This window comes from Alkalimonas mucilaginosa (genome assembly GCF_036327005.1).
In the GTDB taxonomy this organism is placed as follows: Bacteria; Pseudomonadota; Gammaproteobacteria; order Enterobacterales; family Alteromonadaceae; genus Alkalimonas; species Alkalimonas mucilaginosa.
The window spans coordinates 1-85199 of sequence record NZ_JAUGZK010000017.1 but is presented as its reverse complement, the minus strand read 5'-3'; the positions used below and the strand labels follow the sequence as shown (position 1 = coordinate 85199).

The 85199-nt window shown below is 50.3% G+C and carries 80 protein-coding genes and 1 riboswitch; of the genes, 53 read left to right on the top strand and 27 right to left on the bottom strand.

Annotation, left to right across the window (positions count from 1 at the left end; translation table 11 throughout):
• The 7 genes from QWF21_RS16620 to QWF21_RS16590 all read left to right on the top strand — a co-directional run.
• Positions 1 to 679, top strand: a 679-nt coding sequence (locus tag QWF21_RS16620; protein ID WP_330089173.1) for a hypothetical protein, incomplete at its 5' end; no start/stop codon positions are given.
• Positions 680 to 864: 185 nt separating this feature from the next.
• The gene (locus QWF21_RS16615; protein WP_330089172.1) at positions 865 to 3780 is read left to right on the top strand and encodes a UvrD-helicase domain-containing protein; all 2916 of its coding nucleotides are present in this window, start codon (positions 865 to 867) and stop codon (positions 3778 to 3780) included.
• Between the two features lie 122 nt (positions 3781 to 3902).
• Positions 3903 to 5246: a type II toxin-antitoxin system HipA family toxin gene (locus QWF21_RS16610; protein ID WP_330089171.1), complete on the top strand. Its 1344-nt coding sequence runs from the start codon at positions 3903 to 3905 to the stop codon at positions 5244 to 5246.
• Positions 5227 to 5508, top strand: a complete 282-nt coding sequence (locus QWF21_RS16605) for a helix-turn-helix transcriptional regulator (RefSeq protein ID WP_330089170.1) — start codon at positions 5227 to 5229, stop codon at positions 5506 to 5508. The genes QWF21_RS16610 and QWF21_RS16605 overlap by 20 nt, the downstream gene beginning before the upstream one ends.
• A 22-nt stretch (positions 5509 to 5530) precedes the next feature.
• On the top strand, positions 5531 to 6088 hold the full coding sequence (locus QWF21_RS16600) for a 3'-5' exonuclease (protein ID WP_330089169.1): 558 nt from the start codon (positions 5531 to 5533) through the stop codon (positions 6086 to 6088).
• A gap of 121 nt (positions 6089 to 6209) precedes the next feature.
• Complete coding sequence (locus tag QWF21_RS16595; protein WP_330089168.1) at positions 6210 to 6470, top strand: helix-turn-helix domain-containing protein; 261 nt, start codon at positions 6210 to 6212, stop codon at positions 6468 to 6470.
• A gap of 193 nt (positions 6471 to 6663) precedes the next feature.
• Positions 6664 to 6996, top strand: a complete 333-nt coding sequence (locus QWF21_RS16590; RefSeq protein WP_330089167.1) for a hypothetical protein — start codon at positions 6664 to 6666, stop codon at positions 6994 to 6996.
• Positions 6997 to 7184: 188 nt separating this feature from the next.
• Here QWF21_RS16590 and QWF21_RS16585 read toward each other — a convergent pair whose 3' ends face one another.
• Both QWF21_RS16585 and QWF21_RS16580 read right to left on the bottom strand, forming a co-directional pair.
• Positions 7185 to 7499 (bottom strand): helix-turn-helix domain-containing protein, encoded by a 315-nt coding sequence (locus QWF21_RS16585; RefSeq protein WP_330089166.1) that lies wholly within the window; start codon positions 7497 to 7499, stop codon positions 7185 to 7187.
• Positions 7486 to 7818 (bottom strand): type II toxin-antitoxin system RelE/ParE family toxin, encoded by a 333-nt coding sequence (locus tag QWF21_RS16580; RefSeq protein WP_330089165.1) that lies wholly within the window; start codon positions 7816 to 7818, stop codon positions 7486 to 7488. The genes QWF21_RS16585 and QWF21_RS16580 overlap by 14 nt, the downstream gene beginning before the upstream one ends.
• Positions 7819 to 8083: 265 nt before the next feature.
• On the opposite strand from QWF21_RS16580, the gene recC reads away from it, so the two are divergent.
• Genes recC through recD form a run of 3 tightly spaced genes read left to right on the top strand, consistent with a single transcriptional unit; the run spans position 8084 to position 17681 of the window.
• Complete coding sequence (gene recC, locus QWF21_RS16575; RefSeq protein WP_330089164.1) at positions 8084 to 11536, top strand: exodeoxyribonuclease V subunit gamma; 3453 nt, start codon at positions 8084 to 8086, stop codon at positions 11534 to 11536.
• On the top strand, positions 11533 to 15492 hold the full coding sequence (gene recB / locus QWF21_RS16570) for an exodeoxyribonuclease V subunit beta (protein WP_330089163.1): 3960 nt from the start codon (positions 11533 to 11535) through the stop codon (positions 15490 to 15492). Before recC ends, recB begins: the two co-directional genes overlap by 4 nt.
• Positions 15489 to 17681, top strand: coding sequence for an exodeoxyribonuclease V subunit alpha (recD, locus tag QWF21_RS16565; RefSeq protein ID WP_330089162.1), 2193 nt, complete (start codon positions 15489 to 15491; stop codon positions 17679 to 17681). The genes recB and recD overlap by 4 nt, the downstream gene beginning before the upstream one ends.
• Positions 17682 to 17746: 65 nt before the next feature.
• Here the strand turns inward: recD and QWF21_RS16560 are convergent, their stop codons facing one another.
• From QWF21_RS16560 to QWF21_RS16535, 6 genes are all read right to left on the bottom strand, one after another.
• The gene (locus tag QWF21_RS16560) at positions 17747 to 18139 is read right to left on the bottom strand and encodes a type 2 periplasmic-binding domain-containing protein (protein WP_330089161.1); all 393 of its coding nucleotides are present in this window, start codon (positions 18137 to 18139) and stop codon (positions 17747 to 17749) included.
• Positions 18140 to 18151: 12 nt separating this feature from the next.
• A complete protein-coding gene (locus QWF21_RS16555) occupies positions 18152 to 19288 on the bottom strand; it encodes a porin (RefSeq protein WP_330089160.1) in 1137 nt (378 codons plus the stop codon).
• Between the two features lie 98 nt (positions 19289 to 19386).
• A riboswitch (cyclic di-GMP riboswitch) is annotated at positions 19387 to 19475 on the bottom strand.
• Between the two features lie 92 nt (positions 19476 to 19567).
• Positions 19568 to 21871, bottom strand: coding sequence for an Orn/Lys/Arg family decarboxylase (locus QWF21_RS16550; protein ID WP_330089159.1), 2304 nt, complete (start codon positions 21869 to 21871; stop codon positions 19568 to 19570).
• A gap of 1 nt (position 21872) precedes the next feature.
• The gene (gene adiC / locus QWF21_RS16545; protein ID WP_330089158.1) at positions 21873 to 23207 is read right to left on the bottom strand and encodes an arginine/agmatine antiporter; all 1335 of its coding nucleotides are present in this window, start codon (positions 23205 to 23207) and stop codon (positions 21873 to 21875) included.
• 48 nt (positions 23208 to 23255) lie between these two features.
• Positions 23256 to 24254: a hypothetical protein gene (locus QWF21_RS16540; RefSeq protein WP_330089157.1), complete on the bottom strand. Its 999-nt coding sequence runs from the start codon at positions 24252 to 24254 to the stop codon at positions 23256 to 23258.
• A gap of 95 nt (positions 24255 to 24349) precedes the next feature.
• Entirely contained in the window at positions 24350 to 25486 is a 1137-nt protein-coding gene (locus QWF21_RS16535; RefSeq protein WP_330089156.1) for a flagellar assembly protein T N-terminal domain-containing protein, read from the bottom strand.
• 156 nt (positions 25487 to 25642) lie between these two features.
• On the opposite strand from QWF21_RS16535, the gene QWF21_RS16530 reads away from it, so the two are divergent.
• Entirely contained in the window at positions 25643 to 26098 is a 456-nt protein-coding gene (locus QWF21_RS16530; RefSeq protein WP_407935311.1) for an LPP20 family lipoprotein, read from the top strand.
• A 21-nt stretch (positions 26099 to 26119) separates the two neighbouring features.
• Here QWF21_RS16530 and QWF21_RS16525 read toward each other — a convergent pair whose 3' ends face one another.
• The 3 genes from QWF21_RS16525 to flgA all read right to left on the bottom strand — a co-directional run bounded on the left by QWF21_RS16525 (position 26120) and on the right by flgA (position 27700).
• Entirely contained in the window at positions 26120 to 26548 is a 429-nt protein-coding gene (locus tag QWF21_RS16525; protein WP_330089155.1) for a flagellar protein FlgN, read from the bottom strand.
• Positions 26548 to 26892, bottom strand: coding sequence for a flagellar biosynthesis anti-sigma factor FlgM (gene flgM, locus QWF21_RS16520; protein WP_330089154.1), 345 nt, complete (start codon positions 26890 to 26892; stop codon positions 26548 to 26550). The genes QWF21_RS16525 and flgM overlap by 1 nt, the downstream gene beginning before the upstream one ends.
• 88 nt (positions 26893 to 26980) lie before the next feature.
• Positions 26981 to 27700, bottom strand: coding sequence for a flagellar basal body P-ring formation chaperone FlgA (gene flgA / locus QWF21_RS16515; protein WP_330089153.1), 720 nt, complete (start codon positions 27698 to 27700; stop codon positions 26981 to 26983).
• Between the two features lie 136 nt (positions 27701 to 27836).
• Between flgA and QWF21_RS16510 the strand changes: the two genes are divergently transcribed.
• The 29 genes from QWF21_RS16510 to pseI all read left to right on the top strand — a co-directional run bounded on the left by QWF21_RS16510 (position 27837) and on the right by pseI (position 56862).
• A complete protein-coding gene (locus QWF21_RS16510) occupies positions 27837 to 28766 on the top strand; it encodes a chemotaxis protein CheV (protein WP_330089152.1) in 930 nt (309 codons plus the stop codon).
• A gap of 21 nt (positions 28767 to 28787) precedes the next feature.
• A complete protein-coding gene (locus tag QWF21_RS16505) occupies positions 28788 to 29621 on the top strand; it encodes a CheR family methyltransferase (RefSeq protein WP_330089151.1) in 834 nt (277 codons plus the stop codon).
• A gap of 94 nt (positions 29622 to 29715) precedes the next feature.
• The gene (flgB, locus tag QWF21_RS16500; RefSeq protein ID WP_330089150.1) at positions 29716 to 30111 is read left to right on the top strand and encodes a flagellar basal body rod protein FlgB; all 396 of its coding nucleotides are present in this window, start codon (positions 29716 to 29718) and stop codon (positions 30109 to 30111) included.
• Between the two features lie 2 nt (positions 30112 to 30113).
• Positions 30114 to 30536 carry a flagellar basal body rod protein FlgC gene (flgC, locus tag QWF21_RS16495; protein ID WP_330089149.1) on the top strand — a complete coding sequence of 141 codons (423 nt, stop codon included), beginning with the start codon at positions 30114 to 30116 and terminating at the stop codon, positions 30534 to 30536.
• 13 nt (positions 30537 to 30549) lie between these two features.
• Positions 30550 to 31233 carry a flagellar hook assembly protein FlgD gene (locus QWF21_RS16490; RefSeq protein ID WP_330089148.1) on the top strand — a complete coding sequence of 228 codons (684 nt, stop codon included), beginning with the start codon at positions 30550 to 30552 and terminating at the stop codon, positions 31231 to 31233.
• A 35-nt stretch (positions 31234 to 31268) separates the two neighbouring features.
• Positions 31269 to 32603, top strand: a complete 1335-nt coding sequence (gene flgE / locus QWF21_RS16485; RefSeq protein ID WP_330089147.1) for a flagellar hook protein FlgE — start codon at positions 31269 to 31271, stop codon at positions 32601 to 32603.
• A gap of 132 nt (positions 32604 to 32735) precedes the next feature.
• A complete protein-coding gene (locus QWF21_RS16480) occupies positions 32736 to 33482 on the top strand; it encodes a flagellar basal body rod protein FlgF (RefSeq protein WP_330089146.1) in 747 nt (248 codons plus the stop codon).
• A gap of 15 nt (positions 33483 to 33497) precedes the next feature.
• Complete coding sequence (flgG, locus tag QWF21_RS16475; RefSeq protein WP_330089145.1) at positions 33498 to 34286, top strand: flagellar basal-body rod protein FlgG; 789 nt, start codon at positions 33498 to 33500, stop codon at positions 34284 to 34286.
• A 15-nt stretch (positions 34287 to 34301) separates the two neighbouring features.
• Positions 34302 to 34964 (top strand): flagellar basal body L-ring protein FlgH, encoded by a 663-nt coding sequence (flgH, locus tag QWF21_RS16470; RefSeq protein WP_330089144.1) that lies wholly within the window; start codon positions 34302 to 34304, stop codon positions 34962 to 34964.
• A 9-nt stretch (positions 34965 to 34973) separates the two neighbouring features.
• Positions 34974 to 36068, top strand: a complete 1095-nt coding sequence (locus QWF21_RS16465; protein ID WP_407935310.1) for a flagellar basal body P-ring protein FlgI — start codon at positions 34974 to 34976, stop codon at positions 36066 to 36068.
• A gap of 10 nt (positions 36069 to 36078) precedes the next feature.
• Positions 36079 to 37029, top strand: coding sequence for a flagellar assembly peptidoglycan hydrolase FlgJ (gene flgJ, locus QWF21_RS16460; protein ID WP_330089143.1), 951 nt, complete (start codon positions 36079 to 36081; stop codon positions 37027 to 37029).
• A gap of 59 nt (positions 37030 to 37088) precedes the next feature.
• Positions 37089 to 39110: a flagellar hook-associated protein FlgK gene (gene flgK / locus QWF21_RS16455; protein WP_330089142.1), complete on the top strand. Its 2022-nt coding sequence runs from the start codon at positions 37089 to 37091 to the stop codon at positions 39108 to 39110.
• A 5-nt stretch (positions 39111 to 39115) separates the two neighbouring features.
• Positions 39116 to 40348: a flagellar hook-associated protein FlgL gene (flgL, locus tag QWF21_RS16450; RefSeq protein ID WP_330089141.1), complete on the top strand. Its 1233-nt coding sequence runs from the start codon at positions 39116 to 39118 to the stop codon at positions 40346 to 40348.
• Between the two features lie 168 nt (positions 40349 to 40516).
• Positions 40517 to 41341, top strand: coding sequence for a flagellin N-terminal helical domain-containing protein (locus tag QWF21_RS16445; RefSeq protein WP_330089140.1), 825 nt, complete (start codon positions 40517 to 40519; stop codon positions 41339 to 41341).
• A 192-nt stretch (positions 41342 to 41533) separates the two neighbouring features.
• Complete coding sequence (locus QWF21_RS16440) at positions 41534 to 42358, top strand: flagellin N-terminal helical domain-containing protein (protein WP_330089139.1); 825 nt, start codon at positions 41534 to 41536, stop codon at positions 42356 to 42358.
• 115 nt (positions 42359 to 42473) lie between these two features.
• Positions 42474 to 43298, top strand: coding sequence for a flagellin N-terminal helical domain-containing protein (locus tag QWF21_RS16435; protein ID WP_330089138.1), 825 nt, complete (start codon positions 42474 to 42476; stop codon positions 43296 to 43298).
• Positions 43299 to 43686: 388 nt separating this feature from the next.
• A complete protein-coding gene (locus tag QWF21_RS16430; RefSeq protein ID WP_330089137.1) occupies positions 43687 to 44511 on the top strand; it encodes a flagellin N-terminal helical domain-containing protein in 825 nt (274 codons plus the stop codon).
• 67 nt (positions 44512 to 44578) lie between these two features.
• Positions 44579 to 44977, top strand: coding sequence for a flagellar protein FlaG (locus QWF21_RS16425; RefSeq protein ID WP_330089136.1), 399 nt, complete (start codon positions 44579 to 44581; stop codon positions 44975 to 44977).
• Between the two features lie 9 nt (positions 44978 to 44986).
• A complete protein-coding gene (gene fliD, locus QWF21_RS16420) occupies positions 44987 to 46456 on the top strand; it encodes a flagellar filament capping protein FliD (protein WP_330089135.1) in 1470 nt (489 codons plus the stop codon).
• A gap of 11 nt (positions 46457 to 46467) precedes the next feature.
• Positions 46468 to 46899: a flagellar export chaperone FliS gene (gene fliS / locus QWF21_RS16415; RefSeq protein ID WP_330089134.1), complete on the top strand. Its 432-nt coding sequence runs from the start codon at positions 46468 to 46470 to the stop codon at positions 46897 to 46899.
• A 3-nt stretch (positions 46900 to 46902) separates the two neighbouring features.
• Positions 46903 to 47205, top strand: a complete 303-nt coding sequence (locus tag QWF21_RS16410; RefSeq protein ID WP_330089133.1) for a hypothetical protein — start codon at positions 46903 to 46905, stop codon at positions 47203 to 47205.
• Positions 47206 to 47253: 48 nt separating this feature from the next.
• Positions 47254 to 50022, top strand: coding sequence for a 6-hydroxymethylpterin diphosphokinase MptE-like protein (locus QWF21_RS16405; protein WP_330089132.1), 2769 nt, complete (start codon positions 47254 to 47256; stop codon positions 50020 to 50022).
• Between the two features lie 22 nt (positions 50023 to 50044).
• The gene (locus tag QWF21_RS16400; RefSeq protein ID WP_330089131.1) at positions 50045 to 51430 is read left to right on the top strand and encodes a methyltransferase domain-containing protein; all 1386 of its coding nucleotides are present in this window, start codon (positions 50045 to 50047) and stop codon (positions 51428 to 51430) included.
• A complete protein-coding gene (pseF, locus tag QWF21_RS16395) occupies positions 51427 to 52125 on the top strand; it encodes a pseudaminic acid cytidylyltransferase (protein ID WP_330089130.1) in 699 nt (232 codons plus the stop codon). Before QWF21_RS16400 ends, pseF begins: the two co-directional genes overlap by 4 nt.
• A complete protein-coding gene (locus tag QWF21_RS16390; protein ID WP_330089129.1) occupies positions 52125 to 53120 on the top strand; it encodes a hypothetical protein in 996 nt (331 codons plus the stop codon). The genes pseF and QWF21_RS16390 overlap by 1 nt, the downstream gene beginning before the upstream one ends.
• On the top strand, positions 53107 to 53775 hold the full coding sequence (locus QWF21_RS16385; RefSeq protein WP_330089128.1) for a class I SAM-dependent DNA methyltransferase: 669 nt from the start codon (positions 53107 to 53109) through the stop codon (positions 53773 to 53775). The genes QWF21_RS16390 and QWF21_RS16385 overlap by 14 nt, the downstream gene beginning before the upstream one ends.
• Positions 53768 to 54463 (top strand): WbqC family protein, encoded by a 696-nt coding sequence (locus QWF21_RS16380; RefSeq protein WP_330089127.1) that lies wholly within the window; start codon positions 53768 to 53770, stop codon positions 54461 to 54463. Before QWF21_RS16385 ends, QWF21_RS16380 begins: the two co-directional genes overlap by 8 nt.
• 16 nt (positions 54464 to 54479) lie before the next feature.
• On the top strand, positions 54480 to 55835 hold the full coding sequence (locus QWF21_RS16375) for an NAD(P)-binding protein (protein WP_330089126.1): 1356 nt from the start codon (positions 54480 to 54482) through the stop codon (positions 55833 to 55835).
• On the top strand, positions 55813 to 56862 hold the full coding sequence (pseI, locus tag QWF21_RS16370) for a pseudaminic acid synthase (protein ID WP_330089175.1): 1050 nt from the start codon (positions 55813 to 55815) through the stop codon (positions 56860 to 56862). The genes QWF21_RS16375 and pseI overlap by 23 nt, the downstream gene beginning before the upstream one ends.
• Before the next feature lie 24 nt (positions 56863 to 56886).
• Here pseI and QWF21_RS16365 read toward each other — a convergent pair whose 3' ends face one another.
• From QWF21_RS16365 to pseB, 4 genes are all read right to left on the bottom strand, one after another.
• A complete protein-coding gene (locus tag QWF21_RS16365) occupies positions 56887 to 57381 on the bottom strand; it encodes an STAS domain-containing protein (RefSeq protein WP_330089125.1) in 495 nt (164 codons plus the stop codon).
• On the bottom strand, positions 57378 to 58658 hold the full coding sequence (locus tag QWF21_RS16360) for a PP2C family protein-serine/threonine phosphatase (protein ID WP_330089124.1): 1281 nt from the start codon (positions 58656 to 58658) through the stop codon (positions 57378 to 57380). Before QWF21_RS16360 ends, QWF21_RS16365 begins: the two co-directional genes overlap by 4 nt.
• 190 nt (positions 58659 to 58848) lie before the next feature.
• A complete protein-coding gene (pseC, locus tag QWF21_RS16355) occupies positions 58849 to 59994 on the bottom strand; it encodes a UDP-4-amino-4,6-dideoxy-N-acetyl-beta-L-altrosamine transaminase (protein WP_330089123.1) in 1146 nt (381 codons plus the stop codon).
• Positions 59991 to 60992 (bottom strand): UDP-N-acetylglucosamine 4,6-dehydratase (inverting), encoded by a 1002-nt coding sequence (gene pseB / locus QWF21_RS16350; RefSeq protein ID WP_330089122.1) that lies wholly within the window; start codon positions 60990 to 60992, stop codon positions 59991 to 59993. The genes pseC and pseB overlap by 4 nt, the downstream gene beginning before the upstream one ends.
• A gap of 175 nt (positions 60993 to 61167) precedes the next feature.
• Between pseB and QWF21_RS16345 the strand changes: the two genes are divergently transcribed.
• From QWF21_RS16345 to QWF21_RS16330, 4 genes are all read left to right on the top strand, one after another.
• Positions 61168 to 61959, top strand: a complete 792-nt coding sequence (locus QWF21_RS16345; RefSeq protein WP_330089121.1) for a flagellin — start codon at positions 61168 to 61170, stop codon at positions 61957 to 61959.
• Between the two features lie 133 nt (positions 61960 to 62092).
• Positions 62093 to 63538 carry a sigma-54 dependent transcriptional regulator gene (locus QWF21_RS16340; protein WP_330089120.1) on the top strand — a complete coding sequence of 482 codons (1446 nt, stop codon included), beginning with the start codon at positions 62093 to 62095 and terminating at the stop codon, positions 63536 to 63538.
• Positions 63539 to 63674: 136 nt separating this feature from the next.
• Positions 63675 to 64775: a sensor histidine kinase gene (locus QWF21_RS16335; protein WP_330089119.1), complete on the top strand. Its 1101-nt coding sequence runs from the start codon at positions 63675 to 63677 to the stop codon at positions 64773 to 64775.
• On the top strand, positions 64762 to 66099 hold the full coding sequence (locus QWF21_RS16330; RefSeq protein WP_330089118.1) for a sigma-54-dependent transcriptional regulator: 1338 nt from the start codon (positions 64762 to 64764) through the stop codon (positions 66097 to 66099). The genes QWF21_RS16335 and QWF21_RS16330 overlap by 14 nt, the downstream gene beginning before the upstream one ends.
• A 21-nt stretch (positions 66100 to 66120) precedes the next feature.
• Here QWF21_RS16330 and QWF21_RS16325 read toward each other — a convergent pair whose 3' ends face one another.
• Positions 66121 to 67359 carry a dicarboxylate/amino acid:cation symporter gene (locus tag QWF21_RS16325; protein ID WP_407935312.1) on the bottom strand — a complete coding sequence of 413 codons (1239 nt, stop codon included), beginning with the start codon at positions 67357 to 67359 and terminating at the stop codon, positions 66121 to 66123.
• 324 nt (positions 67360 to 67683) lie between these two features.
• On the opposite strand from QWF21_RS16325, the gene QWF21_RS16320 reads away from it, so the two are divergent.
• From QWF21_RS16320 to QWF21_RS18190, 6 genes are all read left to right on the top strand, one after another.
• Positions 67684 to 68934, top strand: a complete 1251-nt coding sequence (locus tag QWF21_RS16320; protein WP_330089116.1) for an HlyD family secretion protein — start codon at positions 67684 to 67686, stop codon at positions 68932 to 68934.
• A 50-nt stretch (positions 68935 to 68984) separates the two neighbouring features.
• Entirely contained in the window at positions 68985 to 69116 is a 132-nt protein-coding gene (locus QWF21_RS16315; protein WP_330089115.1) for a hypothetical protein, read from the top strand.
• A 65-nt stretch (positions 69117 to 69181) separates the two neighbouring features.
• Positions 69182 to 69709, top strand: a complete 528-nt coding sequence (locus QWF21_RS16310; RefSeq protein WP_330089114.1) for a hypothetical protein — start codon at positions 69182 to 69184, stop codon at positions 69707 to 69709.
• 76 nt (positions 69710 to 69785) lie between these two features.
• A complete protein-coding gene (locus QWF21_RS16305; protein WP_330089113.1) occupies positions 69786 to 71873 on the top strand; it encodes a peptidase domain-containing ABC transporter in 2088 nt (695 codons plus the stop codon).
• A 183-nt stretch (positions 71874 to 72056) separates the two neighbouring features.
• Positions 72057 to 72242 carry a hypothetical protein gene (locus QWF21_RS16300; RefSeq protein WP_330089112.1) on the top strand — a complete coding sequence of 62 codons (186 nt, stop codon included), beginning with the start codon at positions 72057 to 72059 and terminating at the stop codon, positions 72240 to 72242.
• Entirely contained in the window at positions 72236 to 72514 is a 279-nt protein-coding gene (locus tag QWF21_RS18190; RefSeq protein ID WP_407935309.1) for a type II toxin-antitoxin system RelE/ParE family toxin, read from the top strand. The genes QWF21_RS16300 and QWF21_RS18190 overlap by 7 nt, the downstream gene beginning before the upstream one ends.
• A 98-nt stretch (positions 72515 to 72612) precedes the next feature.
• Here QWF21_RS18190 and queC read toward each other — a convergent pair whose 3' ends face one another.
• Positions 72613 to 73278: a 7-cyano-7-deazaguanine synthase QueC gene (queC, locus tag QWF21_RS16290; protein WP_330089174.1), complete on the bottom strand. Its 666-nt coding sequence runs from the start codon at positions 73276 to 73278 to the stop codon at positions 72613 to 72615.
• A gap of 87 nt (positions 73279 to 73365) precedes the next feature.
• Here queC and queE point away from each other — a divergent pair, with 87 nt between their 5' ends.
• On the top strand, positions 73366 to 74031 hold the full coding sequence (gene queE / locus QWF21_RS16285) for a 7-carboxy-7-deazaguanine synthase QueE (RefSeq protein ID WP_330089110.1): 666 nt from the start codon (positions 73366 to 73368) through the stop codon (positions 74029 to 74031).
• Positions 74032 to 74436: a DUF6841 family protein gene (locus QWF21_RS16280; protein ID WP_330089109.1), complete on the top strand. Its 405-nt coding sequence runs from the start codon at positions 74032 to 74034 to the stop codon at positions 74434 to 74436. It abuts the gene before it with no gap.
• Here the strand turns inward: QWF21_RS16280 and QWF21_RS16275 are convergent.
• Both QWF21_RS16275 and gloA read right to left on the bottom strand, forming a co-directional pair.
• A complete protein-coding gene (locus QWF21_RS16275) occupies positions 74417 to 75001 on the bottom strand; it encodes an LON peptidase substrate-binding domain-containing protein (RefSeq protein WP_330089108.1) in 585 nt (194 codons plus the stop codon). The two genes, QWF21_RS16280 and QWF21_RS16275, sit on opposite strands and share 20 nt — an antisense overlap.
• 61 nt (positions 75002 to 75062) lie before the next feature.
• The gene (gene gloA, locus QWF21_RS16270) at positions 75063 to 75455 is read right to left on the bottom strand and encodes a lactoylglutathione lyase (protein WP_330089107.1); all 393 of its coding nucleotides are present in this window, start codon (positions 75453 to 75455) and stop codon (positions 75063 to 75065) included.
• Between the two features lie 168 nt (positions 75456 to 75623).
• On the opposite strand from gloA, the gene QWF21_RS16265 reads away from it, so the two are divergent.
• Entirely contained in the window at positions 75624 to 76565 is a 942-nt protein-coding gene (locus tag QWF21_RS16265; RefSeq protein ID WP_330089106.1) for a YihY/virulence factor BrkB family protein, read from the top strand.
• On the opposite strand, the gene nth is transcribed toward QWF21_RS16265, so the two are convergent.
• From nth to QWF21_RS16225, 8 genes are all read right to left on the bottom strand, one after another.
• Positions 76562 to 77194: an endonuclease III gene (gene nth, locus QWF21_RS16260; protein WP_330089105.1), complete on the bottom strand. Its 633-nt coding sequence runs from the start codon at positions 77192 to 77194 to the stop codon at positions 76562 to 76564. The two genes, QWF21_RS16265 and nth, sit on opposite strands and share 4 nt — an antisense overlap.
• A 10-nt stretch (positions 77195 to 77204) precedes the next feature.
• Entirely contained in the window at positions 77205 to 77900 is a 696-nt protein-coding gene (locus QWF21_RS16255; protein WP_330089104.1) for an electron transport complex subunit E, read from the bottom strand.
• Positions 77901 to 78527 (bottom strand): electron transport complex subunit RsxG, encoded by a 627-nt coding sequence (rsxG, locus tag QWF21_RS16250; protein WP_330089103.1) that lies wholly within the window; start codon positions 78525 to 78527, stop codon positions 77901 to 77903. It abuts the gene before it with no gap.
• Complete coding sequence (gene rsxD, locus QWF21_RS16245) at positions 78524 to 79591, bottom strand: electron transport complex subunit RsxD (protein WP_330089102.1); 1068 nt, start codon at positions 79589 to 79591, stop codon at positions 78524 to 78526. The genes rsxG and rsxD overlap by 4 nt, the downstream gene beginning before the upstream one ends.
• On the bottom strand, positions 79588 to 81831 hold the full coding sequence (gene rsxC / locus QWF21_RS16240) for an electron transport complex subunit RsxC (protein WP_330089101.1): 2244 nt from the start codon (positions 81829 to 81831) through the stop codon (positions 79588 to 79590). Before rsxC ends, rsxD begins: the two co-directional genes overlap by 4 nt.
• The gene (rsxB, locus tag QWF21_RS16235; RefSeq protein WP_330089100.1) at positions 81831 to 82385 is read right to left on the bottom strand and encodes an electron transport complex subunit RsxB; all 555 of its coding nucleotides are present in this window, start codon (positions 82383 to 82385) and stop codon (positions 81831 to 81833) included. The genes rsxC and rsxB overlap by 1 nt, the downstream gene beginning before the upstream one ends.
• Positions 82382 to 82966: an electron transport complex subunit RsxA gene (rsxA, locus tag QWF21_RS16230; RefSeq protein WP_330089099.1), complete on the bottom strand. Its 585-nt coding sequence runs from the start codon at positions 82964 to 82966 to the stop codon at positions 82382 to 82384. The genes rsxB and rsxA overlap by 4 nt, the downstream gene beginning before the upstream one ends.
• Positions 82967 to 83081: 115 nt before the next feature.
• Positions 83082 to 84965, bottom strand: coding sequence for an EAL domain-containing protein (locus QWF21_RS16225; RefSeq protein WP_330089098.1), 1884 nt, complete (start codon positions 84963 to 84965; stop codon positions 83082 to 83084).
• Positions 84966 to 85199: the final 234 nt, after the last annotated feature.

Sequence of the window (85199 nt, the reverse complement as noted above, 5' to 3'; positions counted from 1 at the left end):
CGAATTAGAGTTATTATATTCAGATCAGGCTGTAATGAACCATGCTGCAATCGGAAATCAGAGTTCACTTCTTTCTATAGCCCGTTCTGCAACCGACGAGTACGAAAGTGCTTATAATGATATCAAGGTAAACTTCGTAAATTTCATTAAAGATAAAACAGTAATCACCCTGGGGCAGCCTGATATCTTTCAGAGCGCTAATGGCACATACAGTGTTAGGGTACCTGTTACGTGGTCAATGCCGGAGCGTGAGGTGTTAACGAGGTTGAATCGTTATTTCAATGGTTTCGATAGAAAGCCTTTAGCTTTGTCATCAGATCGTATTCGATCTGAAAATAATCGAGTTGTAATTCGTAAGCAAGTTGCGGAGTCTTCAACTGCAATAAAACCTTACTCTGGCCGGTTATTTGGCGAGCTACAAAAAATTGAAATAGCAATTGAAGTCTCTTTAGGTGATAAGAAGAACCAAATAATTATCGCAGGTAATGCAAGATGTCATGTCGGATGCAACTACTCTGAGAGAGGTTCTGATTCTTGGATTATTCAGACGGGTGGCAGGCCTGGAGTCAGGAATCTTAATTGGAGACAAGAAAGCCCAATCATTATCGAAGGGCTTACTGAAAATGACCTACAGAATGCCGGGGTACCTGTTGCAGTGGCTAAATACGTAGTTAGGTAAATATTTTAGTAAAGTTAGATGACTTAAATTAACGTCTGGATGAAGCGCAAGCAATGCCTCAAGCAAACTGCTAAATTTAATTCACTAAGTTTACTACGCGAATTAATCAGGCCCTTAGGAGTTAAGAACGCTTTGACAGCAAAGTAAAACCAGTGTGTTTAGAGCAGTTTTAATAAGGAAAAACTTTGAGAGAGAGCAGTCCTCAAGCTTTGCAAAACAGTCTGATTATTCAGCCCCACTGGTTGCTGCGCTTGTTCGGCCGAAAACCGGTAACGCTAACTGTTTCTTTATCGGTCATGCAGCTTAGTTTTGCCAATGGTAGCAGTGTCAGTGTGTTGCCAGATTCCTTAGCCAATCCCAATGGCCTTCAGCCAGGTGTATTTTTTAGCACGCTTTCCCTTGGTACCAATAGTGGTGTGGTTCGGTTAAGTGGTTTGCCAAAATCCGCTGCGGTGAAGCATTATCAGTGGTTGCAACGGCACTGGTTGCGTCAACTGCAGCCGGTTATCACCAGCACGGCCGCTGCCATCGAGCAGCTGTTGGCTCAAGGCTATCCGAGAGCATCCCGCTTAACCCAGGCGGTGGCTTTGGCGAAAAAAGCGGTGGCGCGCTTTGAGCGCTTACCCGATCCCGCTGCTTTTACCGAACTCGATCTCAACCCCTTTCAAACCCTGCTGTTTCAAGCCGGCTGGGGCGAGAAAGATTTTGAGCTGCTGCGCGAACGCTACATAAAAAAGGAATTAGCTGCCTACCAAGGCTTTTTTGATACGGTAGAAAGTAAACCCCTGACCGACAAGCAGCGGCAAGCCTGTGTCATTGATGAAGACAACAATCTGGTGCTGGCTGGTGCCGGTACCGGCAAAACCAGTACCATGGTTGGACGGGCAGGGTACTTAGTACAAAGCGGCCAGGCGCGGGCGGATGAGATCCTGATGTTGGCCTTTGCCAATAAAGCAGCATTGGAGATGGAGCAGCGGTTGGAAGAGCGCCTGGGCGATTGCGGTATTAAAGCAAGTACCTTTCACAAGTTAGGCAAAGACATTATTGCCAGCGTTGAAGGAAAGCAGCCCTCGCTTACACCACTGGCGGATGATGCCAAGCTACTGGCAAAGCAGGTGCATGACTGGTTTGAGCAGCACTTACAGCAGCCGGCTTATCAGCAATTGGTGTTGGATTATTTTCAGCACTACCTGTACCCCCTTGCCAACCCCTTTGATTTTCAAACCGAAGGCGAGTACTTCGATTTTATTCTGGCCAATGACATTCGAACGCTGAAAAGCGAAAAGGTGAAAAGCCTAGGTGAGTGCCTGATTGCCAACCACTTGCTCAGGCAGGGCATTGATTACCAGTACGAAGCCAATTACGAGCACCCGACTGCAACCGTGTTTCATCGCCAGTACCAACCGGATTTCTATTTGCCTGAGTACGGGATTTACATCGAGTTTTACGGCATCGACCGACAGGGCAATACCGCGCCCTACATCGATAGGGAGCAGTACCATGCCGATATGGCCTGGAAACAGGAATTGCACAAGGTGCACGGCACCAGACTGATCACGCTCTATCACTACCAGCACCGCGAGGGCACACTTTACCAAGAGCTAGACAAGCAGTTGGCTGCCTTTGGTGTTGTTGCCGAGCCATTGCCGGCAGAGGCGGTACTGGAAACGCTACGCGAATTTGGTGCCATCAGCGCCTTTGCCGCGCTTTTGGCCGAACTGTTAAAGCGCTACCGCGCCAATTGTTATGAGCCGGGCCAGTTGGATGCTGTGATTGCAAAAGCAGCTGATCCTGATCAGGTGCAGGCAGCCATGAGCTTGCTGCTGCCTGTAGTCGACGACTACCAGCGCTTGCTGCTCGCAGAAAACCAGATCGATTTTGATGACATGATTGGCAAAGCCATTGCCTATGTAAAAACCGGCCGCTTTCAAAGCCGCTGGCGTTTTATTCTGGTGGACGAATTTCAGGACATATCGGATGCCAGGGCAAGGTTAGTCACCTATTTACGCGACAGTGTGCCGGATGCATCCTTATTTTGTGTCGGCGATGACTGGCAGGCCATATACCGTTTTACCGGCAGCGATTTGCAATTTACCACCGACTTTGCCGCGCGCTTTGGGCCAACCCGGGTGACATCGCTGGACCAAACCTTTCGCTTTAACAACAGCATCAGCGATGTGGCTTCGCGGTTTGTGCAGGAGAACCCGCAACAGGTTCGTAAGCCGCTCAAGACATTGCGGCGGGTGGATAAACCTGCAGTGTCTTTACTAAGAGCCGACAATAACGAAAACAGCGTGGAAGTCAGCCGGCTTGTGCAGGTTTTAACGAAAATCAGCCACCTGGCTGCGCCGGGAAGCAGTGTCTATCTGCTGGGGCGCTTTGGCTTTAACCTGCCGGATAAAAGCGAACTTCAGCGATTGGCCCGGCAATTCAGTACCCTGAAACTGGAAAGTTACAGCATCCATGCCTCGAAAGGCAAAGAGGCGGACTATGTGGTGCTGCTGGGTTTGGAAAATGGCAAGCATGGGTTTCCTTCGCGCAAACAAACGCACCCGCTGCTGGAGGCCTTACTGCCTGAAAGCGAAGCCTATGCTTTTGCCGAAGAGCGCCGTTTGTTTTACGTGGCGCTTACCCGGGCCAGGCACCGGGTGTATTTAATCACCGATATGGCCGTGGCCTCGGATTTTGTGGTGGAGCTGTTAACCAACAAGTACCCCCTGACATTGGATGAGTTTGATACCTCCCTCAGCCAGCAACTCTTTCACTTAATTAAGTGCATCAAATGCAAAACCGGCAGCATGGTGCCCAAAACCGGACCATTCGGTGCATTTTTTGGCTGCAACAAATACCCACTCTGCAACCACAAAGAGCGCGGCTGCAGCCAATGTGGCTCACCAATGACCAGAAAAGACCGCTTTAAGGTTTGCATTAACGACAGCTGCAACCATTGGGTACCGGTCTGCCCCAAGTGCGGGGCCGAGATGGTGCTACGTAAAGGCCCTTACAGCAACTTTTGGGGCTGCCGGAACTACCGCAAGGAAGGCGCTAGCTGTGGTAATCGGGAGCAGGTGATTGCGTTTGAATCAGCGTTGAGTCGCTAAAGACTTATTAGCTTCGGTAGTTTGACTCCGTTTTATTGCTTGCTGATGACATTTTACGGTAGATTGATTCTGTTTTTTTGGCTATTATTGCTGTTATTCGGTAACAAAGTTCCGGTGGCAGGGTGAAGAAGCTTACGTTGCAGTTGTTCAATCAGGGACGGTGGTGGGATGCAGCCGAGCTCAACTTTCTGGGCGATGATCTCAGCAGTCCTGTTCGGCTGAGCTATCTGAGCGCGTATATTCGTGATGCGGCCAAGTACGACACCGTTGACAGTTGGGCTTGTTCAGTCAACGCACCGGTTAGCATCTTGCCCGTCGATTACCCTGGCTGGCCTTCGTTGCTGGACGACTTGTTGCCGGTTGGCAAGTCACGTGACTGGTGGCTAAATTATCTTGATGTAAGCCGACAGAGCCTTTTTTCGCAAAACTTCGCTTTACTAACCCATGCCTGCATGGCTCCCATTGGTAATCTTCGCATTAAAGAGTCCGTTGCTTTAGCAAGTGGAGTCAACCAAAAAGCCTTTCCTCTCGATGCCGTTGTGGCGCTGCAACATGATTTTTTGGAGTATGCCAATGAGCATGGCGTTGCGGTTGGCGGCGCGACCGGGGCTGTTGGGGTTGCACCAAAGCTGCTGTTAATGGTGAGCGGGCAGTTGGTATACATCGATGCAGATTTTGCTGGCAAACCCCTAAACGCCATTCCATATTTGACCAAATTTGCCCGCAATCAGCGCACTGCCCGTGATAATCATATTTTACAGGCCGAAGGAGCATTTTACCGCATTCTGGCCGAGGTTTTACAAGGGACTGAGATTGCCAGCCTGGATGCAAGCCGGATGATGGTGCTGGAGCATGAAGGCCAAACCAGCTTGTGGCTTCCACGCTTTGATGTTGTGGTTGAGGAGGGCAAAGCGGTTCGGCTGGGTATGGAAAGCATTTACTCGATGCTGAATGCCGGCCCTGGCAGTTATCAAAATCATTTTGCAGTAATGGACGCCATTTGGTCCAAAATAAGCGACTGTACCAGTATGTCGTCGGTTGATTTTGCCAAACAGTATCTGGCCAGGGATTTTCTGAATGTGATGTTTGGTAATTCCGACAACCATGGTCGCAATATCTCATTTTTGAAATCTCAGGGCGATATCCGGTTTGCTCCCATTTATGATTTTGCGCCGATGAAAGCGGATCCCGAAAACATCACGCGGCTTTTTAAGTGGGGCGAGCATTTTGAAATGGCTGGTGTTGTTCGATTTGACAAAGTGGTCCAGCAGTTAGCGCATTATGGCTCTCCGTCAGAGCTGCTGGATTTTTTAAACATGCTCAGTAAGCCCTTACTGCGTTTACCTGAGTTACTGCAGCAGCATGGGTGCCCTGCTGAAATTATCAACTTTCCGGCCCTTGGTTTTTCTCGTGTGCATGAAAAGCTAACTGAATTGGGGGTGCAGCATGACAAGCTCGTCAGCTGAGCAACGGCTGGAGTTAATCCATGACATTGAAACGGCGATTGAGGCTGGGTCCCTTTCGCTGGGTGAGGCTATTCGGCGCATTCGTACCGAGTTGTATGGCATGACTCAAACGCAATACGCAGCGTACACCAAGGTGTCGGATAAAACGCTTAGAGACATTGAAAGAGGTCAGACGGATCCACGTTTGTCGGTACTAGCGAAGCTATTAGCTCCAGGTGGTTTTAAACTAAGCGCCCGCTTTGTGCCACGCAGAGTTGTTTAACCGCTCGAAAAAAGTGATGGTTATGACCAAACACCTGCTGATTGTCGACCTGGAAGCCACTTGCTGGGATGGTGATGTGCCTGGCCTTAATCGTCGTCAAACTTTTGAAGATATGGAAGTCATTGAGTTTGGCTGCGTAGTGGCAGAGCCCGATGGCACGGTGGTGGATGCTCAGTCGTTTCTGGTGCGCCCAGTGTTACGGCCACAGCTTAGTGCCTTTTGCACCGAGTTAACTGGAATTACGCAGCAGCAAGTAGCTGTCGCGCCGGTTTATGCTGAGGTGGTTTTAGCCGTAGATGCATGGCTAGCCAAATATCAGCCGGTATGCTGGGCCTCTTGGGGCGAGTACGACCGCCGTCAACTGGAAGCGGAACAACAACGGCATGGCTGCGCGCCAAAATTCTTGGCTTTGCCGCACAAAAACCTCAAACAATTGTGGCGTGAGGGCAGGGCAGCTAAACGCCGCTCTGGCTTGCAAGCTGCATTGGCTTTTCATGGGCTTGTCTTTGAAGGCCGTTATCATCGGGGTATCGACGATGCACGCAATATGGCACGGTTGCTGCCGTGGATCCCTTTGTAGGCCTTGGGCTTCAATAAAAGTACGGGAAGCGGCATAAGTAAAAAATAGATGTTTGCTATATAGCAAACATAGCTGTTTTTTACTACAATGTTCGCTAATAAGCGAATACTATGGGGCTGGTATGGCAAGCAGAATTGAAATTGGCAAAGCACTTCGCGCCAAAAGAACTGAGCTTGGTTATACACAACTGGCTTTATCTGAACTTACCGGCATTCACAAATCAACCATATCCGAAATTGAAAATGGCCGCTTTAGCGGTTCTTTTGATATCTTTGAGCGTTTGCTTGATGCGTTGGGTTTGACCTTTGAAGTCGTGCATAAAACCCATCGTCTTCCGGATTGGGACGATTTGGATACCTTGTTCAATGAGGATAAAGCATGACCGGCTCAGCAAGTACAGCGCTGCAATTGCCCGCCAGTACTTTACTGGTTTAAGAACCTCGATTAAGCACTCTGTTGCAACGGTTCATGCTACCACAGCAGCCAGAAAACCATATCGTCACGATCGCAAGAAAAAATATGAGTAACGGGTTGATATCGGTAGCACAGCAAATACCAGCTGAGCGGGGGAGAGCATGAGTGATACCTGGATTGTCGATCTGCGCCACTATCTCAATGAGTATGGCGCCATTGCCATAAGCTCAGGCCCTGGCTTGCGATTGGCCGAGTACTTTACTGCGATAACGCAAGAAACGACGGGAGATCCCTATGGGGAACATCTGTACCCCAAGGTTCCTTGTCGCAGGCGACCCAACCGTAAGTCGTGTGTTGGTGAAATTGCCAGCTATATTGATCCAGACGATCAACAGATTGTTTGGATTTGCCCTGTCTGTGGTGACAATGGCACGATATCAGGCTGGCAGGGCACGCTGTGGGACCTTACCCGAGCTGACACTACTGCACACTGAGTTGGCGTGAACACACAAAAGCCAAACCATCACTTTTTTCGAGTCCGCAGTTTTTCTGGCGAATGAACAGCTTATGAGTTAGGGGCTGAAGCATGGCATCGAATAAAGCGTTGCGCGATATTGAAAAAGCCAAACGGCTCCACGCCTGTTGGTGCTGACGAGGCCATTAACGCCGACTTTTCGAAGCGTTATAGCTTGGAAATATAAGCCAGTGTTTCTGGATGACGCTGGACTAACTTTAAAAGTGTGACTGCCTGACCATTGGGTGCACTGCGTCCTTGTTCCCAGTTTTCTAATGTGCGCGAAGACGTGTGAAGTAACCGCGCAAAAACACCACGGGACATATTAAACTGCTCTCGAATACTCACAATTTCATTTGGTGTAATATTCAACTCACCCACATCACTGACTTGATGTGTTTTTAGCGTCAACTTTCCTTCAGAATGCTGCTTAGCTTCCACAAGAGCCAAGCTTAACTCTGCAAATAAATCACGATTGCTCATTGCGCCACGCCTCCATAAAAGCCATCAGTTGTTTTCTTTGACTTGCGTTCAAATCTGACATTTCATTTTTGCCATAAATCGTCAGCAAGTAGAAGCGCCTTTTCTCATCAAGAAAGTAATAGATAACACGGGAGCTACCACTTTTTCCCTTACCTTTACTTGCAACTCGAGTTTTCCGCAAACCGCCAGTACCTTGAATCACATCACCCATTTTCGGGTTAAGCATTAACTCAGCCTGGAAGAGCCTATACTCTTCATCATTGAGATAAGCTTCGCGGTATTTTTCAAAAATAGATGATTCGACAAATACGCTTTTCATCTACAAATTGTACGCGATAAGCGTATAGATGGCAAGGGGCACGAATTTTGGCTTGCAAGCTGCATTGGCTTTTCATGGGCTTGTATTTGAAGGGCGCCATCACCGCGGTATCGACGATGCCTGCAACATGGCCCGGCTGTTGCCGTGGATTTCACTGTAAGTTAAACAGTCAGTCCTGCCTATCAAGCACAGAAGGATTCATTGAATGCAACAAGCTATGGCATACTGTGAAAAAGTAAGTGACACAGATTAGAACAGGGTTCCGATGACAGCTCAGGATTGGCCTACAGGTTTTATGGTGCTACAGGGCAACCGGCTGGAGCAATTGCGTGATGTGATGCTGCAGTGGTGTCAGCGCTATCCGTTAGCACCGCTGGAAACCGAAACTTTTCTGGTACAAAGCAATGGGATTGCCCAGTGGCTGAAACTGGCGCTGGCCGCACCCAAAGCGCAGGGAGGTCTTGGCATTGCAGCCGGGATTTGTACCGAGTTGCCGGGCCGGTTTTTATGGCAGGCTTACCGCGCTGTGCTGCCGGCCTTACCGGCCGAGTCGCCTTACAACAAAGATGCACTTGGCTGGCGCTTGTACCGCCTGCTTCAGCAGTTGCCGGAGCTGTCGGAACTTGCACCCTTGCATGGTTTTTTGGCCAAAGATCCCACCGATGCCAGGCGTTGCTATCAGCTGGCGTTTCAGCTGGCCGATTTATTTGACCAGTATCAGGTATACCGGGCCGATTGGCTGCAGCAGTGGCAGCAAGGCAACGACAGCATCGATGGCCATCCGCTGCCGGCTCACCAGCTGTGGCAGCCCTGGCTGTGGCGTCAGTTGCAGCAGGAGATCCAAAGCCAGCAGCCCACAGCTTTAAGCCGTGCCGATGTGCATCAGCAATTTTTGACCGCCTGTCAGCAGTTACAGGCCAGACCGGCCGGCTTGCCGCGGCGGGTGGTAGTGTTTGGCATTTCCTCACTGCCGCGCCAAACGCTGGATGCTCTGCACGCCTTGTCGCCTTTTTGTCAGGTGCTGCTCTTTGTCAGCAATCCCTGCCAGCAGTATTGGGGCGATTTGATTGATGGCCGCGATTTATTGCGCCAGGAATACCGCCGGGCCAGGCGGCCCGGTGAGCACCCACTGGCTCAGTTATCGGCAGAGCAGCTGCACCTGGCAGGGAACCCCTTACTGGCGGCGCTTGGTAAGCAAGGGCGGGATTACCTGCATTTGTTGGATGAGCTGGATGACAGCGGCAGTTATCAGCAGTATTTTGCCGGTCGTATTGATTTGTTTGAGTCGCCAGGCGAAGAGAGCTTATTGCAGCAGCTGCAGCAGGATATTCTTGAGCTGCGCTCGGCCGAAGAGCGCGCCGGCATGAAAACGCAGGTGCCAGTCAGTGATCGCAGCCTGCAGTTTATGCGCTGTCATAGCCCGTTGCGGGAGCTGGAAGTCCTGCACGACCAACTGCTGCATGAACTTAGTTCAGCCAGGCAGCAGGGCCAGTCGCTTACGCCACGCGATATTCTGGTGATGGTGCCGGATATCAACCAATATGCCCCTTACATTGCGGCTACTTTTGGACGGTTCCGGCCGGAAGATCCACGGTATTTGCCGTACTTTGTTGCCGACCAGGGGCTGCGTCACCGCAATAGCCTGTTGCTGGCTTTTGAAACCCTGCTTCGTTTGCCGGATAACCGTTTTACCGTCAGTGCCATGCTGGACTTGCTGGATACCTCCGCACTGCAACAGCGCTTTGGGCTGGATGAAGCCGGCGTTGCCCGCTTAAAGCCCTGGATTGAAGGGGCGAACATTCGCTGGGGATTAAGCGGCCAGCAACGGGCAGCCTTTGGCTTGCCCGAACAACTGGAGCAAAACAGCTGGTGGTTTGGCTTAAAGCGGATGCTGCTGGGCTATGTGGTGGGCGAGGGCGAAGCCTGGCAGGACATCGAGCCTTACGATGAAGTGGCAGGGCTGGATGCCGCTCTGGTCGGGCCTTTGGCCGAGCTGGTGCATGCGCTGGAACACAGTTGGCAGCAGTTGCAGCAGCCCCATAAAGCGGCAGACTGGCAACCGTTGCTCTTGATGTTGCTGGAGCAATTTTTTGTGCCGCAAAGCCCGGCCGATCAGCAGGCCGATGCCCGTATTCGCCACCAATTAAGTCGCTTTTTGCAACACCTGGCCGACAGCGGACTGGCTGAGCAGCCGCTGGCATTGGAGGTGGTGCGCGATGCGCTGTTAAGCGAGCTGGATCAGCCCAGTCTGCAGCAGCGCTTTTTGGCCGGAGCGGTGAACTTTGGCACCCTGATGCCGATGCGGGCCATTCCTTTTGAACAGATCTGGCTGCTGGGCATGAACGATGGCGATTATCCGCGTCCGGTTCGGCGCAACGATTTTGATTTGATGCAAGCCGGTTATCGCCCGGGGGATCGTTCGCGCCGGGACGATGATCATTACCTGTTTTTAGAAGCTCTGCAGGCGGCCCGCCACAAATTGGTGCTGAGCTGGGTGGGTTTTAGTATCCGTGATAACAGCGAAAAACCGCCTTCCGTGTTGGTTGGGCAATTGCGGGATTATCTGGAAACAGCCTATCCAGAGCAAAAGCTGTTGCAACAGCTGACGGTCGATCATCCCCTGCAACCCTTTAGCCGCCGTTACTTTGAGCCGACGCGGGACCCGCGCTTGTTCAGCTATGCCGAAGACTGGCGCGCCGCTTTGGAGCCAGGCATGGCTCAGGCAGAGGATACAGCGCCGCCTGGTTTTCCACTGGAAGCCACGCACATTCGTCTGAGCGATTTGGCCAGTTTTTTACGGCATCCGGCCCGCGTGCTGTATCAAAAGCGGCTGGGAATTTACACTGGCTTTGAAGCGGACAGCGAGCGTGACGATGAACTATTTGCCGCCGGTGGCCTGGATGGCTGGGTGCTGGATCAGGCCTTGATCGCCCGGCTGGAGCAGGGGCTAAGTGCTGGCAGTACGTCCCAAGGCCAACCACTGACTACCGAGCAGCTGCTGCAGCAGGAAACAACCCGCTTGCAGCGGGCCGGCGCTTTACCGATGGGTGGCTTTGGTGACTTATTGATGCAGCAAAAAAATCAACAGCTGGCGCCGTTGCTGCAGCAGTGGCAACAGCTGCAACTGCAATCGGCACCTTATGGCGACACCCTGTACTGGCAGCAGATGCTGGATGAAACGCTGCCGGTGGTGTTTGAAGACAGCCTGAGCGATATTCGTCAGCATCAGGATGGCCGTTTGCTGCGCTTAATGGTGCAGCCCAGCCGGTTGTTTGATGCGAAGCAGCAACTTAAAAGCTACCATCTGTGTCGTTTTTGGCCGGCACATCTGCTGGCACAGCAGGCCGGTGCAGTTGAAACCCTGTTGATTGGGCCGGATGCGATTTTTCGCTTGCCGCCGCTTGATCAAGCGCAGGCTTTGCAACTGTTTAATCAGTTGTTGGATGCTTACCTGCAAGCGCTGCAACGTCCTTTGCCGCTGGCCTGTAAAACCATGCTGGCCTTTTTCGGCGGCGATGAAAAAGCCGCCATCCAGAGTTACGAAGGCAGCGACTTTCAGGGCGATTACGCCATCACTGCTGAGGTGCGCGATTATCCGCTGTTGCAACGTTACTGGCCTGATTTTGAGCAACTTAGCACCGATGCCGATTTTGCAGCCCTTGGCGAGGCACTGTATGCACCACTGTTGCAGCAGCTGGCGTTAGGAGGAAGCCAATGATGAAGGCACAGGATTTGGATTTACTGCGTTTTCCGCTTTATGGCAGTCGCCTGATTGAAGCCAGTGCCGGCACCGGCAAGACCTTTTCGCTGGCCTTGCTCTATGTGCGGCTGGTGCTGGGCCATGGGGATGTGCCTAGCTCTGAGCATAGCTATGAGCCTAGTTCTGAACATAGTTCTGAGCAAAACTCAGAAACATCAGCCTACAGCCGGCCGCTCACGCCACGAGATATCCTGGTGCTGACCTTTACCGAAGCGGCGACAGAGGAACTCCGTAGCCGGGTGCGGCAACGCCTGGTGGAAGCGGCCCGCCTGTTTCGTCAGTCCCCGTCTGCGCTGCGTCAACAGCCCCCGGCGGCGGATCCGCTGTGGCAGTTGGTACTGAGTTACCCGGATCAGGAATGGCCAGCTTGTGCTTTGCGCTTAAAGCGGGCGGCGGAAGCCATGGATGAAGCCATGATTGCCACCATTCATGGTTGGTGCCATAAAATGCTGGCGGAGCATGCCTTTGATAGCCGCGGCTTGTTTCAACGCGAGCTGTTAACCGATCAGACGGAATTGCTGGATACCCTGGTTAAAGACTACTGGCGCCAGCACTTTTACCCCTTGTCGGCCGATGGTGCTGCCGTGGTGCAGCAGTGTTATCTGAACCCGGATCGGTTGCGTAAAGCCTTGTTCTCCCTGTTAAGCCAGGCCGAGCCGGTGCTGCTATTTGCCGGTGCTCCTCTTAAGCTTGAGCAGGACGCTGAGTTGCAGGCATTGCTAACTGAAGCCATCGCTGCCAGGCAACAGCAGCAAGCGCAGCAGGCCGCCTTTGCCGCTTTGGAGCAGTCAGTACAAAAGTTATGGGCTGAACACTGGCCGGATCTTGAGCAGCAGTTGCTGGCATTGCAAAGTCGCTTTAATGCCACCCGGCATTATTCCAATACCACTGATAAGTTTCAGCGCATGTTAAGCGAGCTGGCGCAGTGGAGCCTGGGGCAGCGCGCCTTCGATAAGAAAATGGCCAATTTTGCCACCGGGCGTTTTGTCTGGAAAAAAGATCAGGCACCGGAATCCGAGCCGGATCACCCGGCCTTTGTCGCTATGGCTGCTTTGGCCGACTTGCTGGAGCAGCAGGCAGAGGAGGACGATGCGAGTCAGATCTGCCTGAAAGAGGGCATTTTAAGCCATGCCCTTTACTGGTGCCGGCGCGAGCTGAAGCGGCGGCTGAACCGCCAGGCACAGCTGGGATTTAACGACTTACTGACCGAGCTGCATCAGGCACTGGATCCCACCCAGGCCGGTGAGCACGCCAGCCAATTGGCGGCCGCTATTCGGGCAGCGTATCCGGTGGCACTGATTGACGAGTTTCAGGATACCGATCCGGTGCAATACGGTATTTTCAACCGCATTTACCGCATTGCCGACAACGATACCCGTACGGCCGTGGTGCTGATTGGTGATCCCAAGCAAGCCATTTACAGCTTTCGCGGTGCCGATATTCATACCTACTTGCAGGCACGGCAGGATACCGCCGGCCGCCATTACAGTTTAAGCCGCAACTTTCGCTCTACCCAGGCGGTGGTCGATGCCTGCAATCAGCTGTTTATGCAGGCTGAAGCCCATCCGCGCGCTGCCTTTCGCTTTAAAAGCGAGCATGGTGCCGATAATCCGCTGCCTTTTACGGCGGTCAGTGCCAGTGGTCGCAACGAGCAACTGCTGCTGGATGGCAAGCCGTTGCCGGCGCTGCACATTCAGCATCTGGCCGGCGATGAGCCCTGGCGTATCGGTGCTTACCGTGAGTACAGTGCGACTCAGTGTGCCAGCCGGATTGCCTTTTTGCTCAATGCCGCCAGTGCCGGACGCTGCCGCTTTGAGGGTGAACAAAGCCGGCCGCTGGCAGCAGAAGACATTGCGGTGCTGGTGCGCAGCCAGCAAGAGGCGCAGTTGATCAAGGCTGAACTTAGCAAGCTGCAGGTACCGGCGGTGTATCTGTCTGATCGCGGTTCGGTGTTTGCCACGGCCGAAGCGGCGGATGTGCTGCTCTGGCTGCGGGCCTGTGCCAGCCCGATGGATTTAAGTCTGGTGAAAGCTGCGCTGGCCACCCCAAGCCTTGGACTGTCGTTGCAACAACTGATGGCCTGGCAGCAGGATGAACTGGCGCTGGAAGCCCAGGTCCAGTGTTTTTTGCGCTTGCAGGCCTGCTGGCGCAGCCAGGGCGTCCTGGCGATGCTGCGTCAATTGCTGGATCATTATCAGCTGCCGGCCCGTTTACTGCGTCAGCAACAGGGCGAGCGGCAACTGACCAACCTGCTGCATCTGGCCGACTGGCTGCAGCAACAGGCAGTGCAGCTGGAGGGCGAGCAGGCACTGATCCGCCACCTGGCCGAGCATTTGGCTGAGCCGGGGGAAGAGCAGGTGATCCGGTTGGAAAGCGATGCGGCCCTGGTCAAAATCATCACCATTCATAAATCCAAAGGCCTGGAGTACCCGCTGGTGTTTTTGCCCTTTGTGGTCGGTTGGCGGCCCATCGATGGCAAGGTACGGCAGGTCCCTTACCGGGATGCGGGCTATAGCGGCACCGAAGTGGCCGGCAAAGAGGCCTTTCCTGCTGCCTGGCAACAAGCCGATGATGAGCGGCTAAGCGAGGATATGCGGCTGTTGTATGTTGCTCTGACCCGGGCACGGCATGGCCTCTGGCTTGGCACCGCGGCTGTTTGTCTGCAGGGCAAAAAAATGCAAAACCATCAGGGCGCTTTTGGCTATTTGTTCAACGGGGATACGCCTTACCAGCAACCAGCCGAGTTGCAGCAGCAGTTGCAGGATCTCCCTAGGGAGGGCGTCCTGCTGCAGCTGGAGCCAGAGGTTGACACTGAGCCTTATCAGCCTACAGAGGCGCTGCCACTGCTGGAGCCGGCCGCTTGCCCACAGCTACCACCTTATCAGCGCTGGTGGATAGCCAGTTACTCGGCCATTCGTTTTCATGCCCATGAGCACCATACGCAGGAAAGCCGCGCGGCAGCAACCGATGTAAGCGAGCCTGACGATGCCAAAGCGGCGCTGCAAGCCGAGCTGTATGCAGCAGACAGCGCCGGAATAACCGGGAATACAGCGAGCTCCCTGCGCCCAACTGTCTCGACCGTCTCATCACAGCTGATGCATCAGCTGCCCAAAGGAGCGGCCTTTGGCACCTTTATTCACGCTTTACTGGAATGGGCAGCTGCGCATCGTTATCTGGATAGCGATGGCCGCAGCTGGTCTGGTTTTGCTGCTGCGGTGCAGGATGCTGCGGGGCGGCTGGTGGAGCTGCAAAGCCGTTGCCAGGCTCTGGGGCTGGCAGAGGCTGCTGAGGCTCTGAGTGACTGGCTGGGGAGTTTTTTGCAGCAGTCAGTGCCAGTGGAGGCGGGCGAGCTGCCGCTGCAACTGATGGCATTAACCCCAGCGCAGATAGCGGTGGAGCTGGAATTTTTATTGCCCAGTGAACAGGTCAGCAGTTGTCAGCTGGATCGGCTGATCCAGCACTTTGTGCTGCCAGGGGAGGCGCGGCCACAGGCCGAGCCGGAGCAACTAAACGGTATGGTGAAAGGCTTTATCGATATGGTGGTTGAGCATCAGGGGCGCTACTTTGTGCTGGACTGGAAAACCAACAGCCTGGGGGATGAGGATAGCAGTTACCACCTACAGGCGATGCAGCAGGCGATCCTAAACCATCGCTACGATATGCAGTTGGTGCTGTACGTCCTGGCGCTGCATCGTTTATTGCAAAGCCGGTTAGCGGATTACGATTACGATCGCCATATCGGCGGCGCCTGGTACTGGTTTGTGCGTGGTGCTGCCGAGCCCAACCAGCACGGACTATGGCAGTACCGGCCAGAGCGGGCATTGATAGAGCAGCTGGATGCACTGTTTCAGGGGGAAGCCATGACTGATGCCCTGTGGCAGCAGAGCGATGCGGTGACGGAGGGCTTTGCATGACAACACAGAGCATGACAGCACCGAACATGACAGCACAGAGCGAAACTTCAAATGGGGCTAGGTTATTGCAGCAAGCGCAAGCCTGGAGTCAGGCCGGGCTTATCCGTAAGCTTGACTGGATGCTGGCCCAGTTTTTTTACCGGCAATTGCCAGAGCTGACCGAATTGGAGCTGCTGGCCATTTTGCTGTGCAGTGAGGCCAATGGTCGCGGCCATGTTTGTCTGGATATCGCTGCTACCCTGGCGCAAGGCACTAATCAGGCGCAGGGCTCTATTCAGACCCAGCCCGGGCGCAGTGAACTCTGGCAGCAGGCCGATGCCGGCTTAAAACAGTACCTGAGCGCTTACCGCATGCAGGATTGGCTACAGGTGTTGCAAGGCTCCAGCCTGGTAAGCTGCCAGTTGCACGATCAGCAAGCATCTTCCAATGCTCCCTTGGTACTGGCGGGTAGTGCTCCTTTTGTACTGGCAGGCACTGCTCATCAGCCGCTGTTGTACATGCGCCGTTACTGGCAGTACGAGCAGTTGATTGGCCGTGAAATAACCCGCCGTATGCAAGCCGTGCCGGAGCTGGCCGTAGCTTCTGTCGGGGCCTTGTTGCAGGGGCTTTTCCCACAGCATAAGCGTGCAATGCCTTTTGACTGGCAGATGGCCGCCTGTGCTTTAGCGCTGCGCAGTCGTTTTGCCATTATTACCGGTGGGCCCGGCACCGGCAAAACCACTACGGTGATCAAGCTGCTGGCACTGCTGCAGGGGATTCAGCTGACCGGGCAGCAAAAACCACTGCAGATCCTGCTGGCCGCCCCCACCGGTAAAGCCGCTGCCCGCCTGAATGAGTCCATTGCCCAGAGTTTGCAGCAGCTGGATGTGAGCGCTTTGCCGCTGCCAGAGCCTGAGCAGCTAAAAGCCTGGTTGCCGACTCAGGTACAAACCGTGCATCGCCTGCTTGGCGCCCGGCCAGACAGCCGGCACTTTAAGCATCAGCGGCAGAACCCGTTGGCCGCCGATGTGGTGGTGGTGGATGAAGCATCGATGGTGGATGTAGAACTGATGGCGGCGCTGGTGCAGGCCTTGCCAGCCAATTGCCGCTTGTATTTGTTGGGCGACAAGGATCAGCTGGCGTCGGTGGAAGCGGGTTCGGTGCTGGGGGACTTGTGTCGTTTTGCCGAAGCCGGCAACTACCGGCCAGACATAGCGGCCTATTTGCAAGACTTGTGCGCAGCCAGGGTGCCAGAGCAGTTTGTGGCAACAGAGGATGCCCCGGCGCTGGCACAGGTTACTGCGATGCTGCGCCACAGTTATCGCTTTAAAGAAGGGGGGGCTATTCATCAGTTGGCCAGCCTGGTCAATCGTGGCGGTACTGCTACTGAGGTTGAAGCTGCTGCGGCCATGGATCCTTCTGAAAATGCCCGTTCTGCAATAGCGGTTATCAAAGCGATAGCCGCTAAGCAGGACAGCCCGGTACAGTTGCTGCAGCAAAGTATGTCCACATCGGTCGGAGCAGTAGCCCGGACCACGGCATCCACTTTTGCAGCAACGTCTTTTGGTGATGCCCTGAAGGCGTTGCTGCTGACCGGCTACCGGCCGTATTTAACCGCCGTGGCTGAGTTTGATCCTGCAGCCGAGCCAGTGCAGCGTAACCAGGCTGCACTGCAGATTTTGGCATTGCAACGCGACTTCCAACTGCTTGGCGCTGTGCGCGAAGGGGATTGGGGCGTGCAAGGACTGAATACCCGCATCGAGCAGCTACTGGCCCGGCATGATCTGATCAAGCCGCAGGGCCAGGCCTGGTATCCGGGTCGGCCGGTGCTGATGACCCGCAACGATTATCACCTGCAGCTGATGAATGGCGATATTGGTGTCTGTTTAGCCATGCAGGAGCAAGATAGCATGGTACTGCGGGTAGCGTTTTCGGATGGGGAAGGCGGCATTCGCTGGGTGTTGCCCAGCCGGTTGCACAGCGTCGAAACGGTGTTTGCCATGACGGTGCATAAATCACAGGGTTCAGAGTTTGGCCATACTGCCTTGCTGTTGCCGGCGAGCAGTAGTCCGGTGCTGACCCGTGAGCTGCTTTATACCGGTATCACCCGGGCCAAAACAAGGTTTACCCTGATTTACGATAATGATGCTGTGCTGGCCAGTACCATAGCGCAGCGTGTGCAGCGGGCCAGTGGCTTTGCTTTGGTGTGATAGGGGCTTTAACCCAATAAAAATGCCGGCTTGAAGCCGGCATTTTTAATCAGTAAAGCAGCGCCTTAGTTGGCGATGGTAGCAATCACTCGTACCTGATCCGTCACGTCACTGGCAGGGATATAACCCAGGCTATTTGGATTGGCTGCAACAAACTCAATTTTAGCAGCGACTGAGTCGACCTCTACCGGTGGGCGGCCTTTGCCGGTAAAGACCAGGCGAGACCAGTAAGCTTTCATTTGTGCCGGGCTGCGACCCAGAGCTTCCTGCTCGAACTGATCACGCAGGGCATGGTTCTCTGGCAGGTTAACTGGCATCAGGCTACCAGCGCGTCCCATATAAATGCGAGACACTTCTTCCAGGCTGACATCGGCCGCTGCCGGGTGGGCGATAATAGCAATCTCGGCTGAACACAGCGTGGAAACCAGAGCGAATGCAGCAATCAGAGTTTTTTTCATAGCGATGGCTCCTTAAAATACCAAATCAATGCCGACGGTCAGCAACTGATCACGGCGATCGGCCACTTTATTTTTCTGCGAGCTAAACTGCATCTTCAGTGCGGCAGATGGATGGAAATCGTAACGGCTGCCGATATTCCAGGTATCGCGCTGGATGGTGAAGTATTCCACGGTCTCAGCAACGAAAGGGCGGAGCGGGTTGCCTTCGGCCATCGCCTGGTAAATTTCAGACCGTCCTTCGTTATCACGACGCTCAAAGCTAACAAAAGGTGTGTAGCTGTTGATGCGATAGCCAGCTGACAGGTAAAAACCATTCTGCGTTGGGATCACGGTATCTTTGGTACGGGCACGGACGATTTCACCACTCAAGACCAGACTGCCATTGTCGTAGCCAAGTGCTAGACCCATAAAAGCACTGCGGGCATCATCAATGCGGATTTGGCTGGCGGTGTCAGCAAAACCAGACTGCTCCAGCAGGTTCAGCAAACCGGACAGTTCGCCATCCTGATCCACCATGGTTAATTTACCGGTTAAATAAGCAAGTCTGGCGCTGAAATTGCCTTGTGTCAGTTCCCAGGTAGCCCCTGCCACCCGGTCGATATTGGCATCGAATGGCACCGGAGTCATGTTGGTGGTGCCGCTGTAGCTGCCCAGGATGAATTGTAAGGTGGAGTCAACCGTACCCAATTGACCAAAACGTACCAATGAAACGCCTTCCAGATTATTAAAATCCAAGTTGTAGACCGAGTTAGGAACCCGGGCCCAATCATAGGCATAACCAACATCCATGAAATCGGAGTAGCGGTAAAAGGGGGTCCGCAGACGGCCAGCATTGATCCGCGTCTGCTGATTCAGCTCATAAGTTAAATAAGCCCACTCAAATTCTGCTTTGAAGTCGTTGGCACCACGGCCCATCAATTGAGCGGTTACTGACAAACGGTCGGCTAAGTCGGCCTGCACCTGCAGTGCAAAAAGTGACTCATTTTTAAAGTCGACTTCTTTATCATAACCATACAAGTTATCTGAACTTGATAATGTGCTGCCTGCTTTGATGGAGGCAAAACCATTGAAACGAACATCTGCCTGTGCGGCTGAAGCGGTTGCTGCCAGTAGCACAGCCAGGCTGAGTTGTTTGATCTTTGATACCATGTTGAATGTCTACCCCGGTAGTTGATTGTACCACTGTGCTTTGGCAATCCAGCTGTTAACACAGTGCAATTTCCATCGAGGCAAGCCAATGCTTGAAGAGGTGCAGTCTGGCTGCCATAGGAATTCAGTTCCGTTAGGCCCATGACTTTGCGTGTTCAGCTTTTCAGCTGACTTGCCAGGATGAGGCGCGGATTGTACAGATAATGGTCAGACCTGTAAAGTAATACCGAATAAAGTACCAAGCCCCGGTTTATCACCAGGGCTGCAGGTGAATGACGCTCAGGGCAGGCACCAAAAGTGGTATTGGCCATCTTTGTGCACAGCACCCTCTACTTCTTTTTCAAAACCTGGGAAGGTGTTGCCCCAGTTTTGAAGTGACTGAATGTATTGCAGCCAGGGGCCATCTATCGGGCCGAGGTTTTCGCCTGGCATTACGATGGGGATGCCTGGTGGGTATGGCATGATACCGACTGCGGTGATCCGGTTGGCGGCTTGCTCCAGTGTTAATAGCTCGGCTTCATCTTGTTGTAAGCGCTGAAAAGCGGCCCGAGGTGTCATGGCAATTGCTGGCAATTGATCAAAGGCTGCTGCCTGCAACGCATCCATCTGGCTGGCGCGCATATAGGCGAACATTTCGTTGCATAGATCTTTAAGCCCCATGCCCTGATAACGCTCTGGCGCCTGAGCAAGCAGCTTTGGTAAGGCGTGCGCCAGATCGGTGTTGGCATCGTAGTGGCGTTTAAATGACAGCAGTACATTTAGCAATGTCCCCCATTTCCCTTTGGTAATGCCAATACTGAACAGGCACAGCACCATAAAGTCAGTGGTTCTGGATGGAATAATATTGTTTTGATACAGATAGGCACTCACCACTGCCGCCGGAATGCCATGTTCGCTTAGAGTGCCGTTGTCTGCCATACCTGGCACCAAAATACCTGCTTTGATGGGGTCGAGCAAACACCAGCCTTTGCTCAAACCAGAGAAACCATGCCAACTGGCACCTGGTTCCAATACCCAACAGGCAGGGTCGCTGCACAATTGATCTGGATCTGCATCGGCAAAATCAACCAGGCTGCCACTTTTATGGTCTTTGATCTGTGGTGCATTCCAACTACTAAAAAACCAATCCCCTTTTTGTTTAAACTCACGCTCTGCACGAGCCAGAGCCTGACGGAAGTCTACGGCTTCCCTAATCGCATCTTGGGTAAGGCTGTAGCCACTATCACCTTGCATCATCGCAGCTCCCACCTCATTGGAGGCAAAGAGGCTGTAGAGCGGTGAAGTGGATGCCTGCAACACAAAAGACTCATTAAAGCGGCTATGTTCTATCGGTCTTTTGCCATTGCGAATATGGATGTAAGAAGATTGAGACAATGCAGCCAGCAACTTGTGTGTTGAATGGGTTGCGAACACGGTTGGTGCATCTGGCGCATGCTCGCTGGGAGATCCACGCATGGCATAGCGTCCCTGATACATGGGATTGAAGCGTGCATAACCGTACCATGCCTCATCGAAATGAATACGATCGACACTGGCCGCAAGTAGTTCCTCGACTTGTTCTGCATGGGCGCACATGCCATCATAAGTACAGTTCGTCACGACGGCAAAAGTTGCTTTATTACCCTGTGCCTGAGCGGCTAAAGGGTGCTCTTCCAGTTGTTGCTGGATCCGGCTGGCATCGTATTGGTCTGGTAGCAACGGGCCTATGATGCCGTATCGATTGCGGCTAGGTGTTAAATATACTGGGATGCCACCGGTTAACACCAATCCTTGTTCTATTGACTTGTGGCAATTGCGATCGCATAAGGCAAATTGGTTTTCTCCAACACACGCCATGAAAATGGCGCGGTTTGAGCCGGAGGTTCCAGTGAGTACAGCATAGGATGCGTGGGCGCCAAATATCCTGGCGACAAAATCTTCGGAATCTTTCACCGGGCCACTATGGTCAAGAATTGAGCCCAGATTGCCGCGTTCGATACCACCATCAGTGCGAAACAGATTCTCACCGAAAAAATCAAAAAATATCCGGCCGATAGCTGTTTTAGTAAAAGCAATTCCTCCTTGATGACCAGGCGCTGCCCATGAATGCTCATCCTGTTGACTGTAACGTAACAAGGCATCAGTAAATGGGGGTAATAGCTTTTCCAGATAACGCCGAACAGCAGCCAAAACTCTACCTACGATAAATGGGGCGGTATCTTCAAGCAACCAGATGAACTCATCAGCCAGTTCCATTGCTTCGAGTGTCAGGCTGTGTTTTGCGGCTTTATCAGCCATAAGAAAAATGGGCATTGTCGCATTGCGGCTACGGATGATGCGCAATAACTCCATTGCTTGCTGATGGCTTTTGCTATCGTTGTTACCCAAAGTCCAGTCCAGCAAACAAGCGTGCAAACCTGCATCAGATACAATTGCTGCCTGTGCATCATCATAGGAAATGGCTTGCACAACTTCGGCATGACATTGCTGAAATTCATGAATCAATTCAGCCAGCACTCTACCTCTGGTGCTGTTGTACTCTGACAGAGTGTCATCAATTAATAAAATACGCTGTGTAAGTGGTTTGTTTGTTCTACTTAGCATACTAATCTCCTGATTTGTCCATTGCATCCAGTGGATACACGGGTTGATGCTTGCGGTTGTAATTGATGGTGTACATAGCAAGCGTGGCCATGATGATGATAAAAGCCCAAACGACTTGTGTGGGGTCAGTCCCAATCACAGCCCAGAGCGAGTAGGTAAAGGCAATGATCACGATACCTTTAAAGAACAACGTTTTTTCACCAAAATGCCCTTTGCCAATTAGCAACAGGGCGCAGCAGGTATAGAGATAGGGCACCAGGGTGAATAGTACGGTGACTGAGGACACGACATTAAACTGTTCGGTTGCTGTAGGTGAGATGGTCATGAGCTGTAAAGCTGTCATCAGCAAGCCAACTATGAGTAAGCCCGCAACGGGGGTACCGTGCTGATTTACTTTTGAGAAAATAGGGGGAAATAAGGTATCGTCAGCTGCGGCTTTAGCGCTTTGACCCGCCACAAGGATCCAGCCGCCTAAAGAGCCAAGACAGCCGATAGCGGCACATAGTGCTACAACAGCGCCACCAAAGTCGCCAATGGCGATTCGCACAGCCTCGCCAAAAGGAGATGCGCTTTCCCGCAGCACCTCATTGGGAACTATGCCCATAATAGCGGTACAGGACAGCACATAGCAGATAGCTGCGATCAAGACACCACCAATGGTTGCGATAGGAACATTCCTGGCAGGGTTTTTCACCACGCCGGCGGCCACTGAAGCCGTTTCCACACCGATAAAGGCCCAAAGGGTAACACTAAGCACGCTTTGGATGGCACCAACACTGCCGTATTCCGTTACATTCCAGGCTGCCATGTAGGTATCGCTGCTGAACCAGAACCAACCAAAGACAGCAACCCCAAAAATTGGCACCAGCGCAAAACTGGTTGTGACAGATTGAACTTTGGTAGTAAGGCCAGGCCCAATAATATTTAAGCCAACGAAGAACCACAGAATAGCCAACCCAACTAAGCCTGCAACCATTGGTTGGCTTAGTACCGGGAAAAAGTAACTAAGATAGCCAACCCCAACGACTACTATGGCGACATTTCCGACCCAGGCAGCCAACCAATAGAGCATGTTGGTTTGATACCCTAGTACTGGGCCAAAGGCACGTCGGGCATAGGCATAGGAGCCACCCGGGCTACTATCTAAAGATGAAATCTTTGCATAAACAATGGACAGCGCTATGGCTCCTGTGATGGTAACCAGCCAGCCAAAGATAGCGATTCCACCGGTAGCTGCGAGACTGGCAGGTAGTAAAAAAACCCCCGATCCCATCATGTTTCCTGCCACCATCAGCGTTGCCGCAATGACACCAACCTGTCGATTTTGTTCCGCCATTGTTACCTCTTTGTGTTGATGAAACCATCATGCTGTTAAAGTATTCAGTTATGAGCTGCTAATGCTTAAGACAGGAGAAATGTTTTGCTCTGTAGTACTGGTGAGTTCATACAGTAGCTGGGTGAGCATAAAGAGTTGTTGGCTTTGGTAATCATGGATACCAATCCAGTAATAGTGATCACGATAGCGGGCTGATGCATAGGCATGTATAGGTGGTTGCTGACTGCGCTCGATGTTCAGGCGTGGGCTTTGTGATGCAATGGTTTTCTTTGTTACTCCTTGCCCCAGCATCGTCAGTACATCCAGCATCGAACGAGTGACGATGGCTAGCTCATTAGCTTCAGTTGGGAAAAATTTAAAGTGGATATGAAAGCTTGCTGGTATTTCGCCTGTCAATCCAAGCTGGTTCCTTAACATAAAAAGCCGTTGCTGAGCGGCATCGTTTAGCTTTGGATTAAGTAGAAATGTTGCCTGGTACTCGCTGTTATCACGTTGAATATGGATAGTGAGTTCATGATTTAACTGCATCATTCTAAGAAGCTGAGTGAGCTCAAAGAACTGTGCTCCTTGTTCGTGATCATTCTGGATCCCATTGATGGAGCGAACACTTAATTGCAGTAACAGATCAACCGGCCAGCCTGACTCGGCTAAGGCCAGGATCAATGCCGGTGGCAACGGTGTCAGCAGTAAGCGGGCATAACTTTCCCCTTGCAAAGGGGTATAACTGATTGTAGGGGATTCCGTAAAAGTAAGAGAACCTCCGAGAGTGCCTGCGGCATCATCGGTTGGAGGACGTATCGCCAACTCTGCGCTGATACTGCTTTCACGGCTTAGCTGACTGACCACAGAGGTTGCTGTCAGAAAGTAGGGGGCATCGTGGTACTGCAACCCAATGACATTGGTGAGTAGTTGAGAGCGAGCTGAAGAGCGCAGGTGATCGTTGTATTCCAGGTGGCTGACAGCGATGGAGTTCGCTGGCAGGTTGCTGCAACTGGTTATCGAAACCAGACAAAGGCCACAGAAAAAGCCTTTTCCGTATTTAGTCATAGGCATCAACGTAACGAGATCACTCGTTTTATCGTTAAGAACTGTACCTAAACTTTAGAATTAACCCTGAATAAGTCAAGCTACTGAAACTTAAATTATCTTTCTGTTAATTTTGTGGCGACATCACCAACCTGCACATTGCTTAATAATTGTTCGTTGCTGCTCACGGCGATGGCCCAGTCGAAGCCCAGCTCAGTAATACGGACTGTGAGTGGGCTGATACGAAAGCGGGTATTGTCTCCTTGGATGCCTTGCTGACGATACAAGATAGTCAGCTCATCTCCATGGCGGAGGCCGGCATTCTGCCCACTTTGTAACTGGATCCGGTTGTTACCAACTTCAGTGATAGCGGCAACGAAAGGTTCGCAGCGCAGTGCATCGTCAATATCCATCACAGCAGCATCCAGGACCCGGCTAACCGCTTCGCCGTAGCTGGTCTGCCAGAAGCGATGATCATGTGGAGTGATGCTGGTGCGTTTACGGAAATCCCAGCGTGCCTGGGTACGGTATTCCTGTTGAAACAGCACCTTACCTGTACTTAATTGTTGCAGTTGCAGCCGCATATGAAAAAAACGCTCACGTCTGGCATCGGACCAAAAGCGCAGGTTCATATCGGTGCGCTCGCCCAAAGAGATATCTTCTATACTGGCCGTCACCAGGTAGTCCGCATTGGTTTGTTGCAATAAACTGCTTCGTTCGCGTGTGGACAAGGGACGACTTAGATCAGGGTGCTCCAGCCAGGTGGGGATGGTACTGTTGGATAATCCCTGCAACTGCTGATGCAGCTTTCTGGCACTGACTTCACCGAGGGGGTGTAGATCACCAATCACGCTTTGCTGAGGATGACGCAGCGGAAAAGGGCTAATCAAGACTGGTTTTTTGTAGCCGGCACCCTGACATTGGGCATGTTGTGGGAATATATCTGCCCGGATCGTTACTTCCAGGGTGCGGCCAATGCGTTGCTCCCGTACCAGCTCAATTTGCCGGACTTCCGCCTGACTCTGCCATTGCATCGAGCTTTCGGTGAGCAGGCCATTGGTAACTTGTTGCACGCTAGTGATGGAAGCACCTGCATAGAGCAAGGCTCGCCGTACTGCATCTTCAGTGGCTCTGGCACGTGCGTCCGTTTCATCTCCGCCTCGGATCACGGCCTGACCGCTGGCTTCAATCCAGTCAGCTGCAGTATTTAAGCTGATAAGCAGCAATCCCAGCCCGATAAACAGCATTCGCATGACGCATTTCCTCAACACTGACTACGCCAGACTTTTGACGTTGTGTGGTTTCTACTGATTGAAAAAGCAAGTTATGTACCATTGTTAGCAGAAGGGCACCAGAGATAGCAAGTTGGCGCGTGTTTTGCTTTTAAATTTTATCACTTACGGAGATTGATGATGAACAAAGTCCTGATTATGTGCAGCCTGCTGCTGTTATCGGCCTGTAGCCTGGTAGCCGATCGCCATGTCGAGTGGGAAACAGTTGCTCCTGAGCAATTTCCAGTACTGCGGGCTGTTGGCTATGCGCCTTTATCGTTGCAGCCAGGGCAGGATGAACAGCACAAGATGCTGATGGCCTTGCAGGCATCCAAGTTAGATGCCTACCGTGAGCTGGCGGAGCAGGTGTATGGCCAGCGAATTGATGCCAACACCAGCATGCAGCAACTGCTTATTCATAATGAGCAGTTACGAGCATCAGTGCAGGGAGTGATTCGTGGAGCCAGGGTAGTAAAAAGCTATCCGATAGGCGATGCCTACGCCACTGAGCTTGAGCTGGATTTCCGCCATGTCTATGAGTTGTATCAGGCGCAGCAACCGCAACGCCGTATTCGCCATGTCCGTTATTACTAGCTGAAGTGCTGGCTTTTCTTATCAGGCTTTAAAGCCAGTACCTTTATGTTCTACCGCTGGTTTGCCTTTGCGATCGTAGGTAAGGCCGGATTTACCATGCAGTTGCAGCAGTTCGTTTTTAAAATACTGTAAGTTCAGCTGGCTTTGCTCCAAGGCCAATCGGTTCACTTCATTTTGTTGTTTGCACTCAGACAAGACCTGGTCCATCGCGCTGACGGCTTCTTTAAAGGTATTGGTTTGCCTTGCTTCAGACAGCTGTGGGTGTGTGGCTATCTGTTGGTCCAGTTGCTGCAGGGCTTCGAGACAAGCGACTTTTGTGCTGCCAACAGCTTCCAGCTCGTCAGGCTGCCGGTTGCTGATGGCGGAAATTTCTTGCCGTAATAACGAAAGGAGCACATCCAGGTGCTCCTTTTGCTGTTGCAGTAGGGTGTTCAGATCAGTGGCGGTCATCAGCTTTTGCGAAAAATTTCGCCCTCAAATTGCATAATACGTTTGGCCAACTGCTCAACATTGATTTGGTATTTGCCATCGGCAATGGCACGTTTAATCTTGTCGACTTTTTCCTGATCAATGCCTGAACTGTTGTTAGCTTTTTCCTGCAGGCGCGTCATTTGCTTGGCCTGTGGCGTAATGGATACTGAGTCTTGCTTCGCTTGTGGTGTAGTAGGCTGCGGGGTTGCCGCTGCTTGTTTTTGCTGAGCAACCTGCTGCCGTTGATTGGTTTGCTCAACCGACTCTTTTTTTACCTGATTACCAGCATTGGCTGGTGGGGTATTGTTAATTTGACTAACCATCTGAAACCTCTACCTACTGATCAAACTCCCTATGCTCATGCTAACGGCCGCGCTGGAGAAAACTTTAATCTTTTTTTAGTGATTGTGATTAAAACTGCACTTTCACCTCATTTACGGCCGTAACTCTGGCATCAATCAGTTTATTTGATTGCCGGTTACGGATTTGAATCAAGTCGCCCAGGCTGCCATCCTGCTCAGCGATGCCAGTAGCACTGACACTTAAAGTAGCATGGTCAACATGAATTGTAACAACATCGCCACGACATACAAGACAAAGATCTTGCAAGCTGATAATTTGACCCAGGCTAATCGCCCGTCGGTTACGCGCTCCTACGATTAAATCCGGGTTTTCGACCGGTGTACCGCGCTGCAAACGTCGCTCACGTTGTTCCAGTTGCAACATGTCTGCACTGATGCGGGTACCGGGCGACAGGTTTTGCCGGGCAACCACTGCGGTGATCAAATCACTGAAGCGGGCAGGTATAAATAGTTGCCAGGGTTGTGGGGCTGTGCAGCGAATTTGAACTGTGGCCTGGCGGTTACGCAAGGCACCAGGCAAACTTATTTCCAGTGGTGTGGCACAACTTTTTTCTCCGATACGAGGATCCAGTGCTTGAACCTGCCACTGCCGCTGCGTTTGATCGGCTTGTTGTTGTTCTTCGTTTAACCATTGCAAGGCGATATCGGTCAGTTGTTCGGTGGTATAACTGCGGGTCGTTGCATGGGCAGTAGTAGTAACAGTGGTTGAAATAACGACTATCGACAGGATAATTTTGGCAAAGCAGCAGATTTTATCGTACATTTTCATAAGGTTTCGGCTATGCTTAGTCACAGGTTTTGGTGTAGAACCAGTGTCAAAATTCAGGCGGTTAATCACAGAGCCGCCAGCGTTATTGTCAAGACTGCAAGAATTGATCCTTTTTGCCCGCTAACAGGAGCTGTACATGGCAAGTATTTTAGACTCTGTGAATCAACGTACGCAATTGGTTGGGCAAAACCGGCTGGAGCTGTTGCTGTTTAAATTGGCAGGCAAACAACGTTATGGCATCAATGTGTTTAAGGTACGCGAAGTGCTGCAGTGTCCGCCCCTAACGGCATTGCCGAAGCGGAATAAGTGGGTTCGGGGTATTGCTCATATTCGTGGCCAAACCATTTCAGTGATTGATTTGAGCCTGGCGATTGGGGGCAAGGCCATTTCCGATCTGGAAAACAGTTTTGTGGTGATTGCGGAATACAATCGTTCGGTGCAGGGCTTTCTGGTCAATGGTGTTGAACGTATCATCAATATCAACTGGGACTCCATCATGGCACCACCGGATGGGACCAGTGGTAACCAAAGCTATTTAACAGCGGTCACCGAAATTGATGGGGAACTGGTAGAGATCCTGGATGTAGAAAAGGTGCTGGAAGAAATCAGCCCATCCGCAACCACGGTCAGTGAACGAATTTCTGCCGCTGCTGTGCAGCATGACTTGGGTGAGCGCTTTATTTTGATTGCAGATGATTCTGCAGTTGCTCGCAACCAGGTTAAAAAAGCCCTGGAGAATCTGGGGGTAAAAATGCATCTGGTAAAAAATGGACGTGAAGCCTTTGAGTTTTTGCAAAAAACGGCTGCTGAGTGTGAGCACTCTATAACGGAAAAAGTAGGCTTGCTGATTTCAGATATAGAAATGCCGGAAATGGATGGCTATACCCTGACAGCGGCCTTAAAAGCAGAGCCTAAATTGCAGAAGCTGCATGTCATACTGCACACCTCTTTGAGTGGGGTTTTTAATCAGCAAATGGTTAAGAAGGTCGGGGCGGATGATTTTATCGCCAAGTTTAACCCGGATGAACTGGCGGAGTCCGTGCAAAAGTGGCTGCATGTGAATTAATGGCGCTTAAGGAATCAATCGATGCCTAATCGTGAGCTGCAAGACAGCGAGTACAAGATGTTCCGGGACTTTCTGGAACAACAATGCGGTATCGTATTGGGTGACAACAAGCAGTACCTGGTGAAAAGCCGGCTTGGGCCTTTAATGGCTCGCTTTAATGTCGCATCCTTGTCCGAGCTGGTAACAAAAACATTAAGCCCTTTTGAACGCCAACTGCGCTCTGCTGTGATCGATGCCATGACCACCAATGAAACTTTGTGGTTTCGTGACACCTACCCCTTTGAGTTGTTGAAAAAACAAATTTTGCCAGAACTGGAAAAAAACAGCCGCACCTTAAAGATATGGTCAGCAGCCAGCTCTTCCGGTCAGGAACCTTATTCGATAGCGATGACCGGCCTTGAATACCAGCAAAGCCGACCTGGTGCTTTTAGCCTGGGGATCCATGTGCTGGGTACTGATATCTCCAACACTATGTTGGAACACTGTCAGCGCGCAGAATACGATGGCCTGGCTTTATCCCGTGGTTTGTCGGCCGAGCGCCGGACAAAATTCTTTGAAGACAGTGGTAACGGCATGATGCGGCTAAAAGCTGCCGTTCGAAAGAACGTAAGTTTCCGCCATCTGAACTTGCTGGACAGCTACGCGTTGTTGGGTAAGTTTGATATTATCTTTTGCCGTAACGTGCTGATTTACTTCTCCCCGGAGATTAAAGCCAAAATCATCCGGCAGTTTGCTGGTGCGCTGGCACCGCGTGGTTACTTGATTCTGGGGGCTTCCGAGTCGCTATCTAGTGTCAATTCAGACTTCGAAATGATTCGCTGCAATCCTGGCATTATCTACCGAAAAAAAGACTAGCCTAAGCTCAATCCACAAAAGTTGTCTTCATAAAAAATATTTGGCCCACCTTTTGCTTTATTTTCATCAATAGGATGGAAGTGAGGTTAGGGCCATGTCAATCAGTTTCCAAAAAGCCTTTGGAATGCACCCTGAGGCAATGGTGATACGTGAAAAACGTACCCAGGTGTTGGCAGAGAATATTGCCAATGCTGATACGCCGGGTTTCAAAGCCCGCGATATTGATTTTCAGCAGGCACTGGCCCATGCCCAACATCGGCAAGGACGTTCAGTGGCTCGTACCCATGAAAAGCATTTCCATATCGACAGCTCTGTTCGTAAAGAGCTGCAGTACCGCAATCCGGATCAACCGGATACCGGCGATGGCAACAGCGTTGATATTCACCGTGAACGCAATTTATTTATGCAAAATGATTTGGCTTATCGCACCAGCCTGCAGTTTCTGGATGGCCGGATTACCAGTTTGAAAAAAGCAGTGAAAGGACAATAACCATGAGCTCTTTCAAAGTATTTGATATTGCCGGCAGCGGCATGACAGCACAGTCGGTACGACTGAATACCACCGCCAGTAACATTGCCAATGCCAACAGCATCAGCAGCAGTGTGGAACAAACTTACCGTGGTCGTCACCCGGTCTTTGCAGCAGAGCTGGCAGAAGCCAGGCGCATGCAGGGGGAAGTTTCTGGCGTGCAGGTGCTGGGGATTGTTGAATCCGATGCGCCACTGAATATGGAATACAACCCAAATCACCCGTTAGCCGATGCGGATGGCTTTATCTACAAGCCAAACATTAATGTGATGGAAGAAATGGCCAATATGATTTCAGCCACCCGGTCGTATGAAACCAATGTCAACACAGCCGATGCCGCCAAGAAAATGTTAATTCGTACTTTGCGCTTAGGCCAGCAACAGTAACGGGGACTGAATCATGACCATTAATGCAACCAACGGTCCTAACCAGGATTGGTACTGGCCGGATGACAACAAGGTACCAGAGCGCAACAACGGTGCTTTAACGCAGGCAGATTTTTTTGCCTTGCTGACGCAACAATTGGCGTTTCAGGACCCAACCAAGCCGGTGGAAAATGATCAGATGATTGCCCAGATGACCAATTTCACCATGGCCGATGGTATTAGCTCCTTGAATGAGAACTTTAAAAGCTTCGCTGAAAGCATGAGTTCGAATCAAGCGCTACAGGCATCGTCACTGGTTGGGCGTAGTGTGCTGGTGCCTTCATCTGAAATGGTTTTCACCGGGCAGGATCTATCCCGCGGCATTATCGATTTTGAGCAACGTGCTACCGATGTACGGGTACGGATTGAAAAGCCAAATGGTGAATTGGTGCAAACCATCACCATTCCGGAAGTGCCGGCAGGCAAGTTTGATTTTGTTTGGGATGGCACCGATTCGAATGAAGAAGACATGCCACCCGGTGTGTACAAGATTAAAGTAGATGCCTTAATGGGCGGGGAAAATCAGTCGGTACCTGTGATGGTGTATGCGCCTGTTTCCAGTGTGAGCTTAGGTCAACCAGGTAAAGGCATTACCTTAAACCTGGTGGGGTTGGGTGCTTTTAAATTATCAGATGTTCGTGAGATTTCATACGCTTAGTGGCTGCTGCCATCAGCTTGGATACGAGGTGAGTTATGAGTTTTAATATCGCTTTAAGCGGCTTGGCCGCAGCACAAAAAGATCTGGACGTGACGGCCAATAATATCGCCAACGTCAATACCACAGGTTTTAAAGAATCGCGGGCTGAGTTTGCAGATGTGTATGCAACCTCTATCTTTGCATCTGGCCGTACTAAGGTGGGGGATGGTGTCACGACCTCGGTCGTGGCGCAGCAGTTTAGTCAGGGCGCTTTGCAATTTACCAACAACTCGCTGGACATGGCAATTACCGGTGAAGGTTTCTTTGCCACTACTCAGGACCGGGTATCCCGGGATATGACCTATACCCGTGCCGGTAACTTCAAGCTTAATAAAGACAACTTTATTGTTGATAACCGCGGCAATTTTTTGCAGGGCTATCCGGTAGATAGCCGCACTGGTCAGAACCAGTCGGTCAGCTTAAGCACCACCCAGCCCATCTCGATCCCAACCACAGCAGGGGCACCGAGAGCTACTTCCAACGTGTATGTGAGCATGAATCTGAACTCATCAGCTGAAGCCATTCCTGCAGCGACAGTATTTGATCCTACAGATCCAACCACCTATACCACCACGGACGAGCGCTCTCAGACCTCCATTACTGTGTACGATAGCCTGGGACAGCCGCATATTCTGAACATTTATTTTCGGAAAGTGGATACCGGCGAGTGGGAAACGTACGTGGTGTGGAATGACAATGAAGCTGCGCCTCCGGCTCCGGGCAGTTATTTCCAAGGGGATAATCTGGAGTTTGATCCCAGCGGCGAGCTGATTATTCCGGCGCCACCGGCCTTGCCTCCTCGCTTGGTGTTACCGGCAGCAGCCCTGAACGATCCAGCCAATGGCTATTTGAATAATGGTGCACAGTTTGATGTGGATATGGTAGTGAACTTCCGGGATTTGTCGGGAACTTCCTTTCCAACGCAGTACGCATCGCCATTTAACGTGACCAACTTAAGCCAGAATGGTACCACTGTGGGTACCCTGACCGGGGTGGATATTGATGCTTTTGGTCGGGTACTGGCCAGTTACAGCAATGGTGATGAAGCCTATCTTGCTCAGGTTGCCCTGGTGCAGTTTGCCAATGTACAGGGCTTAAAGCAGGTGGGTAACACCTCCTGGCAGCAAACCATTACCTCCGGGGAGCCTATTGCCGGTCAGGCCAATACAGGAACCTTTGGTGCTGTCAATTCATCGGCGCTCGAGCAGTCCAATGTTAACCTGACCACGGAGCTGGTTGACCTGATTGCCGCTCAGCGAAACTTCCAGGCCAACTCCAGGGCGCTGGAGGTCAACAGCACCTTGCAGCAGACTATTCTGCAGATCCGCTGATATTTTGTTCTGCTTTTTCAAAGCCACCTGCGGGTGGCTTTGTTATTTCCAGAGCTTGGCAAATGTTGTGGCACTCGTTTTGCATTGTATTTGCTACGAACCCAAAGCCACACCAATCTGTAGGAGGCTGTGATGGATAGTTTACTTTATATCGCCATGAGCGGAGCCAAAGAAAACCAGCATGCCATCAGTGTGCGGGCCAATAATCTGGCCAATGTCGGTACCACCGGCTTTAAAGCGGATTTTGAGCAAGCCAGAGCCATGCAGGCTTTTGGTGCCGGTTTACCGACCCGGGTGTTTTCGATGACAGAGCGCCCAGGTCATAATTTTGACGCTGGCCCTTTGGTGATGACAGAGCGGGATCTGGATATTGCTATCAAAGGTGATGGTTGGTTTGCCGTGCAATCGGTGGATGGCTCTGAAGCCTATACCCGGGCCGGTAGTTTGCAGATCAATGCCTTTGGTATGTTGGAAACCGCCAGTGGTTTGCCGGTTATAGGGGAGGATGGGCCTATTCAGTTGCCATTGCCGTTGGCCAAGGTCGAGATTGGTCAGGATGGCACCATCACCGTTTTGCCTCAGGGCGCACCGGCCGAAGCTTTGTTTGAAGCCGGGCGAATTAAGCTGGTAAGGCCGGAGCTAGCGCAGGTTGAAAAAAGCCTGGATGGTTTGTTCCGACGCAAAGATGGTGCCGTTGAGGACGAAAGTCCGGATGTGGTGTTAATTAACCGCGCGCTTGAACGCAGCAATGTCAATGCGGTGGCGGAGATGACGCACATGATCAGCCTGCAGCGCCAGTTTGAAATGCAGGTCAAGATGATGAAAAACGCACAACAAATCGATCAGAAGCAAGATTCGCTTCTGTACATCATGGGTTAAGCGAAGGAGGCTGTCATGCATCCAGCATTGTGGATTAGTAAAACGGGCCTGGACGCCAAGCAACGGGATATTTCCGTTATATCGAACAACTTGGCCAACGCCAGTACCATAGGTTTCAAAAAGAGCCGGGCGGTATTTGAGGACTTGTTGTATCAAAATGTCAATCAACCGGGGGGGCGCTCGTCGCAAAACTCCGAACTACCTAATGGCCTGATGATAGGTGCCGGCACCAAGGTGGTGGCAACCCAGAAAAACTTTACTCAGGGCAATATGATCACCACGGAGAACAGCCTGGATCTGATGATTCAGGGCCATGGTTTTTTTGAAATTTTGATGCCGGATGGCACCATTTCTTATACCCGGAATGGCCAGTTTACGGTGGACCAGGATGGTAATGTGGTCACCTCCGGAGCTGGCTTTCCACTGGAACCAAACATAGTGGTACCGCCGGAGGCAACGGGTATTACCGTCTCGCAGGATGGTGAGGTATCGGCCCGGATCCCTGGCCAGGCAGATAATGCGGTGCTGGGCCAGATCACGGTCACTAATTTTATCAATCCGGCAGGTTTGGAGCCGATAGGGCAAAACCTGTTCCGGGAAACCGCTGCCAGTGGCGATCCGGTGCAGGGCATTCCCGGCTTAGAAGGCCTGGGGTTGATGGTGCAGGGCGCATTGGAGACTTCCAATGTCAATGTGACGGAAGAGCTGGTCAATTTGATTGAAAGTCAGCGGGTGTACGAAATGAATTCAAAAGTGATTTCATCCGTTGATCAGATGCTTGGCTTTGCCATTCAGCAACTTTAAGTGATGGAGGCAGTTATGCGGACCTTATCGGTATTTGCCTGTGGTGTTGTACTTGCTGGTTGTTCCAGCATGCAATCACCAAAGCAAGATGATCCTTTTTACGCGCCTATGCCACCGGCTCCGGCGCCACGGGCTATTGAGCACAACGGTTCTTTATTTCAGGCCCGTTATGCCAACAGCATCTATTCCGATAGCCGTGCCCGCAGAGAGGGAGACATTATTACTGTGGTGTTGCGTGAACGGACACAAGCCTCAAAAAATGCCCGCACCGAAACCCAGCGAGACAGCAGCAACCAGATTGATCCTATTATTGGTTTGGGAGGCCGGCAGTTGAACACCATTCAACTTGGGACTAACAGTAGCAACGGCTTTAAAGGCGATGCCAAATCGAACCAAAGCAACAGTCTGACCGGTGACATCACTGTGAATGTGATTGAGGTGCAACCAAACGGTAACTTGTTGATCCGTGGTGAGAAGTGGCTGCAGCTTAATACTGGCAGAGAGTTTATTCGCCTGACTGGCATTATCCGCCAGGAGGATGTCGAGCGCGACAACACCATAGAGTCGAATAAAATTGCCAATGCCCGCATTGAATACAGTGGTACCGGGGCTTTCCATGGTGGTCAGTCACCTGGTTGGCTTACTCGTTTCTTTTCAGGGCCAGCCTGGCCGTTCTGAGGTACGCATATGAAGATCTGGCAAGGTGTGGTGTTGCTTGGTTGCCTGTTGGTTACAATGACGGTGCAAGCCGCCCGGATAAAAGATGTGGCCGATGTTGAAGGGGTTCGCAGTAACCAGTTGGTTGGCTATGGTCTGGTGGTTGGTTTACCCGGTACCGGTGAGCAAAGCCCTTTTACCGAGCAAAGTTTCCGTGCCATGTTGTCCAACTTCGGCATTAATTTGCCGCCTGGAGCCCGCACCCAAATCAAGAATGTTGCTGCAGTCGCGGTGCATGCTGATTTACCCCCTTTTGCCAAGCCTGGTCAAAGTATTGATGTCACTGTATCCTCGGTTGGCAGTGCCAGTAGTTTACGAGGTGGTACCTTACTGCAAACCTTCCTGGTGGGTCTGGATGGTGAAGTCTATGCCGTTGCTCAGGGCAGCCTGATTGTCAGTGGCCTCGGAGCAGAGGGAATGGATGGTTCCCGTATTTTGGTGAATACGCCGACGGTAGGCCGCATTCCTAACGGGGCAACGGTGGAACAGGAAGTACCATCGCCGTTTGCCAACGGTGACTACATTACTTTTAATCTGCACCGGCCTGACTTTACGACGTCCCGCCGTCTGGCGGAGGCCATTAATGGCTTTATTGGCCCGGAGACAGCTTATTCACTGGATGGATCCTCGGTTCGGGTACGGGCGCCGCGCGATATGAGTCAGCGGGTCGCTTATTTGTCTACGCTGGAAAATTTAACTTTCGAACCGGCCAGTAACTCTGCCCGCATTATCATTAACTCCAGAACAGGCACCATTGTGATTGGCCAGGAAGTGCGTTTATTCCCGGCCGCAGTGACGCATGGTGGCTTAACGGTGACCATTGCGGAAAACCCACGGGTGATTCAGCCGAACCCCTTTGCTGGCGGGGAAACCATGGTAGAAGAAAGCACCATCATTGATGTAAACCCTGAGCGTTCGCGTATGTTTAAATTTGACCCCGGCGTGACGCTGGATGACTTGGTACGCACTGTGAATGCGGTGGGGGCGGCCCCGGGTGATCTGATGGCGATTTTAGAAGCGCTGAAAGAGGCCGGCGCCATTCATGGCGAGCTGGTGGTGATCTAGGAGCATAGGCATGGACTCAATTCGCCAACCGCTGTCGTATCATGATATCAACAGCCTGCAGCGGATACGCCAGTCAAAGGGACAGGATGAGCAGCAGGCCTTACGTCAGGCGGCTGAGCAGTTTGAAGCCATTTTTATGAATATGCTGCTAAAAAGTATGCGCGAAGCCAATGCACACTTTGAAGCCGACGGCATGATGCACAGCGAAACCACCCGATTCTATCGGGATATGCACGACAATCAACTGGCATCGGATCTGTCGCAAAGCGGTAGTTTGGGCCTGGCAGATTTGATCGTGCAGCAACTTGATCCTGCCGCAGCGCTGGGGCGTGTGCACAAGCCAACGCCGGGTGACTTGCTGATGCCGCGTGCTATCCATCGTCAAAGCCAGCCGCAATCAAGGGTTGAGGCAGCCCCTGTTGCAGAGTCAGAATTACCGGCTGTGGTCGCGGCCAAACAACCTATCAGCTGGCAGGTCTCTTCCCCGACTGAGTTTGTCGAGCGTTTACTACCTGCTGCCAGGGAGGCTGCTTCCGCGCTTGGTCTTGATCCCCTGGCTCTGGTTGCACAAGCCGCTTTGGAAACCGGCTGGGGCCAGCATATGATCCGTACTGCCAATGGTGAGAACAGCTTTAACTTATTTGGCATTAAAGCCAGCCGTGGCTGGCAGGGGGAGACCGCTGTGGTGAATACGCTCGAGTATCGTCAGGGCGTGGCGCAAAAAGAAAAAGCAACCTTTCGTGCTTACCAGTCACCGGAGCAGAGTTTGCATGATTATGTGCAGTTTATTCGTGGCAGTGCCCGCTATCAGGATGCCGTGCAGGTAGCGTCGGACAGTTTGGCCTATTTCCGGCAACTGCAGGCGGCGGGTTACGCCACCGATCCGAATTACGCCGAAAAAATTAAGTCGGTGCTGAACAGTCCGGTACTCAAAGCCTGGCGTTCCGGTACTCAAGATTAACCAGAATGGGCCGATAACTTTGGTTGTCGGTGATTTCGTAGCTTAGGTGGGGTAGCAAGATGTCAGATAATTTACTCAGAATCGGGTCTTCTGCTGTGCTGGCCAGCAGCACCTTGCTGAATACCACCAGTAATAATATAGCCAACATCAATACCGAAGGCTATGTGCGGCAGCGCACTGAGTTTGAAGCACAAATTCTGGGCCTTGGGGTGGGCAAAGGCACCACGGAGCGGCTGGTTAATGAATTTACCTTAAAACAGCTTCGGCGTGATACTTCGGCTTATGCTTTTTCCCGGCAGTATCTGGATGAAGCCAACAGAGTGGATGCACTGTTTTCCAATCCTGCCAACAGCATTGCTACCGGCATGAATCAATTGTTTGATCAGTTTCAGATTGCCAATAATGATCCCACCACACTGGCGAACAGACAGCTGATTATCGGTAGTTCAGAAGCTTTACTGGATCGTTTTAACACCATGTCGACCTTGGTGCTTGATCAGGATCTGTTTATCAATCAGCAACTCGATATCTATGTTGCTGAAACCAATGGCTACATCAAACAGATTGCCCAGCTCAATAAAGAAATTGCCAGTTATGGTACTGGTGCCAGCCGTCCTATCCCATTGAACTTACTGGACAAACGTGACGAAGCCATTCGCAAGCTGTCTGAAATGGTAGAAATCCGTACCCTGGATGCCAAGAATGGCGAAAAGCTGGTGTTTATGTCGACGGGGCAGTCGCTGGTGGTAGAAAATGGTGACTTTTCCTTACTCGCTGCGCGGGGTAATCCGGATCCATCGCGCAAAGAATTGAAGTTACGTTATTCCGCCAACAGCAATGTGGTACTGGATATCAATACCAAGAAATTAGGTGGTAAAATTGGTGCTTTAATTGCTTTTCGTGAAGAGATACTGGATCCCACCCAGAATAAATTAGGCCAGGTGGCATTGTCACTGGCCGATGCGCTGAACGAGCAGAACAAGCTGGGCATGAACCTAAATGGTGAACTGGGCGGTCCGCTTTTTACTTTCCCCACCTTTAATGGCTTTCCCTATCAGGGCAACAGTGCAGGAGCCAGCTTAACGGGTACTGTTGAAGCCGGTCAGGGCAGTAAAATTCCACCGAATGACTTGCGTGTAACCATTCTCTCAGCCACTGAAGTTCAGGTGCAAGCGGTGGATGTAAAAGGAAATGTTATTGCTGGGTCTGAAGTGATTGCAACAGTGGCAGGTTTTCCGGCCACCATTAGCGCCGAAGATACGGCCGCTGGCGATCTCTATGGCTTTACGTTTGAAATTGATGGGGCGGTCGGGGATCAGTTCGAGTTTAAACCTTTAGCTACCGCCGCCAGACAAGTGGCTATGGCGACCACCCGGCCGGAAGACATTGCACTGGCTTCTCCGATCCGCATAGATCAAACGCTGGAGAATCTGGGCAATGGGAAAGTTGAAGGGTTGAAAATTACCAATACTACCCCTGCCACAGCACCGGATTATGGTTTTACAGCTCCTGGTGGTTTGGTGAATGGACCCTGGACAGTTACTTATCTGGGAGGCGATAGTTTTCAGATTGAAGACAGTGGTGGTGCTGTCATCGGTACCGCCAACTTTGGTTCAGCCAATTACCAGAATGTATTTGCGGAAATAGGACTGGATGTGGGGTTTGATTTCTCAATTACCGGCATTCCAAGTATTGGGGATACATTCACCATTGAGTACAACAGTGGTGGTTTTAATGATAACCGTAACGGGTTAATTCTTGCTGGTCTGCAAACGGATACCAGTACCACCCGGCTGAATGCACTGTCAACACCAGGTGGCGTAAACAGCGCCAGCTTTAATCAAACCTATGGCTCCATGGTCAGCTTGATAGGTGAACGCACCAACCAGGCGCGCAACAGTGAAGCGGCCAACGAGGCGTTATTGCAGCAAAGCCAGTTATGGTTTGAGTCGTTATCCGGTGTGAGTCTGGATGAAGAGGCTGCCAACCTGATCCGTTTTCAGCAAACCTATCAGGCTGCAACCCGTATTCTTTCAACCTCGCAAACTATTTTTGATACGCTGCTGGCGGCAGTGAGGTAAGCATTATGCGTATGTCTTTTAATATGAAGTTCAATCAGGGCTTAAATGGCGTCATCAATACCAATGCCAAGATGACACGAGCCCAGGAACAACTGACAAAGCAAACCCGCATCTTAACGCCTGCAGATGATCCCGCTGCTTCAGCTAAGGTGCTGGGCCTTGACCAAAACCTGGCCCAGACCGAGCAGTATCAGAACAACTCGATTTTGTTGAAAAATAATTTGGCTCTGCAGGAAACAGCTTTAACAAATATGCGTACTTCGATGGATAGAGCCAGGATCCTTACTGTTGCTGCCGGTAATGGTGCTTATGCCGATCAGGATCTGCGGGCTCTTTCGGCAGAGTTGCGCAATATTCAGGTAGAGCTGCTTGATCTAATGAATACACAGAACTCAGAAGGCGGTTATATTTTTGCAGGGTATCAGGATAAAAACATGCCTTATGTGTTTAATCCGGTGACTGAAAGTTTTGAGTTTCAGGGTGATGATGGGCAAAAGTCTTTACAATTATCCGCAACCATAGCATTGCCCGGCAATGACAGTGGCAAATTTGTCTTTGATGATATCAATGGCCGCTATAAGACTTCCGAGGCAGTGATCAGTGCCGGTGGAGCAACTTCAGCAGCTGTTACGGTTAGCAATCAGAGTCGCTTTGACCGTTTTTACCGCGAAAATTACGACAGCCTCAACCCGGCCAATAATGATTATAATGTGGTACTTACCGCGCCAGATCTGTACGAGATACAACGCAACGGTGCTTCTTTGGTGCCTCCGGTAACAGGAACTTTCCAGTCAGGACAATCCATTACATTTCAAGGGCTTGCCATTGATATTAACGGGCCTGCTGTGCCAGGGCAGGTTGATTTTTCATTGGAGGCTCCACGCAAGGTCAATATCTTGGACACACTGAGTGAGTTTATTCAGATTTTGGAAGATCCGAATATCAATCAGGCCATGTTGGATGAAGGTATACAGGATGCACTGGTGCAGATCACCAATGCGACAGATCGGGTGGATAATGTCATGGCCAATATCGGCGGTCGAGTCAATGTGCTGGACAGTGTGTTTGAGACCAATGAAGATCTGAAAATTAATAATAAGTCGTATCGGGCGGACTTATCGGAAGTGGATTATGCGAAAGCTTTAACGGAAATAACCAAGCAGGAAATTGCTCTGCAGGCGATTTCAGCTACCTTTACCAAGGTATCTGCGGTGTCTTTGTTTGATTTTATCCGCTAAAGACTTTATGCCGATAAATACGGTTTTGCATCTGTATTTAATGGCTAACTAAAAAAAACTGAAATTTCTCTAAACTTCTGTCTGTGGTTACCGATAAATAAGTATCTGAGTTGATGTTGTATGAAATGAGCAACATCAGGATACAGCGCCACAGGCAGGAGACTTACCATGTCACTTTACGTTAATACCAATACCTCATCACTGAACGCCCAGCGTCAGTTATTTAACTCCGGCAATGCACTGGATGTGGCCTTTAAGCGCTTGTCCTCAGGCTTTCGTATCAACAGCGCAGCTGATGATGCGGCCGGCTTGCAAATCTCGAATCGTTTAACCAGTCAAATCAATGGTCTGGATCAAGCTGCCCGTAATGCCAACGACGGTATTTCACTGGCCCAGGTTGCTGAAGGGGCGATGGATGAGATTACCAATTCACTGCAGCGGATCCGGGTGCTGGCGATCCAGTCGCAAAACGGCATCAACAGCTCTGCTGACCGGGCCGCTTTGCAAAAAGAAGTCGAGCAGCTGAAACTGGAAATTAGCCGGATTGCCGATACCACGCAGTTTGGTGTTACCAAGTTGCTGGATGGCGGTTTTTCTGCCTCATTTTTGGTGGGCGCTAATGCAGGTCAAAATATCCGTATTACCTTATCCAGAACAGATGGTTACGGCACTACGGCGCTGGGGCTGGATGCACTGAGCGTATCCAGTGTAGGCGGCGCGTCAGCTGCTTTAGCATTGCTGGACAGTGCTATCGGCATCATTGATGGCACCCGGGCAGATTTGGGTGCGATCCAAAACCGTTTCCAGGCGACCATTCGAAACCTGACCAATATCTCTGAAAACGTCTCTGGTGCCCGTAGCCGCATTCGGGATACCGACTTTGCCAAAGAAACGGCTGAGTTAACCCGGACGCAGATTTTGCAACAGACCAGTACCACGGTATTGGCCCAGGCGAATCAGCGGCCTCAGGCAGCTTTGAGTCTGCTGCAGTAACACAGTTAACTATTATACTTTAAGCAGAAGCATCTAATGGTGCTTCTGCTTTTTATTGTTTAAGTGTATATTTTATTTTAAATATCTATTTTCCCTTATTTTCTAAAGATTTTCCTTTGTTTACCGATATATAGGTTGTGAATAGTTTCACTTGATGTGGCTATGAGCGCCAACAGACACAGGAGAATCATCATGTCGTTATATGTCAATACCAATACATCCTCTTTGAACGCGCAGCGTCAATTGTTCAACTCCGGTAATTCACTGGATGTGGCCTTTAAGCGCTTGTCCTCAGGCTTTCGTATCAACAGCGCAGCTGATGATGCGGCGGGCTTGCAAATCTCGAATCGTTTAACCAGTCAAATCAATGGTCTGGATCAAGCTGCCCGTAATGCCAACGACGGTATTTCACTGGCCCAGGTTGCTGAAGGGGCGATGGATGAAATTACCAATTCACTGCAGCGGATCCGGGTGCTGGCGATCCAGTCGCAAAACGGCATCAACAGCTCTGCTGACCGGGCCGCTTTGCAAAAAGAAGTCGAGCAGCTGAAACTGGAAATTAGCCGGATTGCCGATACCACGCAGTTTGGTGTTACCAAGTTGCTGGATGGCGGTTTTTCTGCCTCATTTTTGGTGGGCGCCAATGCAGGTCAAAATATCCGTATTACCTTATCCAGAACAGATGGTTACGGCACTACGGCGCTGGGGCTGGATGCACTGAGCGTATCCAGTGTAGGTGGCGCGTCAGCTGCTTTAGCCTTGCTGGACAGTGCTATCGGCATCATTGATGGTACCCGGGCAGATTTGGGTGCGATCCAAAACCGTTTCCAGGCGACCATTCGAAACCTGACCAATATCTCTGAAAACGTCTCTGGTGCCCGTAGCCGCATTCGGGATACCGACTTTGCCAAAGAAACAGCTGAGTTAACCCGGACGCAGATTTTGCAACAGACCAGTACCACGGTGTTGGCCCAGGCGAATCAACGGCCTCAGGCAGCTTTAAGTCTGCTGCAGTAATAGCAAGTAATGGCTTGGGAATGGAGAGGCTTTGTTTTAAAGCTCTCCAGCAAGCCACTGCATTCTGGTGCGTACACAGATGCACTGACGATGAGTTTTATACAGGGGTTAAGCAATGGCTTTGGTGGTGAACTCCAATCAATCTTCGCTTAGTTCGCAGCGATTGTTGAGCAATGCAACTTCAGGGTTAAATGCAACCTTTGAGAAGCTTAGTTCTGGCTATCGTATTAATCGGGCAGCCGATGATGCGGCAGGGCTGGTGATCAGTGGCCGGTTAACGAATCAGGTGTCAGGTCTTAATCAGGCTGTACGCAATGCTACTGATGCAATTTCTTTGGTGCAGGTCACCGATGGAGCAATGGAAGAAGCCACTCATTCACTTCACCGGATGAGGGTCTTAGCAATACAGGCAGATAATGGTGTGAATTCTGAAGCTGATTTAGAAGCCTTGCAGCAAGAGTTTGATCAGTTACGCCAGGCTATCAACTCAATTGCACAAAAGTCCGAGTTTGCAGGGATCCGCTTGTTGGATGGAAGTGCAGGTACTTTGGAGTTTATGATTGGTGCTAATGCCGGACAGAAGTTAAGTATTGAGCTTGGCGCCAGCTATCAAACCGATGCAGCTGGCCTAAACCTGGATGGCCTCAGTCTTGTGAATGACAGCACGGAGGATGTGTTAAATGGAATTGATGCTGCATTAATGCAGCTTGACCAAGCCAGAACAGATTATGGCGCTATCCAGAATTCTCTCTTCTCTACGATAAAAAACTTAAGCAATATCAGTGAGAATGTGTCTGCATCCCGCAGCCGCATTAAAGATACTGATTATGCGAAAGAAACGACTGAGCTGACACGAGTTCAGATTATCCAGGAGAGCAGCACAGCTGTGCTAGCGCAGGCAAATCAGAGACCGCAGGCGGCATTGACTGTATTGGCTTAAGGTAGCAGCAGGTGGTTTGGCAGAGAGATAAATTACAAAAAGCACCATTGATTGCAGTCAGGCCGTGCTTACTAATCAAGTCCTTGGCAAGGTATTTTTAGCGTTTTGGAGTGACTCTATCCTTGCTCTCTATTATTAGCCACCTTGCAAGGTGGTTTTTCTTTTTAAGCACTAAGGCCAGGTATTTTAAGGCTTGGAGCCTTGCCGTTAAAAAAAATAATTTTTTTTCTAAAGTTCTTATCACTGTCGCCGATAACTAGGTTAAGCCAAGTTGCAGCTTGGCTCAATTCACGGAACGTAGGTAGTTAATTACCGAAACCGTTTAGTAAAACAAATAGTTGAAGGCGACCAGGTTTTGCAGAACCTTGCCTGAACTAAGGAGTGACTCATGGCTTTATACGTAAACACCAATACTTCATCGCTGAATGCTCAGCGTCAGTTGTTTAATTCAGGCAATAACCTGGACGTTGCATTTAAGCGTCTGTCTTCAGGCTTTCGGATCAACAGCGCTGCAGATGATGCGGCCGGCTTGCAGATTTCGAATCGCCTGACCAGCCAAATCAATGGTCTGGACCAGGCAGCTCGTAACGCTAATGATGGTATTTCGGTAGCGCAAGTGGCAGAAGGTGCGATGGATGAAATTACCAACGCACTGCAGCGGATCCGTACCTTGGCCATTCAATCCCAGAACGGTATCAACAGTTCTGCCGACCGTAATGCGCTGCAAAAAGAAGTGACCGCATTGCTAACAGAAATCAGCCGTATTGCTGAGGTAACGCAGTTTGGTACCCAAAACTTGCTGGATGGTACTTATTCTGCTTCTTTCCTGGTTGGTGCAAATGCCGGGCAAAATATCCGCATCACCTTATCAAGAACCGATGGCTATGGTGTTGATTCTTTAGGTCTGGATGGTTTGAGCGTATCTTCAACGGGAGGTGCTTCAGCAGCTCTGGCTATTCTTGACAGCGCAATCGGCATCATTGATGGTACCCGTGCTGATTTAGGTGCGATCCAAAACCGTTTCCAGGCGACCATTCGTAACTTAACGAATATCTCTGAAAACGTGTCTGGTGCGCGTAGCCGGATCCGGGATACCGATTTTGCCCGTGAAACTGCAGAGCTGACCCGAGCGCAGATCTTGCAGCAAACCAGTACTACTGTGTTGGCTCAGGCAAACCAGCGTCCGCAGGCAGCTTTGTCGTTATTAGGTTAAACTAATAACACGCGGTGGTGAAAACCGTACTTAAGTTTTCACCCTGCGTGCCGATAAGGAGTCTGATATGAGCAGTATGATCTTAAACAGCTCATCGGTAACCAGCTCCATACTGCCAGTTGAAGGTGCAGAGGTTCGCTCTAAAGCTGAGAATGAATCAAAGCAAAACGAGCGTCTGGCTCCGCTTGAGCCGGTCAAGGCCACCAAGCCGGAGTCAGTCTCGCGCAAGGAACTTGACGAAGCAGTTGAAGTGATGAACAACGCTGTTGCCATTCAAGAGCGCTCATTAAGCTTTTCGATTGATGATGCGTCTGGTCGCGAAGTTATCAAAGTGGTTGATTTCAAGACCTCAGAGCTTATTCGGCAAATTCCGTCGGAAGAGCTGTTAAAAGTGGCACAAGATGTGAAGAGGTTACAGCAAGAAATGGGACGTTCCATTGGTTTACTGGTGGATAGCAAAGTCTAGAGGTGATTTATGTCGCAAATTAATTTTTTAGGTTCAGCGTCAGGTTTGCCGTTGGAGGAACTGGTAAGTACTCTGGTAAAGGTGGAGCGTGATAGCAAGCTGGGCCGTATTAATAAGACAAAATCAACTCTCGAAGCCTCGTTGTCAGGAGTGGGCCGGCTGAAGTCGGCTCTCTCTTCATTCCAGACCGCTGTAAAAGCCTTAGGTGGCAATAACCTCAATGCCAGAGTTGCAACTATTACTCAGCCTACCGAAAACAAAACCTATCTGGAGGCTAGCGCCAGTAACAATGCAGTGCCTGGTAGTTTTGATGTGAAAGTAAATCAACTGGCTGCTGGTAGTCGCTTTGAAAGTGCTGATGGCGCTTTCGCTTCTGCCAGTGATGTAGTAAGTACCAGCGATGGTATTCTGACGTTTACGGCCGATGGTAAAAGCTTCGATGTGGAAGTCACCGCAGGCATGACGTTGAATCAGCTACGCCAAAAAATAAATGCCTCCAGCGATAACTTTGGGGTCAATGTGAACCTTATCAATGCTGGCGGTGCGGTTGGCACCAAGCTGGTGGTGAGCTCAAACGTGACTGGTGAAGGCAACGATTTACAGGTTACCAATAACAATGCAGAGCTGGATGCCATCTCGACAGTTCCGACCGGTGGCAGCCCAGGCTTAACCGCCGTCCAGATTGCGCAGGATGCTGAGATCGAAATTGATGGTATTAAAGCAACCAGTAGCAGCAATGTTTTTAGCAATGTGATTCAGGATGTCACTTTAACTGCGCGTGCGGTGACTCCCGACAACAACAATGCAGCCTTAAGCATCAGTACTGACAAAGATGCCGCAGAAGAAAAAATAAATGCTTTCATTACCAGCTACAACGAGCTGGTTGATCAAATCAATGCCTTAACAAAGCACAGAACTCTGGGAGCGGACGGTAAAACGGTGACTGCTCAGGGAGGTCCTTTATCCGGTGATCCTTTGCCGCGAACTATGATGGCCCAGTTGCGCGGTATACTTGGATCTGCCTTTGAAGGTGCGGATGATAGCCTTTCCACCTTGTACAGTATGGGTATCACATTTAACAGTGATGGCAAACTTGAAATTTCTTCATCAACCGAGTTTGGCGGAGATTCCGGGCGAGTGCGTTTTAATCGTGCCCTTGATGAGAATTACGATGCGATTGCTTCCTTATTTGGAGGAGACAATGGCCTGAGTGAGAGTCTGGACAAATTCATTACTCAGTTTTCCCAAGCTGGCGGAATAATTGCAAGCAAAGAAAACTCTTTGCGGCTACAAATTGATAAAAATGCGAAAGATCTTGAAGCTGCAAATCGGTATATGCAAAGTTACGAGCAAACCTTGCGAAGCCGTTATACTGCACTGGATGGCTTATTAGGATCCATGCAGAATATGGCTTCGACTGTGACGGCTCAGTTGGCTAATTTACCTGGGTTTAAAACTCAGACACGAAACCAGAATTAGAGGAGTCCGTTATGAGTTACGGTATTAAGGCTTACAAATCAGTTGGTATCAAAGATGACTTGGCGGTTGCCGATCCGCATCGGGTCATTCAATTATTAATGCAAGGTGCATTGGAAAACATGGCAAAAGCCAAAGGTTGCATTGAGCGGCAGGATTATGCTGGTAAATCAGCTACGTTATCAAAAGCCATCAGCATTATTTCTGCGTTGCAAGGTTCGCTTGATATGAGCGCCGGTGACATTTCAGATAACTTGTATGCGTTGTACGACTTTATGTTAAATCATTTGATCCTGGCCAGCCGCGAGAAAAGCAGCGAAAAAGTGGATGAGGTGGTTGAGTTGTTATTAACGATAAAAGGGGCCTGGGATCAAATTCCTGTCGCAGATAGAGAAAAAGGCTATGAGTTGCAGGCCCAGAGGCAACAAATTGCCGTTGGTAGTTAAAACATGTCATCTCTTGAAGCCAGGAAAGCACAGGCGCAAAGTTTTCAGGCTCAGATAAAGGCTTTGCTGCAGGAAGAAAAGGAAGCCGAGCCTCAACTGCAAAAGCTCCTTGCCGACTGGCATGCATTGCTAGGGCAACCAGCGGTTGAGCCGCTGGATGACTACTCTCAGTATTTACAGCAAAACCTTGACTATCTCCGCGAGATGATGACAATCATCAATCAGCAACGTTCGACCATTGGTGCGGAGTTACTCTCCATTCAAAAGGGTAAGAAAGCGAAGCAAAGTTATGGCCATAACTCCTAAATAATACTCAGGAACCTTATGCTAAAGTATATAAACCATCAGGTTTGTGTGGATGAAGATAAACAAAAAGCAATTGAAAAAAGTGTATCGGTAGAAATCCAGCAACGATACAAGCAAAATATTTCAGCATTTAACCACTATATACCGACTATCCCGCAACTCATTGCATCTCATACATCCCAGCGCTTCTCCATTTTTGGCACCCTTGCAGAGCAAATCAATATGGTTGACTTTAGCACGGGAAGAACCTGGTATGGCACAACCCCAAAGCAGGAAATGCGCGACGAGGTGCGGTCCTTTTTAGCCGCAGCGCCTTATTTAGATTTTCATTCCAATGCTTTGAACGATCACTGGCCGACTGAGCCGCTCCAGCACCAGGCTGAAGCCATTGTTATGTTTGGTCTGGGGCTTGGGTATCAGTTGGAATACCTGCTTGAACAGCTTGAGCTGAAATATCTGGTTGTTTATGAACCTTCATTGGATGTGGTGCAATGCTCATTGCAGGCGGTTGATTGGCTACGTATTTTGCAGGTTGCGGAGAAGAGCGGGACTCAGCTTTTTTTGCAATTTGATAATGATGGTAGCACTTTACCGGAAGATCTGGCCGAGCTGATCCCCCTTTTGAGTGGTGATAAAGTCTATATTTACCGGCACTATTTTCATCCGGTAATGGACGAAGTGATGCATTTTGCATTTGGCCACAGCGCTCAGCCTGATCATTTGACCAATAAGTATCAGGTATTTTTGCCCGATACTGCTTTGTTCAATAACCTGCCTGAGCATAACCATAGCAACCTGGGAAATTTTGCCTCATCTGATTACACCAATCCATCCTTATTGGAAAAAAACCTGGCAGCATTGGAGGAGTATTATCCTCATGTATTTAAAGAAATATCCAGTTATAAGGCCATCAATTGGCGTTTGGTAAAAGATGATCGCGATCAAACGAACTTGCTGCATTGCCGGCGTAATGCCCTGTTTTATGATGATGCAAAGCAAGAATCTGAATTTCTGGTTGATGCATTTGAGAAAAACCCATTCAGGGATGATGTTATTCTGGGGCAGAAGGTTACCAAAAAACTAAGTCACTACATTCACTTTACTGCGGTTGAAAAAGCACAGCCTGTTATTCGGAATATTATGACTGGCTCCAGCGCTTTGCCTGATGACATTGAATCCATGATTATTTTTGGCATCGGTCTTGGGCTGCATATAGAGCAATTATGTGATTCGCATAGCATTACAAATTTGTATGTTTGTGAGCCGAATCTCGACTTTTTCCTTGCAAGTCTTCATGTGATTGATTGGTCTGACATCATTCAAAAAGCGGATATATCCAATCGGCGTATTTACTTTAATCTTGGTGGTGATGGTTCAAATTATTTTTACGATTTGATGGCTCAGTTCTATCAGGTCGGTGCTTATTCTATCGCTAATACGTATTTATTGAGTTCTTACTTTGATCCGGATATGCAAAAATCCATTTCTAACTTACGCTCAGAACTACGTGTTGTGCTGGCATTGGGGGAGTACTATGATCATGCCAGGTATGGTATTTCGCACACTTATAACAGCTTAAAGCAGCACCATAAGTTTTTGAAGTTCCATGCCGACGACTACTCGCGCGCATCACTTTTAACCAAGCCGGTGTTTATTATTGGTAATGGACCCAGTCTTGATGATGCCATTGAGTACATCCAGCTCTACCGGCAGCAGGTGATATTGATAAGTTGTGGTACGGCCTTAAAATCATTGCATTCCCGAGGGATAAAGCCTGATTTTCATGCGGAGATTGAGCAAAACAAGTCAACCTTCTATTGGATAAGCCAGGTTAATGATCCAGAGTATTTAAAATCAATCAGGCTTATCAGTGTCAACGGCATTCACCCTGATACGGCAGCTTTGTTTAAAGATGTCTTGCTGTGCTTTAAATCAGGAGAGTCGTCAACCTTATTATTTCAATCAACGATTGAGAAGGGGGGCTATAAAATTATGCCCCTGAGCTATGCATACCCAACGGTGAGCAACCTGGTGGTGAACTTTGTCTTACAAGCTGGTTTCAGGTATTTGTACTTGTTTGGTGTTGACCTGGGCTATGCTGATTTAAATTATCATCACTCAAAGTTATCTTCTTACTATAAATCGGATGGAACCGAGCTGTATAACTACAAAGAGACGCATGGTGGAGGTATGCCGGTAAAAGGTAACTTCTTACCCTATGTGTTCACTAAGCCAGAGTTTGATGTATCCCGAAAATTAATCGAACAGGCGATTGCAAAAACAAGCAATAAAATTGAGGTGTATAACTGCAGTAATGGGGTAGCAATTGATGGTGCTGTTCCTTTACGCTATGAATCCATTTTGCTTGGCACTGATTTTGTTCGTGATACGGAGATTGAGGATTTTATTGCAAACGCCTTTTTTGCTGATTTAAGCCCTTTTGCAGATAGCGTTTTTTCATCGATTGATACTTTAAGCCTTTCAGAAAGTGTTTTCGAGTGGCTGGCTTTTTTTGAGCAGCCAATAGAGTCACTGGAAGACGCCCGGCGCTTTGTTGAGGAGCAGTGGCGCTTTTTACGCAGTAAAATTCCGGATAGGAAAAACCTGATATTTTACTTGTTCTATGGCAGCGCCAATTACTTTAGTGGTGTGCTCACCAAAATCTTAGCGTCAGCTTCCTCCGACGAAGCAGAGTGTTTGCAGGCATTCAAAACCATTTGTACGATTTGGCAGGAGAGTATCTTGCAGGGACACGACAGCTTTCTTGAACAACCACTGAAGTTTGATGATGTCGATGTATCACATTACTTCCAATAACCCTTCACACAGGTAGTAGAGTATGAGTTATCAGCTCGGAGCCAGAGCAAATGGCGTGAAACAAAATATTGCATTAATTACTTTGCATCTGGACAAGAGTGCTCGTTCAGCAATTGATGTTGGTTGCAACGAGGGGGTGATTACTGCCCAGTTGGATGCTTTAGGCCTGGCCGCGGTTGGGTTTGAAGCCGATGCCGGGTATGCGGATACTGCCCGGCAGTTCCAACAGCAAAACTTTAGTAGCGCTGAGATCAGCCAGCATGCACTTACCCTTGATGATTTGAAAGCCTTGCCTGAGGTAGATGTTGTTTTGTTTTTATCCGTTAATCAGCAACTTGCAAAGCTGTTTTCTACCTCGTATTCGGAAGCATTTTTTGTTCAGCTGTTTGAAAAAGCAAGCCTGCAATTATTCTTTCAGCCCTGCTTGATCCATGAGAAGTATGGTTCTGCACAGGGTTTCACTGAGAATGATGCGCTATCTGCCAAAGAATACTATGACAATTTACTGTATGAAAAAGGTTTTTTATTTACCAGCCAACTGGTAGGTTTGTCTGAGAACAACTTACCGGTCAGTGAGCCTTTCCGGCCGCTGATTGTGTACCACAAAAAGGGCTCGGTATCGACACCACTCAAAAGGCCGCAGCTTTCCGATAGTACTCAGAGTATCCGTAGCTCAGTCAGTAAATTGTGCCATATCCCATTGGACGCCGCCGTCGGCAGCAAGGATTTGCAACGCTATGCACCAGGCGTAGGTTGGCACCGTTTTACTGCGACAGCGACTTTCATTTTTGAGTGTATACAAAGCTCTCGGCCTATTAATTACCGGGAAGCGCCTTTGTACCAGTATTATCAATCGTGTCAGCCAACATGCTTTGGCGATCTTTGGCAGCAACTAGGCTATACCGCAGATATTGGTGTTTTATCACAGATGCCACTTGATCGTTATGTCAGTTGGTTGCCCTGGTTTGATAGCTCCGACAGCATCGAAGACATGCAAGCCGGGCAAAGTAAAGCTGCCTTGATCCCGGATTGGGATAGCCATGCGTTTGGACCACAAAGCGATGCTCAAGTGCTGGCCGAGTTAAAACGGCTCCGAAATCTGGTTATGGTTATCAGCCAGGAAGGCTATACTCCGGAGTTAAAACCGGATGGGTACATCCGGGGTTATATCTTGAAGCATCAGCAGGATGCCCGCTTTGTGGTTACGGCAGGCCAACACAGACTGGCTGTGATGGCTGCATTAGGCTTCAAATCAGCCATGATTAAGTTTCAGCCGGGCTATGAGCGGGTTATCGATAGCAGTGAAGTGCAAAGTTGGCCATTGGTAAAGAGTGGCGTCTATACTGAGGAACAAGCGCTGGCAATTTTTCATGGGGTTTTTGAGGCAACTGGCTCTGGCATGTTATGACAATTGCAATTATACCTGCGCGAGGGGGCAGTAAGCGGATACCGCGGAAGAATGTCCGGCTTTTTGCCGGCCAACCAATGATTAGCTGGCCATTGAGAATGGCACTCGCCTCTGGTTTATTTGAGCGCGTACTGGTAAGTACCGATGATGCTGAAATTGCCAGTGTTGCACGCGAAGAAGGGGCCGAGGTTCCGTTTATCCGGCCCGATAGCCTGGCTCATGATATGGCGGCAACGGTGCCGGTGATTCAGCATGCCATCAGTGAATTGCGCTTGCCCGGCCACGAACTTATTTGTTGCCTGTACCCGACGGCAGTGTTTACGACAGCAGATGATCTGCGAGAAGCAGTCCAGCAGCTTCAGGCAACTTCTGCTGATTTTGTCATGCCCGTTACCGCCTATACCTATCCTTTATCCAGAGCACTGAGCCTTGATTCGACCGGCCGTCTTGCGATGAAGGCACCTGAATATTTGAACAGCCGAACTCAGGACTGTGATAGCTATTATCATGATGTGGGACAATTTTATCTTGGGACTGCAGCAGCCTGGATGTCCGAGAAGCCGTTTTATGAGCAGATGGTTCAAGGGATGACCATTCCACGTTATCGTGCGCATGATATTGATACGCCAGACGATTGGCAATTGGCTGAAGTATTGTTCAGGCATTTGCCTGGTTTGATGAAAACTGTGAAGTGATGGCATACCAGACTGACTGTGTGTTCCTGCTATGCGATGCCGATGCGACCAGTGGCATGGGGCATTTTTTGCGTTGTGCCGCGCTGGCCAAAGCACTGCAGCGCCGTGGGCGAGATGTGGTATTCATTGGCAGCTATCATCAAACCGCCCGGCAGTTTGCCGCAGCCTTCCAGCTAGTGTTACAGCACACGCAGCTTAGCATTTGTCAACGAGCCGCTACTCTGGCTCCAGGAAGCCAGGTGGTGGTTGACAGTTATCACTACCAGCCATCAGAGTTACCTGAACATCATCATTACGTGGTACTGGATGATTTTTGTTTGCATGAGTCCTACCCAGTGGCAGGCGTGCTTAACTTTACTCTGGCTGCTCCCAGGTTTGATTATCGAAGCAAAGGCGCTAGGTCGCAGGCCCTGGGGCTCAGTTATTATTTACCACACCCCTCGTTTCCGGGCTCTGGCCCACTGCAGAAAAGCATGCCTCCACACAAAGTACTGCTATTGATTGGTAGTGGCGATTGCTACGACATAGCACCGAAACTTGTGGCTGCTTTGCATCAGTTGGATGCGACGCTGAAAATCCGTATCCTGGGGTTGCGTCATCAGGGTGACGGTGTCTGTCCAAATGTAGAATGGTTGCCAGCAAGCTCTGATATTTATCAGCATTATGTCTGGGCAGATTTTTGCATCACCAGTGGTGGGCTGGCAAAGTATGAGTGTGCCTATCTGGGGTGTCCGGCTGCAGTGATCTCACTGACTGCTGGCGAATTGCAAGAAACTATGCAGTTTAGCCAGGCAGGTTTGTGTTTTAATCTTGGGCATGCATCTGAGTTAAAACCCGATAAACTTCTGACAGAACTGGCCGATATAGTCTATTCAGAGACCATGCATGCCGATGCGAGAAAAGCCTGTAATCAGGTATTTTCCTCCGGCTCGGCGGAAAGAGCGGCGAAATTTGTAGTGCAATGTTTAGGTGAGTGTACTGATGCCACAGAATGACATACAGCAGCAATTGCTGCAGATATCCGATCATTACAATGCCCTTGCCAAGGCACATGGCTATTCACATCATGCGGTTCAGCAAAGCAGCGTAGAAACGCAGGAGCGACGCTTTCAGATTTTGCTGGAGGGCTTTCCTGAGTTTCAGCATAAAAAAATACTCGATTTTGGTTGTGGTGCCGGCCACCTGCTTGGCTTACTTAAGCGCGTAGGTTTTGCTGGGGAGTACGTGGGTTATGATTTATCGGCAGAGTTGTTAAAGCTTGCGCGGGAGAATCATCCGGAGGGGCGTTTTGAGCTGAGGAACATATTGCAGGAACGCATACCAGAGCGCTTTGATTTGGTCTTTATCAGCGGTGTTTTTAACAATGACATCACCTGCAACCAAAGCTTTCTGCAGGATATACTTCGGCTATTGTTTGCGGTTACGGACGAAGGACTGGCTTTTAACTGCCTGAGTCACTATGTTGATTACAAAGCGGAGGGGCTTTATTACTTTAATCCAGCGGAGGTATTTGTTTTTTGTAAGGAAGAGCTTACGCCGATGGTGAGTTTAAGGCATGATTATGAAATTAAAGCTGGAGTGGTGCCTTTTGAGTTCAGTTGTTACCTAAAACAAACTGCCCACACACCTCGTAAAGGCAATTATGACTAAAATTGCCATCAGCCAACCCACTTACTTGCCATGGTTAGGGTATTTCCAGCAAATAGCCCAGGTAGATTGCTTTGTTTTTCTTGATAATGTGCAGTTTGAAAAGCAATCCTGGCAGTCTAGAAACCGTATCAAAGATCATCAGGATAATGTGATTTGGCTGTCTGTGCCTGTTGCCCGGCATGCGCTGGATGCTCCTATCATGGACATCGCGCTGGCCAATCAGCGCATCAACTGGCAGCGTAAACATCTAAACTCCGTTAAAACCTATTTGGCTAAAACACCGTACCTGGCGGAGGTGCTGGAGCTTATTGAGCCGGTTTTTAACACGCCTTACGACAGGCTTGCGGATTTAAACATTGCTCTTATTCGTTCCGTTTGCCGGCGGTTGGGGCTTGAGACCCCTTTACTAAAAGCATCGGAGCTTGGTGTATCCGGCCAAAAAGCTGATTTATTGTTAGCTATTCTTCAGCAACTGAATGCTGACAGCTACCTCGCTAATCAAGGCTCGCGTGTTTACCTTGAGCAAGAACGGGCACGATTTGCTGCCCAGGGTATTCAGCTTTGTTATCAAAACTGGGAACATCCAATGTATCACCAGAAAGGCCAGCAATTTATCAGTCATTTGGCTTGGCTGGATGCCATTTGTTACCTCGGATTTGATGCGCACCGGTTGCAGCTTATTACTTAATGCAAGGCAGGCTTTTATGAAAGATCTGGACTATCTGATTGTTGGCGCCGGTATTTCCGGCCTTACTGCCGCATTAACAATTCTGTCGTATAAGCCCGGTAGCACCGTTGTGCTGGTGGATAGTGGTACAGAGCCCGGCGGGCTGTTGCGCTCAGAGACGTTTGCCGGGCAGCAGTTTGATTTGGGCACCCATATCCCTGAGATGACTTCGGATGAGGACTTGAACAAGCTGTTGTTTCCTCAACAAATTTGTCGGAGTTGGCATCAATTAACTGCATTGAAAGTAGGGAACTATTTCAATGGTATGCTGAATGAACGTTCACAGTTCCCGGATATCAGCTCACAAGGGGAGATTGCAAAAACGGTTCTGGCAGAGTTGCTGCAAACCAGTGATAGGACTTCCGTGGCCGGCGATCTAAAGCACTATGCTGAGCACTGTTATGGTTCGACCATTAGCAACCAGGTACTGGCCCCATTGATGGCGAAGTTTTGCAATAAGGCACTGGCTGAATTGTCTCCGCAGGCGCTGAAGTATTATGGCCTAAGCCGCTTAATTTGTGGTGATCGCCAGCAAAGCATCAACCTAAAAAAAATCAATCATTTGGATGCTGTACTTGCCTATAGCGATGATCGTGAAAAGCCACGTGATAGCCGCTGGTATTATCCGGATCAGCAGCAAGGTATTGGCCAGTGGATTAAGCTGTTGCAGCAACAGATAACGCAGCAGGGAGGTCAGTGTCTTTTTTCCAGCCGCATTCAAAAAGTTGAGCGACAGCAGTCGATGCACCAGGTAAGTTTTCATGATGGTAAGGTCTTGCAGGCCAGGCAGGTCATTTGGACAGTACCGGTCTACTTGGGGCTGCAAGGAGTGCAGCAACAACGACCTGAAAGCCGCGCAATAAGTATCTTTCATTTTCATAGCACAGAGACTCCGCTGGCGAAATGTCACTATCTGTATTGTTATGAGCCTGCATTACAGAGCTACCGGATCACCCTGTACAATAATCTGCAGGGATCCGAAGCAACAGCCAGTAATCGATGCAGTGTGGAAGTGATCCATGATGTTGGGGCGCAACCTGCTGCTGATTGCATCGCCAAAGAGCTCAAAGCGATGGGCGTGTTTGCCGATCGGGCCACGATGCACCACCTTGGCACCAGCGAGATCAAAGCCGGTTTTCCAATTCCGCTGGCAGGGAGTGAAGAACAACGATTGCAGTTATTTGAAGGCGTGAAAACAGCAAATCCATCCATCGAATTTATCGGCCGAGCCAAGCCTGCTTTATTCTTTATGACGGATGTGTTGATGGATGCCTATCAAGCAGCAAAACAGCTGGTAACAAAAGGAGTAGCTGATGAAAAGAATGAGCATTAATGGTAGAGAGATTTCTACCGATCATCCACCCTATGTTATTGCAGAGCTGTCGGCAAATCACAATGGCAGTCTGGAGCGTGCGAAGCAGCTCATTTTGGCGGCGCAGCAGGCCGGGGCGGATGCGGTGAAATTACAGAGCTATCGGGCTGACACCATTACTCTGAATGCTCGAACGGAAGACTTTATGATCCGTGGCGGGTTATGGGATGGCCAGAATCTTTACGAGTTGTATCAGCAAGCTCAGCTACCCTGGGAGTGGCATCAGCCACTGTTTGATTATGCCCGCCAGCTGGGCATCACGATTTTTAGTTCTCCGTTTGATTCAACAGCGGTAGATTTGCTGGAGCAGTTGAATGCACCTGCATACAAAGTGGCTTCTTTTGAGGCGGTGGATCTACCTTTAATCCGCTATATTGCCGCGACAGGCAAGCCAATGATTATTTCTACCGGAATGGCAACGGAGGCTGAAATTGAAGAGGCCATTACTGCCGCCCGGGAAGGTGGTTGCCAGCAGTTGGCAATTTTGCACTGCATCAGTGGTTATCCGGCACCAGCATCCGATTACAACTTACGAACCATGGCGGATATGCAACAGCGCTTTAAGGTACAGGTTGGTTTGTCGGATCATACCATTGATAATGTTACAGCCATCACCAGCGTAGCAATGGGGGCGACGATTATTGAAAAACATTTTACCTTGGATAGAGCCGGTGGTGGTGCCGATGATAGTTTTTCGTTAGAGCCGGCTGATTTAGCCGCTTTGTGCCGGGATGTAAAAACATCATGGCAAGCTCTGGGCCAGGTAAGTTACGCCAGGCAAAGCAGTGAGCAGGGTAATGCAAAGTTTCGTCGCTCGCTCTATTTTGTCGAAGATCTTGCCGCTGGTACTGTGTTGGCACCGCAGCATATTCGTAGTGTGCGGCCGGGCTTTGGCCTGGCTCCAAAGTACCTGGAACAACTACTTGGTAAAACGCTGCGTAAAGCTGCCGTGAAAAATACGCCAACCAGTTGGGAGCACTTCACATAATGTCAGATGCGGCTTGGTTCCGCATTAAGACAGCTGTTTTCTCAACAGCTCCACCACAGGTTTAAATTCCTGCCGATTTTTATCGCTTAAATCCAGCAGTGCTTCATGAGCCCTGAGAATCATTTTGCCTTTATGGTCATCGCTGTGTTGCTCAACCTGCACCGGCGTCAGGTCGATAGCCTGATTGGTCGGATGTTCAGCAAAATCAAATACTGTTTCCAGGCAAAGCCCTTTTAATAACTGATTGACTTCAGTATTGGTAGAGAACAATATCGGTTTTGGTAACTGATGCTGTTGGCAATGCCGTGCCAGACTGGCCAGCAAGCCAATGTGTGTGCTATCGATAAAGGTTACGTCATTCAAGTCAACCACTACCTGTGCGCAGGCTGGTTGCTCTTGCTCAAATAACTGCTCAATCAGGTCATCCATACCAGTAGCATTGGTGTATCTGAGTTCGCCGCTTAGTTTGAAATAACAGTGTTCTTGCAGACAAGCGAACAGGATTTGCTCGGTGTTCATGGTTGGTCTCCATAACAACTGATTCTGAGCATGGTTAAATCATCCGGTAATCCCTGGTTGGGATCAATGTGCAAGTTCGTTAATAACTGATGGAGGCTTTTGGTTCCCTGATGTTGGAGTAACTTCAGTTTTTGCTCCGTGTTGTCTCCAGGTAGAACATCGAGCAAACCATCGGAGCAGAGTTGCATGGCCATACCCGGTTTAAAATCGATGCAATCGGTTTGGTAGTTGACGGCTTCAAACATGCCTGCTGGGGTGCTTTTGAGCTCCAGCCAACGGATTGCCCCTGATGTTTCCTGAAGTAAAGGCCAGGGAAAGGCTCCTGCATTAGCAAAGAGCAGTTGTTGATTCTGTCGGTTCAGTACGCCATAAAACAAAGCAATGTATTTGCCAATAGCCTCTTTGAGTAGCTCGCTATTGAGCTCATGCAGCAAGGCTGCGGGCTCTAATATCAGTCTGGACTGCTGCAGCTTGAAACGCTCAAGCAAGGAGCTGATAAAGCGCTTTAAATAAACGGTGACAAAAGCGGAGGCAACACCATGGCCAGAGACATCGGCAATATAAAAGCCGCAGTGGATATCATCAATAACAAAGTAATCTACAAAGTCGCCACTCATGAAGTCGGATGGGTAGAGCAGATGTTCAAACTGGTAAGGCATCCAAGCCATCTGTTTGGGTGGCAATAATTTGAACTGTACTTGCTTACCGGCTTTTTCCCCGGCTTCAAGCTCGTGCAGTGACTGCTTTAATTGTGCCAGAGCCGATTCAAGCTCCTGGGTTCGGGCTGCGACTTTAGCTTCCAGAGTTTCGTTCAGTTGCTCCAGTTGGGTAATTGCCAGATATGAGCGCAGTGCAGAAGTAATGGTCGTAGTTAAACGCTGAACGGTTAGTTCGGTTTTGGAGCGATAATCATTGATATCATACTCTTGCACCACTTGCTGCTCTGGTGCCTGGCCGGGTTGACCTGTACGCAGAATGATCCTGACCTGATGGTTATTCAGTTGCTCACGAATAAAACGGACCAGGGTCAAACCGGCATCGTCCGTTTCCATGACGACATCCAGTAAAATCAGTGCGATGTCCTGATACTGTTCCAACTTTGTTTTGGCTTCAGCTGCACTATAGGCACTTATAAAGTTGAGCTTTCGGTGTTGAAAACTATAATCGCGCAGTGCCATGGTGGTGACATGGTGCATCTCCGGCTCATCGTCGACAATGAGTATGGTCCAATAGCCTTGTTGCTCGGTTTCAGCTTCATCCTCAACCAAAAAGTCCATGGGTGTATCATCTAAAGCGGGTGTCAAATGTGCATCAGATAGCTGTACCACCTTCAAACCTCCAGCTGAAATGTAAGAGGGGCTTTAAAGTTGCCATTGCTCAGTTCTGTTTGGATGTTGCTACCTTATAACGATAACAGATGCCAGGCCATAGCGCGAGGTCTGGCCCCAACAGGGGCGAAGGTGATCGTTATAACCATGCGCTCAGCTGCTCACGGATAAAGTCTTGCTGTTGCTCGGTCAGCTCAGGGTAGAGCGGCAGGCTGATAATACGCTCGTAAAAATCCTCAGCGATTGGAAAGTCTCCCCAATCAAAACCAAGTTGCTGATAGTATGGTTGGGTATGGATAGGAATATAATGCACATTCACACCAATACCTGCCTGGCGCAAACCTTCAAAGACGGCTTTGCGTTTGGCTTTATCGTGTAGCCGGATAATAAACAAATGATAGCTGCTTAAGATGTTCTCTGGTTGAGCAGGGCAATCGAGTGGTAAGCCAGCTAATAATTGCTGATAACGTCGGGCCAAGTGCTGACGTCGCGCAATGATGTTTGCTAAACGAGTACTTTGACTAAGCCCCAATGCGGCCTGTAAGTCGGTCATGCGGTAGTTGTAGCCCAGTTGCAGCTGTTGGTAGTACCAGGGACCATGAGCTGGCTCGGTCATTTGATTTTCTTCGCGCGTAATGCCATGGCTGCGCAGCAGTTGCATTTGTTGGGCAAGCTCCGGCTGATTGGTTAGCGCCATACCGCCTTCGGCAGTGGTAATGATTTTGACCGGATGAAAGCTAAATACGGTAATATCGCTGTACTGACAACAGCCTACCGCCTGGCCCAGGTACTGGCCGCCAACAGCGTGGGAGGCATCTTCGATAATCCGAAAATCAAATTCAGCACTCAGGTGACGCAGTTGCTGCATATCGCAGCTTAAGCCTGCAAGATGCACGGCAATCACCACATTCGGCAGGGCATCTTTGGCTCTGGCCTGTTCCAGTTTCGTGCGCAGTGCCTGAATACATACATTGCCGGTTTCAGCTTCAACATCAACAAAATCAATCTGAGCGCCACAGTAGCGCGCTGCATTGGCCGAAGCCACAAAGCTGATAGGGGAAGTCCAGACCCGGCTGGTAGAATTTACACCCAAAGCAAGGCATGCCAGATGCAGCGCAGAGGTGGCACTGTTCATGGCAATAGCATGGCTGGCACCGGTTAAGCTGCACAGGCGCTGTTCAAAGGCAGGTACAGCAGGCCCCTGAGTTAGATAATCGCTTTGCAGCACTTGCAAAACGGCGTCAATATCGGCCTGGTTGATGTGCTGTCGACCATAGGGGATCATTGCATGGCTTCCAGATTAAATTGCAGGATTTCCTCCGGGCTTAAAAAATGCGGATTGGTACTGGATGCGTACTCAAAGCCGGGCTCTACCAAAGTACCCTGTTCATTCAATGCATTCACATCAAAGCTATTTTTCCGGTTAAAAAAGCGAATGGAGGGTGCAATCACAAAGTGATCGGAAAATTCGTAAGTATGGTAGGAGTTTTCACCGGGGCACATCACTTCATGCAGCTTCTCGCCAGGACGGATACCCACTTCTTTGATGGGCATGCTTGGTGCCATGGCTTTGGCTAAATCCATAATGCGAATGGATGGGATCTTAGGTACGAAAATTTCGCCACCCAGCATGCGCTCAAAGTTTTTCAGCACAAAATCAACCCCTTGTTGCAGGGTTATCCAGAATCGGGTCATTTCCACATGCGTAACTGGCAGGTGATCGTGGCTTTTCTCTATCAAATTCTGGAAAAAGGGCACCACAGAGCCGCGTGAGCCAACCACATTGCCATAGCGCACCACCGAAAAACGAGGCCGGCTGCCGCCAGCGATGTTGTTGCCGGCTACAAATAACTTATCGGATGCCAGCTTGGTGGCACCATACAAGTTGACCGGGTTGGCGGCTTTATCGGTGGAAAGAGCAATCACTTTTTCGACATTGGCATCAATAGCGGCATTGATCACATTTTCAGCCCCATTGATGTTGGTTTTAATGCATTCCATTGGGTTGTATTCCGCAGCAGGCACTTGTTTTAGTGCTGCGGCATGAATGACGAAATCTACTCCACGCATGGCTCGTAATAAGCGCTCGGCATCCCGTACATCACCAATAAAATAGCGCATACAGTCTTGATGAAAAACCTGCTGCATCTCGTACTGCTTTAGCTCATCGCGCGAATAGATGATGATTTTTTTTGGCTTGTAGCGAGCCAGTAAGGTCTGGGTATATTTGTGACCAAAAGAGCCGGTACCACCGGTGATTAGGATTGTTTTGCCATCAAACATAGAGTGAACCTCTGCTGTGTCACACTTAACTGTTTGAACATAGCATAAATTGTGCCGATAGCGCAGGGGATTTAAAACTCTCTGGTTGCAAAGTAGCCAGGCAGATAGGCAAAGTTCGCATTTTTAGTGCGTTCTGGCTATAATTTAACCATTACAGCGTTGCGAGGTCATGCGGATGAAAGTCGGTACTAATAACTCCATTTTGAATCAAACTATTGCGCAGCAGGACAACTTGTTCAAAAAATTGGCGACAGCAAGGCGTATCAACAGTGCGGCTGATGATGCGGCAGGTTTGCAAATTGCCAATCAGTTGACCTCAAGCATCAATGCCCGTGAACAGGCTTCGCGCAATGTGTACGATGGTATTTCGTTAGCGCGGGTGTACGATCAAGGCCTGCAAGCGATTGAAGAAAACTTGCAGGACTTAAATACGCTGGCGATTCAGGCTGGTAATGGCATTTATGGTGCCAGTGAGCGTCAGGCCTTGCAGCAGCAGGCAGATCAGTTATTGGGTAATATTCAGCAGGTGATCGATAACACCGAGTTTGCAGGTAAAGGGCTTTTTAATCAAAGTGGTGAAGTAACCTTTGGTACCGGCGATAGCAGCCTGAGCTTAAGTACGGAAGACGTCGCAGCTGCGCTGACTACCAGCAATTTGTTTGATTTCGACTTGACGGATCCATCGCAATTGACTGCTTCGCTTGGCAGCGTTGAGCAATCACTGCAACAGCTGGGGGCTTTACGGGCAGATACCGGTGCCACCATCAATGCCTTTGAAGCAGCGGCCAATGTCATTGATCGTCAGCGCCTTGGTGAGGCTGAAGCGCGAAGCCGGATTGAAGATCTGGATTACGCCAAAGCCGTAAGTGAGCAAGTTGCTGGCAATATTTTACTGCAGTCCAGCATCAGTGTGGCAGCACAGGGGCGGGTGCAACAGGAGCAGGCATTGCGTATTTTGGGTGGTTAACTTTACCGGCCTTAGCAACTGTTGGTTAGCGCTGGGAAATTGACAGAACGTCAAATTTCCAGCGCTTTTTATTTGGCAAGCCAAAGCGGCTTCGCTACAATGGGAGCATAACCAGAACAACGATTGAGTGACTATGCGCGCCACCCCCAAGCTTTACCTCGTCGATGGCAATATCCCACGCCAACAGCGCCTTAGTGCTATTCTCGATTTTGTGCTGGAACCACATCAGATTATTGACTTTGCCGAGTTATTGGCTTGCTTACAGCAACCCGAGCCTGCCGTGGTGCTGCTTGGTCAGTTGGATGAGGCACCACAAGCCCTGATCGAACAGTTTCCAGCCACCGCCTTTTTAGTGCTGGATGGTACTCAGGATGCGTTGCTGCAGTTTGGCAATGTGGTGGCGCTTTTAACCGAACCCTTTCGTTACGACAGCCTGACTCAATCGCTCCGAGATTGTCAGGAATATCATCGGTTGTTACCGGGGCAGCAACGGCTGGATCAGGCTGCGCGCTTGGTCGATATGGTGGGATCGGCCGAGCCGATGCAGCAGCTACGCTTTTTAATCCAGCAAGTGGCGCCGACTGAGGCCAATGTGATGATTTTGGGCGACTCCGGTACAGGTAAAGAAGTGGTGGCGCGCAACATTCATTTGCTTTCCCGCCGCGCTGATGGCCCTTTTGTGCCAATTAATTGCGGTGCCATTCCTGCTGAATTGTTGGAAAGTGAGTTGTTCGGCCATGAAAAAGGTGCTTTTACCGGTGCTTTTTCTACCCGCAAAGGCCGTTTCGAGCTGGCACAGGGCGGTACCTTGTTTCTGGATGAAATTGGCGATATGCCTTTGCCGATGCAGGTTAAATTGCTGCGGGTATTGCAGGAGCGGATTTATGAGCGGGTGGGGGGCAATCAGCCGATCAAAGCCGATGTGCGCATTATTGCTGCGACGCATCGTAACTTGGAGCAAATGATTGCTGATGGTCGCTTTCGTGAAGATTTGTTTTACCGGCTCAATGTATTCCCGATTGAAACACCGGCGCTGTCTGCGCGCACCGAAGATCTGCCCCAGCTGTGTCAGGAACTCATTCAGCGCCAACAGCAGGCGGGTCACGCCCGGGTAAAGTTTACCGAGCGGGCGATGGAAAGTCTGAAGCTCCACGCCTGGCCTGGTAATGTCCGGGAGCTGGCTAATCTGGTAGAGCGCATGGCCATCATGTACCCGAATCAGGTGGTGGATGTAGCAGAGCTGCCTCTGCGCTACCAACATCTGGAGGTGGATAGCTATGTGCCGGATTATCCAGAGGCTTTGCAAGAGCGTGATTTGCTGAATGAGCTGTTCCAGGCCGATGAAGAGGAAATGGCTTTTTATGAAACGGCGGAGGCTGATCCATTTCAGGCGGATCCTCAGTTGCCGGAGGCAGGGATTGATCTTAAAGATCATCTGGCGGAGCTTGAGATCCTGTTTATCACCCAGGCGCTGGAGCGGCATGATTTTGTGGTGGCCCGTGCTGCCGACATGCTGGGGTTGCGTCGTACTACCCTGGTGGAAAAAATGCGCAAATACAATCTTGCCAAAGACGACTAATACCACACTGGTGTCAGAATTCTGACACCAGTACGCTGTAATCTGCCCCCTATCTTGCTGTAATTCATCGACTTATTTATGGCATATAACCTGCATGAATCCATCAGAGGCCCTGATCCGATTTATGAGGTGTGATATGCATACCGCCAGAACTTTGTTTGAGATGGATTCGACTTCCAATGTCGTGACTGATTTCAGCCGCTATCTGCAGCCCGTCTCTGCAGCGACTGATCGCATGCAGCATTTGGTTACCATGTTGCCGGTTGGTGTGGTGGTACTGGATGAGCGTGGCTATGTGGCCGACGCCAACCCAATGGCTCTGGACATGCTGGGTGAGCCGTTGCAAGGGCAGCGCTGGCTGGATGTGATCACCCGTTCATTTCGGCCTCGCAGTGATGATGGCATGGAAGTATCCTTATTCAATGGTCGTCGGGTCAAGCTGGCTATCAGTGCGCTCAGTCCGGAACCAGGGCAACTCATCGTGCTGACAGATTTAACGGAAACCCGTCAATTGCAAAGCCGGCTGGCGCATATGCAGCGCTTGTCTACCCTTGGCAAGATGATGGCGACACTGGCTCACCAAATTCGCACACCGTTATCATCCGCCATGTTGTATGCAGAGAATCTGTCCAATCAGCGTCTGAATGATGACGCCAAGTTCGTGTTTCAGCAAAAACTGGTGGCTCGCTTGCAGGATTTGGAGCAGCAGGTAAACGATATGCTGTTGTTTGCCCGCTCAGGCAATGAAGCCAGTGTCAGTTGCATTGCCGTGGATGCTCTGCTCCAGGAGGTACAAGCTGGAATTGAAGCTCAGTTGCAGGCGTATCAGGCCAGCTTAAGCATTGAAACTAAGCAAGCCGGCTTAACCTTATGGGCGAACCAAAGCAGCCTGGCGGGCGCAATTTTAAACCTGTTGCATAACAGCCTGGAAATTATTGGGGCGGATGCGCAGTTGATGATTCGTTGCCAGCAGCAAGGCAGTTGGCTGGTGCTGGATATCAGTGATAATGGGCCGGGTGTGCCGGAGCATTTGCAGCAACAAATTTTCGAACCCTTCTTTACGACACGCAATCAGGGAACAGGTCTTGGCCTTGCTGTCGTGCAGGCGGTAGCCAGCGCCCACAAAGGCCAGGTGAGCTATGTGCCACAAGTGGGCGGTGGGGCTTGCTTCCGTCTGCAATTACCGTTACATCAGACAGAACCTCAGGCGCAGGAGAAAAGCTATGACGCAAACTAAAATCATGGTGGTAGAAGATGATGGCGGCTTACGTGAAGCCCTGGTCGATACCCTGACTCTGGCCAACTATCAGGTTGTTGCCGCCGAGAGTGCCGAGCAGGCTCTGCTGCAGTTAAAGCAACAAAGCATTAAGCTGATTGTCAGCGATGTGCAAATGCCGGGCATTTCGGGGCTGGAGCTCCTGGCCACGGTACGCCAGCAGTACCCACAAATACCGATGCTTATTATGACGGCGTATGCCAATGTAAATGATGCAGTACAGGCCATGCGATTAGGGGCGGTGGACTATCTGTCCAAACCTTTTTCGTCGGAAGTGCTGGTGAATATGGTGAGTCGGTATGTGCCGGCCGAACAATTGGCTGGCATTGAGCCCATTGTAGCCGCTGAGCAGAGCAAACAGTTGGTGCGGTTGGCTGCGAAAGTCGCTAAATCCGATGCCAGTGTGATGGTGACCGGGCCCAGTGGTTCGGGCAAAGAGGTGTTGGCACAGTACATACACCAGCAATCGCCGCGGTCGGAGGGGCCATTTATTGCGATAAACTGCGCAGCAATACCGGAGAATATGCTGGAGTCCACCTTGTTTGGTTACGAAAAAGGCGCTTTTACCGGTGCGGTGCAGGCTTGTCCCGGAAAATTTGAGCAGGCTCAGCAGGGCACCATTTTGCTGGATGAAATCACCGAGATGGACTTAAACCTGCAAGCCAAGTTGCTGCGGGTATTGCAGGAGCGCGAGGTAGAGCGACTTGGTAGCCGTAAAACCATCAAGCTGGATGTTCGGGTACTGGCTACCAGCAACCGCGATTTAAAAGAAGCGGTGCAGCAGGGCCGTTTTCGGGAAGATCTGTACTATCGCCTTAATGTGTTTCCACTGAACTGGCCAGCCCTGGCGGAGCGGCCAGAAGATATTCTGCCACTGGCCGAGCACTTGATGGAGCGGCATTGCCTGCGTGACGGTATTGCCATACCTCAGCTTGAAGGAAGCGCCATTCAAAAGCTGCTGCAGCATAGCTGGCCCGGCAATGTGCGGGAGCTGGATAATGTAATGCAGCGGGCGTTGATTATTCATAGCGATGGCGTGCTTACAGCGGACGATATATACATTGAAGAGCTAAGCGTGCCAACCATGACTGCGCTGGACGTTGATGCAGATGTTAGTCAGTTTAAACAGGAAATTCACGAGCAGGAGCACCGCTTGATCCTGGCAACGATGCGGGCTTGTGATAATAAACGCAAAGATGTGGCTGAGCGCTTGGGGATCAGTGACCGCACTCTGCGCTATAAGCTGGCGCGGATGCGTGAAGCCGGTATACAGCTACCGGCTTAAGATAAGCAAAGCCAGCCAGAACTAGCTCGCGGCAGGTACTGGCTCGCTTTCGTCTGACTCGATCAAGCCTTCAGAGTGTGCTACCACCCGCGCCACCATGGTATCGCCGGTGACGTTGGTGGCGGTGCGCATCATATCAATAATGCGATCCACCGCGGCAATAAAAGCAATCCCTTCCAGTGGCAAACCGACCACACTCAAGGTCACTGTCAGCATCACCATAGCGCTACCAGGCACACCAGCGGTTCCCAGTGAAGCCAGGGTCGCCGTGATGGCAATCAGCAGGTAGCTGGTTGCATCCAGTGGAATGCCATACAAGTGGGCAATAAAAATCGCGGCAATCGCCGGGTAGATGCCGCCACAGCCATCCATATTGATGGTGGCACCAAGCGGCAATACAAAGCTGGCATAGTTTTTCGAAACTTTTAGATCCTCGGTCACCACTTTGTGGGTCACCGGCAGGGTGCCAAAGCTGCTGGCACTGCTAAAAGCTACCAGTTGGGCTGGTAAAATTGCTTTGAAAAACGTCAGGGGGGACATGCCGCCAAACAAACGCACCATGCCACCATAGGTAAAGATAATATGGATAAAGCAGGCGATGTAAATCGCCAGAATAAATTTGCCCAGCGGCAACAAGGTTTCCAGGCCAAAACTACCGACCACCCAGGCCATCAGGCCTAGCACACCAATCGGCGTCAGTTGCAGCACCATACGGGTAATTTGGTACATGATCTCGGCACCGGCTTCCATCACCTTTTTCATTGGTTCTGCTTTTTCACCCACCACATTGATGGCAATGCCGACCAACACCGCAAACACAATAATCTGCAGCACATTGCCACTGGCCAGCGCCGCCACCGGGTTGGTTGGAATGAGGTTGGTCAGCACGGTCGCCACCGGCGGAATATCACGCTCGCGCACTTCGGTGGTGGTCAGCTCGGTAATGGTGCTAAAGTCCATCAAACTGCCCACGGTTAAGCCAATCAGGCTGGCAATCATGGCAGTAAGCAAAAACAGGCCAACGGTTTTAACCGCCAAACGCTTCATTTTAAGCGTATCGCCGAGTGAGGTAATGCTGGTGATCAGGGCAAAAAATACCAAGGGCACCACCAGCATGCGGATGGCATTAATAAACAGCGTCCCCAGTGGCTGCAGCACAGTGGCTTTTTCGCCAAAGACCACTCCCAGGCCAATGCCCAGCAACATAGCACCCAGCACACGCTGCCAGAACGGAATACGGAACCAAAAAGCAAGCATCAGGAAATTGCTCCAATAACTAAAGCGATTAGGGTCGCCAGTCTACTGGTAGGGGCAAGGACTGTCCAGAAACAAGAAGGCGATTAAAGCGGGTTCTATGTTAGGTATATATGCTCATTTAGTCTTTTGTAATGAGAGATTTGGAAATCCAGTGCCTGGTGATGGGCTGGTAGTAGGGTGCTAAAACGCTACCTGGAATTTATATAGCTAAAAGAAATATGTAATAACAAAATTAAATATAAAGAACTTGAAATGCCGCTAATTGTGAAATATAAATTAATCAAGTGTTCATTTGGTTGCGTTTTGGTTTTTTATAAGGAGGTTTATGTGTCTGAGCAGGGGTTGTTTCGTGCAAATGCTTTGAAACAGCAAGCCGCAAAACTGGATGGCGACGTAATTATTGCTCAGCCGTTAAGCAGCAGCGTGCTCACCATCATACTGATGCTGTTGGTATTTATGTTAGTTGCCTTTCTGGCGCTGTCGTCTTTTAACCGCAAAGAAACTGTCACTGGTTATTTAAAACCGGATTTAGGCTTGGCCAAGGTCGGTAGCCCACGCCCAGGCATTGTCAGTCAATTGTATGTCGAGGATGGCCAGCAAGTGGAAGCGGGGATGCCGTTAGCGCTGATTCATATTCCCGAGCATCTGGCTGATGGTCTGTCGCTAAGCCAAAGCCTATTTCAGGGCTTGCTACAGCAAACGGAATTGTTAACTTTGCGTCAGCAGCAATTGCAGCAGCAATTTGCCCAGCAAGAAACCGAATTACAAAGCCGTTTACTGCTTAGTCAGAGCATGTTGCAGGAGCTTTTGGGCCAGCAGCAGTTGCAACAACAGCGTTTGACGCTGCAGCAAAGCCGTTTTCACAATTACCAGCAGTTGCAGCAGCAAGGGGCTATTTCAGAACTGGAGCTGCAGCAGCAAGCCGAGCTTGTTTTAGGGATTCGCCAGCAACTGGCCGAGCTAAGCGCCAGTGCCCAGCAACAGCAGGCCAGCATAGAGCAATTGCAGGGGCAACTAGCCCGGTTGCCGGTCGAACAGGCGCAGCAGTTGGCGTTACTGGATACCGACCGCTCAAGACTTCAACAGCAAAAAGTGGAACTGGATGCGCGAGGCCAGCTATTAATTACCGCACCGATCTCTGGCCGGGTGACCAATTTGGTGGCTGATATTGGCACTAGCTTAACCAGTCAATTGCCGTTCTTAACCATTTTGCCTGAGAACGCAGAGCTTCGAGCGGTCTTGCTGGTACCAACCCGGGCCTATGGTTTTGTGCAGCCTGGTCAGCAAACCCGTATTCGATTTGATGCCTTTCCGTACCAGCGTTTTGGTTTGTACCACGGGGAAGTAATTCGCACTGCGCAGGCTATCGTGCTTCCTGGGGAAGTCGATATGCCTGTCGCCGTGCAGGAGCCAGTCTACCGGGTCGAGGTAGCGCTGGCGGCGCAAGAGATCCGCGCCTACGGCAACAGCGTCCCGCTGCAATCGGGCATGCTGCTAAGCGCAGATATCGTGCTGGAACAACGCAGCCTAATCAGCTGGTTGTTTGAGCCGATTTTAAGCCTGAAAGGGCGATTGTAATGCTCGATAATGAGCAAACCTTCAAACCTAAATCTCTCAAGGAGAATGATATGCAAGAATTAACATTTGAGCAAGTTGGAGAAGTGAGTGGTGCTGGTCTGCCCTTCATTTTGGGTATCGTAGCAGTAGACTTGGCTATTCAAGGTATTCATTTAGCCTATTTAGCATATGTTGCTGAATAATTGACACCACGCAACCATACAGCCAGGTAACAGGCTGTATGGTTCATAATTATGGAGAACATTTAGTGAGTCGATTTGTAATATGTGTTCATTTTTCGGTTATTTATGTAGCGTTATCGTTAATTGATTCGTATACAACCTCTTTTGCTATAAGCAGTTCTGGAAGTGTGTTTTATGAATTGAATCCAAAGGTTGGTGATACTAGTTTCACATCAATTTTTTTCAATCAAGTCAAAATGCTTCCCTTGCTTTTATTATTTTTGTCTATTTCATTTGGATACGATTTGTTACCGAAACGTTTGTTGGCCATGTTGGGAATGGGGAGGATGGGGAGCTTTGACCGGTTTTTTATGGAAATTCCTGGTGCTGCATCAATCACTGTACTTTTTCTAATGGCTATTGGATGTGTGAATAATGTGCTTGTTATTCTTCAGTTTGGTTCTATAGCAGATTTTCTTCTTTCATTCTTTTTTAGTGAAAAAGAAATGAAGGTAGCTTTTTTCCCAATATTTACCTTGCTTCTTTTTATCGTAATAATCCCAATATCAATTCTGATCGTCTCAAAGATTAGATGTCAGTGGGCGGAAAGTTGACTTTGCGTCAACACAATAAACAGTAAGAATTCGAATGTTGTCAACTGAACTGACTATTATTTAATGGTGCTTTTTAATGATCCATCAATCCGAAGCCGCTGAATGCGGGCTGGCTTGTATGGCGATGATCGCCAATCACCATGGCCATCAGCTTGACTTAACCACGCTGCGTAACCGCTACAGCGTGTCTTTTAAAGGTGCCAATTTGCAGCAACTGATGCTGCTGGCCAATCAGCTTGATTTAACCTGCCGGGCGCTCAAGCTGGATTTGGATGATTTAAAAAACCTGAAAACCCCCTGCATCTTGCACTGGGAGATGAACCACTTTGTGGTGTTGAAAAAAGTACACCGCAATGGCATTACCATTTTAGACCCGGCGATGGGCGAGCGCCGTGTGTCCATGCGTGATGTGGATCATGCTTTTACCGGGGTGGCGCTGGAGCTGACTCCAAGCAACGAATTTAAAAAAGTCGACGAGCGCGTCAAGCTTGGCCTGACGGCCTTCTGGAGCAAAGTCGAAGGCTTGCTGCCGTCGCTGCTCAAACTCTTTGTGCTGTCTTTACTGCTGCAACTGTTTTTACTCGCCACTCCTTACTACACCCAGTTGGTGGTAGATGAAGTGCTGATTAGCCACGACAAGCCCTTGCTGGTGGTGTTGGCGCTTGGTTTTGGTTTGCTGGTGCTGTTTCAGGTAGTCACCCAAACCCTGCGCGGCTGGGTGGTGCTACACTTAGGTTCGGTAATGAGCGTGCAAATGGCGACTAACTTGATGCGTCACCTGCTACACTTGCCGCTGAGTTACTTCGATAAACGTCATATGGGCGATGTAGTATCGCGTTTTGGTTCGCTTAATTCGGTACGCGAATTGCTGACCAACAGCTTGGTGGAAGGGGTGATTGATGGCCTGATGGCCATTGCCGTGTTTGTAATGATGTTTTTATACAGCCCTAAACTGGCCCTGGTAGTGGTGCTGGTGGTGCTTATGTACGCTGTTATTCGTTCCATTTTGTACCGTCCGCTGCATCAATTGACCGAAGCCAGCATCATGGCCAGCGCCAAAGAGCAGAGTAACTTTATGGAAACGGTGCGCGGCATTCAGAGTATCAAGCTGTTTGGTCAGCAAGCACAACGGTTAAACTTGTGGCAAAACCGTTATGCCGATGCCATCAACCAAAGCTATCGGCTGGGTAAGTGGCAGATTTCTTATCAAACCATCAATCAGTTGCTGTTTGGCCTCGAGAACATTCTGGTGGTGTATTTAGCTGCACTTACCGTGATTAGCGGTGATATCAGTGTGGGGATGCTGTTTGCTTTTTTAGCATATAAAACCCAGTTCACCAATCGGATGGCTGCTTTAATCGACAATCTTATTGAAATTAAAATGACCCGGCTGCATTTAGAACGTTTAGCCGATATTGCCTTAACCGACAAAGAAGACGAAGGGTTGAATCAGCCCAGCCGAGATATCAGCGGCCAGTTGCGTTTAACCAACATTCGTTTTCGCTACGCCAATAACGAGCCTTTGCTGTTTAACGACCTATGCCTGGATATCCCGGCTGGTGCCAATATCGCTGTTATCGGTCCTTCAGGTAGCGGCAAAACCAGCCTGATGAAACTGATGCTGGGCTTATTGCCAGCAGAAAGTGGCAAGGTGGAAGTGGATGGCATTGAGATTAAACAGCTGGGGCTGCGCAATTACCGCAGCCAGATTGCGGCTGTGATGCAGGATGACCAACTAATGTCCGGCACTTTGGCCGAAAACATCAGTTTTTTCGACCCACAACTGGATATGCAACGGGTTTATCAAGCCGCCCAACTGGCAGGCATTCACCAAGATATCAGTGCGATGCAAATGGGCTACAACTCGCTGGTCGGCGATATGGGCAGCGCGCTGTCTGGTGGTCAGAAACAGCGCTTATTGCTGGCCCGGGCCTTGTACCGCCAGCCCAAAATCCTGCTGCTGGATGAAGCCACCAGCCATCTGGATGTGGCATTAGAACACTATGTGAACCAGGCCATTCAGCAGCTTAGTATGACCAGGATTGTGATTGCCCACCGGCCAGAAACCATCCTAAGCGCAGAGCAGATTTACCAGCTGGCAGGCGGGCAGCTGCAGGATGTAACCGAGGCGTATAAAGCGCAGTTTGGTAAGGCAGTCGGGTAGTGCGCTGCGGGTGTTATTGCTTTTCACATCCTGCGCACTTAGACTTTAGTTAAGGCTCTGCTGCCAGGCAGCTACGCTGGTTATTACTCCAGAACAGTACGATCTTCAATGCTGTCGTTATTCAGGTAGTCACAAATAAGATTGTATTGTCATCGGGCCAGGTTAATCGTAGGAGATAGGCAAATGCAAGCTCATACCATTAAACAAGAAGCACTTGACGCCATCCAGCAATTGCCGGATGACGCCAGCACCGAACAGATCATGTATCGGCTTTATGTGTTGGAAAATATTCGGCGAGGTCAGCAAGATGCAGCCAAAGGTGATAGCCAGGTTGCAGAAGAGCTGCTGAAAGACATTCAAACATGGTGAAGTGGACGGCTCACGCTAAGGCCCAACTTCGTCATATTCACGATTATATCGCCCAAGATTCGCCGCTGTACGCCAAACGTGTTAGTGAGGCAATGGTACAAAAAACCATGGGTCTCGATGAGCTACCTCGCAAGGGATACAATGCTGGGCCAAAACCGAGCACAAAAACGGGCGAGATTAAATGCCAATCACGGGAAAGGTGTTGGTCTTCCAGTACATTGATGACGGCAGCCGTAATCACCATCACCAATAACAAACAGACACCGCGATAAGCTGGCGTTGGGTAAAGCAGCAGGTAACCCAGGATGGCAACCGCAACAATGCCTGCATTGAACAAACTGACCAGCAGCAGCGAGTCCATGCCGGTTTGTTAGCCAGTGGCTTCGTACTGAAGCGGATCCACCGCTTTATTCAGTGCAAAAGCCTCCAACCGCTCCTGGCAAGCGCCGCATTTGCCGCAGGCTAGTTCGCGGCCGTTATAGCAGGTCCAGGTTTTGCTGTAATCCAGCCCCATCGCCAGGCCATCGCGCAGGATTTCTATTTTGGACTCGTGCAAATAGGGGCTGACGATATTGATCGGATCGTAGTTGGCGATTTGGCAGACGGCATTCATCTTTTCGACAAATTCTGGCCGGCAGTCCGGGTAAATAAAGTGATCGCCGGAGTGGGCGCCGTAATAGACCGCCTTGGCTTTGATCGAGTCGGCATAGCCCACCGCCAGTGAAATCAAGATCATATTGCGGTTGGGTACGATGGTCGATTTCATGTTCTCGGCTTCGTAGTGGCCTTCCGGTACCTCGATGTTATCGGTCAGGGACGAGCCGGCCAGTAGCTGATTGATGGCCGAGATATCCACCACCTTATGATTGATGCCAAGCTCGCGGCAAACCTGAGCTGCGCACTCCAGCTCTTTGACATGGCGCTGACCATAATTGAACGACAAGGCGTACACCTCATGACCATCGGCAATGGCTTTGTGCAGCACGGTGTACGAATCCATCCCACCGGAGTAAATCACAACAACTTTTTGCGGCATCATGGCGGCGCTCCCGTTATAATTGCATTTTGAAAAGCCGGGCATTGTACTTTAAATTGCGCTTCGGCTAAAGCGTAAGGCGTTGCTGTGTACCAAGTAAATGAACTATTTGAAACCATCCAGGGCGAGGGCAGTTACACTGGCTGCCCTGCAATCTTTATACGGCTGCAGGGATGCCCGGTCGGTTGCAGTTGGTGCGACACCAAACATACCTGGACGGTGGACCCGGCCCAGCAAATCCCGGTGCGGGATGTACTGGCCAAAACCACCGATACGGAAGCTTGGTGCAGCCTGAGTGCAGCTGAAGTGCTGACCGAATTTCAGCGCCAGGGCTATCGGGCCCGGCATGTGGTGATCACCGGCGGTGAACCCTGTTTGTTCGATTTAACCCCGTTGTGTGAGTTGTTGCATCAGCACGGGTACAGTACTCAGATTGAAACCAGTGGCACCTTCGAGATTAAGGCTCCGATGGAGACCTGGGTGACAGTGTCACCGAAGGTCAATATGAAAGGGGGCTACGAGGTGCTGGACTCTGCATTGCTGCGGGCTAATGAGATAAAGCATCCGGTGGCACGCGAGCGCGATATCGAAGAGTTGCTGCAGTTGTTGCAGCGGGTACCTGCTTCGGGTAGGCTGGTGTATTTACAGCCGATTAGCCAGAAAGCCAAAGCAACCCGGCTGGCGATTGAGCAATGCAAAGAGCACAACTGGCGCCTTAGTGTGCAGGTGCATAAATATTTAGGGATTAACTAAATGCGACAGGCTGTTGAACAATTCTTTCAGGACTACGCCGATGCCTATTCCAGCTTCAATGTGGATCAAGTAACCGAACTATTTTCATTGCCGTGCTTGTTTTTAACCGATGATAGCAAGTTGATGATGGGAGAGACCGCCAGCCTGGAGAAGACTGTCCGTCATCAGTTTAACCTGTACCGTAGCCTGGGTGTGGCTCAGGTAAAAAACCGGGTGCAGCACCTGGTGCGTTTGTCCGAGTCGATGGTATTTGCCAGTTTGTACTGGTACTTTTGCGATGCCAACGGCAAAGTACTGCAGAATTGCCATACTTCGTACACCTTGCAGCGCAGCGGCGAGCACTGGCGGTTGGTGGCAGTGATGATCGACGACGAGCGCTTTGCCCTTAAATCGATTCAGCCTTAAGGCAGCGCTGCAGATAATGCAGACAGGCTTCAGGGGTGGCTTGTTCAGCCAGGTGTTCTTTCAGCAGCGGTGGTAACGGTAGCAATTCCAGCCAACGTGCTGCCAGCCAGCTGGCGTCTGCTATTTTCATTTCAGGGTAGAGACTGGCCAGTTCCGGCTCGCGTTTTAGCAACTGATCAAAACTAAGCTGTAACTCCTGCTGCGGTTGATCGACTGGTTGAGCTGGCCAGAATGGCACCGCTTCAGTGTCTGCCACGTGCAGTTTGTCGTCTTCTTGCCAGCGGTTAAGGATACGTACCCGCTGCAGCCCCAGCACTTCAATGCCCAGTAAACCATCACTCAGCACGTCAAAATCGGTTACCTGTACTTTGGTGGCATAAGAAAAAACCCGATCCGGGTGTGTTTGGCTGACCAACGGATTTAGTAAAGCCATGGCAAAAGCGCGCTTACCGGCGGTGGCTTCTTTCACCAGCCGGATATAGCGAGGCTCGAATACCCGCAGCCGGGTTTTACCTTCCGGTAGCAGCAAGCAATTCAGCGGAAACAGGGCAAGTTGCTCTGACATCATCATTCCACACCATCATAAAAAACTCTGTAGTGCTATACGGCCAGGGCAGCCTGCTGGATTAGCCTTTGCTCTTTTTCTGGATCAATTCGATGGCGTAGCCATCGGGATCTTTGACAAAGGCAATTTCGGTTTTGCCACCTTTCACCGGGCCAGGCTCTCGGCTAATCACACCGCCACGGTTACGAATATCATCGCAGGCCTGGTACACATCGTCCACCTCGAGCGCAATATGGCCATAAGCATTGCCCAAATCGTAGCTGTCGACGCCCCAGTTGTAAGTCAGCTCCAGCACAGCGTGTTCGGACTCCGGGCCATAGCCCACAAAAGCCAGCGTGTATTTGTACTCGGTATTCTCGGACTGGCGCAGCAACTGCATGCCCAGTACCTGGGTGTAAAACTCAATGGAGCGATCCAGATTGCCAACCCTAAGCATGGTATGCAACAAACGCATTGTTCTCTCCTGTTCGGTTCTGTTGTTAATCGCTGATGATAGCACAGTCATTCGGCAGTCAGCCTGACATTGCTGCTTGTTTGTGTAGGAGAAGTGCTTTAGGTTAGAGGTTTGCTGGCACGGAAACGACAAAAGCCGGCTGTTTTTGGATGCGGAGGTATTGCAACTATGGTTTCCAGCTTGTACTCCAGGCTTCCTGCTGCTGTGCGGCATTGGCTTGGTATTTTAAGCGCGGCAACCCGCAACTGGCTGGACAGCCAGGCCTTTATCTATGCGGCGGCGCTGGCTTTTTTTACCGTTTTTTCCATTGCGCCCATTCTGGTGGTGGTGGTGGCCCTGGTTGGGTTCTTTTTGGGCCAGAGTGTGGTTGAAGGACAGCTGTTTGAGCAGTTGGAAGGAACCCTGGGCCCGGAAGCCGCGGGGGTGGTGCAAACCGCGGTGACCAATTCGCAAATTGACCAAAGTGGCATCTGGCCAGCGTTGATTGGTATTGTAGCCACCATCATTGGTGCTACGACGGTGTTTGCGCAGATGCAGCAGTCGCTGAATCAAATCTGGGATGTGGCGCCTCGTCCGAATCGCAACAACCTGTGGGGCTATATCAAAAGCCGTTTGCTCTCCATGACCATTATCCTGGCCATTGGTTTTATACTGATGGTGTCCTTGCTGTTGTCGGTGGCACTGCGCAGCATTATGGTGTTTGCGGAAGAGTGGATGCCGGTGCCCGGCTGGGCCATGGTAGGGATGGAAGTTGGCCTGTCCCTGCTGGTGATTACCTTGCTGTTTGCCGCCATGTTCAAGATCTTGCCTGATGTGCTATTGTCCTGGCGGGATGTGCTGTTGGGTGCTTTTATCACCGCGATTCTGTTCACCCTGGGCCGTTCACTGATCGCTATTTATCTGGCGCACACAGCAACGGCATCGGCCTACGGTGCTGCTGGCTCTTTGGCATTGCTGCTGCTCTGGGTCAACTATACATCGATGATCCTGCTGTTTGGTGCTTCCTTTACCCGGGCGCATCTGGAGGGCAGGGGCCTGCCCGTCCGTCCCAAGAGTATGGCGGTTTGTGTGCATCGGGAATTGATAGAAGACGGGCCGCAAAGCGGCTAGTCGGTTTTTTCTTTAAACTCGCACAAATCTTCGATAATGCAGGAGCCGCACTTGGGTTTTCTGGCGACACAGGTGTAGCGGCCATGCAAAATCAGCCAGTGGTGCACATCCAGCTTAAATTCGGCCGGCACCACTTTCAGCAGCTTTTGCTCCACCTGATCCACATTTTTACCAGCTGCTAGTTTGGTGCGGTTGCTGACGCGGAAAATATGGGTATCCACCGCTATGGTCGGCCAGCGAAAGGCGGTATTCAGCACCACATTGGCAGTTTTTCGGCCCACTCCGGGCAGGGCTTCCAATGCTTCGCGGTTTTCCGGTACTTCGCCACCATGTTGCTCGACCAGGATGCGGCAGGTTTTAATCACGTTTTCGGCCTTGGTATTAAAGAGGCCAATGGTTTTGATGTAATGCTTCACACCATCCACGCCTAAATCCAGCATGGCCTGAGGTGTGCGTGCAACCGGAAACAAATGCCGGGTAGCTTTATTGACACCTACGTCGGTGGCCTGAGCGGATAGCAACACAGCAATCAGTAACTCAAAAGGGGAGCTGTATTCCAGTTCGGTGGTGGGCTCCGGATTGGCAGCCCGCAGCCGTGATAATAGCTCGATGCGCTTTTGTTTATTCATAGTTTTTTATTCAGACAATGGTTCCGGTGACTCTGGCTCGGGTAATGGCTGTTTTTACCTGTTGTTTGCGTTGTTTTCGCTGATCAATGGCATTCTTGCCCGCGATCAGCAGGCCCATAGCGATAAAAGCACCAGGTGGTAGCAGTGCCACGATAAAGTAATGGTCCAGCGCCAGTACTTCAACCCGCAGCGCCTGCGCCCAGGGGCCGAGCAGGGCATCGGCACCATCGAACAAGGTACCCTGGCCGAGCAGTTCACGTATGGCACCTAAAGCTAGCAACACAGCCGCAAAACCCAGCCCCATCATCAGTGCATCAAAGGCCGACGGCAGCATTGGGTTTTTAGAAGCAAAAGCTTCCGCCCGACCAATAATGGCGCAGTTGGTGACGATCAACGGAATGAAAATACCCAGGGCCAGATAGAGATCGTAGGTAAAGGCATTCATCAGCAGCTCCACTGCTGTAACAAAAGAGGCGATGACCAGAACAAAGATTGGGATGCGAATTTCTCGCGGCACCCAGTTACGAATGACGGATACTACCAGGTTGGAGCCAAGCAGCACCAACAGGGTGGCGATACCTAGCCCAAGGGCATTGGTAACGGTATTGGTGACCGCCAGCAAAGGGCAAAGCCCGAGCAGTTGCACCAGGCCAGGGTTATTGCTCCAAAGACCTTGGGTGGCAAGTTCCTTGTAATTTTGGCTCATTTAAAACGCCTCACAATTAGCTGGTTGTTCGGCCAGCTCCGGGTGTTGCTGAATAAAAAGCGCCGTGCGTTTGATAGCATTTACTACAGCTCGGGGCGTGATGGTGGCTCCGGTAAACTGGTCAAAGTCACCACCGTCTTTGCGGACCGCCCAGCGGCGTAGATTGGCTTCGTGCACCGTTTGATTGGCAAAACTGTGCATCCAGTCGGATTTACGCAGTTCAATTTTATCGCCTAAGCCGGGCGTTTCCTGATGGGTCAGGGTGCGGGCTGCCAGTACGGTACCATCGGGGGTAATAGCAACCATTAGGTCAATCGTGCCACTGTAACCATCCGGTGCTGTGGTTTCCACCACAAAGGCGCTGACAGCGCCCTGCTGACGCCAGCGAAATATCAGCTGCGGACTGTTGCGGCCTAACCATTCGGGGGCCGTGATGCTGATGCAATCATCCAGCAGTTGTTGCTCGGCAGCCGCTGGTAGGACATCGTGCAGTAAAGCCATCCTGTTAGCCAGTCGTTGCTCGGCAATCCGAGGCGCTGTCAGTTGTTGGATCAGGGTGAGGATACTGACACAAATCAGTGCCACCAGAGCCAATAAGAGCGCATTCTTACTGATGGGATGATTCATGAGCGTCCCTTTTGTGCTTTGTGGCCATAGGTACGAGGCCTGGTGTAATAGTCGATCAAGGGAACCGACATATTGGCCAGCAAGATCGCAAAGGCGAAGGCATCCGGATAACCACCAAAGCTGCGGATCACAAACACCAAGGCTCCAATCAAGATGCCATAGTAGATGCGGCCTTTGGCTGTAGTGGATGCACTGACCGGATCGGTGGCGATAAAAAAGGCGGCCAGCATGCTGGCGCCGGAGAATAACTGAAACAGTGGCGACAGGTTGGTATCTGGATTGAGCAACCAGGCAATCAGGCTGCAACAGGCCAAAGAGCCTAACACACTGAGCGGAATGCGCCATTGAATGACTTTTTGTTGCAGTAAAATAAGCCCACCCAGCAACCAGGCGAGGTTGAGCCAAAACCAGCCAACTCCGATACCGCTTTGAAATACTGGCTTTTCAAAGCTTTCTGGCAGGTTCAGGCCCATACTAAGATCGGTTCTGACGGTATCAAGCGGTGTGGCCATGGTTATGCCGTCGATGCCTTGTCTAAGTTGCTCCAGGCTGATGCCCTGGCAACTGACTTGGCTGAATACCGCGCAAAATGCATCCAGGGGGCCTAGTGCATGCTGATGCAGGCTGGCTGGCGGTAGCCATTGTGTCATTTGTACCGGAAAAGCAATTAACAGTAAAACGTAAGCGGCCATAGCCGGATTAAACAGATTGAAACCAAGGCCACCATACAATTGCTTGACGATAATAATTGCAAAGGCGGTGCCAATGACCACCAGCCACCAGGGAGCATAAGCCGGGATTGATACCGCCAGCAACACTGCCGTGACCAGAGCGCTGTGATCTTTTAATCTGGGTAAAATGGTTTTATGACGCATCATCAGTACCAGAGCTTCGCTGGCCCAGGCCGTAGTGATAGCCAATGCCAGTTGCACCAGCACACCATAACTGAACAAATAGCTTTGTACAGCGATAGCGGGCAGTGCGGCAATGACCACCCACAGCATCAACTGGCTGGTGGTTTTCTGGTTGTGTTGATGGGGTGAGCTGGCAATTCGAAAACTCATTCGGACTCACTTTCCTTTAATTTTCTGGCTTTGGCGCGGGCAACTGCAGCGGCAATCGCCGCTTTGCGGGGATCTGCTGCTGGATCAGGTTCAGGCGCTGTTGTGTCCGCGGCGCTGGGTGCTGCTGCTGTGTCGGCTGTGTCCTGTTGCTGCTTTTTCGCTTTGGCGCGGGCAAGGGCAGCTGCAATCGCCGCTTTGCGGGGATCTGTTGCAGGCTCTGACTCAGGTGCTGTTGTGTCCGCGGCCTTGGGTGCTGCTGTGTCGGCCGTGTCCTGTTGCTGCTTTTTCGCTTTGGCGCGGGCAAGGGCAGCGGCAATCGCCGCTTTGCGGGGATCTGTTGCAGGCTCTGACTCAGGTGCTGTTGTGTCCGCGGCCTTGGGTGCTGCTGTGTCGGCCGTGTCCTGTTGCTGCTTTTTTGCTTTGGCGCGGGCAAGGGCGGCGGCAATCGCCGCTTTGCGGGGATCTGTTGCAGGCTCTGGCTCAGGTGCTGTTGTGTCCGCGGCCTTGGGTGCTTCTGGAGTGTCGGCCGTATCCTGTTGCTGCTTTTTCGCCTTGGCGCGGGCGAGGGCGGCGGCAATCGCAGCTTTGCGGGGATCCTGCTCTGAAGCCTGTGGAGTGTTCGCTGGTTGTTCAGCTGTTAAGCTTTGTTGCGTACCGGCTTGTGGCTTTTGATGCTCTCGCTCAGCGTTGATGGTGGCAACATCATCCGGAATTGGTTGTTGTCTGTTTTGTACTCTGGTCAAAGCTGCTGCGACAGCATTGCTTGAATCCATATTTTGTTTTGCTGCACGCTCAGCTGCCAGTCGTTCATTTCGCTGTTGACGCTCAAGCTTTTCCGCTTCAAGTCGGGCTTTTCTTGCTTCAAAACGAGCTTTGGCTTGCTCTGCTTTTAATGCTTCCCGTTGTTGTTCGCGGATCTCCGATTTGGCAATCCGGTAGTACTGCACCAGCGGGATTTCACTGGGACAGACATAGGCACAAGCACCACATTCGATGCAATCAAACAGGTTGTACTCTGACAGCTTATCCTGATCTTTGGCTTTACTAAACCAGAGCAATTGCTGCGGCAGCAGACTGGCAGGGCAAGCTTCAGCACAGGCGGTGCACCGAATGCAATCCATCTCGTTAGCGGCTGCCGGTAGCTCCTGCTGTGTGGGGGCTAAAATGCAGTTACTGGTTTTGATGATGGGGACAGATAAGTCAGGCAAAGTAAAGCCCATCATTGGGCCGCCCATAATCACCCGCTGTTGTGGCTCTGGCTGAAAGCCGCAAAAATACAATAGATCACTGACGGTGGTACCAAGCGGTGCCAGTACATTCTGTGTCTGCTGCAACGTTTGCCCTGCCAGGGTGACAATTCTGGATATCAGGGGGATATCATCGAGAACAGCCTGGGCGATGGCAAAGCTGGTGCCTACATTGAACATCATGATGCCAATATCCATAGGACGCCTGCCTGCAGGCACTTCCTGGCCGGTAAGCAGCTGGATCAGTTGCTTTTCACCGCCAGAAGGGTATTTGGTGGGTACCGCACGGACAAACCAATGCTGACGATCACCGACCGCGGCTTGCATTGCGTGAAAAGCGCTTTGTTTATCATCTTCAATGGCAATGATAACGGCTTTTGGCGTTAACAGGTGGCTGAGGATTTCAATGCCTTGCACTATGGTACTGGCATGCTCCTGCATCAGTGCATCATCAGCACTGATGTAGGGCTCACACTCAACACCATTGATAATGATGTAGTCAATCTGTCGTGTTGATGCCGATTTCAGGTGGGTTGGAAAGCCCGCTCCCCCCATACCAGCAATACCGGCACCCTGGATACGCTCCAGCAATTGTTGAGTACTGCATCGCTGATAATCGAGTGGCTCCCGCTCACGCCACTCATCCAGGCCATCGGGCTCCAGCACAATGGTTGGTTCAGGCAGTGCTGATGGGTGAGGGCTGGTGTGGTCGGTGACAGCCAGAATCAGACCAGAAGTGGGCGCATGCACAGGAACTGACATGGAGCTGTCAGCTACCGTGAGTGGCTGGCCTTTCAGAACGTAATCCCCTTTGCGTACCAGACAGGTTCCTGCTACTCCTATATGTTGACGAAGAGGAAGGAACAGCCTTTCGGGTAAAGGCATGGTTGCTATTGGCTTTTTACTGAGCTCCGCTTTTCGGGTTGGCGGATGGATCCCGCCTGGAAAGCGCCATAACTGGCCGGCAGCAATTTTTTCAAATAAGGTCTGCATTAGTTCGTCTCAATGTGCCGGATAGGAATAGATTGGAGATCCCATTTCCAACGCTCAGCTGTTTCTGCCACTGGGATCATATCAATACAGTCAACCGGGCAAGGTTCAACACAGAGATCACAGCCTGTGCACTCGTCTGCAATGACGGTATGCATTTGTCGTGTTGCCCCTACAATAGCATCGACCGGGCAAGCCTGAATGCATTTAGTGCAACCAATACATTCGTCTTCCCGGATAAAAGCCACTTTTTTAATGCTACTTTGCGCATCGGCATCCAGAGGCTTAGCTTCAACCCCCATCAGATCGGCCAGTTTGCGAACTGTTGCTTCACCTCCTGGCGGACACTTGTTGATTTCATCGCCATTGGCGATGGCTTCAGCGTATGGGCGACAGCCTGGGTAGCCACACTGACCGCATTGGGTTTGCGGTAAAATTTCATCGATTTGCTCTACCAGAGGGTCACTCTCTACCCGGAACCTAAGGGCGGCATAACCGAGCAAGCCACCAAACAAAAGCGCAATGGCTCCCATGACCAACAAAGCCGTCGACATCATGAGCTGGTAACCAGGCCGGTAAAGCCCATAAAGGCTAATGACATCAGGCCAGCTGTAATCATCGCAATGGCAGAACCTCGAAAAACAGCCGGTACATCAGCTGCGGCCAGGCGCTCTCGCATGGCGGCAAACAAAATAAGTACCAATGAGAAGCCAGCCGCGGCTCCAAAGCCAAAGACAAGCGACTGCATAAAGCTGTAACCTGCATTCACGTTTAATAAAGCAACACCAAGCACAGCACAATTGGTGGTAATTAATGGCAGAAAAATCCCCAGCAAACGATACAGGGTGGGGCTGGTCTTATGTACTACCATTTCGGTAAATTGGACCACTACGGCAATCACCAGAATAAAACTGAGCGTGCGTAAATAGAGTAAATCGAAGGGGGCAAGCAGATACTGATCGACCAGATAGCTGCACACTGAAGCCAAAGTCAGTACAAAGGTGGTGGCTAATGACATGCCAATGGCCGTTTCAAGCTTTCCGGAAACGCCCATAAAAGGGCAGAGTCCCAGAAATTTAACCAACACAAAGTTGTTAACCAGAACGGTACTGATCAATAAAAGTAAAAATTCGGTCATAATAGCTTGGTTACGTACAAAGGCGCGTTATTATGCGCTGAAGCACGAATGATAACAACCGTTAGCCTGTATGGGTATTAGCAAACGGACCAGGCACTCCAGCCGGAAAACGGTATCAAAGCGGTGTAGGCTTACCTATGTAGTACCCCTGACAACCATCAATAAATAGTGAGTCCAGCATATGCTTTTCTTCTTGTGTTTCTACCGACTCCGCAAAAACCCCAACACCGATACGGTGTGCCAAATCGATCATTAAACGCAAGAAGTACTGATTGTTTTTATCGTCATCAATATGGCGGGTGTAGCTGCCATCCATTTTTATATAATCAGGTTTTAAATCCCGGAAAAACTTAAACGAGGTGATGCCAATACCAAAACGTTCAACGGTAATACGGGCACCAGAGCGATGAGCCATGTCGATAAAGCGTTTGCTGGTTTTCAGGTTTTGTTGCAAACCATACTCAGTGACTTCGAAGATAAGCTTAGAGGCTATGGTGGCATCCTTTAACAAGCGCCGCTCCAGCCAGATAATAAATTGATCATCATGCACAGAGCGAGCCGACAGATTCAATCCAAAATACTGATCCTGCAGGTTTTTATTTTTAATGGTGGTAAGAGCTGTTTCAATGATCAAGCGATCCAAAGCGACAATTCTATCCAGTTTTTCAGCCATTGCCAGGAAAGATGCGGTTGGCAAGACCTGGCTTTCCTGAGTTTTGAAGCGAACCAGGATTTCGGAATAGGCTTTTGCTGCACGGCTGGATGGTTGAATACTCTGGTACAGTAAATCCAAACGACAGTTTGCCAGTACGTCATCGATTACATTCCGCCAGTTTTGATTGCCATAGCCATAACTTGCAGTCTCTAAACCAGAGGATTCTTTTTGTAAGTGCCAGGCATTGGTTTGTTTGGTTTGTGCCAGGCTGATGGAGGTATCAGCGATAGCTAGCAGTTCCCCCAGAGCCCGACCACTTTCGTAACTGACCAGGCCGGTATAGGCGACTGAGTCCAACTCTGCCATCCTTTGGTACTCATTCAGTCTGCTTTGTAATTGAAGGGCAAAGTTTTCTGCTTCTTTGGGGGTGACTCTGGGCAACAAAGCGCCAAAGTCAGAACTGTTCAGACGGAATAATTGACCACCCGGATACGCCTGGACAGCTTTGACTAAAATGGCACAGACTTCTTGAATGTATTTATCGCCTTCCTGATAGCCCCGGGCCTGATTCAGGCTTTGCAGCTCAGTGCAGCGGCAAATGGCAAAGATGCCGAAATCTACTTTATTGTCCTGACTCAACTGCTCCTCGTAAAACTGCACAAAACGATTTCGATTGGGCAAGCCGGTTACCTGATCTTTGAAAGCATCCTCGGTGATTTGCCGGGCGTTGGCAGACATGTCATGCAAGCGCTTTTTGGCCTGATGTGCAAAGTGTTGCAAGCTGTCAGCAGTGCGCTCAAAGCCGGCAGGCAGCTTCGTGGTATCGACCGGCAGTTCTGGATTATCGGACAACAGGTCAAGTAACAGGCCCACTTTATTACTGGCTTGTTTTAATCGCAGTTGCTGCCACCACAGTAGCAACGGTAGCATCAACAAAGAAATCACAGCCACCACTAGCAGGGTAAACCAGAGCTGCTGACCGAAAGCTTCTATTCGGTGCTGGTGCTGTAAGCTATAACGAATGCGGAGGTTCCACGATTGGCTTTGCAGTTCCTGACTGACAAACTCAAAACCATGCCACTGCAGCAAAGACTCGATAAAACCAGCCGGACTTTGAGAGCTGCGGACGCTGAATACTTCGGTGCCATCTTGGTGCATGATATGCAGTTGCGCAGGGGCTAACAGTTGCTGTAGTTGTCTGCCCAAAGTCTCGGCTTCGATGCCATGGTGGTTTTGCAGCAGTTGTTGTATCGTAGCTCGGGCCAATTGCTCATCCGATTCAAGCTGTTGCTTGGCGTAATTCAGCTGAACAAAAGTAACAGAAGCACAGAGCAGTGCTGTCATGAATAACTGTATGCATAGAAGCTGTAACGTTGTTTTCATTAAGCCGGCCACCTGCACTGAGAACGTTCCATGTTTAACTCTATAAATAAGTTATAGTCCTGAAGAGCGGATTAAAGCAAAAAAACGTGCAAAAATAAATCTTTATAGTGCGGAATTTTGACAACTGAGCTTGTGGCTCCCCAGGTTGGGCTCGAACCAACGACCTACGGATTAACAGTCCGCCGCTCTAACCAA

Coding starts and splice junctions, on each gene's coding strand:
- QWF21_RS16605 (WP_330089170.1), top strand. CDS start 5,227: ATGACAAGCTCGTCAGCTGAGCAACGGCTGGAGTTAATCCATGACATT.
- QWF21_RS16600 (WP_330089169.1), top strand. CDS start 5,531: ATGACCAAACACCTGCTGATTGTCGACCTGGAAGCCACTTGCTGGGAT.
- QWF21_RS16595 (WP_330089168.1), top strand. CDS start 6,210: ATGGCAAGCAGAATTGAAATTGGCAAAGCACTTCGCGCCAAAAGAACT.
- QWF21_RS16590 (WP_330089167.1), top strand. CDS start 6,664: ATGAGTGATACCTGGATTGTCGATCTGCGCCACTATCTCAATGAGTAT.
- QWF21_RS16585 (WP_330089166.1), bottom strand. CDS start 7,499: ATGAGCAATCGTGATTTATTTGCAGAGTTAAGCTTGGCTCTTGTGGAA.
- QWF21_RS16580 (WP_330089165.1), bottom strand. CDS start 7,818: ATGAAAAGCGTATTTGTCGAATCATCTATTTTTGAAAAATACCGCGAA.
- recC (WP_330089164.1), top strand. CDS start 8,084: ATGACAGCTCAGGATTGGCCTACAGGTTTTATGGTGCTACAGGGCAAC.
- recB (WP_330089163.1), top strand. CDS start 11,533: ATGATGAAGGCACAGGATTTGGATTTACTGCGTTTTCCGCTTTATGGC.
- recD (WP_330089162.1), top strand. CDS start 15,489: ATGACAACACAGAGCATGACAGCACCGAACATGACAGCACAGAGCGAA.
- QWF21_RS16560 (WP_330089161.1), bottom strand. CDS start 18,139: ATGAAAAAAACTCTGATTGCTGCATTCGCTCTGGTTTCCACGCTGTGT.
- QWF21_RS16555 (WP_330089160.1), bottom strand. CDS start 19,288: ATGGTATCAAAGATCAAACAACTCAGCCTGGCTGTGCTACTGGCAGCA.
- QWF21_RS16550 (WP_330089159.1), bottom strand. CDS start 21,871: ATGCTAAGTAGAACAAACAAACCACTTACACAGCGTATTTTATTAATT.
- adiC (WP_330089158.1), bottom strand. CDS start 23,207: ATGGCGGAACAAAATCGACAGGTTGGTGTCATTGCGGCAACGCTGATG.
- QWF21_RS16540 (WP_330089157.1), bottom strand. CDS start 24,254: ATGACTAAATACGGAAAAGGCTTTTTCTGTGGCCTTTGTCTGGTTTCG.
- QWF21_RS16535 (WP_330089156.1), bottom strand. CDS start 25,486: ATGCGAATGCTGTTTATCGGGCTGGGATTGCTGCTTATCAGCTTAAAT.
- QWF21_RS16530 (WP_407935311.1), top strand. CDS start 25,643: ATGATGAACAAAGTCCTGATTATGTGCAGCCTGCTGCTGTTATCGGCC.
- QWF21_RS16525 (WP_330089155.1), bottom strand. CDS start 26,548: ATGACCGCCACTGATCTGAACACCCTACTGCAACAGCAAAAGGAGCAC.
- flgM (WP_330089154.1), bottom strand. CDS start 26,892: ATGGTTAGTCAAATTAACAATACCCCACCAGCCAATGCTGGTAATCAG.
- flgA (WP_330089153.1), bottom strand. CDS start 27,700: ATGAAAATGTACGATAAAATCTGCTGCTTTGCCAAAATTATCCTGTCG.
- QWF21_RS16510 (WP_330089152.1), top strand. CDS start 27,837: ATGGCAAGTATTTTAGACTCTGTGAATCAACGTACGCAATTGGTTGGG.
- QWF21_RS16505 (WP_330089151.1), top strand. CDS start 28,788: ATGCCTAATCGTGAGCTGCAAGACAGCGAGTACAAGATGTTCCGGGAC.
- flgB (WP_330089150.1), top strand. CDS start 29,716: ATGTCAATCAGTTTCCAAAAAGCCTTTGGAATGCACCCTGAGGCAATG.
- flgC (WP_330089149.1), top strand. CDS start 30,114: ATGAGCTCTTTCAAAGTATTTGATATTGCCGGCAGCGGCATGACAGCA.
- QWF21_RS16490 (WP_330089148.1), top strand. CDS start 30,550: ATGACCATTAATGCAACCAACGGTCCTAACCAGGATTGGTACTGGCCG.
- flgE (WP_330089147.1), top strand. CDS start 31,269: ATGAGTTTTAATATCGCTTTAAGCGGCTTGGCCGCAGCACAAAAAGAT.
- QWF21_RS16480 (WP_330089146.1), top strand. CDS start 32,736: ATGGATAGTTTACTTTATATCGCCATGAGCGGAGCCAAAGAAAACCAG.
- flgG (WP_330089145.1), top strand. CDS start 33,498: ATGCATCCAGCATTGTGGATTAGTAAAACGGGCCTGGACGCCAAGCAA.
- flgH (WP_330089144.1), top strand. CDS start 34,302: ATGCGGACCTTATCGGTATTTGCCTGTGGTGTTGTACTTGCTGGTTGT.
- QWF21_RS16465 (WP_407935310.1), top strand. CDS start 34,974: ATGAAGATCTGGCAAGGTGTGGTGTTGCTTGGTTGCCTGTTGGTTACA.
- flgJ (WP_330089143.1), top strand. CDS start 36,079: ATGGACTCAATTCGCCAACCGCTGTCGTATCATGATATCAACAGCCTG.
- flgK (WP_330089142.1), top strand. CDS start 37,089: ATGTCAGATAATTTACTCAGAATCGGGTCTTCTGCTGTGCTGGCCAGC.
- flgL (WP_330089141.1), top strand. CDS start 39,116: ATGCGTATGTCTTTTAATATGAAGTTCAATCAGGGCTTAAATGGCGTC.
- QWF21_RS16445 (WP_330089140.1), top strand. CDS start 40,517: ATGTCACTTTACGTTAATACCAATACCTCATCACTGAACGCCCAGCGT.
- QWF21_RS16440 (WP_330089139.1), top strand. CDS start 41,534: ATGTCGTTATATGTCAATACCAATACATCCTCTTTGAACGCGCAGCGT.
- QWF21_RS16435 (WP_330089138.1), top strand. CDS start 42,474: ATGGCTTTGGTGGTGAACTCCAATCAATCTTCGCTTAGTTCGCAGCGA.
- QWF21_RS16430 (WP_330089137.1), top strand. CDS start 43,687: ATGGCTTTATACGTAAACACCAATACTTCATCGCTGAATGCTCAGCGT.
- QWF21_RS16425 (WP_330089136.1), top strand. CDS start 44,579: ATGAGCAGTATGATCTTAAACAGCTCATCGGTAACCAGCTCCATACTG.
- fliD (WP_330089135.1), top strand. CDS start 44,987: ATGTCGCAAATTAATTTTTTAGGTTCAGCGTCAGGTTTGCCGTTGGAG.
- fliS (WP_330089134.1), top strand. CDS start 46,468: ATGAGTTACGGTATTAAGGCTTACAAATCAGTTGGTATCAAAGATGAC.
- QWF21_RS16410 (WP_330089133.1), top strand. CDS start 46,903: ATGTCATCTCTTGAAGCCAGGAAAGCACAGGCGCAAAGTTTTCAGGCT.
- QWF21_RS16400 (WP_330089131.1), top strand. CDS start 50,045: ATGAGTTATCAGCTCGGAGCCAGAGCAAATGGCGTGAAACAAAATATT.
- pseF (WP_330089130.1), top strand. CDS start 51,427: ATGACAATTGCAATTATACCTGCGCGAGGGGGCAGTAAGCGGATACCG.
- QWF21_RS16390 (WP_330089129.1), top strand. CDS start 52,125: ATGGCATACCAGACTGACTGTGTGTTCCTGCTATGCGATGCCGATGCG.
- QWF21_RS16385 (WP_330089128.1), top strand. CDS start 53,107: ATGCCACAGAATGACATACAGCAGCAATTGCTGCAGATATCCGATCAT.
- QWF21_RS16380 (WP_330089127.1), top strand. CDS start 53,768: ATGACTAAAATTGCCATCAGCCAACCCACTTACTTGCCATGGTTAGGG.
- QWF21_RS16375 (WP_330089126.1), top strand. CDS start 54,480: ATGAAAGATCTGGACTATCTGATTGTTGGCGCCGGTATTTCCGGCCTT.
- QWF21_RS16365 (WP_330089125.1), bottom strand. CDS start 57,381: ATGAACACCGAGCAAATCCTGTTCGCTTGTCTGCAAGAACACTGTTAT.
- QWF21_RS16360 (WP_330089124.1), bottom strand. CDS start 58,658: ATGGACTTTTTGGTTGAGGATGAAGCTGAAACCGAGCAACAAGGCTAT.
- pseC (WP_330089123.1), bottom strand. CDS start 59,994: ATGATCCCCTATGGTCGACAGCACATCAACCAGGCCGATATTGACGCC.
- pseB (WP_330089122.1), bottom strand. CDS start 60,992: ATGTTTGATGGCAAAACAATCCTAATCACCGGTGGTACCGGCTCTTTT.
- QWF21_RS16345 (WP_330089121.1), top strand. CDS start 61,168: ATGAAAGTCGGTACTAATAACTCCATTTTGAATCAAACTATTGCGCAG.
- QWF21_RS16340 (WP_330089120.1), top strand. CDS start 62,093: ATGCGCGCCACCCCCAAGCTTTACCTCGTCGATGGCAATATCCCACGC.
- QWF21_RS16335 (WP_330089119.1), top strand. CDS start 63,675: ATGCATACCGCCAGAACTTTGTTTGAGATGGATTCGACTTCCAATGTC.
- QWF21_RS16330 (WP_330089118.1), top strand. CDS start 64,762: ATGACGCAAACTAAAATCATGGTGGTAGAAGATGATGGCGGCTTACGT.
- QWF21_RS16315 (WP_330089115.1), top strand. CDS start 68,985: ATGCAAGAATTAACATTTGAGCAAGTTGGAGAAGTGAGTGGTGCTGGT.
- QWF21_RS16305 (WP_330089113.1), top strand. CDS start 69,786: ATGATCCATCAATCCGAAGCCGCTGAATGCGGGCTGGCTTGTATGGCG.
- QWF21_RS16300 (WP_330089112.1), top strand. CDS start 72,057: ATGCAAGCTCATACCATTAAACAAGAAGCACTTGACGCCATCCAGCAA.
- QWF21_RS18190 (WP_407935309.1), top strand. CDS start 72,236: ATGGTGAAGTGGACGGCTCACGCTAAGGCCCAACTTCGTCATATTCAC.
- queC (WP_330089174.1), bottom strand. CDS start 73,278: ATGCCGCAAAAAGTTGTTGTGATTTACTCCGGTGGGATGGATTCGTAC.
- QWF21_RS16280 (WP_330089109.1), top strand. CDS start 74,032: ATGCGACAGGCTGTTGAACAATTCTTTCAGGACTACGCCGATGCCTAT.
- QWF21_RS16275 (WP_330089108.1), bottom strand. CDS start 75,001: ATGTCAGAGCAACTTGCCCTGTTTCCGCTGAATTGCTTGCTGCTACCG.
- gloA (WP_330089107.1), bottom strand. CDS start 75,455: ATGCGTTTGTTGCATACCATGCTTAGGGTTGGCAATCTGGATCGCTCC.
- QWF21_RS16265 (WP_330089106.1), top strand. CDS start 75,624: ATGGTTTCCAGCTTGTACTCCAGGCTTCCTGCTGCTGTGCGGCATTGG.
- nth (WP_330089105.1), bottom strand. CDS start 77,194: ATGAATAAACAAAAGCGCATCGAGCTATTATCACGGCTGCGGGCTGCC.
- QWF21_RS16255 (WP_330089104.1), bottom strand. CDS start 77,900: ATGAGCCAAAATTACAAGGAACTTGCCACCCAAGGTCTTTGGAGCAAT.
- rsxG (WP_330089103.1), bottom strand. CDS start 78,527: ATGAATCATCCCATCAGTAAGAATGCGCTCTTATTGGCTCTGGTGGCA.
- rsxD (WP_330089102.1), bottom strand. CDS start 79,591: ATGAGTTTTCGAATTGCCAGCTCACCCCATCAACACAACCAGAAAACC.
- rsxC (WP_330089101.1), bottom strand. CDS start 81,831: ATGCAGACCTTATTTGAAAAAATTGCTGCCGGCCAGTTATGGCGCTTT.
- rsxB (WP_330089100.1), bottom strand. CDS start 82,385: ATGATGTCGACGGCTTTGTTGGTCATGGGAGCCATTGCGCTTTTGTTT.
- rsxA (WP_330089099.1), bottom strand. CDS start 82,966: ATGACCGAATTTTTACTTTTATTGATCAGTACCGTTCTGGTTAACAAC.
- QWF21_RS16225 (WP_330089098.1), bottom strand. CDS start 84,965: ATGACAGCACTGCTCTGTGCTTCTGTTACTTTTGTTCAGCTGAATTAC.